This is a genomic window from uncultured Stenotrophomonas sp., from assembly GCF_913778665.1.
Taxonomy (GTDB): domain Bacteria; phylum Pseudomonadota; class Gammaproteobacteria; order Xanthomonadales; family Xanthomonadaceae; genus Stenotrophomonas.
Map to the genome: position 1 here is coordinate 54,932 of NZ_CAJYVQ010000010.1, position 113,185 is coordinate 168,116.

Sequence of the window (113,185 nt, forward strand, 5' to 3'; positions counted from 1 at the left end):
ATCGACGAACTGGTCGTACGCCTGCTTGAAGCCCGGCGGCGTGGTCACTTCACCGGTGGCCTGGTCGAGCACGCAGCCGATCTCGTCGCCAACACTGTTGAGCGGGGCCAGGACGGTGGCGCTGAAGCGGCCGGCTTCTTCCAGCACGGCATCGACCACGTCGGCGGTGGCGTCGGTGAAGCCCAGGCGAGCGAACAGGGGTTCGACCTTGAGCACGTCGTGCAGGGCGAAACGGAGATCGGAAAGCGGGGCGGTGTAGCTGCTCATCGGAACGTCTCGATTGGATCAGTGACAAGGGAAGCGGCGGTGATGCCGCAACGGAAAGCGGAACTCAGCGCAGCACGCCGGGCAGGCCCGGAGCCTGGTTGAGGGTGCTGCGGCTGCTGATGTCGAAGCTGCGCTGTTTCTTTTCCTGCGGCGTGGCGGCCACCGAGCCCTTCAGGCCGTAGGCGAGGGTGCGGTTGCTGGCCAGTGCGTCGGCCACCACCAGGCGTGCGGCCGAGCTGGGTACCAGGTCGACATTGATGACGTCGGCGGAGGTGCCGCCGATGGAGATGCCAGGCTTGGCCTGCAGGGTGCCGGCTGCGCTGTCGCCGACGGTCAGTGCCAGCGAGACATCATCGAAGGTCATCGGCATGGAGCTGTAGTTCTGCAGGCGCAGGGCCACGGTCCAGTTGCCATCGGCACGCACGGTCAGCTGCTGCAGGCTGGCCGCCGGTTCCGAAACACGCTTGACGATGCCGTTGCCGCAGGCGGCAAGGGCGAGGGTGCTCAGGACGATCAAGGCGATACGGAAGCGGTGGAGCATGGGCGCAAGTCCTCTCAGGGGGTGCGTTGGATTAAGCATACTACGGCGTATGGTGATTTGGATCGCCTGTGGCGAGTCGCCGCAGAGGGTAGCGCGTGAAGATGGCGGCCGGGCATGCGCGGTGCCGGATCAGCGGCTGCGCACAGCGCGCCGATCGGGTTGCGGTTCACTCCGCAGGTGTATCGCGCAGCGGCGCCATCAACCGTAGCGGGCCGAGGTCATAGCCCATCGCTTCGGCCTTGTCCTTCAGTTGCTCGAAGCGGGCGCGATCCATCTCCGGCAGGCGCGAGAGGATCCACAGGTACTTGCGGCCGGGCTCGCCCACCAGTGCCCACTGGTAGTCCGGGTCCAGCGCCAGCACCCAGTAGTCGGCCCAGACCAGAGGAACCCAGCTCAGCCAGTCCGGCACGAAGCGCACCTGCAGTTGTCCGGGGTGGCCGGCTACCGGCCGTGCCACGCCCTCGGCCACCAAGCGTTCACCCTCGGCGTTGCGGCAGGCATTGGTGACGCTGATGCGGCCATCGCGGCGCAGCCCATAGTTGGCGGTGATGTCGCCGACGCATTGCTTCTGGAACGACACCGGCAGGTGCGCGATCTCGTGCCATTGGCCTGCATAGCGGTCGATGTCCAGGGTGTCGATTGCACGCAACGGTTCGGCGGCGACCACCGGGGCGGCGACCAGCAGCAGGCAGGCGAGCAGGGTGGGGCGCAGTTGCATCGGCAGGCTCCAGGCAGGAGTCTGGAGCGTAGGTGCGGGGCTGCGTGCGGCGTGTAAATGTTTCGTCAAACGCGGCCGCGCGCCCCTGACAAGCGCGGATGGCAAAGCGCGGGCAAAAAAAAGACCCGCATTTCTGCAGGTCCTTGAAGATGGTGGCCGAAGACGGAATCGAACCGCCGACACGGGGATTTTCAATCCCCTGCTCTACCAACTGAGCTACTCGGCCAAATTGTGCGGAGACCGCGATGGATGCGGTCTTCCGGAAAAAAAAGACCCGCATTTCTGCAGGCCTTCGAAAGTGGTGGCCGAAGACGGAATCGAACCGCCGACACGGGGATTTTCAATCCCCTGCTCTACCAACTGAGCTACTCGGCCACATGTTTCGTTGCAGCGAGGTCGCTGCCAAGGAGGCGTATATTACGTAGGTCGGTTGTCTTCGGCAAGGGTTTTGCCAAGAATTCTTCACATTGCCGTCTGCGCACCCGCAAGTGCTTGATCCTCCGTCGCGGGGCAGGGTGGGAAGGACCTGGAATCGATCCGGGCGCCGTGGCGTGATCCTGATCATCCCCTGTGGCGGAAATCAGCGGGCCGCGATGATCGGCAATGCTGCAGCAGCAAGGCCTGTATCGGAGCCGTGCCAAGGCGAGCGATGGAACGCTGTTTTCGCGGCCGCTGCCGGCGGTCGATGCGGCGTAGTGTCGGCATTCCTATCCTGATGCTGGCAACAGCAGAGCCGGTCACCATGTCCGATTCCCCCGTCACCTCCCGCATCGTGCTGGCGTCGCGTCCGCAGGGGGCGCCGAGTGCGGCGAACTTCCGCTTGGAACAGGCAGCGTTGCCGGCACTGGCCGATGGCGAGGTGCTGCTGCGCAACCGCTACCTGTCGCTGGACCCGTATATGCGTGGCCGCATGGACGAGGGGCCGTCGTACGCCGCGCCGGTGGCGGTGGGCGCGGTGATGGAAGGCCAGACCGTGGCCGAGGTGCTGCAGTCCAATGCCGAGGGCGTGGCCGCAGGTGAGCTGGTGCTGGCGCCGGGTGGCTGGCAGACCCACGCGGTGCTGCCGGCCAAGGCCCTGGGGCGTCGCCTCGAGCCAGCCGGATTGCCGCTGAGCACGGCGCTGGGCGTGTATGGCATGCCAGGGTTCACTGCGTATTCCAGCCTGCATGAGATCGCCCGCCTGAGGCCGGGCGAGACGCTGGTGGTCGCTGCCGCGACCGGTCCGGTGGGCGCAACCGTCGCGCAGCTGGCAAAGCTGCAGGGCGCGCGCGTGGTCGCCATCGCCGGTGGCGAAGCCAAGCGTGCCTACCTGCACACGCTGGGCATGGACGTGGCGCTGGATCATCGCGCGGTCGACTTTGCCGAACAGCTGCGCGCAGCGGTGCCCGGTGGCATCGACGTGTATTTCGAGAACGTGGGCGGCCACGTGCTGGACGCGGTGCTGCCACTGCTCAACGACTTCGCCCGCATTCCCGTGTGCGGCACCATCGCCACCTACAACGTGCGCGGTGTTGAACAGCCCGGGCCGGACCGGCTGCCGGCCTTGTTCAGCCAGATCCTGCGTCAACGCCTGACCGTGCGCGGTTTCATCGTGCACGACTTCAACCATCTGTGGCCGGACTTCGAACGCGAGATGCCGCAGTGGCTGCGCGAGGGGCGCATCCAGTACCGCGAGGATGTGGTGCAGGGGCTGGAGAACGCACCGGAGGCGTTCTTCGGGCTGCTGAAGGGGCACAACTTCGGCAAGCTGGTGGTGAAGCTGGATTGAGTGTTCGCCGGGCATGGCCCGACGCTACCGCTGGGCACGCCGGCCAGGTTCGGCGCCCACTTCAGGCAGGCGAGGCTTTTTCCCGGCGCAGCAGTTCGCGCTTGCGCGCCACGCCCCAGGCGTAGCCGGACAGGTCGCCGTCGCGGCGCACCACGCGGTGGCAGGGCACTGCCACCGCCAGCGGATTGCTCGCGCACGCCCGCGCCACGGCACGGCTTGAACGGGGCGCGCCGATGCGCGCGGCGATGTCGGCATACGAGGCGGTCTGCCCACGAGGAATCTGCTGCAGGGCCTGCCACACGCGCTGCTGGAAGGCGGTGCCACGGATGTCCAGCGGTAGCGTCGCGCCACGGGTGGGATCCTCGACCAGGCCCACCACCTGCGCCACCAGGTGTTCATAGCCGCTGTCGGCACCGATCAGTTCGGCCTTGCGGAAACGCTGTTGCAGTGACTGCAGCAGCGCTTCCGGATCATCGCCGAGCAGGATCGCGACGACACCGGTTGCGCTGTTGGCCACCAGCACGCTGCCCAGCGAACTTTCGGCGATGGCGAAGTGGATGACCTCGCCGCGACCACCCGTGCGCCATTGCTTCGGCGTCATGCCCAGCAGCCGCGGCGCGTTTTCGTAGAAGCGCCCGCTGGAACCGAAGCCGGCATCGTGGAAGGCGTCGGTGATGCGTTCCGACTGCTGCAGTCCGGTGCGCAGGCGGTCAGCGCGCAGGGCCGCGGCGTACTGCTTCGGGGTCAGCCCCGTGGCCTGCTTGAACAAGCGATGCAGCCGGGTCGGGCTGCAGCCGGCGAGGTCGGCCAGTTCCTGCAGCGAGGGCTCGTCCAGGCTGGCTTGCAGGTGGCGGCAGACCCGCTCGACGCGGGCATCAAGGGTGGGGGAGGCAGTGCTGTCCATGGGCGGATTCTGGCACGGGCCGGTTCTGCGGAAACTCCGTTTCCTGTACCTGCTCGCGAGGCCTGGAAACGGAGTGTCGGCGCGGTCACGGCGCGGCATCGTGGCAGCCCTTTCATCGCCAGGAGAGCGCAACATGCGCCTGAACAACAAGATCGCCCTCATCACCGGTGCCAGCGCCGGCATTGGCCGCGCCAGTGCGCTGCGCTTCGCTGCCGAAGGTGCAAAGCTGGTGCTCAACGCACGGCGGCTGCAACCGCTGCAGGCGCTGGCCGAGCAGATCCGTGCCGCCGGCGGCGAGGTCGTGGTGCATGCTGCCGACGTGGCCGAGCCGGGCACGGCGCAGGCGCTGGTCGATCTGGCCCAGCAGTCATTCGGAGGCTTGGACATCGCGCTCAACAATGCCGGCATGCTCGGCCCGGGCGTACCGGCGGCGGAGTTCCCGGTGGACGCCTGGCGCGAAGTGATGGCGACCAATCTGGATGCCGCTTTCCACGCCGCACGCGCGCAGCTGCCGGCATTACTGGCACGCGGCGGTGGCTCGCTGGTATTTGTCGGCACCTTTGTTGGCCATACCGTGGGCTTCCCGGGCATGGCCGCCTACGCGTCGAGCAAGGCCGGGCTGATCGGCCTGAGCCAGGTGATCGCCGCCGAATACGGGTCGCAGGGCGTGCGCAGCAACGTGCTGTTGCCCGGTGGCACCGATACCGAAATGGGGCGTCAGGCCGCACCCACCGGCGATGCGCGTGATTTCGTTCGGTCGCTGCACGCACTGAAGCGGATGGCCGAGCCGGAGGAGATCGCCAGCGCGGCGCTGTTCCTGGCCAGTGATGAGAGCAGTTTCGTTACCGGTACCGCGATGCGCGTGGAGGGTGGAGTGTCGATCACCCGTACCTGAGCGGGGTCAGGACCGTGGCGCGTAGCGGATACCGCTGCTGGCCATGAAGCCCTTCGGATCGAAACGAGCCCAGGCTTCGCGCCAGTCGAACCGGGCGCGGCCCCCCGCCAGCTTGCGGCCCAGTGCCGCGCCCAGCGTGCGTTTCATGAACGCGACTTCGGCGTCGATCGCCGCTTGGGTCGGCCAGCCGTCCTGCAGTGCTGCGCCGGGCAGGTCGACGCCCATTGTCACCATCTCGAGCTGCTGCCCGTGGAAACACAGGCTGATCCCGGCAGGCGTGCCGCCGAGGCTGAGCCGGTGCAGGCTGAGCCAGACGTAGCCGGTGCCGACATCGCGCTCGCCATGCATCAGCGTGGCGAAGGCGGCACGCGCCTCATCCTGTGACAGGGTGGGGCTGATCACTGTCGGCAGGTTGCCGAGCCGGATGCTGCCGTCGGCCGGATCGAGCAGCATCGGCACGGCGTGTGCTGCGTGCTGGGCAGAAGAGGGCATGGCGTACCGGTGGGCGTGGTGCCTCGGATTCTGGCTGCGCGTGGCTGCGGCGGCAAGCCAGAACCTGCACATGACGTTGGCGCAGGACTGACCTGCGGCTTACCCGGCAACCTCTAGCGTGGTGGCGACGTTGGCCTGCCGCCGACGAGGGAGTTTTCGATGAACGAGCGAGACAAGGATCAGGACCCGAAGCAGGGCATCCAGGAAAGCCGTCAGGACAGGAAGCAGGACGATGTGGCCAAGCAGCGGCCCGGGCAGGCCGATCAACAGGTGCGCGATGCGCACTCGCGCAGTCCGCGGCGCAAGGACTGCGGCGAAAATCCAGAATGAACCGGTCCCTGCAATCACGCTGGATATCAATGCGCCGGTTCCGGTACATCGGGGAACCGCCATCGCCTGCCGGGTCAGAGTGCGGTCTGAGTGATCTGGTAAGTACCGTCACGGGTGAAACCAAGTCGCAGCTTCATGGTGCTGCCGGCCACAACGTCGAAACCTGCCTCGCGAAGGTGGGCGGTCCGGCTGACGATGCCGCACACGCCGGTGCCTGCAGGGCCGGCTCCCAGGATGTGCTTGCCGGAGGGAACATGCAGCGTCATGGTCTGCCCATTGTCGACATTTGCCGCCACTTTTCCGTCGACGTAGAAGGCGACAGGGCACTTGGATCCAGACAGGCCAACATCCCGGGTTACTACGACCGCTCCGGTATCGGCTGCGGGCTGGGCGTACGCGAAGATCTGGCTGGCCGGAACGGGCTTGGCCATTTCTGTCGCGATGGGGCGGGTGGCCGAGCATCCGGCAAGCACAGTGGCGATGGCGACAGCTGCAACAATTCCCTTCATGAGTGCTCCTGAAGTGGCGACGGCATGCCGTGGTGGCCTTTCACTGCATTATCACGAGCGCGACGCCAAACAAAAAGCCCCAAGTAGGCTCTCGGGGCTTTTTGCATTCCTAGGTGGTGGTGGAGCCAAGGAGGATCGAACTCCTGACCTCGTCATTGCGAACGACGCGCTCTCCCAGCTGAGCTATGGCCCCACGGCAGGGCTTCAGTGTAGCCAAGTGGCTGCGCGTTGCCAAGCCGACCCAGGATGTGCCGGGCGAGGTGGCGTGAGGACGTGCAACTGTGCCGAAATCGCCCGGTCAGCCGGGCCCGGATGCTGCGCAACGAAATCGTAACAATTTGGGGGATAATGGCCGCTTGCGCAGTTCTCCCCCCTTTTTGCCGCCCGGCTCGCGCAGGCCGCACGGACGCCTCCTCAGAGCATTGCATGCCCTCCCATACCGATTCCCGACGCCTGTCGGGTCTGTCGCCTTCCCTTCTTTCCTTCCGCCGCCATCCGCTGGCGCTGGCCTGTGCCGGCCTGGCCCTGGTCGGCAGCTTCGGTGCCGCCGCGCAGGACAGCGCGCCGACTCCGACCGGCCTGGACACGATCACCGTGACCGCCGAACACCGTGAGCAGAACCTTCAGGAAGTGCCGGTCTCGGTCGGCGTGGTACAGGGTGAGCGCATGCGCGACTTCACCGCCGGCGGCGACGACACCCTGCTGGCACTGTCCGGCCGCGTGCCGAGCCTGTATGCGGAAACCACCACCGGCCGCATCTTCCCGCGCTTCTACATCCGCGGCCTGGGCAACATCGACTTCTACCTGGGTGCCTCGCAGCCGGTGTCGATCATCCAGGACGACGTGGTGCTGGAACACGTGGTGCTGAAATCCAACCCGGTCTATGACGTGGACCAGGTGGAAGTGCTGCGCGGTCCGCAGGGTTCGCTGTTCGGCCGCAACACCACCGCCGGCATCGTCAAGTTCGACACCCTGAAGCCGACCCAGGATTACACCGGCCGCGTCAGCGCCAGCTACGCGACCTATAACAGTGTGTCGATCGACGGCGGCTTCGGTGGCCCGATCAACGACGTCGCCTCGTTCCGCGTGTCGGCCCTGTACCAGCACCGCGACGACTACGTTGACAACACCTACCGCGGCCCGAGCGCCGACGGCACGGTCAGCCCGAAGAAGAACGCCATGGGCGGCTTCGACGACCGCAACGTGCGCGCGCAGCTGCTGCTGACCCCGAGCGACCAGTTCTCGATCCTGGCCTCGGCCCACGCCCGTGACTACGAAGGTACTTCGACCCTGTTCCTGCGCGGCGCGCTGACCAAGGGCTCGAACAAGACCGACGTGCCGCGCGACAAGGTCGCCTACGACGAGGCCGACAACAACCCGCAGGCCTACAAGACCTACGGCGGCTCGGTGAAGGCACGCTACGACTTCGGTGCGATCGACTTCACCTCGATCACCGCCTACGAAACCACCTCCGGCTACAGCCGTGGCGATACCGACGGCGGCGCCGCGGTGAACTTCCCGGTCAACGGCGTGCCGAACGGCTACGGCCAGTCGATGGGCCGCATCCGCGACCTGGACCAGTGGACCCAGGAATTCCGCCTGGCCAGCCATGACGACAGCGCGCTGCAGTGGCAGGCCGGCGCGTTCTACTTCAACGGCAGCGACACCACCGATTTCTATCAGCGCGCGTGGTTCCTGCAGGGCGCCGCACGCAACCCCAACAACTGGGTACGCCTGCGCAACAAGAACACCTCATGGGCTGGTTTCGGCCAGATCAGCTACGCCTTCACCGACAAGTTCACCGTCACCGCTGGCCTGCGCCAGACCAGGGACGAGAAGCACACCCGCCTGCTGAAGACCGCTGATACTGCTGCCGGCGTGGTCACCTACAAGGGCCGCACTGACGTCAAGATGTCCGATACCACGCCGAGCTGGGATCTGAGCGCGATGTATCAGATCACCCCGGACGTGAGCGTCTATGCGAAGGTCGCGCGCGGCTTCCGCGGCCCGACCATCCAGGGTCGTTCGGCAGTGTTCAATGCCGACTTCACCACTGCCGATTCGGAGACCATCCTGTCCTGGGAGGCGGGCGTGAAGAGCAGCCTGTGGGACAACCGCCTGCGCCTGAACGCCACCGCGTTCACCTACACCGTCAACGACATCCAGCTCAACGGCAACGATTCGGACGGCAACGGTGTGCTGTTCAACGCCGACAAGGCCAAGGCCTACGGCTTCGAAGCCGACATGGAACTGCGCCCGATCCCGAACCTGACCCTGAGCGCCGGCCTGAGCCTGCTGCACAGCGAGATCAGGGACAAGCGCGTGTACGCGCAGGTCTGCGGGCTCAACGGCCAGGTGGTATGCACCGTGAATGACCCGACCATCAAGGTCGGTGCCAACACCTTCGCGCAGATCGATGGCAACCCGCTGCCGAACGCACCGAAGTACAACGTCAACCTGGCCGCCCGCTACGACTTCCCGGTCAGCGACGCTGGCACCATGTTCGTGTCCACCGACTGGAACAAGCAGGGTTACACCAGCTTCGTGTTGTACGACAGCAAGGAGTTCAACTCCAAGGGTGACTTCGAGGGCGGCCTGAAGATCGGCTACTCGGGCAACTACGGTGCCTACGAAGTGGCGCTGTTCGCGCGCAACATCACCAACGAGAAGAATCTCAAGGGTGTGATCGAAAACTACATGGCCGCGGTGTACAACGAACCGCGCACCGTGGGTGTCTCGCTGAACATGAACTGGTAATGCAATGCTGCGGTGGCGGGATTGCTCGTCATTGCAGGATTTGAACGCAAAGGGCGGCCCGGTGATCCGGGCCGCCCTTCTTGTTGGCAGGCGTTGCAGGTGCTCTTGGCCGCGGCACGGGCGCCGGTGTTCACGGCGCCGGAGGCTGTCAGCGCGCGGGCAGCAGCGGTTGCAGCCGTGATTCCAGTTCCTGCTGCCGCCAGCCGGCCAGCGCCGCCGGCCACTGGCGACGTTCCAGGTAGCTTTCCAGATGCTTGCGCGAGGCCAGTACACCGTCCGGCAGGCCCAGTTCGCGGCTGCGTTCGGCGACTGCATCCTGCAGCTTCTTCAGGGCCTGCTTGTTGCTGTCGTTGGCCGGCAGCGCCAGCGGCGCATCGGCCTCATCGGCCAGCGGCGTGTCCAGCGCCTGCCAGACCGCTGCGGCCAGCTTGCGCGGGGCCTTCGGGAACTGCTCGAACAGCTTGCCCAGCGCGGCCGCGTCAGCCGGCGGCGTGCGTGCGAGGGTGGCGGCCAGCTCGTTGTCCAGTATCCAGCTGCGCGGGCGGTCGCTGTTGCGTGCCTGCATATCGCGCCAGCGCAGCAGGCGCAGCAGGCGGTGCTGTGCGGCGCCATCGAGGAACTGTGCCGAGCGCATCGCCAGGTGCGGCCAGCGGTCTTCGTCGTTGGCGACGCTGGCCAGCAGCCGCTCACCATCATCGTGCAGCCACTGCTGGCGGCCCAGCGCCTGCAGCTTGGCATCGATGGCGTCGTGCAGGGCGAACAGATGCTCTACATCGTCGGCGGCGTACTGCAGCTGCGACTCCGACAGCGGGCGGCGCATCCAGTCCGAGCGGGTCTCGCCCTTGGCCAGTGTCACCCCGGTGATCTCTGCCACCAGCTTCTGGTAGCCCATGCCGCCGCCGATGCCGGCCAGCGAGGCACCGATCTGGGTGTCGAACAGCGGCCGCGGCATCACCCCGCAGGCCCACTTGAAGGCCACCAGGTCTTCGCTGGCGCTGTGCATCACCTTGGTGATCGATTCGTCGGCCAGCCAGGGCGCAAGCGCTTCGGTCATGCCGGGAATCAGCGGGTCGATCAGCAGGATGTCCTGCCCGACAGCCATCTGCACCAGTGCCAGTTGCGGCCAGAAGGTGCGTTCACGGATGAATTCGGTGTCCAGGCCGATGCGGGCTGGGCGCTGCTGGAGGTATGCGTCCAGCTCGGCGGGGGTGGTGATCCAGGTTGCCACGGGTCGGGGCCTACTACTCGGGTTTGCTCAGGCAGGGGAGAATAGCCTAACGTCGGTCCGCGTCCGTGCCGAAGGAGGCCCCGCTTGCGTTTTCCGTTGTCGTCCGTGCTCTGCATCTCCGTGGCCATGGCGATGGCCGGCTGTACGCCGTCGCCGCCGGCGAGCACGCAACGGACGGCCGATGGCGAGACGCGACCAAGCGCGGACCGCGCTGTCGAAGCCGGCCCGCTGGCCGGGCCGGGCAGCGTCACCATTGCCGGCGACGATGCCGTGGAAGACGTGCAGCAGTGGACGCCGCCGCGGGTGGATCGCCAGGGCCGCAGCCAGGTCCAGCTGCGCCGCGCCGCCGAGCAGGCGTTCGCGGCGGGGCGGCTGTACGAGGATGCCGATGCCGCCATACCGCTGTGGCTGGCGGTACAGGAAGAGGACCCGGATGACCGCCAGGCCAGACTGGGCCTGCAGCGCGCCCGCCAGCGCCTGCAGCAGCAGGCAGATGCCCTGCTGGTACGGCCGGAGAAGCAGCGCGAGGCGCTGGCCGAGGCCGGTCGCCAGGCGCTGGTGCTGTTGAGCCTGGCGCCGAAGGATGACGCGGTGCGCGCGCTGCAGGGCCGCGTCGAACGGGCGCAACGCGTCGTGGCCTACAACCGTGCCGGTGAAGACGACCTGCGCGCGGACCGCATTGGTGAGGACGGTGACGGTGCCATCGGCAACTTCCGCGAGGCACTGGCGCTGGATGAACACAACCGGCGGGCGCGGCAGGGCCTGGCCGCGGCCGAGAGCGGGCTGATCCGCCGTGCCGAGGACGCCGCGCGTGCGCGCGACTTCGCCAGTGCCGGTGCCTGGCTGGCCGAGGCCAGCAAAGTGCGCGATTCCTCGCCGACGATTGCCGATGCCTTCGAGCGCATCGAACAGATCCGCGCCGCCGCTTTGGTGCAGCTGCGCGACGGTGGCCTGCGCGACCTGACCACCCCGCAGGGCCTGAAGCCGGCGCGCGAGAAGCTGGCCGAAGCCCTGCGCATCGCCCTGCCGGGTGACCCGGTGGTGGCACAGCTGCGCGAACGCATCGACCTGGCGACCCACTACGGCAGCTTCCGTCCGGGCCAGGTGTTCAGCGACGCCCTGCGCGATGGCGGCCGCGGCCCGCAGATGGTGGTGGTCCCGCATGGCGGTTTCCAGATGGGCGCCGGTGATGCCGAACCGGGCTCCAGCGATGCCGAGCGTCCGTCGCACTATGTGCGCTTTGATCGGGGCTTTGCGATGGCGATCACCGAAGTCACCGTCGGTGATTTCGAGCGCTACGTAAAGGCGGCCAACGCGCGGCCGCGCGCGACCCGGCGCGGGCATTCGGTGGTCTATGACGAGCGCAGCGGCAACTTCATCCGCCGCAGCGGGGTCGATTGGCGGTCGGGCTACGACGGCGGCCGCGCACTGGGCAATTCGCCGGTGATGCATGTGAGTGTGCGTGATGCCGAGAACTACGCGGCGTGGCTGTCCGAGCAGACCGGCCGCAGTTACCGCCTGCCCAGCGAAGCCGAATTCGAATATGCACTGCGCGCAGGCAGCAGTGGCCGTTATCCGTGGGGGGATGCCGGTACGCCTCCGCCGGGCAGCGGCAACTTCACCGGCAGCAAGGACGTGTCACCGTCAGGGCGGCACTGGCACAACGCCTTCATCGGCTATGGCGATGGCTGGTGGGGACCAGCACCGGTGGCCAGCTTCCAGGCCAATGCCTTCGGCCTGCATGACATGGGCGGCAACCTCAGTGAATGGGTCGCCGACTGCTGGCATGCCAGCTACCGCCGTGCACCATCCGACGGCGTGGCCTGGTTCAACCCGGGCTGCCGTGCGCGGGTGATCCGTGGCGGCAACTGGGCCAACGCACCGGAGCAGACCCGTGCGGCGTGGCGGCAATCGCAGGATTCGGACACGACCAGCGCGCGCATCGGCTTCCGCCTGGTGCGGGGCATCTGAGCGGACGCCGGCTTCACCCATTGCTGGCGTCGGCGCACTAAGATTGCGCCGTGCCCGCCGGCCGGCGGGGCCTGCTGGAAGACCACCCGATGCGCAACGATCCTTTTTCCCGCTCGCCCCAAGGCCCGCAGCGACGTGGCCTGTTCGGCAATATCCGCTGGTGGGTGCTGCTGCTGGCTGCCGGCTATGCGCTGTTCTACTGGGTCTCCAACCGCACGGTCGATCCCTACACTGGCGAGAAGGTGATGATCGACAGCAGTCTTGACGCGCGGCAGGAGACCGCGCTGGGGCTGCAGGCCTATCAGCAGATCCTGTCGGAGGAACCACCGATGGATCCGAACGCACCGATCGCACGCGACGTGCGCGACATCGCGCAGCGGCTGATTGCAAAGGTGGATGTGGTGGAGACCGCGCTGGCGCAGGAACATGGTGTGCAGCCTGCGCATTTCGCCCGTGATTTCCAGTGGGAAGTGAACGTGATTCCGTCCGGGCAGGCCAATGCGTTCTGCCTGCCGGGCGGCAAGATGGCGGTCTATACCGGGCTGGTGCCGGTGGCACGTACCCGCGATGCGATGGCGGTGGTGATGGGCCACGAGATCGCCCACGCGCTGCTGCGACATGGTGCACAGCGCATGGCACAGCAAAAGCTGACCCAGATCGGGCAGATGGCCGGGGCCGCCAGTGGCATGGATGCGCAGCAGCAACAGATGGTGATGTCGGCGATGGGCTACGGCTACCTGCTGCCGTACGCACGCAGCCACGAGACGCAGGCCGATGAAGTCGGCCTGATGCTGGCAGCAGCGGCGTGCTTCGACCCCCGCGAGGCGGTGCCGTTGTGGCAGCGGATGGGCCAGGCCAGCGGGGGGCAGTCGCCGCCGGAGTTCGCCTCCACCCATCCCAACCCGGGCACCCGCATCCAGAATCTGCAGGCGCTGATGCCGAAGGCGCTCGAGTACCGGCAGAAATTCTGCGAACAGGCAAAGTAGGGGGGCTCGGCAGGGCTTGCAGCCCTGCACCTGCCGAAGCCAGAGCAGCAGCAATAGCAACAGCGTGCATTCCGTGGGATGGCGGGGTGGGTCCGGCCGCGGGGGACGCCGTAAATACGTCCATGTAGGCTAAGGATGTACTTGCGGCGTCCCCGCACGCCCGCACGCCCGCACGCCGACACCGTCCCGCCATCCCACGGAATGCCGGCTTTTGACGTTGACGTTGCTCTTGCTCGAAGCATCTGCAGGTGCAGGGCGCAGCCCTGCCGAGCAACCCTTTACTTGACCTGCACGTCGATCACGCCGTCGCCGACGCGCGCCTGCAGCGCATCGCCCGGCTGCACCTGGTCGAGCTTCCGCACGAGCGTACCGTCGTCGCTGCGGGTGAGGATGCTGTAGCCGCGGGCCACGGTCGCCAGCGGGCTGACCGCTTCCAGCGAACGCGCCAGCCCGCGCAGGCGCAGTGCATCGCGTTCCAGCAGGCGCTGCATTGCAGCCTGCGGACGCCCGCGCAGGGCGGCCAGGCGGCGCTGCAGCGCATCGAGCTGGCGCTGCGGGTGGTGCCCGCGCAACACTGCCGCTGCATGACGCAGGCGCGCGGCACGGCGCTCCTGCTGCTGGTTGAACGCAGCCTGCAGGCGCCGGCCCAGATCCAGCTGGCGGCGGCGCAGCAGCTCCAGCCGCGCCTGCGGACTCTGTGCGTTCAAGCGCAGCAGGGTGCGATCGGCGCGCTGCATGGCCTGCTGCATCGTGTGCCGCTGCAACTGCACCATGCGTGCCGCCGTGCGGCGCAGGCGCAGCGCCAGCTCGCGCTGGTCCGGTACCAGCAGTTCGGCGGCCACCGACGGTGTCGGCGCGCGCAGGTCGGCGGCGAAATCACTCAGGCTGAAGTCGGTTTCATGGCCGACCGCTGAAACCACCGGGGTGTGGCTGGCCGCAATCGCGCGTGCCAACGCTTCATCGTTGAACGCCCACAGGTCTTCCAGCGAACCGCCCCCGCGGGTCAGCAGGATCACGTCGTAGCGGCCGCTGGCATCGGCCGCCTGCAGCAGGCGGGTGATCTGCGCGGCAGCGGTGCTGCCCTGCACCAGGGTCGGCAGCAGGTCCACCTCCAGCAGCGGGAAGCGGCGGCCCAGCACGCTCAGCACGTCGCGCACGGCGGCACCTGTGGGCGAGGTGATCACCGCCAGGCGCTGCACATGTGCGGGCAGCGGTCGCTTGCGCGCCGGGTCGAACAGGCCTTCAGCCTCCAGTCGCGCCTTCAGCTCCTCGAATGCGCGGCGCAGCGCGCCTTCGCCGGCTTCCTCCATGTGGTCGAGCACCATCTGGTACTCGCCACGGGCGTCGTACAGGGTCACCTTGCCGCGCACCAGCACGCGCATGCCTTCGCGCGGTACGAACTTGAGGTACTGCGCCTTCATCCGGAACATCGCCGCACGCAGCTGGGCGCGCGCATCCTTCAGCGTGAAGTAGAGATGCCCCGAGGCAGGGCGCGCCACGCTGCCCAGCTCGGCCTCGACCCAGATCGCCGGGAAGCTGCCTTCCAGCAAGTCGCGGGCCAGGGTGTTGAGCTGGCTGGGGGTGAGGATGTCGTTGTTGCGAGGCTGCATGGGAACGGCGTGCGGCAGGTGGAACGGGTGATCAGGATCGCACGTCAGCGCGGTGCGTGCTGGCCCAGCGCCCACTGCACGTGCTCGCGCACCAGCGGCGAGGGATCGTCGACGCGGGTGTGCAATGCGGCTAGTGTCTCGGCCGAGGTCGGCGCATTGCCGAGTGCCACGGCGATGTTGCGCAGCCAGCGCTCATGACCGCTGCGCCGGATCGGGCTGCCTTCGGTGCGGCGCAGGAACTCGGCCTCATCCCAGGCGAACAGCTGGTCCAGGCGCGCGGTATCAAGGTTGTTGCGTGCACGGAAATCGGCTTCGTCGGTACGCTTGGCGAACTTGTTCCAGGGGCAGACCAGCTGGCAGTCATCGCAACCGTAGATGCGGTTGCCGATCAGCGGCCGCATGTCCTCGGGAATGGCGCCGTCGTGTTCGATGGTCAGGTAGGAAATGCAGCGCCGCGCGTCCAACCGCTGCGGGCCGATGATGGCCTGGGTGGGGCAGACGTCGATGCAGCGCGTACAGGTGCCGCAGTGCGCGGTGGCCGCTGCGTCGATCGGCAGCGGGATGTCGATGTAGATCTCGCCGATGAAGAACCAGGACCCGCCGTGGCGGTCGATCAGACAGGTGTGCTTGCCGATCCAGCCGAGCCCGGCATTGCGCGCCAGCGCGCGTTCCAGCACCGGCGCCGAATCGACGAAGACGCGGTAGCCGAGCGGCGCCACTTCATCGTTGATCTGCGTGGCCAGCTTCTGCAGCCGGTTGCGCATCAGCTTGTGGTAATCGCGGCCCAGCGCGTAGCGGGCCACATAGGCGCGGCCGGGATCGGCCAGGGTCGCCCAGGCTTCGGTGTCGTCCTTGTGGCTGTAATCCATGCCCACCGAAATGACCCGTACCGTACCCGGCAGCAGTTCGGCCGGGCGCGCGCGCAGGGTGCCGTGGCGGGCCATCCAGTCCATCGTCCCGTACAGGCCCTTGCCCAGCCAGTCGGCCAGGTGCGCCTCGTCCTCGGCCAGCTCGATGCCGGCGATGCCGCAGCGCTGGAAGCCATGCGCACGGGCCAGTTCACGGATGCGCTGCACGGCCTGGGCCGGATCGACAGGGACGGGGACGGGGGACATGTGCACCAGTATAAAATCCTGGCATGCCCGATCTTTCCCTTCTGTTCGATACCGCTGCGGCGCGCCGCCTGGATGCGCGCGCCTCGACGTTGGCCGGTGACGCTGGCTGGGGCCTGATGGCGCAAGCTGGCCTGGCCGGCTGGCAATGCCTGCTGCAGCAGTGGCCCGAGGCCCGCGCGCTGTGCGTGCTGGCCGGCGCCGGCAACAACGGTGGCGATGGCTACGTGCTGGCCCGTCATGCCCTGCGCTCGGGACGGCAAGTGCAGGTGCTGACCTTGCCCGGCAAACCGGCCGCCACCGCGCTGGCCGTGCAGGCCGCTGCGCAGTTCGACGAAGCGGGAGGCCGCATTGACGCATTCGACGGGCGGCTGCCCGACGCCGACGTGTATGTGGATGCGCTGTTCGGGCTTGGCCTGGACCGGGCACCCAGCGGCGCCGCCCAGGCCCTGATCGAGGCGCTCAACCAGGCGCCTGCGCCGGTGCTGGCGCTGGACGTGCCCAGCGGTGTCGATGCCGATAGCGGGCGCGTACCCGGCGCGGCGGTGCGGGCCGATGTGACATTGCAGTTCATTGCGTGCCATCGCGGCCTGTACACCGGCGACGCGCTGGAACATGTAGGCCAACGCCGGTTGGCGCCGCTGGAACTGCCCGACCAGGCCTGGGCCGGCATCGAGGCCAGCGCGCAGCGCTGGACGGGGGACCGTCTGCCGGCGCTCCTGCCGCCGCGCCGGCTCAACACCCACAAGGGCGAATCCGGCCACGTGCTGTGCATTGGCGGCAACCATGGCAGCGGCGGTGCAGTGATGCTGGCCGCCGCCGCCGCGTTGCGTGCAGGGGCCGGGCTGGTCAGCGTGGGCACCCGCCGCGAGCATGTCGGTCCGCTGCTGGCGCGCCTGCCCGAGGCGATGACCCATGCGCTGGAAGATGGCGATGCGCTGATGGCACTACTGGACAAGGCCAGGGTGGTGGCGACCGGACCAGGGCTGGGCCAGGACGAATGGGCGCGCGCACTGTTTGCGCGGGCGCTGGCCTGCGGTAGGCCGCTGGTGCTTGATGCCGATGCGCTGAACCTGCTGGCGCAGGATCCGCGCGCGCTGCCTGATGCGATTCTCACCCCGCATCCGGGCGAGGCCGCGCGCCTGCTCGGCTGCGGCACCGCCGACATCCAGGCCGACCGCTATGCCAGCGCGCAGGCGCTGGCCGAGCGCTTCCATGCCGTAGTGGTGCTGAAGGGCGCGGGCAGCATTGTGGCGGCGCCCGCGCAGTTGCCGCGGCTGATTGCCGCCGGTAATCCCGGCATGGCCGTAGGCGGCATGGGTGACCTGCTCACGGGCATCATCGCCAGCCTGCGCGCGCAGGGCCTGGCTGCCTTCGACGCCGCCGCCGCCGGCGCGCTGCTGCATGCGCTGGCCGGCGATCGTGCTGCCGCCGACGGTGCGCGCGGCCTGCTTCCCACTGATCTGCTGGCGCCACTGCGGCGACTGGCCAACCCGGAACGTTCTCCATGACCGAATTTTTCCTTGCCGACAGCGACGCCACTGAACGGCTCGGGCAGTGGCTGGCGGCCACCCGGCCGGCGCAGGCGCTGGTCGAACTGCGCGGCGACCTCGGCGCCGGCAAATCCACCACCGCGCGCGCCCTGCTGCGCGCACTGGGCGTGCAGGGCGCGATCCGCAGCCCGACCTACACGCTGGTCGAGCGTTATCCGCTGGCGACCGGCGGTGAGGCGTGGCACCTGGACCTGTATCGCATTGGCCAGGCCGGTGAGCTGGATTTCCTCGGCCTGGACGAGGGCGGCGCGGTGCTGTGGCTGGTCGAATGGCCCGAGCGCGGTGCCGGCGCGCTGCCGCCCACCGACCTGGTGGTGGCGCTGGAGATCGAGGGGCAGGGGCGTCGTGCGCGTCTCAGTGCGGGCAGCGACGCAGGGCGTGAATGGCTCCAGCGGCTCCCCGAGGGGGGCGACTTGCAGGCCATTTCTGCCGGCTGACGAGAACAAACACCGGCAGGTTACGGATTATTAAGGAAAAAGGTGTTGCATTCCGTTCAGCGCGGTGATTGAATCCTGAGCCATGCGCCCGGGGAACCGTCTCATCGCCATCTGTGCAGCCGTCGGACTCGGTCTGGCGAGCGTCAGTGCGTGGGCCGGCGAGGTCCGCCAAGTCTTGCTGAATACCAGTGCCACCGGCACCCGCGCCGAGATCTCGCTGGTCGGCAGTGGTGGCTACAAGACCCTGTCACTGGCCGGCCCGAACCGGCTGGTGGTCGATTTCCCGGACTCCAGCGCGATCCGCAACTTGAAGATGCCGGCCCCGCAGGGCGTAGTGACAGCTGTCCGCACCGGTCAGCCGGTGGCGGGCACCTTCCGTGTCGTCTTCGACCTTGCTGAATCGGTGGCGCCGTTCCGCCCGCAGATGCAGCGCGAGGGCAATGAATCCAAGCTGGTGATCGAGTGGCCGGGTGATGGCCCGGCCGTGGCCGCCAGCCGAGCGACGCCGACGGCAACCGCAACCGCACCTGCGCCGTCCCCGGCCGAGAGCGCGCAGTCGCGCACCGACGCGGCGCGTGCCACGGCGTTGCTGACCGCACAGGTGCAGCAGCAGGCCAGTGCCGCTGCTGCCACGCCGGCAACGCCGACCCCGGCGCCGTCCACTGCGCCGGCGCAGGTCGCTGCGGCCGGTACCACGGCCAGCAGCACGACCGTTTCCTCGCCGGCGGCGATCCTCGCCGGCCAGCGCACGGCGGCCGTGGTGACCACGCCGCCGGCCACAGTGCCTGCGCCTGCGCCGGTTGAAACACCGCGTCCAGCCATGCCCAGCGATGCCTCGCGCATCCGCATGCAGCCGGGCATGCGCCATCTGGTGGTGGCGATCGATCCCGGCCACGGTGGCCAGGACCCGGGCGCGATCGGTCCGACCGGCAAGCGCGAGAAGGATGTCACCCTGGCCGTGGCCCGTGAGCTTGCGCGCCAGGTCAATGCCACGCCGGGCCTGAAGGCCTACCTGACCCGCGACAGCGACGTCTTCATCCCGCTGCCGATGCGCGCGCAGAAGGCGCGTGCCAACAAGGCCGACATCTTCATTTCGATTCACGCCGACGCCGCGGAGAACCGCTCGGCGACCGGTTCTTCGGTGTATGTGCTGTCCACCAAGGGCGCTTCTTCGCAGCGCGCGCGCTGGCTGGCGGACAAGGAAAACGCCGCCGACCTGGTGGGTGGCGTGCGCCTGCAGCAGACCGAAGGCACCTTGGCCAACGTGCTGCTGGACCTGGCCCAGAGCGGCTACATGAAGGCGTCCGAAGACGCGGCCGGCCACGTGCTGGGCGGCCTGAAGCGGATCGGCAACAACCACAAGCCGAACATCGAGCGCGCCAACTTCGCGGTGCTGCGCACCTCGGACATGCCGGCGATGCTGGTGGAAACTGCGTTCATTTCCAACCCGGATGAAGAGCGCCGCCTGATCGACCCGGCTTACCAGCGCAAGGTTGCCGGTGCTGTGCTGGATGGCGTGCACACCTTCTTCAGCCGGCAGCCGCCGCCGGGCACGCTGTACGCGGCCCGCGCCCAGGCTGAGATCGACGCCGCCGGGACCATGGCCGGCGGCAGCAAGTAACCCGACGAAGGCGGGTTTCTGCCTTCTATAGCGTCGAGCCGCGATCCACTGGACCTTGCCGGTAACTCGTCAGTCGAGCATGGCTCGACTCTACCGGCGGCTGCTCCGCTATCATCCCTGCATGAAGTCTGCTGCCCGTCCTTTCACATGAGTGCGCCTGGCCCGCGTCCGATCCGGCCGTTGCCGGACATCCTGATCAACCAGATCGCCGCCGGTGAAGTGGTCGAGCGTCCCGCGTCGGTGGTCAAGGAGCTGGTGGAGAACGCGATCGATGCCGGTGCCAGCCGCGTCGACATCGACCTTGAAGAAGGCGGTGTACGCCTGATCCGGATCCGCGACAACGGCAGTGGCATCGCGCCGGAGCAGTTGCCGCTGGCGGTCTCGCGGCATGCCACCAGCAAGATCGCCGATCTCGACGACCTCGAATCGGTGGCCACCCTCGGCTTCCGTGGTGAAGCACTGCCCTCGATCGCGTCGGTCAGCCGCTTTACCCTGGCCTCGCGTCGTGCGCATGACGAGCATGGTTCGGCACTGCAGATCGAAGGCGGCAAGATCGGCGAAGTGACTCCGCGCGCGCATGCGCCCGGCACCACGGTGGAAGTGCGCGAGCTGTTCTACAACGTGCCGGCACGCCGCAAGTTCCTGCGCGCCGAGCGCACCGAGCTGGGCCACATCGAAGAGTGGCTGCGTTCGCTGGCGCTGTCGCGACCGGATGTGGAGCTGCGCGTGTCACACAATGGCAAGGCGTCGCGCCGCTACAAGCCGGGCGACCTGTACTCGGATGCGCGCCTGGCCGAGACGCTGGGCGAGGATTTCGCCAACCAGGCGGTGCGCGTCGACCACAGCGGCGCGGGCCTGCGCCTGCACGGCTGGATCGCGCAGCCGCATTACTCGCGGGCCAGCGCCGACCAGCAGTACCTGTACGTCAATGGTCGTTCGGTGCGCGATCGCAGCGTCGCCCATGCGGTGAAGATGGCGTACGGCGATGTGCTGTACCACGGCCGCCAGCCGGCCTACGTGCTGTTCCTGGAACTCGACCCGACCCGTGTCGACGTCAACGTGCACCCGGCCAAGCACGAGGTTCGCTTCCGCGATTCGCGGCTGGTCCATGACTTCGTCTACCGCACCCTGAAGGACGCGCTGGCCGACACCCGCGCGGGCATGTCGGCGCAGGAGATCGGTGCCGGCGCGGTCCATCCGGTGGGCGCAGCGGCCGCAGCGCCGGTGTCGAGCGCCGGTGCGTCCGGTTTCGGACTGGTGCGTGGGCCCGCGCCGGGCGCCGGTTCGGGCGGCGGTGGTGGTGGTGGTTTTTCTGGCTGGCGTCCGCAGCAACCGCTGGGATTGCAGGTGGCCGATGCGTCGGCGGCCTATGCGGCGCTGTATGCCATGCCGGCCGCGGCCGAGCGCGGGGCGGCGCTGCCGCCGATGCCGGCCGAGAACGGTCTGCCGGTCACCAGTGCAGACGCCGGCGTACCACCGCTCGGCTATGCGATCGCACAGTTGCACGGCATCTACATTCTGGCCGAGAACGCGGAAGGCCTGATCGTGGTCGACATGCACGCCGCGCACGAACGTATCGGCTACGAGCGCCTGAAGAACGCGCACGATGGCATCGGCCTGCAGTCACAGCCGTTGCTGGTGCCGATCACGCTGGCCGTCGGCGAACGCGAGGCCGATACCGCGGAAGGCGAAGGCGAGACCCTGGCCGCACTCGGCTTCGAGGTAACCCGTGCCGGTCCCGGATCGCTGCACGTGCGCAGCATTCCGGCATTGCTGGCGCATGCGGAGCCGGAAGGGCTGCTGCGCGATGTGCTGACCGACCTGCGCGAACACGGCCAGAGCCGCCGCGTGGCGAGCGCGCGCGACGAGCTGCTGTCGACCATGGCCTGCCACGGTGCGGTGCGTGCCAACCGGCGCCTGACCGTGCCGGAAATGAACGCGCTGCTGCGCGACATGGAAATTACCGAGCGGTCCGGCCAGTGCAACCACGGCCGACCGACCTGGGCTCGTTTTTCGCTGGCGGAAATCGACCGCTGGTTCCTGCGCGGACGTTGAGGGGAGCATCGATGCGTTATCGGGGAATGGGCGGTCTGCTGGCCGCCTTGTTGTTGGCCGCGTGCAGCCCGGCGACATCGCCGGCCGCGAAGGTCGCTGAAGATCCGGCGTTTGCCGCCGCGCAGCAGCAGTGGCGGGTGGCGCGCTACCAGGACCTGACCCGGCCCGACGGCTGGACCGCACTGGTGGGCTTGCATTGGCTGCCGAATAAGTCGCACTTCGTCGGCAACGGCGCGACCAACGGCATTCGCCTGGCGGTCGGCCCAGACAAGCTGGGCCTGCTGCGCCGCGAGGGCAGCCAGTGGTGGTTCACGCCGGAAGCCGGCGTGGACGTCAGACATGACGGCCAGCCGGTGCGTGGCCGTATCCGCATCGATACCGACAAGGATCCGCAGCCGACCCTGCTCGCATTCGATGGCGGCAAGGGCCAGCTCAGCATCATTCGGCGCGGGCCGCGTGACGCACTGCGGGTCAAGCATGCCGATGCGCCCGCACGCCGTGATTTCGCCGGGCTGGAGTACTGGCCGGGCGGTCCGGACTGGCAGACGCAGGCACGCTTCATTCCACATCCGGCTGGGAGGACCCTGCCGATCGTCGACATCACCGGCCTGACCACCGAGATGCCCAATGCCGGCGCGGTCGAATTCGAACGCGATGGCCGCACATGGCGGCTGGAGGCGATCGGTGCCGCCGGGCAACCGCTGTTCCTGATCTTTGCCGACCGCACCAGTGGCCGCGGCAGCTATCCGGCCGGACGCTACCTGGACACCGATGCGCCCAGCGCCGATGGCAGGGTGCGCATCGACTTCAACCACGCCTACAACCCGCCCTGCGCGTTCACCGCCTACGCCACCTGCCCGTTGGCACCGCCGGAAAACCGGCTGGACCTGCGCGTGGAAGCGGGCGAGAAGGCTTACCACCTGCCTGAAGGAGAGGGCTGAGATGCCGATCAAACCACTGTTCCGGGCCGCGCTGCTGTTGGCGGCACTGCTGGCTGCACCGCTGGCACCTGCGCGTACTGCAGCGCCTGCTGCCGACACCACGACGACGGCCGCGGCCAAACCGCCGGTGCCGCTGCTGTGGAAGGTGACCGGTCCCGGCGATGCGCGGCTGTACCTGCTGGGCTCGTTCCATCTGCTGAAGCCGCAGGATTACCCGCTGTCGCCCGATGTCGAGCAGGCCTTCGAGGCTTCGCAGCGGATCGTGTTCGAGCTGTCGCCGGAAGACATGCAGTCGCCGCAGCTGGCCAGCCGCATGGTGCAGGCCGCAACCCGCACCGATGGCAGCGAGCTCAAGCGTGACCTGGATGCTGCGACCTGGCAGAAGCTGCAGGCCTTCGCCAGCGGGAACGCGCTGCCGTTGGCGCAGCTGCAGGGCATGAAGCCCTGGTTTGTCGGCCTGAGCATTTCGGTGGGACAGATGCAGAAGCTGGGCCTGGACCCGGCGCTGGGCCTGGATCGCCATTTCATGGAGCGCGCGCAGAAGACCGGGCGCAAGACCGCAGGCCTGGAAGACATCGACACGCAGATCGGCATGCTCGATGGCATGACCGTACAGGAGCAGCGGCAGATGCTGGCCGAGGCGCTGGACCAGGCGGGCAAGGGCGATGAGCAGGCGCGCCTGCTGCACGATGCATGGCGCCGCGGCGATGAGCGTCTGCTGTGGACGAAGATGGCGGCGGAGATGCGCCAGCAGTATCCGCAGCTGTACCAGCGCATCAACACCGGGCGCAACGATGCCTGGGTGCCGAAGCTGGTGCCGTACCTGCAGGCCGGGCAGGGCGGTACGCTGGTGGTGGTCGGCACGCTGCACCTGCTCGGCAACGATGGCGTGGTCGAGAAGCTGAAGGCCAAGGGCTACAAGGTCGAGCGCGTATGCACGGGGTGCAAGGCGAAGCGCTGACGCATCGTTGGCGCGGTGCCAAAACAAAACGGCGCGCCAGGGGCGCGCCGTTTTCGTGTCAGCCGGTACTGTGGCTCAGCGGCGGGTCTTGCCGCCGGTGCCGGTGCCCGTGCCGGGTTCGCTGGGCTTGGTACCGGTACCGGTACCGGTTCCCGTGCCGCCCGGGCGCGGGCCGCCGAAACCGGCGCCCATGCTGCGCTGGAATTCCTGCCACAGCTCCAGGTTGCGCTCGGTCAGCTGGTTCATCATCGCCCACGGGGTCTGCCCCAGCAGGTTGCCCATCTGCTGGCGGAACTGCTGCTGCTGGTCGAGGAAGACCTGCATGCTGCGCTCCAGGTAATTGCCCATGAAGCCCTGCAGGGAATCGCCGTAGAAGCGGATCAGCTGGCTCAGCAGCTGGGTGGAGAGCATCGGTTCGCCGTCCTGTTCCTGGTCGGCGATGATCTGCAGCAGGACCGAACGGGTGAGGTCGTCGCCGCTCTTGGCGTCGCGGACTTCGAAGTCTTCACCGTCCAGGATCAGCTGGCGCACATCCTCGATGGTGATGTAGCTGGAAATCTCGGTGTCGTAGAGACGGCGGTTCGGATACTTCTTGATGATGCGGGTCGCAGCCATTGAAGCGGTCACTCGTCACAGTAGGAGCTCAGCATGGCGCAGTGCAGCAGCCGTTGCAACCGCCCCAGCCCCCGCCAGGCTTGGCTTTCAGTGCCGATCATGTTGCGCAACAAGGGTTTGCGTGCTGCGCAGCATGACCAACGGCAGGGGCTGCTGCCGGCGTTGCTTACCAGCCCATATGGTGGCCGCCGTTGATGTCCAGATTGCTGCCGGTGATCCAGGAGGCCTCGTCGGCCACCAGGAACGACACGCCGTAGGCGATTTCCTCCGGCTTGCCGAGGCGGCCGGTGGGGATGTCGGCGATGATCTTGGCGCGCACCTCTTCCGGCACCGCCATCACCATATCGGTGGCCACGTAGCCGGGCGAAATAGTATTGACGGTGATGCCAAAGCCAGCGTTCTCGCGGGCCAGCGAGATGGTGAAACCGTGCATGCCGGCCTTGGCCGCCGCGTAGTTGGCCTGGCCGTACTGGCCCTTGAGGCCGTTGATCGAGCTGATCTGGATGACCCGGCCCCAGCCACGGCGGCGCATGCCTTCGATGACCGGGCGGGTGACGTTGAACACCGAATTGAGGTTGGTGTTGATCACATCGTGCCACTGGTCCGCGCGCATGCGATGGAAGGTGGTGTCACGGGTAATGCCGGCGTTGTTGACCAGGATCTCGACCGGCCCCAGCTCTGCTTCGACCGCGCGCACCAGGGCTTCGGCGCTGTCCGGGTCGGAGACATCACCCGGGAAGATCGACACCTGGAAGCCGCGCTCGCTCATCGCCTGTTGCCAGGCGCGGGCCTTGGCTTCGTCGCGGTAATTGGTGGCGACCCGGTGGCCCTGGTCGGCCAGGCGTTGGCAGATGGCGGTACCGATGCCGCCGGTTCCGCCGGTGACCAGTGCGACGCGAGAAGTCATGGAGTGCTGTCCGGGTATCAGGTGAGGGAACAGGGATTCTGCAACATCGGCGCGGAAAGTGCGCCGGGGGGGCAGCAGGGTCGCTCAGATCAGAATGTCCGAACGCGGCAGTCGCGCCGGATCGAATGCGTTTCGCGCTGCGGCCAGCAGCGTGTCCAGATCGTGCGTGCTTTCCAGTGCGGCCAGGTCCTGGCCGAGCAGCTGCCAGAGCTGGCGCAGCACCGGCAGCGGCTGCGTGCTGTCCACAGGCGAGGCGGCCAGCGACTTGGACAGCTTGTGGCCAGGCGCATCCAGCAGCAGTGGCAGATGCCAATAGCGCGGCACAGGCAGGCCCAGTGCCTGTTGCAGCAGGATCTGCCGCGCAGTGGAGTCAAGCAGGTCGGCGCCACGCACCACTTCGGTCACGCCCTGCTCGGCGTCATCGACCACCACCGCCAGCTGATAGGCCCAGCAGCCGTCGGCACGGCGCAGCACGAAGTCGCCGACCTCGGCATGGACATCTTGGCGCTGCGGGCCGCGCAGGCCATCGTCGAATGTCACGACGCTGCCGGGAGGGACGCGGAAGCGGACGGCCGGGTCCGGTCGCAGCTGGCGCGCGACACAGCGATGGTGGATGCCGCCATTGGCGGCCAGGTCGCTTCGGCTGCAATGGCAGACAAAGGCGAGGTCGCTGGCCAGCAGCACGTCCAGCGCCGCCTGGTAGGCCTCGCCACGCGAGCTCTGCCAGAAGATCGGACCATCGTGGATCAGCCCGAACGCGGCCAGTGTCTGCAACTGTGACTGCGCTGCGCCGGGCACGGTACGCGGGGGGTCGACATCCTCGATGCGCAGCCGCCACAGGCCGTCGTGATGGCGGGCAAGCAGCCAGCTGCCGAACGCGGCGAGCAGGGAACCAGGGTGGAGCAGGCCGGTCGGTGAGGGCGCGAAGCGGCCGCAGGGAGTGGGTGAGGTCATGCTGGCTGAATCGTCGGTCAGGTTGGCGCTTGAATTCAAGCTGACTGCACCGCAAATTGGTCGATATCGACCCTTTTAGAGCCGGATTCTCCCATGTTTACCCGCATTGCCCTGTTCCTGGCCACCAACCTTGCGGTGCTGATTCTCGCCGGCATCGTGATGTCCATCCTGGGCGTGGACTCCCGTTCGATGAGCGGCCTGCTGGTCATGGCCGGCATCTTCGGCTTTGGTGGTTCCTTCATCTCACTGCTGCTGTCCAAGTGGATGGCCAAGCGTTCCACCGGCGCGGTGGTGATCACCGAGCCGCGCAACCCGACCGAGCGCTGGCTGCTGGCGACCGTCGAGCGCCAGGCCAAGGCGGCCGGCATCGGCATGCCGGAGGTGGCAGTGTACGAAGGCCCCGAGATCAACGCCTTCGCTACCGGCGCCAACCGCAACAACGCGCTGGTGGCGGTGTCCACCGGCCTGCTGCACAACATGAGCGAAGACGAGGCCGAGGCAGTGCTGGGCCACGAGATCGCCCACGTCGCCAACGGTGACATGATCACCATGGCGCTGCTGCAGGGTGTGTTGAACACCTTCGTGATCGTGCTGGCGCGCGTGGTCGGCGGTATCATCGACAGCGCGCTGTCGGGCAACCGCGAAGGCGGTGGCCGTGGCTTCGCCTACTTCATCATCGTGTTCGTGCTGGAGATGGTGTTCGGGCTGTTCGCGACGATGATCTCGATGTGGTTCTCGCGTCACCGCGAGTTCCGCGCCGACGCCGGTGGTGCCTCGCTGGCGGGCCGCCAGAAGATGATTGCCGCGCTGGAGCGCCTGCAGCTCAACCACGGCCAGAGCACGCTGCCGACGCAGATTGCCGCGTTCGGTATTGCCGGCTCGACCGCGAAGAAGCTGTTCATGAGTCACCCGCCGCTGGAAGAGCGCATTGCCGCGCTGCGGGCGTCGACGGTGGCGTAAGTCTCCGTACTTCTACGGTAGTGCAGGAACGCCTGGCCCCGCGCCGGGCGTTTTTGTATGTGCGCGCACGCATTGGTGGCGCCGGGTACGACCCGGCGAGAGTCGTTTCCGCGACCGCGGAGGGGTGTCACTTTCTTTGCGCGCAAAGAAAGTAACCAAAGAAACGCTCCGCCGGCCGCGAGCCGACGTGCTGTGCACGCCGGTGCCCTGCGCTTCTCGGCGAATCAGGGGACGGCGCCGAACTCGCTGCGCTCAAACACCGGCGCCTCTTCGCCCCTGATTCCCCTGCGATGCTCGGCTCGCTCAAGGCGGACTGGAAGGTCAAGATCAAGAGCAACAGCATCCACGCGTAGCATGGATCAACCGGGTGCCGCTGTGGCATTTGACCTTGGGTCCGCCTTGAGCGAGCTGAGCACCGCAGGTCCGGCGAGGGCGAAAAGGTGCGGGTGTCTGAGCGCAGCGAGTTCCCGCACCGTCCCTCGACGGACCGAGGAGCGCAGGGTGCCGATGCGCAGCATCGGCTCGCGCCCTGGCGGCGTGTTTCTTTGGTTACTTTCTTTGCACGAGCAAAGAAAGCGACACCCCTCCGCGGTCGCGGAAATGAATCTCCGGCCGCACAAACGAAAACGGCACCCTCGCAGGTGCCGTCTCCATCAACCGCTTTACACGGAATCTCAGAACTTGGCGTCGAACTCGGCGGCGTAACCGGTGTTGACCAGCACCTTCTGCAGCGACTCGGCGACCTTCAGGTTGCCGGCCACGATCTGGTGGGTCTCCGGGCCGCGGTTGTCCATGCGGCCCAGGGTCGCGCCCTTGAAGTCGCAGACCTTGCCGCCCGCCTCGCGGACCAGCAGCAGGCCGGCCGCGATGTCCCAGGCCTTCACGCCAGCCTCGAAGTAGGCGTCGGCGCGGCCGCACGCCACGTAGGCCAGGTCCAGCGCGGCCGAACCGGTGCGGCGGATGTCCTCACCGTGCACCAGCAGGGCGTCGACCGCCTTCAGCTGGGCGCTGGCACGGCTGCGCTCGCGCGGGGCGAAACCGGTGTGGATCATGGTGCCTTCGAGGTCCTTGCGCTCGGCCACGCGGATGCGACGGTCGTTGAGCACGGCACCGGCGCCACGGCTGGCGGTGAACAGTTCGTTGCGCAGCGGATCGAAGATGACCGCGTCGGTCGGCTCGCCGTTCTCGACCAGGGCGATCGACACGCAGTAGTGCGGCACGCCGCGCAGGTAGTTGCTGGTGCCGTCCAGCGGGTCGATGACCCACATATGGCGGCGCTCGCCCTGCACGCCACCTTCCTCACCGAACACACCGTACTCGGGGTAGGCCCGCTTGAGTTCCTTGACGATGACCTTTTCCGCGTCCGCATCGACTTCGCTGGCGTAGTCCATCCGGCCCTTCTGCACGACGTTCAGTGCCTCGAGCTTGTTGATGTTGCGCAACAGGACGTTGCCGGCGAGGCGGGCGGCCTTGACCATGACGGTTACGGCGGGTTTCTGCATGGCGTGGGCTCCCGGAAAGGCAGAAGAGATGGGCTGGCGGGGGAAAAGAGCGGGTCCGGCGCGTTGACCGGCCGCACAGTTTACCATTGGTCATCGTCCAGCTCGACCTTTTCCCTGTTCATGTCCCAGTTTCCTGCCGCCACCCGCCTCCGATTCGTCCTGGTCGGTACCCAGCACCCCGGCAACATGGGGGCCGCCGCCCGCGCCCTGAAGACCATGGGCCTGGCCCGCCTGGTGCTGGTCGCCCCCGAGAAACCGCTGGACGAGGAGGCCTTCCGCCGCTCGGCCGGTGCCGAAGACGTGCTGGGCGACGCCCCCGTGGTGGCGACCCTGGCCGAGGCCGTGGCCGACTGCCGCCTGGTGTTGGGCTGCACCGCCCGTGCCCGTCGCGTCCAGCTGGAGGAGTATCTGCCGGCCGATGCCGCCGCCCGTGCGGTGGCCAAGGCGGGTGAAGGCGCCGAAGTGGCCCTGGTGTTCGGCCGCGAGCGCACCGGCTTGACCAACGAAGAGCTGCAGCTCTGCCATGCGGCCGTGCACATCCCGTCCGATCCGGCGTTCAGTTCGCTCAACCTGGCCGCAGCCGTACAGGTGCTGGCCTATGAAACGCGGATGCAGCTGCTGGGTGCGCAGCCGGCAGCCGACGCCGAGCCGGGCTTCCGCGAGCAGGCGGCCAGCCACGAGCAGATGGAAAGCTTCTTCGCCCAGCTGGGCGACACCCTTGACGAGATCGATTTCCACAAGGGGCGCGCGCCGGAGTCGGCAATGCGCAAGCTGCGTCGCCTGTTCCTGCGCAGCGAGCCGAGCGAGCAGGAAGTGCGCCTGCTGCGTGGCATCCTCGCCGACACCCAGCGCATGGCACGGTTGGCCCAGGCGGGCGGCAAGGACAGCTGACGACGTTCTCATTTTTTCGGGTAGTCTGTCTGGATACCCAGGGGGGAATGACATCTGTGTCGGGTCTGCGAAAGGCAATGCAGGGGGGACTGCTGAGCCTGGCCATGGTCCTGTTGGCCGGGACGGTGCGTGCAGCACCGGATCCGGTGCTGGTGCTGGGCCGGATCAGTGATGACCCCCAAGCCCATTACGAACAACTGCAGCCGTTGCTGGACTACGTGGTGGCGCGCATGCACGACGTCGGAATCCATGAGGGGAAGATCCTGATGGCACGCGATCCGCAGCAGATGGCCAGCTATCTGCGGCGGGGGCGGGTCGACTGGGTCACAGAAACATCCGGTACCGCGGTGGCGTTGGGCCAGCGCAGCGGCGCGCGGCCGCTGTTGCTGACCGAGCGCAACGGCGTGCGGGAATACCAGACGGTGTTCTTCGTGCGCCGAGACAGCCCGATCCAGCGCCTGCAGGACCTGCGCGGCCATCGCCTGGCCCTGCAGAACACTGCCTCCACCAGCGCCTACCTGGTGCCGGTGATGACCCTGCTGGATCACGGCCTTTCGCCGCAGATTCTGGCGGGGGTGTCGGACCTGCCGGGACCGGACAGTGTCGGTTACGTGTTCGCGCGCAGCGAGTTGAACATCGCGACGTATGTGCACAAGGGGATGGCGGATGCGGGGGCGGTGAGCAGCGTGGACTGGAACGACGAGCGGCGGGTGCCGGCTGCGTTCCGGCGGGACTTCCGCGAGCTGCTGCGCACCGAACCGTATCCGCGTGCGGTGGAGATGGTCCGAGCCGACCTCGATCCGCGGGTGCGCGATCGCCTGCAGGAGGTCCTGCTGCAGGCGGCCAGTGACCCGCAGGCGCAGGGGGCGTTGCATCGGTTTTTTGGCACTTCCGGTTTCCACCGTGTCGATGCGCATGCGCAGCAGCGGTTGGATGAATTGAAACAAGGATTGACGCGCGTGCGGATGGAAGTGGAATGAAGTGGCTCGGCTCGGGGATGCAGGCCCGGTTCCTGTTGGCGATGGGCGGAACCATGCTGGTGGTGGTGGCGATCCTGGCGGTGCTGCTGGGGCGGCAGGCGGCGATGCAGAGCGAGGTGCGCAGCCTCAGCGGGGGTGTCATCCACGAACTGTTTGATCGCAGCGTGCGCAGCCGTGGCGAGGCGATGGCGCGCGAGCTGTCCGATGCGCTGGCCAACCCGCTGTACTACCGCGACCTGGACCAGGTGGGTGTACTGGTGCGCAGCACCGCGCGGCAGCCGGTGGTGCGCTATGTGCTGGTGTTCGATGAGCGCGGGCGGCTGGTGCATGACGGCTCGGTCGAAGTGGCCGGCTTCGGCCAGCCGATGACCGATCCACTGGCTCCCAAAGCGGCGGCGGCGCAGGCACTGCTGGTGCAGGAATCGCCGAAGGTGCTCGACAACACGATGCCGATCATGGTCGGCAACCAGCGCATCGGCGGTGTCCGTGTCGGCATGGCGCTGGACGAGGTGCTGCAACGCGAACAGGCCGCCAATGCGACCCTCGGCGAGCGCCTGCAGCAGGTCGGCAGCCGCCATCTTGGGTGGCTGCTGCTGATGCTGGGCCTGCTGGTGGTGATCGGGGTGGTGGTGATCCTGTATGTGCAGCGCACCCTGGTCACGCCAATCCGCGACCTGGCCGTGGCGGCGCGCCGCATCGAGGCCGGCGATTACAAGACGCCACTGGCCGAGAACACGCGCGATGACGAGGTCGGCGAACTGGTGCGCGGTTTCGCCCGCATGCGCGATGCGATCGCCCGCCATGACCGCGAAGTGCGGCGCATGGCCTACACCGATGCGCTGACCGGGCTGACCAACCGCCTGGCGTTCCGCGAGACGCTGGACCATCGGCTGATGGCCGCGCGCGCCTCCAATCATCGACTTGGACTGTTGTTTGCCGATATCGACGACTTCAAGCGGGTCAACGACACGCTCGGCCACGAGGCGGGTGACGAGGCACTGCTGCAGTTCGCGCAGCGCATCGGCCGCGCGGTCACTGAGGCGGGTGGCGATGAGGCGCTGCTGGCGCGCTTCGGCGGCGACGAATTCGTGATCCTGGTCGGCGATGGTGATGTGGCCGCCAACGCGAGGCTGCTGGCCGAAGTGCTGGTACGCGAGCTGGGCAAGCCGCTGGTGGTGCAGGGCAGGGAATTGTTCCTTGGCACCTCGATCGGCGTGACCCTGTTTCCCGATGATGCCGCCGATGCGACCACGTTGCTGAAGAACGGCGACATCGCCATGTACCAGGCGAAGATGGCCGGCAAGAACTGCTACCGCTATTACAGCCGGGCGATGGACCATGCGGTCGAGCGCCGCGTGCACATGGAGCAGGAACTGCGTGGGGCCTGGGAGCGCGGTGAACTGCGCCTGGCCTATCAGCCGATCTTCCGCATGCGTGATCGCCGCATGGTCGGCGTCGAGGTGCTGTTGCGCTGGCAGCATCCGACCCTGGGCACGATTCCGCCGTCAGTGTTCATCGAGGTGGCCGAGCAGAGCGGCCTGATCGAGATCATCGGCCCGAAGGTACTTCGCGCAGCCTGCATGGAGGCCGCGCAGTGGCCGCGCGGGACGGCCGGCGATGACCTGTTCGTGTCGGTCAACGTGTCGCCGCGGCAGTTGCGTGGCGGTGAGTTGCCGGCGCTGGTCGCGCAGTGCCTGCACGAATCCGGGTTGCCGGCCTCGCGCCTGCACCTGGAGCTGACCGAGACCGCGGTGATCGGCGATGAAATGGTTGCCGCGCAGCTGCTGGACAAGCTGCACCGCACCGGCGTGAAGGTGTGGCTGGATGATTTCGGCACCGGCTTCTCCGGCCTCAGCCACCTGCGCCAGGTGCCGGTGGACGGGGTCAAGATCGACAAGAGTTTCGTCGCCGATATGCAGCGCGACCCGGACGACCTGGCGCTGACCACGGCAATCATCGCCATGGCGCACGCGCTGGGCATCACCGTGGTGGCGGAAGGCATCGAGCAGCAGGCGCAGTTCGAACTGCTGGCGCAGCGCGGCTGCGACCTGGGCCAGGGCTATTGGCTGAGCCATCCGGTCACCGCCACCGAAGTGGTGCGGATGATCGAATCGGGGCTCTGACCTACTGCCGTTGTGTCGGGGCCAGGTCCCTTTTCCTGCGGAAAAGGGACCTGGCCCCGACACCGGGTTACACCGGGCGCTTGCTCGGGTCGCCCGGCAGCTCGCGCACCAGCTTCGGGATCAGATAGCCGGACAGGCGCGCGGTCAGGCCGGCAATCAATGCCTTGGCCCGGGCGTCATCCACCTCGAAGTGGGCCACACCCTCGACCCGGTCCAGCTGGTGCAGGTAGTAGGGCAGCACGCCGGCGGCGAAGCTGCGCTCGCTCAGGTCCTGCAGGGCCTGCACGCTGTCGTTGACCCCGCGCAGCAGCACCGCTTGGTTCAGCAGCTGGGCGCCGGTGCCACGCAGCCGCGCCATCGCGGCGTCCACGCTGGCCTCGAATTCGTTGGCGTGGTTGGCGTGGACCACGATCGCCAGCGGCCACGGCAGGCTGCCCAGCCAAGAGACCAGTTCATCGTCCACGCGCTCCGGCAGCACGATCGGCAGCCGGGTATGGAGGCGCAGGCGGCGGATATGCGGGATCGCGCGCAGGGCGTCGGTCAGCTCGACCAGCTTGTGCGTTGCCAGCGACAGCGGGTCACCGCCGGACAGGATCACCTCGTCGATGTCCGGGTCGGCCGCGATGGCGGCTACGGCTTCCTGCCAGCCGCCCTTGGCGGCATTTTCCGCGCCATAGTCGAAGTGGCGGCGGAAGCAGTAGCGGCAATTGATCGCACAGCTGCCCGTTGCCACCAGCAGCGCCCGGCCACGGTACTTCTGGATGACGCCGGTGGCCTTCCTGGCGGCGCCGTCGCCCACCGCGTCGAAGCTGAATCCGGGCGCCGGGCGCATCTCCGCATCGATCGGCAGCACTTGGCGCAGCAGCGGGTCGGCGGGATCGCCCTTGCGCATGCGGGACACGAAGCCTTCAGGCACGCGCAGCGCGAACTGGGCCATGGCCGCTTCCGAGACCCCAAGCGCGGCCGGATCCAGTTGCAGCCGGGCCAGCAGCGCGTGCGGGTCGCGCAGCGCCTGGCGCCAGAGCTGCTGCCAGCGCGCGGGCGCGGCTGTCGACTGGGGCCGGGGGAAGGCGGAAAGCTGCATGGAGAGGGGGCCTGCGGTTATCATGGGGGCAGAAAAACAGTCGCCCACCGGCCTTCGGTGGGCTTTCCATTCTAACGGCTCGCCGCACCCGCGGCGTTTTCGCCACTCAGGAGTTTACGCATGGCCAGCTACGGCATGAACGACGTCAAGAACGGGATGAAGATCCTGGTCAACAACCAACCGGCCGTCATCATCGACACCGAATACGTCAAGCCGGGCAAGGGCCAGGCCTTCACCCGCGTGAAGTACCGCCTGATCAAGGACGGCCGCACCCAGGAAGTGACCATGAAGTCGACCGACTCGCTGGATGCTGCCGACGTCGTCGATACCGACATGAACTTCATGTACAGCGATGGCGAGTACTGGCATTTCATGGACCCGGAATCCTTCGAGCAGGTCCAGGCCACCAAGGCCGGCATGGGCGGTGCCGAGAAGTGGCTGAAGGGCGAAGAATCCTGCGTGGTCACCCTGTGGAACGGTGAACCGATCTTCGTGCAGCCGCCGAACTTCGTCGAACTGAAGATCACCGAAACCGACCCGGGCGTCCGTGGCGACACCTCGGGCGGCGGCGGCAAGCCGGCCACCCTGGAGACCGGCGCCGTGGTCCGCGTGCCGCTGTTCGTCAACCAGGACGAAATCATCAGGGTTGATACCCGTTCGGGCGAATACTCCGCACGCGTCAAATAATCCGGCGCAGCCGGATTAGCTGTAGAGCCGAGCCAAGCTCGGGAACGCGCCATCGCATTCGCGCTGGCGCTCCCATGATCTGTTTCGGCAGGTCATGGGCCCCGTTTCACGAATCTGCAGCCCCGCCGCTTCGCGGCAGCCCCTGACTCAGGGGCGCGTCCCCAGAAATGTCTCGCCGCCCCCACAGCCCAGTGAGCCCGCATGAGCGATAGCCCGCACCTCCCCGAAGCCTGCGACCTGCTCATCGAAGCCGGTTACGTCGTCCCGATCGAGCCGCATGCGGTGGTGCTGGAAGACCATGCCGTGGCCGTGCGTGGCAGCGAGATCGTCGCCATCCTGCCGTGTGCCGAGGCGCGTGCGCGCTTCCGTGCCGCGCAGGTGGTCAGCCGCCCCGAGGCGGCGCTGATGCCGGGCCTGGTCAACGCGCACACGCACAACCCGATGACCCTGCTGCGCGGCGTCGCCGACGACCTGCCGCTGATGACCTGGCTGCAGCAGCACATCTGGCCGGTGGAAGCGGCGGTGATCGGCCCCGAATTCGTTGCCGACGGCACCACCCTGGCCATCGCCGAGATGCTGCGTGGCGGCACCACCTGCGCCAACGAGAACTATTTCTTCGGTGATGTGCAGGCCGCGGTCTACAAGAAGCACGGTTTCCGCGCGCTGGTTGGCGCGGTCATCATCGATTTCCCCACGGCCTGGGCAAAGACCGACGACGAGTACTTCGCCAAGGCCGGTGAACTGCACGACCAGTGGCGCGCCGACCCGCTGATCGGCACCGCGTTCGCACCGCACGCGCCGTACACGGTCAACGACGCCAATTTTGAGCGGGTGCGGATGCTGTCCGACCAGCTCGACATGCAGGTGCATCTGCACACCCACGAGACCGCGCAGGAAATCACCGATTCGATCAAGCTGCACGGCCAGCGCCCGTTGGCGCGGCTGGATCGCCTGGGCCTGGTCAACGACCGCCTGATCGCGGTGCACATGACCCAGCTGACCGATGCGGAAATCCACCTGTGCGCCGAACGAGGCGTCAGCGTGGTGCACTGCCCGGAATCGAACCTGAAGCTGGCCTCCGGTTTCTGCCCGGCCTGCGCCCTGCAGCGCGCTGGCGTGAACCTGGCCATCGGTACCGACGGCTGCGCCAGCAACAACGACCTGGACATGTTCAGCGAGAACCGGACCGCGGCGATCCTGGCCAAAGCGGTGGCCGACGATGCCACCGCGCTGGACGCAGCGACCACGCTGCGCGCCTCGACCCTGGGCGGTGCCCGCGCGCTGGGCTTCGGTGACCGCATCGGTTCGATCGAGGTCGGCAAGCAGGCCGACCTGGTCTGCGTCGACCTGTCGGCGCTGGAAACCCAGCCGCTGCACAACGTGCTGTCGCAGCTGGTGTACGCCACCGGTCGCCAGCAGGTCAGCGATGTCTGGATTGCCGGCAAGCCGAAGCTGGTGCAGCGCGAGCTGGTCGGCATGGACCTGCCGGGCATCATCGCCAACGCGCGCCAGTGGCGCGAGCGTATCCGTCATATCCGCGCCTGAGCCCTGGCGCCGCAAGGACTACCCCATGACTGCCCCCCACGCATCCTCCAATTTCGATCAGGCCGAGCTGGACAAGTTCGCCGCACTGGCCAACCGCTGGTGGGACGCTGACGGCCCGCAGAAGCCGCTGCATGCGCTGAACCCGGTGCGGCTGAAGTACGTGTCCGACCGCGTGCCACTGCGCGGTGCCCGCGTGCTGGACATCGGCTGCGGTGGCGGTTTGCTGAGCGAGGCGCTGGCCCAGTCGGGCGCCGACGTCACCGCCATCGACCTGGCCCCTGAGCTGGTCAAGGTCGCGCGCCTGCATGCGCTGGAAAGCGGCGCAAAGGTCGACTACCGGGTGCAGGCCGCCGAAGACCTGGCCGCCGAGCAGCCGGGCAGTTTCGATGTGGTCACCTGCATGGAAATGCTCGAGCACGTGCCTGACCCGGGCGCGATCATCGAGGCATGCAAGCGCCTGCTGAAGCCGGGTGGCCACCTGTTCCTGTCGACCATCAACCGCACCGCTGCCGCCTTCGCGGTGGCGATCGTCGGCGCCGAATACGTGGCACGGTTGCTGCCCAAGGGCACCCACCACTACCAGGAATTCATCAAGCCGGCCGAACTGGCGCGCTGGCTGCGCGAGGCCGATGTGCAGCTGGTGGACGTGAGCGGCATGGCCTACGAGCCGTGGCGCAACCACGCCCGCCTGAGCAGCCGCACCGACATCAACTACCTGGCCTACGCGGTCAAGCCGGCATGACCTCTGCCCGCTTCCCGCGCGCGGTGCTGTTCGATCTGGACGGCACCCTGCTGGACAGTGCGCCGGATTTCGTCGCGACCTGCGATGCGATGCTGGCCGAGCGTGGGCGTGCACCGATCGATCCGGAACTGCTGCGCCCGGTGGTCTCCAAGGGCTCGCGTGCGATGGTTGGGGCCGCGTTCCCGGAGCTGGATGCCGCCGCTCGCGATGCACTGATCCCGGAATTCCTGCAGCGCTATGAAGCGTTGATCGGCCAGCACGCGGTGCTGTTCGAGGGCGTGGCCGGCATGCTGTCGGCACTGGAGGCTGCCGGTACCGTGTGGGGCATCGTCACCAACAAGCCCGAATACCTGGCGCGTCTGATCCTGCCGCAGCATGGCTGGCAGCAGCGTTGCGCGGTGCTGGTCGGCGGTGACAGCCTGGCCGAGCGCAAGCCGCACCCGCTGCCGCTGCTGCACGCTGCGCAGGCCATCGGTGTTGCCGCCGAGGACTGCGTCTACGTGGGCGATGACGAGCGCGACATCATCGCCGCGCGCGCCGCGGCGATGCCGTCAGTGGCGGCGCTGTGGGGCTACCGCCTGCACAGCGACGACCCGCTGGCCTGGCAGGCCGACGTGCTGGTCGAGAACGCTGAACTTCTGCAACTGGCCAGTCTCTGGCCGACCCGGCCGGCAGCCCCGGCCCAGCCGTAAGGAATCGCGTAGTGAGCAGTACCGCGCTGGACAGTTTCCTCGACAAGTGGCGCAGCCGCTGGCCGGAGTGGTCGGTCGCCGCCCCGTTCGTGGCCGAACCGCAACGCGAACTCGCGGTGGCGTGGTTCGCGCTGCTGCAGGAATTCGACGACATGCTCAACACCAGTGGCGATCCGCTGCCGGCCGACGCCAAGCTGGCGTGGTGGGGCGAGGAGCTGCGCAGCTGGGCTGCGCATCGGTCGCGCCACCCGTTGGGGCGCCTGCTGGAGCCGGTGCGTGCGCCGTGGGCGCAGCTGGCCGAAGCGCTGCCGGATCTGGTAGAAGCGCGTACGGTTGCGCTGGATGCGGCTGGCGCCGAACGCGCGCTGGCCAACTACGCCGACGCGGTAGCCGCGGTGGAAGCGGCGCTGTTCAACGACAAGCCGCGCACCGGCGCTGGTCGTGCGGTGCAGCTGCAGACCCTGGCCCAGCGCCTGCAGGATGCCGGCGTGGCCGGTGTGCCGCGCAGCCTGCTGGATGAAGACGCCAGCAATGCTGCGCAGCGCTGGGCGCAGTACCTGTTGAAAGGGTGGGGTGCCCGCGTGCCCGGCCCGCGCCCGCGCCGCGTCTGGTCCAGCCTGGCACGTGCCCGTGTCGCCGCGCAGGCCGCAGGCAAGCCGATTGAAGCGACACCGATGCGCACGTTGCTGCGCGTGTGGTGGGCCGCACGCGGTTGATCGATTGATCGATTGGGCGGATGCGGACCCTGGCCCGCACGCTCCATGAGGTTGTGCCGACCAAGGTCGGCACCCACGAAGGCAGATTGCGCGCGTTATTTACGTTCCAGCACCAGCAATGGGTCGATGCGGGTATCGAACCAGTTCATGCCCCAGTGCAGGTGCGGGCCGGTGGCGCGACCGGTGGCGCCGACCGCGGCGATCACCTGGCCCTGTTCCACCCGGTCGCCGACCTTCACGTCGATGCGCGACAGGTGCAGGAAGTTGGAGCTGACCCCGAAGCCGTGGTCGAGCAGCAGCGTGCCACCGGTCAGGTACAGGTCCGGGCCGGCGAAGGTGACGATGCCGGCCGCCGGTGCCTTCACCGGGGTGCCGGTCGGCACCGCGATGTCCATGCCGGAATGACCGGCGCCAGGCTGGCCGTTGTACACGCGCGCATTGCCGAAGCGGCCGCTGATGCGGCCCTGCACCGGCCAGATGAAGGTCTGGGTGAAATCGGTACGGTCGTCATCGCGGGCGCGTGCGGCAGTCACCTGCGCCTGTTCGCGCTTGATCCGCTCGGCGATCGCCGGCGGCGGATTGACCGTCTTCGGCGGCACGCCGTTGACCCGCTCGATGGGCCAGTCGCGCGGCGTCACCGTAATGGTTGCCGTCTCGCTGCCACCATCGGGGCGTTGCACCTGCACGCGCAGCGGGCCTTTCTCGTCGCGCCCGATGCCAAACACCACGCTGCCGTAGCTGCTTACGCGCAGGTCGCGACCGGCGTAGCGGACACGGCTGCCGGCCGGCACCTTGCCGATCACCAACGCGCCCTGCGACGCGCTGGACGGAAACACCACGCGGCTGTCGATCAGGCTGCCGATGGCATCCTGCGCGTTTGCCGAAGGTGTGCAGAGCAGGGGCGCCGCCAGCAGCAGCGCCCCGAACAGAAGTGCCGCGCGCATCAGCGGTCGTAGGTCATGCGCTGGCCGGCCGGTTCGCCCACCAGCTTGCGGCCGTCCCACACCAACTGGCCGTTGACCCAGGTCGAGGCCACGCGCGAACGGAAGGTCGTTCCTTCGAACGGCGACCAGCCGCACTTGGACAGCACGTCCTCGCGCTTGACGGTGAACGGCACGTCTTCCACCAGCACCAGGTCGGCGAAATAGCCTTCGCGCAGGAAGCCGCGCTCTTCCACGTCGAACAGCTGTGCCGGAGCATGGGCGAACTTCTGCACCACCTGCTCGCGGGTCAGTTTGCCTTCGTGCACGCGTTCCAGCGCGGCCACCAGCGCGTACTGCACCAGTGGCAGGCCGGACGGTGCCTGCGCATAGGGCTTCTGCTTCTCTTCCCAGGTGTGCGGCGCGTGGTCGGTGGCCAGCACGTCCAGCACGTCATCGGCCAGCGCGGCGGTGATCGCTTCGCGGTCGGACACTTCCTTGATGGCCGGGTTGCACTTGATCAGGTTGCCCTTGGTTGCGTAATCCGGGCGCGCGAAGTGCAGGAAGTGCACGCAGGTCTCGGCGGTGATCTGCTTGCGGCTGCCATCGGCGCGGATCAGTGGACCCTTCTCGAACAGCGCCAGTTCGTCGGCGGTGGAGATGTGCAGTACATGCAGGCGGGTGCCGTGCTTGCGCGCCAGCGACATCGCCAGGCGGGTGGACGTGATGCAGGCCTCGCGCGAACGGATGTCCGGGTGCATGTCCGGGGTCAGCGCGTCGCCGTACTTCTCCTGGAAGGCCTTGAGGTTGGCATCGATCATCGGCGTGTCTTCGCAGTGCGTGATGATCGGGGTCGGGCATTCGCGGAAAATCGCGTCCAGCGTTTCCGGGTCATCCACCAGCATGTTGCCGGTGGAGGCGCCCATGAACACCTTCACGCCCGGCGCCTTCTTCGGGTCCAGCGCGCGGATCGCTTCCAGGTTGTCGTTGCTGGCGCCGTGGTAGAAACCGTAGTTGGCCCAGGCGCGGCCGCGTGCCAGCTCGTACTTCGCTTCCAGGATGGTCGAATCCAGCGTCGGCGGGTTGGTGTTGGGCATGTCCATGAAGCTGGTCAGGCCGCCGGCCACGGCCGCCGCCGATTCGCTGGCGATATCGCCCTTGTGGGTCAGGCCCGGCTCGCGAAAGTGCACCTGGTCGTCGATCATGCCGGGCAGCAGCCAGCGACCGGCCGCGTCCACCACCTGTTCCCCATCGCGCGGGGCCAGCCCGCTGCCGATCTGCGCGATGCGGCCATTCTCGATGCGCAGGTCGCCGTCGAAGGTGCGCCCTTCGTTGACCATGCGGGCATTGATGATGAGGGTGGAGGACATGTCAGTGTTTTCCTGTGCAACGGCAAGAAGGGGCGTGGGTGGATTCGGGCACCGGGTCGAAGCCGCCGGGGTGGAACGGATGGCAGCGGCCCAGCCGGCGCGCAGCCAGCCAGCTGCCGCGCAGCGGACCGTGTCGGGAGATGGCGTCCATCGCGTATTCAGAACAGCTCGGCACGAAACGGCAGCGCGGCCCCAGCAGGGGGCTGATGAAGCGCTTGTAGAAGCGCAGCAGGGCAATGAGCAGGCGCGAGATCACCCAGTCATCTTATGCCAGTTGGCATGAAGGCCGCATTTGTGCAGGATGGGCCGTTGGTCGCATGTCGCCGATGGCCTGCGACCGGTACCGGCACTCTCGGGTGCCGGACAGGTTCCGTACCGCGCGAGGCGGTCCGTGTTCGTCGGACCGCCCCTTGGGCGCCTTGACTCCAGGACTGAATGGAGCTGGGCTGCCGAGGTTGCTGCTGCGGGTCGGGTAGGCTATAAAGGCCCGCTTTCCCGGGCCCCGGGGAATCCAAGGAAGAGCGTTTCGTGGCTGCTAAAAAAACTGCAAAAAAGGCCGCAACGGCCGCCAAGAAAACCGCCAAGCCTGTTGTGAAGAAGTTGGCGGCAAAGCCCGTTGCCAAGAAGCCGGCCAGCAAGCCGGCGACCAAGGCAGCGTCCTCGCAACCGGCGGCCAGGAAGGCCACCGCAAAGAAAGCGCCGGTCAAGGCAACCAAGCCGGCGGCGAAAAAGGCCGCTGCACCTGCCAAGGCCAAGCCCGCCGCTGCTGCCAAGAAGGCGCCGGTGGTGAAGAAGGCCACCAGCAAGGCCGCGCCGGTGAAGAAGGCCGCCGCCAAGCCGGCGCCGAAGCCGGTGGTAAAAAGGGCAGCGGCCAAGCCGGTTGCCAAGCCGGCGGCCAAGAAGGCGGCCAAGAAGGCGGCCGCGGCTAAACCTGCCGCCAATCCTGCCGCTGTAAAGAGCGTCACCCAGAATGTCGCCGTGCCGGCCGCCAAGCCGACCGCGGCCCCCGTAGTGAAGTCCGCACCGAAGCCAGCTGCCAAGCCGGCTCCGGCCAAGCCTGTCCCGGCCAAGACCGCGGCAGTGGCAGCAGCCCAACCGGCTTCCCAGCCGGCGCCGGCCGCCGCTCCTGCTGCATCGAAGGCCCCGCAATCCAAGAATCCCGTGCCCGTTTCGAAATCGCCTGCCAAAACCGCCGTGAAATCCGATTCCGCCCCGAAGACCGTGTCGCGCCCTGTCGGCAAGGTCGCCGTCGCCGTCGCCGCCCGTTCGGCGGCACCGGCCCCGCGCAGCAAGTACAAGGTGGTCGAGTACAAGACCGACGAGGCCACCGGCCGCCCGATCCTGCCGGCTGGCTACAAGCCGTCCTCGGAAGAGGAATACATGAGCCCGCTGCAGCAGGAGTATTTCCGCCAGCGCCTGCAGAACTGGCGCGCTGACCTCGTGGAAGAGTCCAAGCAGACCATCGAGAACCTGCGCGAGGAAGTGCGTGACATCGGCGACGAAGCCGAGCGCGCGACCCGCGAGACCGAGAATTCGCTGGAACTGCGTACCCGCGACCGCTACCGCAAGCTGATCGGCAAGATCGACAGCACGCTCAAGCGCCTGGAAGCCGGCGACTACGGCTACTGCGTGGACACCGGTGAAGAGATCGGCTTGGAGCGCCTGGAGGCGCGCCTGACTGCCGAGCGCACCATCGACGCCCAGGAGCGTTGGGAGCACCTGCAGAAGCAGCAGGGCGACTGATTCCCGGTCGTTGTCTGGTCATGCAGAAAACCCGGCTTCGGCCGGGTTTTTTGTTGGGGGTGGTTGGCTGGGTAGAACGGCGCCTTCCGGGTATCGGAGGGAGCCTGCGGGTGGGTCCGGGCAGGACACGCTGCAAGTACATCCCTGTAATCTCGGCCGCGGCATCCATGCCGCGGACGGTCCTGCCCGGACCCACCCGCAGGCTCTTGATGCTTTCCTGCGCGCGCGGCCGCTGTAGAGCCGAGCCCATGCTCGGCTCAGGCCGAAGCCGGAGGGCAAGGAAGAGCAAAAGCAAAAGCAAAAGCAAAAGCAGCCAAGCATGGCTTGGCTTTACCAGGAGCGGTCATGCGTGCGCTCACGGCTGTTGGGTCCGCCTTGTAGCGAGCCGAGCAGCGCAGGGGAATCAGGGGCGAAGAGGCGCGGGTGTCCGAGCGAAGCGAGTTCCGCGCCGTCCCCTGATTCGGCGAGGAGCGCAGGACACCGGTGCGTAGCACCGGCTCGCGGATGGCGGAGCGTTTCTTTGGTTACTTTCTTTTCGCGAAAAGAAAGTGACAAGCGCAATCATAGAGGGAGAGCAATGGCCCCAGCCAAACGCCCGGCGCCGCCGAATCCGCTGTTCGCAGCGTCACTGCAGATCACGCAAATTCAGTTTCCGCAGCGTCGGGTTCCTCCACGCCGTGATACCGGCCACGCTCAGCACCGCGAACCCGCCCAGTACCACCGCTGGTACCAGGCCTAGCAGCCGGGCCATGGTGCCGGCATAGAACGCGCCCAGCTCGTTCGACGAACTGATGAAGATGCCGTTGATCGACGACACCCGTCCGCGCATTTCCTCCGGTGTGGCCAGCTGCAGGATGGTCGAGCGGATCACCACCGACACGCCATCGAACGCCCCGTAGAACAGCAGGATCAGTGCCGACAGCCAGAAGTGCTGAGACAGCCCGAAGCCGATCACGCACAGGCCGAACCCGGCCACCGCGAACAGCAGCACGCGGCCGGCATTGCGGTGCAGCGGGTGGCGCGCCAGCCACAGGCCCACGCAGACCGAGCCCAGCGCCGGCATCGCGCGCAGGATGCCCAGGCCTTCCGGGCCGTGGTGCAGGATTTCGTGCAGGAACGCCGGCAGCATCGCCACCACGCCGCCGAGCAGCACCGAGAACATGTCCAGCGCCATCGCGCCGACCATGATCCGGTTGCCGACCACGAAGCGCGCGCCTTCGGCGATGCTCTTGAAGATCGGCGCGGCCGGGCCGGTATGCACCGGTTCCTCGACCTTCAGCGTGGCCAGGCAGGCCATCGCCACCAGCGCGAACGCGGTCGCCACCGCATAGGACAGGCCCTTGCCGCCGAAGCCGACCAGCACGCCACCCAGCGCGGGGCCGGCGACCATGCCGGCCTGGAACACCACCGCGCCGAGCCCGGCACCGCGCGCGAACTGATCGCGGGCCAGTACGCGCGCGAACAGCGCGTTGTAGATCGGCGACAGGAAGGCGCGGACCATGCCGGTCAGGGCGATGGCGGCGTAGATCGGCCACACGCCCTCAAATGGCAGCCAACCGGTGGCGACGCCGGTCAGCACCAGCGCCGTGGTGATCAGTCCGGAGCAGGCGAACATCCCCAGCCGGCGCCTCGGCAGATGGTCAACCAGATAACCGGCGAAGGGTGCCACGCAGAAGAACGGCAGCACTTCCGCCAGGCCGATCAGGCCCAGAGAGAACGGATTGCGGGTGACTTCGTAGATGTGCCAACCGACGGTGACCGCAACCACCTGGTAGGACAGCATCGCGAAGATGCGGTAGGCCAGCAGCTTGGCGAAGCCGGGCCGGGACAGCAGGCCCAGCGCGGTCTCTTCGGCTGTGGCGGGCTCGCTCACGGTTGTTCGCGCTGCAGCTGTGCCTGCGCGGTTTCACGGATGAACGCCAGCATCGCCGCCACGCCATTGCTGCGGGTCGGCGAGAGATGGCGGGCCAGGCCGATGTCCTGGATGTAGCTGGGCTCGGTGTCCAGGATTTCCTGTGCCGAGCGCCCGGAGTACACGCGCAGGGCCAGGAAGATCAGGCCGGAAACGATCGCCGAATCACTGATGGCATGAAAGCGCAGCGACTGCGCGTTGCCTTCCGGCACGATCCAGACCATCGATTGGCAACCGAGCAGGCGGTGCTCCTCAGTCTTCCATTCTTCCGGGAAGGTAGGCAGCTTGCGGCCGAGGTCGATCAAGTACTGGTAGCGCTCGGACCAGTCGCCGAAGAAGCCGAATTCCTCGGCGATGGCGGCCTGGGCCTCGGCGGCGGTGGGTTCAAGCGGGAATGGGGAGTCGGTCACAACAGTCTCTACAGTGGGGGCGTGGCCGGCGGACCGGCCACGGGGCAGGGCAGGTCAGCCGCGCTTGCGCGACCAGCGCACGCCCTGCGGGGTGTCATCCAGCACGATGCCTTCGGCGGCCAGTTGGTCGCGGATGGCATCAGAACGGGCGAAATCGCGCGCCTTCTTGGCCGCCGCACGCTCGTCGATCAGGGCCTGGATGCGCGCATCGTCAGCGTCGTCGCCTGCGGCGGTGCCGAACCACTGCGCCGGATCGGCCTGCAGCAGGCCCAGCGCCAGGCCGGCGCCAAGCAGCTCGCCCTTCAGGCGCGCCTGCTCGGCCGGGTCAGTAGCACGGCGCGCGTCGGCGGCGATGCGGGCCACTTCGGCCAGCGCCTGCGGGGTGTTCAGGTCGTCATCCAGGGTCGCTTCGACGCTGGCCGGGATCACTGCGCTGGCTTCGATCGACGCCAGGTCGCGCAGGGTGCCGTACAGGCGGTCCAGGGTGCGCGCGGACTGTTCGATCAGCGCGTCGGACCAGTCCAGCGGCTGCCGGTAGTGGGCTGACAGCAGCGCCAGGCGCAGGGCCTCTGGCGGATGCTGGCGTACCAGGTCATGTACGCGCTCGATGTTGCCCAGCGACTTGCTCATCTTGGCGCCGCCAAAGTTGAGCATGCCGTTGTGCAGCCAGAAGCGGGCGAAGATCTTGCCGCCGTGGGCGCACTCGCTCTGTGCGATCTCGTTCTCGTGGTGCGGGAACTGCAGGTCGACGCCGCCGGCATGGATGTCGATGGTCTCGCCCAGATGGGCGGCGGCCATCGCCGAGCACTCGATATGCCAGCCCGGGCGGCCTCGGCCCCACGGCGATTCCCAGCCGGGCAGATCGTCGCTGGACGGCTTCCACAGCACGAAGTCGCCCGGATCACGCTTATAAGGGGCGACATCGACGCGGGCGCCGGCCAGCATTTCATCCGGGTCACGGCGCGACAGCTTGCCGTAGCCGTCGAAGCTGGCCACCGCGAACAGCACGTGGCCTTCGGCGGCGTAGGCATGGCCATTGGCGATCAGCTGCTCGATCATGGTGACGATCTGCGGCATGTGCGCGGTCACCTCCGGCTCGATGTCCGGCGGCACCACGCCCAGCGCGGCCATGTCTTCACGATACGCGGCGGCGAACTTGTCGGTGATGGTGCTGATCGGCACGCCCTGCTCACGCGCGGCGGTGTTGATCTTGTCGTCCACGTCGGTGATGTTGCGCGCGTAGCGCAGGCCACCGAATCGGCGCCGCAGCAGGTCGGCCAGCACCCCGAACACCACCGGGCCACGGGCGTTGCCGATGTGCACGTAGTTGTAGACCGTCGGGCCGCACACATACAGGGTCGGACAGGCCGGGTCGATCGGGGTGAACGGTTCGAGCTGGCGAGTCAGGTTGTTGTGCAGGCGCAGGGTCATGGGGCTGTGGCTGGGGGACAAGCCTGTGATTTTAGAACGTGTCGGCCCCCTTTTGGGGGCGTCGCTTGCCACCGGTGGACGCCGTACCCGCCCAAGGTGGGGTGGGCAGGAGCGGCGTGGACGGGTAATGTTCAGCCCCTTGCGCTCGCCACTGCCTACACTATCGCCGTGCCCTTGCTCCCGTCGCCAATGAAATCCACCGCGTTGCTGACCCTGGCCTGCCTGTCGGCGACGGCCGCCGTGGCCCAGGCGCAGGAGGCCGAGCCGCGCAACCGGGTGGTGATCGTGGAGAACGTGAAGTTCGACTACGCACAGGTACTGAACGTCGAGCCGGTGTTCCAGACCCTGCGCGCGACCCGTACCGAGGAGCATTGCGAGCCGATCTCGACCCGGACCCTGGCCCCGGTCAACGTCACCGGCGAAGAGCCGGTCGAGGACAAGGGCCGGATCAGCCGCTTCTGGGACTCGGTGCGCTCGATGTTCAAGCGCAGTGACGAGGAGGTCTCCGAGGAGGCCGCGGCCGAGACGCCAGCTCCGGCGCCGGCCACCACCGGCCCGATGCTGACCCGCGACTGCCGCATCGTGCCGGTCGGGCGTGAATTCCGCCGGCCCATTGCCTACGACGTGGATTACGTCTACAAGGGCACCAAGTACCGCTCGCGGCTGCCGGAAGACCCCGGCAACCGGTTGAAGATCCGGGTGTCGATCACCCCCTGGGTCGGCCCCGAGCAGGGCGCCACCGGCAATCCCTGATTCCGGGCCCCCGCCTCTTGCGCCGGCCCCGGCCGCATGCAAAGATGGTCGACCATGAAGCTCACCGACTTCCAGCACGACAGCAGCGCAGCCCGACAGGCGTCGGGTATGACCTCGCGTGCCCGTCGACCGGAACCCCACATTCTCGCTGGGTAACCGGAGCTTTTTGCTGTTCGTCCGAAAAAAACCCAGCCCGCCGGCTGGGTTTTTTCGTTTGCGCGTTCTGAAAGCTGCAACTGCAATCTTTTCGTTCCACCTTTGCTTCCTGCTTTTCCCTTCCACCGCGCCGGACCCGGCGCTGCCACGCAAGGAAAGATGATGTCCCCCAAGCACTTCCTGAACACCCAGGACTGGAGCCGCAGCGATCTCGACGCGCTGCTGACCCAGGCCGCGCTGTTCAAGCGCAACAAGCTCGGCGACCAGCTCAAGGGCAAGTCGATCGCGCTGGTGTTCTTCAACCCGTCCATGCGCACCCGCACCAGCTTCGAACTGGGCGCATTCCAGCTCGGCGCGCACGCGGTGGTGCTGCAGCCGGGCAAGGATGCGTGGCCGATCGAGTTCAACCTCGGCACGGTGATGGATGGCGATACCGAAGAACACATCGCCGAAGTGGCCAAGGTGCTGGGCCGATACTGCGACATCATCGCCGTGCGTGCGTTCCCCAAGTTCCAGGACTGGGCCTACGACCGCCAGGACATCGTCCTCAACAGCTTCGCCAAGTACTCGCCGGTGCCGGTCATCAACATGGAGACCATCACCCACCCGTGCCAGGAACTGGCGCACGTGATGGCCCTGCAGGAGCACTTCGGCACCCAGGACCTTCGCGGCAAGAAGTACGTGCTGACCTGGACCTACCACCCCAAGCCGCTGAACACCGCTGTGGCCAACTCGGCGCTGACCATCGCCACCCGCATGGGCATGGACGTGACCCTGCTGTGCCCGACTGCCGACTACATCCTGGACGAGCGCTACATGGGCTGGGCCGAGCAGAACGTGGCCGAGAGCGGTGGTTCGCTGAAGATCAGCCATGACATCGACAGCGCCTACGCCGGCGCCGACGTGGTCTACGCCAAGAGCTGGGGCGCGCTGCCGTTCTTCGGCAACTGGGAACCGGAAAAGCCGATCCGCGACCAGTACAAGCACTTCATCGTCGACGAACGCAAGATGGCGCTGACCAACAACGGGGTGTTCAGCCATTGCCTGCCGCTGCGCCGCAACGTGAAGGCCACCGATGGCGTGATGGATTCGCCGCAGTGCATCGCCATCAACGAAGCCGAGAACCGATTGCACGTGCAGAAGGCGATCATGGCCGCAGTTGCCGGGCGCTGAAAAGAATAAGTCGAGCATGGCTCGACGTTACGAAGACGAAGTCGGGCATGGCCCGGCGCTACCCCACCTGATTGGACCTGACCCCCATGAGCAACAAAGACGTCGTTCTCGCCTTCTCCGGCGGCCTGGATACCAGCTTCTGCGTGCCGTACCTGCAGGAGCGTGGCTACAACGTGCACACCGTGTTCGCCGACACCGGCGGCGTGGATGATGAAGAACGCGATTTCATCGAGAAGCGCGCCGCCGAGCTGGGCGTGACCAGCCACGTCACCGTCAACGGCGGCCCGGCCATCTGGGACGGCTTCGTCAAGCCGTTCGTGTGGGCCGGCGAAGGCTATCAGGGCCAGTACCCGCTGCTGGTGTCGGACCGCTACCTGATCGTTGATGCCGCGTTGAAGCGTGCCGCCGAACTGGGCACCAACATCATCGCCCACGGCTGCACCGGCATGGGCAATGACCAGGTCCGTTTCGACCTGGCCGTGAAGGCACTGGGCGACTACCAGATCATCGCGCCGATCCGCGAGATCCAGAAGGAGCACACCCAGACCCGCGCCTACGAGCAGAAGTACCTGGAAGAGCGCGGCTTTGGCGTGCGTGCCAAGCAACAGGCCTACACCATCAACGAGAACCTGCTGGGCCTGACCATGTCCGGCGGCGAGATCGACCGTTGGGAAGCCCCGGGCGAAGGTGCCCGCGGCTGGTGCGCGCCGCGCAGCGAGTGGCCGGAGCAGGCGCTGAACGTGACCCTGAAATTCGTCGAAGGCGAAGCCGTCGAACTGAACGGCAAGGCGCTGCCGGGCGACCAGATCCTGGCCCAGCTCAACAAGCTGTTCGCCCCGTACGGCGTTGGCCGTGGCGTGTACACCGGCGACACCGTGATCGGCCTGAAGGGCCGCATCGTGTTCGAGGCCCCGGGCCTGGTCTCGCTGCTGGCCGCGCACCGCGCGCTGGAAGACGCCGTGCTGACCAAGCAGCAGAACCGCTTCAAGCCGGACGTGGCGCGCAAGTGGGTGGAGCTGGTGTACGAAGGCTTCTACCACGACCCGCTGAAGGCCGACATCGAAGCGTTCCTGAAGTCTTCGCAGGCCAAGGTCAACGGTGAAGTGGTGCTGGAAACCCGCGGTGGCCGCGTCGATGCGGTGGCGGTGAAGTCGCCACACCTGCTCAACACCAAGGGCGCTACCTACGCGCAGTCGGCCGACTGGGGCGTGGAAGAGGCGGAGGGCTTCATCAAGCTGTTCGGCATGAGCTCGACGCTCTTTGCCCAAGTCAACCGCGGTTGACTTGAGCACGAGCCCACGCATTTCACCTTAACCCCGCGCCTTCGGCGCGCCCCCTTCAACAAGAAGGGGGCTCTCCTCCAGCCTAGGTTGATGGCGGCATCAAAGGAACTATTGATTCATGCTTGAACAGACGCTCGATCACCTGCAGGCCCTGGTGTCCTTCGACACCCGCAACCCGCCGCGTGCAATCACCACCGGAGGGATCTTCGATTACCTGCGCGACAACCTGCCCGGGTTCAACGTCGAGGTGATCGACCATGGTGCCGGTGCGGTCAGCCTGTACGCCGTGCGCGGTACGCCGAAGTACCTGTTCAACGTGCACCTGGACACGGTGCCGGACTCGCCGCACTGGAGCGCCGACCCGCATGTGATGCGGCGCCTGGACGACCGTGTGGTCGGCCTCGGCGTATGCGACATCAAGGGCGCGGCCGCTGCGCTGGTGGCCGCGGCCAACGCCAGCGATGGTGATGCCGCGTTCCTGTTCTCCAGCGATGAAGAAGCCAACGATCCGCGCTGCATCGCCGCGTTCCTGGCCCGCGGAATTCCGTACGAAGCGGTGCTGGTGGCCGAGCCGACCATGAGCGAAGCGGTGCTGGCGCATCGCGGCATCAGCTCGGTGCTGATGCAGTTCGCCGGTCGTGCCGGCCATGCCTCGGGCAAGCAGGATGCGGCTGCCAGCGCGTTGCACCAGTCGATGCGCTGGGGCAACCGCGCGCTGGATCATGTCGAATCGCTGGCCTCGGCCCGCTTCGGTGGGCTGACCGGCCTGCGCTTCAACATCGGCCGCGTGGAGGGTGGCATCAAGGCCAACATGATCGCCCCGGCGGCCGAAGTGCGCTTCGGTTTCCGGCCGCTGCCGTCGATGGATATCGACGCGTTGCTGGCGACCTTTGCCGGCTTCGCCGAACCGCAGGCGGCCCTGTTCACCGAAACCTTCCGTGGCCCCAGCCTGCCGGCCGGTGATATCGCCGAAGCCGAGAACCGCCGCCTGCTGGCGCGCGACGTGGCCGATGCGCTGGACCTGCCGATCGGCAACGCGGTGGACTTCTGGACCGAGGCTTCGCTGTTCTCGGCCGGTGGCTACACCACGCTGGTGTTCGGCCCGGGCGACATCGCCCAGGCCCATACCGCCGATGAGTTCGTGACGCTGGACCAGCTGCAGCGCTACACCGACGCCGTGCACCGCATCATTGCCGCCGGCGCCTGATTATTCCCTTTCCGACGAAACCGAAATGTCTCCTGCCCTCCAGCCCCACCGCCAGACCCGCCAGACCATCGTGCGCCTGCTTTCCAGCATGGCCAGCGCGAAGGAGATCAGCCAGTACCTCAAGCGCTTCTCGCAGCTGGACGCCAAGCGTTTCGCCGTGGTCAAGGTCGGCGGCGCGGTGCTGCGCGATGACCTCGACGCGCTGACCTCCTCGCTGTCGTTCCTGCAGGAAGTCGGCCTGACCCCGATCGTGCTGCACGGCGCCGGCCCGCAGCTGGATGCCGAGCTGTCGGCGGCCGGCATCGACAAGCAGACCGTCAAAGGCCTGCGCGTGACTTCGCCGGAAGCACTGGCGATCGTGCGCCGGGTGTTCCAGCAGTCCAACCTGCGCCTGGTCGAGGCGCTGCAGCAGAACGGTGCACGCGCCACCTCGATCACCGGCGGCGTGTTCGAGGCCGAGTACCTGGACGTGGATACCTACGGCCTGGTCGGCGAGGTGAAGAAGGTCAACCTGGCACCGATCGAGGCCAGCCTGCGCGCGGGCTCGATCCCGGTCATCACCAGCCTGGGCGAAACCGCGGGCGGCCAGATCCTCAACGTCAACGCCGACTTCGCCGCCAACGAGCTGGTGCAGGAACTGCAGCCGTACAAGATCATCTTCCTGACCGGCACCGGCGGCCTGCTGGACGAGGCGGGCAACGTGATCGATTCGATCAACCTGTCCACCGAGTACGACCACCTGATCGCGCAGCCGTGGATCCACGGCGGCATGAAGGTGAAGATCGAACAGATCAAGGATCTGCTCGATCGCCTGCCGCTGGAATCGTCGGTGTCGATCACCCGCCCGGCCGACCTGGCCAAGGAGCTGTTCACCCACAAGGGCTCCGGCACGCTGGTGCGCAAGGGCGAAAAAGTGCTGCGCGCCACCGCCTGGAACGAACTGGACCTGCCGCGCCTGAAGGGCCTGATCGAATCCAGCTTCGGCCGCACCCTGGTGCCGGAGTACTTCGAGAAGACCAAACTGCTGCGCGCCTATGTCAGCGAGAACTACCGCACCGCGGTGATCCTCACCGACGAGGCCGAAGGCGTGTACCTGGACAAGTTCGCCGTGCTCGACGATGCACAGGGCGAAGGCCTGGGCCGCGCGGTCTGGAACGTGATGCTGGAGGAAACCCCGCAGCTGTTCTGGCGCTCGCGCCACGGCAACCCGATCAACCATTTCTACTACGCCGAATCCGATGGCTGCTACAAGCAGGACCACTGGAAGGTGTTCTGGTACGGCGCCGATGGCATCGATCGCATCCGCACCTATGTCGAACACTGCGCCCAGCGCGCGCCGAGCCTGCAGGGCTGAGCGATGAGCAATCCCGACGCCTGGAACCGGGTACCCACCCTGCGTGGCCAGCACGTGACGCTGCAGCCGCTGCAGATGGAGCATGTGCCGGGCTTGCGTGATGCCCTCGAAGGCAGCGGCCTGGACCAGCTCTGGTACACCCAGGTGCCGTCGCCGGCGCGGGTCGAGGCCTATGTGCAGGCCGCGCTGCAGGCGCAGGCCGAAGGCAAGGTACTGCCGTTCGTGATCTGCGATGCCGCCGGTGAGGTCATCGGCAGCACGCGGTTCTACGACCTGGACGCCAGCGTGCCGAAACTCAGCCTCGGCTACACCTGGTACACGCCGCGCGTACAGCGCACCGGCGTGAACACCGAAGCGAAGTTGCTGTTGCTGCGGCACGCCTTTGAAACCCTGGGCTGCATCAGCGTGGTGCTGGAAACCAGCTGGTTCAACATCACCTCGCGCACCGCCATCGCCCGCCTCGGCGCCAAGCAGGATGGCGTGCTGCGCAACCACAAGCGGCACGCCGACGGCACGCCGCGCGACACCGTCATCTTCTCCATCATCGATGCGGAATGGCAGGGCGTGAAGCGCCATCTGCAGTACCGCCTGGACAGTCACGCATGAGCGATTCGATTTTCACCCTGGGCATCGTCGGTGCCCGCGGCCATACCGGTGCCGAGCTGATCAGGCTGGTGGCCGCGCACCCGCGCCTGGAACTGGCCTTCGTGTCCTCGCGCGAACGCGCCGGGCAGCGCCTGTCCGATCACCATCCGGAATTCCAGGGGGACCTGCAGTACGAGAACCTGGACGCCGATGCCATGGCGGCAAAGGGCGTGGATGCGGTGATCCTGGCCCTGCCCAATGGCCTGGCCGCACCGTTTGTGGCCGCGCTGGACGCGGCAAAGCCGGACACCGTCATCGTCGATCTGTCGGCCGACTACCGCTTCGACAGTAGTTGGTACTACGGCCTTCCGGAGCTGACCCGCGGCCGCTACAACGGCCAGAAGCACATCAGCAATCCGGGCTGCTATGCCACCGCGATGCAGCTGGCGGTGCATCCGCTGCTGGACCTGCTGGCCGGTCCGCCGCAGTGCTTCGGCGTCTCGGGCTACTCCGGTGCCGGCACCACGCCCTCGGACAAGAACAACGTCGAACTGCTGGCCGACAATCTGATGCCGTATGCGCTGACCAACCACGTGCACGAGCGCGAGGTGTCGGTGCAGCTGGGCGTGGCTGTCGAGTTCATGCCGCACGTCGCGCCGCACTTCCGTGGCATCACGCTGACCGCGAACCTGTGGCTGAACCGCGTCCAGACCCGCGAGCAGATTGTCGAGCGCTTCCGGCACGCCTATGCCGGGGAGGCACTCATCGAGGTGGTGGACGAAGCGCCGTGGGTCAGCCGCATCGCCGGCCGCCATGGTGCCCAGATCGGCGGCTTCACCCTGGCCCCGGGCGGCAAGCGGGTGGTGGTGGTGGCGACCCTGGACAACCTGCTGAAGGGCGCGGCCACCCAGGCCATGCAGAACCTCAACCTCGCGCTGGGCATCGACGAACTGACGTCGATCCCGCACTGAACCCGCATTCCGGAGTCCCCATGGCAGACCTTCTTTGGCAGAAGCCCGGCGTCGCTGTCGACGCCCAGATCCAGACCTTCCTCGCCGGCGACGATGTGATCCTCGACCGCGAGTTCTTCCTGCATGACATTGCCGCCAGCGCCGCGCATGCGCAGGGGCTGCAGCACATCGGCATCCTCAGTTCCGAGGAACTGGCTGGACTGCTGTGCGAGCTGGACGTGCTGGCGCAGGACTTCCGTGAAGGCCGTTTCGTGTTGGATACGCAGTACGAAGACGGTCACTCGGCGATCGAAGCACGCCTGACCGAACGCCTCGGCGATGCCGGCCGCAAGATCCATACCGGCCGCAGCCGCAACGACCAGATCCTGGTCGCCACCCGCCTGTGGCTGAAGGAGAAGCTGCAGCGCGTGGCCCAGCTGAGCGCCGACGTGGCCAAGGTCGCACTGGATCGTGCGCAGGCCGAGAAGGATCTGCCGATTCCCGGGTACACCCACATCCAGCGTGCCGTGGTGTCGTCGGCCGGCATGTGGTGGGCGGGTTGGGCCGAAGCCTTCATCGACAATGCGATCCGCGCGCGCGACACCCACGCGCTGGTGGATGCCAATCCGCTCGGCACCGCTGCCGGTTACGGCGTGAACCTGCCGCTGGACCGCGAACACACCACGGCGGCGCTCGGTTTCGCGCGCATGCAGATCTCGCCGATCTATGCGCAGCTGTCGCGCGGCAAGTTCGAGCTGGCCGCGCTCGAAGCGCTGGGCGGCGCGACGCTGGACCTGCGCCGCATCGCCTGGGACCTGTCGCTGTTCACCAGCGCGGAGTTCGGCTTCGTCGCTCTGCCGGCGCAGTACACCACCGGCAGCTCGATCATGCCCAACAAGCGCAACCCGGACGTGATCGAGCTGATGCGTGCCACCCATGCAAGCGTGGCTGCCGCGCGCACCGAGATCGAGCAGTTGCTGTCGCTGCCGTCGGGCTACCACCGTGACCTGCAGTCGTCCAAGGGTGCCATCTTCCACGGCTTCGGCCGTGGCCTGGCCGCGCTGGATCTGCTGCCCGCCTTGCTGGCCAACCTGGAATGGCGCGATGACAAGCTGCGCGCAGCGATCGATTCGGGCATGTACGCCACCGATGTGGCAGTGGAAGCTGCAGTGGCCGGCGTGCCGTTCCGCGATGCCTACAAGGCCGCGGCGGCAGGCGCCGGCAGTGCAGGGCAGGGGCGTACGCCGGAAAGCAGCCTCGCCGCACGCGTGTCGCCGGGCTCGGCGGCTGACCTGCGCCTGGATGAGCTGCGTGCGCGCTGGCAGGCGCTGGCCTGATGGCGGGCACCGTCTACCTGGTGCTGGCCATGCGCCGGGCCGAATTCAACGCCGCCGCTGTGCAGCCGCACCGTGACTTCCTCGATGCGTTGCAGGCACAGGGCAAGCTGCAGCTGACCGGCGGTTTTGCCGATGGCAGCGGTGGCGCCTACGTGCTGTGCAACGTGGGCAGCCTGGCGCAGGCGCAGGCCATCGTCGCCACCGATCCGCTGGTGACGATGCAGGCCTCTGAGCTGACCGTGCACGAATGGAACACCCGCTGAGGCCCTGACCGATGACCCTGCATGCCAGCCACGTCGCTTCGCCGTTCCCGCAACAGGCGTTGCCGCCCTGGCGGCGTGCGGTGCTGAAAGTCGGCAGCAGCCTGCTGGCGGCCGATGGCGGTGGCCTGTCACCACGTCACGCGCTGGGCCTGGCCCAGTTCGTCTCGGCCAACGTGCTGGCCGGGCGCGAGGTGGTGATCGTTTCGTCCGGCGCGGTCGCCGCCGGCCGCGCTATCCTGCCGCGCGCCGATGAACCGGGTGCGGCGATGGCGGCGCGGCAGGCGTTGGCGGCGCTGGGCCAGGCCCAGCTGATCGGCCTCTGGCAGCGTTTCTTCGAGCGCCCGGTGGCGCAGGTGCTGCTGACCCACGATGACCTGCGCAACCGCCGCCGCTACCTCAACGCCCGCGCCACGCTCAACGAACTGCTGCGATTGGGGGCGCTGCCGGTGGTCAACGAGAACGACACCGTGTCGGTGGACGAACTCAAGCTCGGCGACAACGACAACCTGGCGGCGACGGTGGCGGCGCTGGTCGATGCCGATGCGTTGTTCATCGCCACCGATATCGATGGTCTGTACAGTGCCGACCCCCGTTCGCATGCCGACGCCCGGCCGCTGCACGATGTGGCAGAGCTGAGCGATGAGGTGCTGGCGATGGCCGGTGGCGCGGGATCACGCGCCGGTACCGGAGGCATGCGCACCAAACTGGAAGCGGCGGCCAAGGCGGGCCGCCTCGGCATCGAGACCTACCTGTTCAATGGCCGCAGCGGCGAGGTGGTGCGTGCGCTGGCGCAGGATCGCCTGTTCGGCACCCGCATCCACGCCGCGCGCAGCCGCGAGGCGGCACGCAAGCATTGGCTGCGGCACGCGCCGCTGGCCAACGGTGCCATCCTGGTCGACGCCGGCGCGGCGCAGGCCATGCGCGAGAAGGGCGCATCGCTGCTGCCCGGCGGCATCACCGGCGCCGACGGCGACTTCCGCCGCGGCGACATGGTGCAGGTGTGCTGGCCGTCACCGCAGGGCCTGGCCTGCATCGCCCGTGGAGTCAGCCAGTACGCGGCCGATGACGTGCGGCGTATCGCGGGCCGTCATTCGCGCGACATCCAGGCCGTGCTCGGCTACAACTATGGTGGCAGCGTCGTCCATCGCGACGACCTGGTACTGCCATGACCGTATTGAAGGACATCCCGATGAGCGACATCGAAGCGCAGGCGCGTGCCTGCCGCGACGCGGCCCAGGTGGTCGCCGGCCTCGACAGTGATGCGCGGCGCGCGCTGCTGCTGGCGATGGCCCAGGCGCTGGAAGTGAACGCCGGACTGATCCTGGCCGGCAACGCACGCGACCTTGCCGCTGCGCGCGGGAAGGGCGTGGGCAGCGCCATGCTCGATCGTCTGGCACTGGACCCGCCGCGCCTGTTCGCAATGGCCGAGGCCGTGCGCGAAGTTGCTGCGTTGCCTGACCCGGTCGGCCAGGTGACCCGCGACGACGTCCGGCCGAACGGCATTCGCGTGCAGAAGGTACGGGTGCCGTTGGGCGTAATCGCGATGATCTACGAGGCGCGCCCGAACGTGACCGCCGAAGCGGCCGCGCTGTGCCTGAAGGCCGGCAATGGCGTGATCCTGCGCGGTGGCTCCGAAGCGATCCATTCCAACACCGCCATCGCCCACGCACTGGCCGGCGCGTTGAAGGCCAATGGCGTACCACCGGCCGCAGTGACCGTGCTGACCGACCTGCGCCGCGAGGCGATGCTGGAACTGCTGCAGCTGCACGAGCTGATCGACCTGGCGATTCCGCGCGGTGGCGAAGGCCTGATCCGTTTCGTCGCCGAGCATGCGCGGGTGCCGGTGATCAAGCACTACAAGGGCGTCTGCCACCTGTTCGTCGATGCCAGCGCCGATCCTGGCCAGGCCATCGACCTGCTGGTGGATGGCAAGTGCAGCCGCCCGGCCGCCTGCAATTCGCTGGAGACGCTGCTGGTACATCGTGACGTCGCCGATGCGTTCCTGCCGCGCGTGGCGCAAGCGCTGGGCGAGCGCGGCGTGCAGCTGCGCGCCGACGCACAGGCGCAGCCGTTGCTGCCGGGCAGCACCACGGCCACCGAAGACGACTACGCTGCCGAGTTCCTCGATCTGGTGCTGGCGGTACGCGTGGTCGACGATCTCGATGCGGCGATCGCGCACATCCGTACGTACACCTCCGACCATACCGAAGTGATCGCCACTGGAGACAGCGGCAACGCCGAGCGCTTCGTCAATGCGCTGCGTTCGGCGGTGGTGATGGTCAACGCATCGTCGCGCTTCTCCGACGGCGGGCAGCTGGGCCTCGGCAGCGAGATCGGCATTTCCACCACGCGCCTGCATGCCTACGGCCCGATGGGCCTGGAGGCGCTTACCGTCGAACGCTTCGTGGTGCGTGGCCAGGGGCAGACCCGTGCATAGGTAGATCCACGCCACGCGTGGATACTCCTCGTGGCCGACCTGGGTACCAACCGAGGTCGGCACCCACCGGGTTGTCGGGCTATACCACTTCGCGGCGGATACCCACCGGCCGTGCGTGCTCATCCATGCGCAGCGTGGCCGCCTTGCAGCCCTTCAGGCGCTCGGCCAGTCCGGTACTGGCGCCAAGGTCGGCGGCCACCTCGTTGAGGCTGGTCAGCGGTCGTGGCAGCCGGCGGTCATGGCCACGGAAGCGCGCGCGGTTGTACTCGGCCCAGCCGATCAGCAGTGCGCTGGTACACAGCAGCATCAGCGGCAACGCCACCAATACGTACGGGTCGAACTGGCTCTGTCGCTCGTACAGCTGCTGCCAGGCCAGCTGCCCGCCGACCAGCCATGAGAACAGGGTCACCAGCGGTGCCCACAGGTAGAAATAGAAGCCCCAGAACGCCAGGGTAACGAACCCCCAGGCGGTGCGCTGGAAGCGCGGTTGGCGATGGGGCTTGCGGATCATCCGCGAATCGAAGCGGTTGGACGGGTGCTGTGCGGTCATTGGATCCCCCGGTCAGGGCTGGTCCAGGTAGCGCGCTTGCTGCGACGGCGCAGCAGGGTCTTCGGCAACGCCACCAGGGTAGTGGAAAGGCTGATCAGCCAGTACGCCATCGGGTACCAGATGACCCAGAAGTAATTGCGTCCGATCTGTGTTTCGTAACGACGGTCGATGATCAGGCTGCTGGCGAACTGCAGCAGGCAGACCAGGGCCAGGATCACGCCATGCCACTCCGGCAGCAGGCTGGCAACGTACAGCTGCGGGGGCAGGCCGATAAACTTGCCCAGCGCCCACAGCAGCACGATGAACAGCATGGTGTAAGCCCACAGCACGCTGAGCACGTATTCCAGCAGTACGCCCCACATGCGCCGTTCCTTCCAGTGCAGCAGTGAACGTGCATGGCGCAGCATTACTTCCACGCCGCCCTGCGCCCAGCGCAACCGCTGCCGCCACAGTCCCTTCAGCGTCTCCGGCATCAGGATGAAGCACAGCGCGTTGGGCTCGTAGCGGATGTCCCAGTGCGCACGCTGCAGCCGCCAGCTGATGTCGATGTCCTCGGTCACCATGTCATCCGACCACCAGCCGACCTGGTGCAGCGCCGTGCGGCGGAAGCCGGCAATCACCCCGGAAATGGTGAAGATCCGCCCGTAGACCCGCTGCGCGCGCTTGATCATGCCGATGATCGAGGAAAACTCGGCCACCTGCAGGCGCCCCAGCAGGGTTGAGCGGTTGCGGATGCGCGGGTTGCCGGTGACCGCGCCGACGCGGTTGCCGCTGACCAGGTGCCAGATCATCCAGTGCAGCGCGTGTTCCTCCAGCATCGCATCGCCGTCGATGCAGACCAGGTACTCCGAACGTGCCGCCAGCGCGCCCATGCGGAGCGCATTGGCCTTGCCGAGGTTGCGGTCCAGGTGCAGCACGCGCAGCCGCGGATGCCGGGCGGCCAGCGCGTCGAGCCGCGCACCGGTGTCGTCGCTGCTGCCATCGTCGATGGCGATTACTTCATAGTCGGTTGGGTAGCGCTGGGCCAGGGCCGCGGCGAGGGTGTCGTCCAGGTTCGCAGATTCGTTGTGGCAGGGAATCAGCAGGCTTGCGAATGGCGGGTCGATCATCAACGGCGGATCATTACGCGGGCGCGAATGACGCTCGCGCCGGAAGTAGTAGTACAGGCCGCCCGACATCCAGAAGAACGCCATCACCATGGGGTAGTAGAAGGCGAACTGGAACAGGACCTGCAGCAGTGGATGCATGTCCATGTCACTTCTCCGGGTACGGGAAGTTGCCGGCGGACATGGCCGCGCGGGCATCATGGGTGGAGGGCTGGTCGGCGATGAAGTCATCCGGATACCAGGCGAAGTGGTGCACGCCCTGCGCCTGCAGCTGGCGGATCTGTGCGCGCAGCTGGTCGGCGGGAATCGGCTGGCCGGTGTGCCAGTCGACCGTCTGCAGTTCGAACAGGGTGTGCTGCAGCTGCGGATCGTGCGCGCGCACCGCGGCCAGCAGCTGGTCCAGCCAACGCTCGGGATGCGTGCTGCCTTCCATCCACGGCATCGCCATCAGCGCGGTCTGGTCGTAGGCCCTGTTGAACAGGTCCAGGCGTTGCGCGAACCAGGCTTCGCTCTGCGGGCGCAGCACCGGCTCGGCGTAGAGGTTGCGCACGGTCGCCAGCTTCGGCCGCCAACGCTGCGCGCTGTTGCGCAGGGCCAGCGTGAAGTCGATCAGCGCCCGGGTGCGTGCGCTGCCATCGTCGCCGGCTGCCAGCGTCGGCAGCTCGGTGTCACGCAGGTAACCGTCGTCATGGAACAGCAGCCCTTCAAAGTAGGAATTGACCGCCAGGTCCTCGTAGATGTCGAGCATGATCTGGCGCGCCTTCGGGTTGGTGAAGTCGAGCCGGTACATGCCGTCGGTATCGCCGTTGTGGATCGCGAGCGCCTTGCGTTGCGCCGGGTCGGGCAGTTCGAAGCCCAGCACCGGCAGCCACGCATACACCTTCACCCCTGCGCGTGACTTCAACTGCCACGCCACCCGGCTGAACAGGTCCGCGCGCATCGGCATGTGCCGATTGGGGAAATACAACGCATCGGCGGTGTTGTTGCCGTCCGGATCGGCAAAGGCCTGCAGATAGACGTGGGTAGGCGCGATGCGCTTGACCCGCTCGATCAGTGCATCCAGGTTGCGTGCCTGCTGCGCTGGATCCGGGTCGTACACGTCATCCAGGTCGACCTGCAGCGCGCGGATGCCATCAAGCGAAACGTCGCGGCGCAGCTCGTAGGCCAGGCCATCCACGGTCGGGTTGTCGCTGACCAGGAAGCGCGCCAGCCCATGCAGGTCGCTGGCCACCGGTGTGCTGCGACCTTCCAGGTCGAACGAGACCGGCATGCCCAGCTGTTCGGCAATATCGTTGCTGAGCTGGTTGTAGGCGGCGTAGGGCCAGACGATGGCGCGCGGGCGCACCCCGAGGTGCCGCTCGATGCGCTGCACGCTGCGCCCGAGGTCGCCACGCAGGCGCTGCTCGTACTGCGCCTCGTTCTCGTAGCTGTGCGAAGCGGGGCTGTAGATGCGGGTGACCGCCGCAGGTGTCGAATTGCCCTGGGGATTGGCGAGCACGCCGTGATGCAGGTCGTCGGTATGGCTGGCCACCTCGATCAGGCCGCTGCCGTGCATTTCCTTCAGCTGCGCCCAGGTGAGGAAGTCATCATGGCCGAACGGCCGGTAGCCATAGTCGATGGTGCGCCCCGGTGCCATGTCCACGTAGTCGGTGATGACCGCCACCAGCGCCGGATAGTGGTAGGCCCGCAGCAGTGGGAAAGCCTTGTCGTAGACGCTGCGCAGGCCGTCATCAAAGGTCAGCAGCACCGCTTTCGGTGGGAGGGTGATGCGGCCCTGCGAGGCATCGATCACCTGTGACAACGACACCGGGTGGTAACCATGCGCACCGAGCCAGTCCAGGTGCGCAGCGAAGTTCTGCGTGCTGACCGCGTAGGTATCGGCATCACCCTTGGCCGCGACCTGGTCGCGGATGTCGTGGTAGCTGAGGATCAGCAGGCCGTTGTCGATCGCATCAAGCCGCAGGGCCTGCTGTGCGAATACGGCGGGTGCGGCAACCAGCAGCAGGAGCACGATCAGTCGCAGGATGCGGGCCATGTCAGTCTCCCCAGCGCAGTGCAGCTTCGAAGCCAAGATGACGCTCGCGGTGGCCGTCGTAGACCGGCCGCGACCAGCGCACGCCGTACTCGAACACGCGGCCCGGGCCCAGCTGCCATTCGTGCATGTACGACACTGACGGCACCCGCGCGCTGCCGAAGCCGTCCTGCCAGTAGTCACCCAGCGAGACCGTCAGCCGGTGCCGGAAGTGGCGCTCGTAGTGCCGCCACAACTGCTGGTCGATGCGCAGTCCGATCTCGACCATGCGGTCGCGCTTCGGGTTGAAGTAGGGCGCGTCGTCGCGGCTGCCGCGGCTGGCGTAGGCACTGGCCAGGCCATCGATCAGCCAGCGCGGGCGGGTCAGCAGGCGCTGTTCAACGCTTGTGCTGAACAGTTCGCGGTGGTTGCCGTCGTCGTAGCGGAAGCGGCTGGCGCCGAACACCCAGTGGGTCAGCTCGCTGCGCCGGTAGTCCACCTGCGCGCTCACGCTGTCAGCGGTGATGCCGGCCACGCGCGCCTGCATCGAGGCGTCCGGATCGTTGCGTGCGGCCACCAGCCCGGCGTGCCAGTAATCGTTGAACTGCCAGCCGACTCCGAGACGCAGGCCGGTGTCGCCGATGTGGTCGTTGGCACGCAGCGCGGCGGCTTCGGCATCCAGCCGGCCGAAGCGGTAGCGCGCGCCGGCACCGAGCCACAGCGGATCGATGCGCTGGTCCTGGAAGTCGACCGAGCGCCGGTCAGCGAACGCGAACAGCCGCCAACGGTCGTCGAGCACCGGCGTCTGTACCTCCATGCCGTACTGGCGGTCGTTGTTGCCCAGTGGCGAGGTGCCACCGCCGCCCGAGCTGCGGCCGATATCGGTCCATGCCTTCAACTGCCAGCCGCGATGCGCGCGCCAGGCCTGGTCCATGCGCTCAACCGCAGGGTGGGTCGGGTAGCGCGCGATCAGATCGTCGTGCAGCGGCCGCGCCAGATCATCGCGTTGCAGCGCTACGTACGCCTCTTCCATGCCGAGCCGTGGCTCGATGTCGCGTGGGTCCAGCGCATGTGCCATCTGCTGGCGCTGCAGGGCCATGCGTGGACATCCGCGCATCATGTAAACGCTACCCAGTGCGCTCTGCAGGCCGCCGTTGCCCGGTGCGATGTCGACCATCGATTCCAGGTCGTGCTGTGCGGTGCGCAGGTCGCCGCTGTAGGCGCGCACCATCGCCAGATTCAGGTCGGCCTCGTAGCGCGACCAGTTCGCGTACGGTGACTTGCCGTTGCTCCAGCGCCATGGCGGTTCCTTGTCGCGCCAGGCCTGCAGCAGGTCGAGGGCCTTTTCCTGTTGTTCGCTTTCCAGGTAGGCATAGGCCAGCTCCGAATGCGAGGCGTCACGCGTCGGATCGGCGGCCACTGCGGCCTGAAGCACCGGGATGGCTTCTTGCGGGTGCAGGGTGCCCATCAACGAATCGCCCACGGCGGGCAGCACGTAGTCGGGCAACGTGTGGCCTTCGGCCTGCAGGGCCCGCGCTTCCTCGCGCACCTGCGCGTGGCGCCCCAGGCGGTTGAGCAGGATCAGACGGTCCATGCGGATGCGCAGCGGCGCCTTTGCAGGGGGTGTGCCTTCGCCGCCCAGATAGCGCTGCATCCGGGCCAACGCGGATTCCGCCTCTTCCAGGCGGCTGTCTTCGCTGTTGCTGTAGGCCAGGCTCCAGACCACCAGCTTGGCCAGGTAGTCGCCTTCCAGGCGTTGCTTCTGCGCATCGTCGAACAGTTGCGGGCGCTGCTGGTACAGCTCCCAGGCGCGCCAGGCATTGCCGATGTCGCCCAGGGTCAATACGCGCAGCTTGAACAGCAGATCGTCGTTGGGCTGCTGCTGGCTGGCGCGTTCGATCGCGCCCAGCGCATCCAGCCACCTCGCTTGGTCGCGGTAGCGGCCGATCTCGGTCAGGGCCGCCTCGCGATCGGGCGGGGCAGCGCTGCTGGCCCAGGCAAGGGCGGAGCAGGCGAGGCCGACGCACAGCGCCAGCCGACGGTGGACAACCATTGGGGACCCCCTTGGCTTCCGATCCAGACAACCTGAAAAATGTGACGCACATCACATGCCAGATTTTGGGTGGCCGTGGCCTGCGTCACTCCCCTCGCGAACTCCCATCCAGCAGGAATGGGCGGAACCAGGACAGCGACCTGCAATGTCTTGTCTGAAACGAGAGTCCCCCGCACACCGAGTGGTGGCCTGGGCGGCGATGCCGCCCCCATGCCCGATGCCGTCACGCGGCAAGGATCGGCATTCAATGGCACTATCCGCCCGGAATTGTCAGCCCGGTGTCAAAATCCGCAAACGGGCTGACGAGCGGTAGGCGGAGCCGTCTGGCGGCCCAGGGAAGCTACCAGAGATCTTCCAGCTTGCGCGGCTTGCAGGCCACCCACGAGGCGCACAGCATCAGAGTGGCGCAGCCGAACAGGAAGCTGAATGGGATCTCCCAGCCGTCGCTGACGGTATGCAGCCAGCCAACCAGGAATGGTCCCAGGCAGCTGAAGCTATAGCCCACGCCCTGCATGAAGCCGGACAGTGCCGCCGAGCCGGTGGGGGTGCGGGTACGCAGGTTGATCAGGGTCAGCGCCAGCGGGAAGGTGGACGGACCGACGCCGAGCAGGCAGGCCCACAGCAGCGGAGCCTTCATCGGCGCCAGCAGCAGGCCGGTGAAGGCGATCACGAACGAGAAGAAGCCGATCAGCACCAGCGGGAACGGGTTCTGCATGCGAACCGCCATCGATGGGATGACCAGTGAAGGCAGCAGGCCCAGCGCCGAGAACACCGCGACCATCACGCCACCGAAGGCGGGCGTGCCACCGGCCTCGACCACGATGCGCGGCAGCCAGGTGAACATTGAATACGTCATCAGCGAGGTCATGCCGAACATCAGCGTCATGCTCCAGCCCAGCGACGTGCGCCAGACCTTGCCATGCGGCTGCGCGGTGGGGTCGCTGGCGTCGGCCTGCGGCTTCGGCGCGCGCTTGGCCAGCACCAGCCAGGGCAGTGCGGCGGCCAATGCCAGCAGCGCCCACATGCCCAGCGACACCCGCCAGCCGGCAGCGTTGGCCATCGGCACCGCGAGCAGCGCCGGCAGCATCGTGCCCAGCTGCAGCACGCTGATGTAGAGCGTACTCATGGTGCCGACCTTGTTGGCGAAGTAACGCTTCACCAGCGGCGGCACCACCACGTTGCCGATGCCCATGCCGGCCAGCGCCAGCACCGAACCCAGCAGCAGCGTACCGACGTTGCCGGCGCTGGAGCGCAGCAGCAGGCCGGCCATCGCCATCACCATCGCCAGCAGTGTGGTGCGTTCCAGGCCAAGGCGCCGCGCCAGTGCCGGCGTGGCCACGCCGAACAGGGCGAACGACGCGGTCGGCAGCATGCCCAGCACGCCGGTCATGGTGGTACCGAAACCGAATTGCTGGCCCAGTACGTCGAGCAGCGGGGTGATCGAGGTGACTGCGGTACGCAGGTTGATCGCCGCCAGCAGGATGGCGGCGAACGCCAGCACGCGTCCGTGCAGCAGCGACGGCGAATCGGAAGAGGAGGAACTCATCGGTGGTCCTTGCAGGTGTCGCACGCCGGAGTGCTGGCATGCAGCGCCGGCATCGGTCTACGCCGAAGCGGCAGGTGGGGGAGTGGCTGCGGGCAGGCCGGCAGCGCGGCCATTGTACGTGTGCGTTCCGGTAAGGTCCCGTCATGCGGGCGCGCCGGGCGCTGGACACAAAAAAACCCGGAGGACTGTCGTCTTCCAGGCTTCTTGGTGACCACCGAAGTGGTCGGGGAGACAGGATTCGAACCTGCGACCTCTACGTCCCGAACGTAGCGCTCTACCAGACTGAGCTACACCCCGAAGGGAGCCGCCTATTCTAGCGATTCACCCCGATGGCGGCAAGGGGTGAATGCTGTTTTCTTCACACTGCCGAAGCAATGCCACTTCAGGGAACAAAAAAGCCTGGACGACTTCACCAGGCTTCAATGCGACCACGTGAGTGGTCGGGGAGACAGGATTCGAACCTGCGACCTCTACGTCCCGAACGTAGCGCTCTACCAGACTGAGCTACACCCCGAAGGAGCCGCCTAAGATACCGTGTGAAGGCCAAGGCGGCAAGGTTTTTTTACGGCTCAGTGACGATTTTCCTTCTCGACGCGGTTCTGCTCGCGGGCTTCAAACCACATGCCGTTGAGGATGGCCACCGTCGAAGCAAGTCCGGCACCGAGAATCCAGGCGAAGTACCACATGGTCGATCTCCTTTGTTCAAGGGGTGTGCCGGCAGTGCGCCGGCACCCCGTCAATCAGTAAGCGTTCGGGTTGTTGCCCATCTCTTCGGTGGTGGTCTTGCCCTTCAGCACGCGGTACACCCAAGTGGTGTAGGCGAGGATGATCGGCAGGAACACCGCCGTGGCCAGCAGCATGATCCACAGGGTCAGGTGGCTGGACGAGGCATCCCACACGGTCAGGCTGGAGGTGGGCTGGCTGGAGGACGGCAGCAGGAACGGGAAGATGGCAAAGCCGACCGTCAGGATGATGCCGGCGATGGCCGCGCCAGAGGCGATGAACGCCAGGCCGCCGCGACGGGCTCGCAGCAGCACCGCGCTGGCCAGCAGGCCGGCCAGGCCCAGCAGCGGCGCCAGGATCGTGGCCGGCATCGTGCTGTAGTTGCGCATCCAGCCACCGGCGGCACCGAGCTCGGCGGTCTTCAGCAGCGGGTTGGTGGCGCCATCGGTAACCACCTGCGAGGTGATCTGGTAGCCGGGCAGGCCGAAGGCCACCCAGGCACCGCCCACCGCGAACAGCACGAAGGCGATGATCGCGGCGATGCTGCCGAAGCGGGCCGCACGCTCGGCCACCGGGCCGTCGGTCTTGATCACCAGCATGGCGGCACCGTGGGCGACCAGCATCGACACGCTGAGCAGGCCGGCCAGCAGGGCGAAGGGCATCAACAGGCCGAAGAACGAGCCGGTGTAGAAGATGCGCATGCTGTCATCGAAGTGGAACGGCACGCCCAGCAGCACATTGCCCACCGCCACGCCCATGATCAGGGCCGGGATGAAGCCACCGATGAACAGCGCCCAGTCCCAGGTGTTGCGCCAGCGTTCGCTGGGCATCTTGCTGCGGAACTTGAAGCCGACCGGACGCAGGATCAGCGCGAACAGGATCACGAACATCGCCAAGTAGAACCCGGAGAAGCTGACCGCGTACAGCGGCGGCCAAGCGGCGAAGATCGCACCGCCGCCCAGGATCAGCCACACCTGGTTGCCTTCCCAGACCGGGCCGATGGTATTGATCACCCGGCGGCGTTCGGCATCGTTGCGGGCGACGAAGGGCAGCAGGGTGCCCACGCCCAGGTCAAAACCATCCATCACAGCAAAGCCGATCAGCAGGATGCCGAGCAGCAGCCACCAGATCACGCGCAGCGTGGTGTAGTCCAGAAGAATGAAATCCATCGTGGTTCTCCTGCCTCAGGCCTGGCCGGCGGCGGGCGCCGAGGCATTGTGGAAAGCATGTGGCTGGGGCGACTGCAGCGACGGCAGCAGTTCGTCCGGGCCCTTGCGGATCGCCTTGAGCATCAGCTTGATCTCGACCACGATCAGTGCGGTGTAGATCGCGGTGAAGCCGGCCAGGGTCAGCACGATTTCATGCAGGGCCAGGCCCGATGCCGCATAGAAGGTCGGCAGCACACCATCGACCGCCCACGGCTGGCGGCCGTATTCGGCGACGAACCAGCCGCACTCGATCGCGATCCATGGTGCCGGCAGCGTCCACAGGGCCAGCGTGAGGAACCAGCGCTTGTCCTGGAAGTTGTTGCGGCAGGAGTAGTAGAAGGCCAGTGCGAAGAAGGCGATCAGGTAGAAGCCGAGGCCGGCCATCACGCGGAAGGTCCAGAACAGCGGCATCACGCGCGGCACGGTGTCCATCGCCGCCTGCGAGATCTCCTGCGGGGTGGCGTTGAGGATGTCATCGCGGTAGCGCTTGAGCAGCAGGCCGTGGCCCAGGTCCTGCCAGTGGCGGTCGAACATCTCGCGTGCTTCAACGTCGTTCTTGTTGGCGCGCAGGCGTTCCAATGCACCGTAGGCCAGCTGGCCGCCACGCACGCGGTGTTCGGCGCGCTCGACCAGTTCCAGGATGCCCGGAATCGGCTGGTTCAACGAGCGGGTGGCGATCAGGCCCATCAGGTAGGGGATCTTCACCGCGTAGTCGTTCTGGTGGGTTTCCTGGTTCGGGATGCCGAAAGCGGTGAAGTCCGCCGGCGCACGCTCGGTCTCCCACATCGCTTCGATCGCGGCCAGCTTCATCTTCTGGTGTTCGCTGGCGGCGTAGCCGCTCTCGTCACCCAGCACGACCACCGACAGCGATGACAGCAGGCCGAACGCCGCGGCCACCGCGAACGAACGACGGGCCAGGTCCTTGTGCTTGTTGCGCAGCAGGAACAGGGCGCTGATCGCCATCACGAACACCGCACCGGTCACGTAGCCGGCGCTGACGGTGTGCACGAACTTGGCCTGCGCCACCGGGTTGAACACCACCGCCATGAAGTCGACCACTTCCATGCGCATGGTTTCCGGGTTGAACACCGCACCGGTCGGGTTCTGCATCCAGCCATTGGCCACCAGGATCCAGATCGCCGACAGGTTGGTACCCAGCGCCATCAGCCAGGTCACCATCAGGTGCTTGACCTTGGTCAGGCGGTTCCAGCCGAAGAAGAACAGGCCGACGAAGGTGGCTTCCAGGAAGAAGGCCATCAGGCCTTCGATGGCCAGCGGTGCACCGAAGATGTCACCCACGTAGTGGCTGTAGTAAGACCAGTTCATGCCGAACTGGAATTCCATGACGATGCCGGTGGCGACGCCCATGGCGAAGTTGATGCCGAACAGGACGCCCCAGAACAGGGTCATCCTGCGCCAGATCTCCTTGCCGGTCATCACGTACACGCTCTCCATGATGGCCACCATGAAGGACAGGCCGAGGGTGAGCGGTACGAATAGGAAGTGGTACATCGCGGTCAGCGCGAATTGCAGCCGCGACAGTTCTACGACTGTCTGATCAATCATGGCCTGGCTACCTCGTTGGATAGTGCCGTTGCAGGTGGCGGGAAGGGTGGTCTACGACGTGAATGATGTGACCGACTACTTCAAACAGCCTTGATCCAGATCAATGTATGAACAGTTGCCCGGGTTGATCGTATGCCAACCTGATGAAGACTGCGACCGCTGACCGCAGGGGCGGGCTATTGCCTGCGCCTACAATGCCGTGTGTTCCCCGCTGCCCGTGAAGACCCTTGAGCGCTGCCGAAACGACCCCTGACGGCCTTTCCCAGGAAGCCGAGACGACCCGCCAACGCCGCGTACGCACGGCCTGGCTGGCTGATCTGGCGCGCGCCGCTCGAGGCCGCCAGCGCCTGGCGGCGTTGTGCATCAGCCTGTCCGGCGCGCTGCTGATCGGCCAGGCCGCCGCCATCGCCTGGCTGGTGCAGCAGGTGCTGGTGCAGCGTGCGCCGCTGGCGTCGGGCCTTCCGGTGCTGGGGGCGCTGGCGCTGGTCCTGGTACTGCGCACGCTGCTGGGCAGCGCCACCCAGGCTGCTGCAGGCGATGTGGCCGATGCCGCGCGGCTGGCCCTGCGCGAGCGCGTGTTCGCCCGCCTGCTGGGCCACGGTCCGCTGTGGCTGCGGCAGCGCCGCACCGGTGAACTGGGCGAGCTGATGTTGCATCACGGGGATGCGATCGAGAGCTATTACAGCGGCTTCCTGCCTGTGCGTACCGAAGTGGTGGTGGTGCCGCTGCTGATCCTGGCCGCGGTGGCCTGGGTCGACTGGGTGGTGGCACTGATCCTGCTGTTCACCGCGCCGCTGGTGCCGTTCTTCATGATGCTGGTGGGCTGGGGTGCCGAAGCCGCCGGTCGCGCCCAGTTGGGTGAACTGGCGCGGATGAGCGGCCACTTCGCCGATCGCATCAAGGGCCTGGGCCTGCTGCGCCTGTATGGCCGCGGCGAGGCCGAGCTGGAAGGAATCGAGGCCGCCGCCGAAGGCGTGCGCGTGCGGACGCTGAAGGTGCTGCGGATCGCCTTTCTGTCGTCCACGGTGCTGGAATTCTTCGCGTCGGTCAGCGTGGCGATGGTCGCCCTGTACCTGGGCCTGAGCTACCTGGGCATGATGTCGCTGCACTCGACGGTGCCGACGTTGGGCGCGGGCCTGTTCTGCCTGCTGCTGGCGCCGGAGTTCTATGCCCCGCTGCGGCGCCTGGCGGCGCACTACCACGACCGTGCCAACGCACTGGCCGCTGCGGCCGAGGTGGAACGCCTGCTGCAGTCACTGCCCGATGAGCAGGGCCTGATCGAGAACGAGACCGCACCGTTGGCGGCGGAACCGGCCGAGGCCGCCTTGCCGCCGCTGCAGGCGCACGGACTGGTATTGCGTCCGCTGGGGGCGCCGCACGATGTGCTGCAGGAACTGGATGTGGTGCTGGAACCGGGCCAGCGGCTGGCCTTGGTCGGCCCAAGCGGGTCCGGCAAGAGCACGCTGCTGGAAGCGCTGGCCGGCTGGTTGCCGCCGCGCGCCGGCAAGCTGCAGTTGCGTCCCGGCGTGCAGGTGGCCTATGCCAGCCAGCGCCCGTACCTGTTCCACGGCAGCATCGCGGACAACCTGCGCCTGGCAGATCCCGGCGCCAGCGACGCGCGCCTGCGTGCGGTAGCCGAGGCTGCGCAGGTGCTGCAGTTCGCACAGCGTTTGCCGCAGGGTCTGGATACGCTGATCGGCGAACGCGGTTTCGGCCTGTCCGGTGGCGAGGCGCGTCGTATCGGCCTGGCCCGGTTGCTGCTGCGCGACCCGCAGGTGCTGCTGCTGGATGAGCCGACCGCGTTTCTCGATGCCGATACCGAGGCGGCACTGCTGCGCAGTCTGGCCGCCTACGCGCGTGGTCGCAGCGTAGTGGTTGCCACTCACAGCCCGGCGGTGATCGCCTGGGCCGACCGCTGCCTGCTGCTGCCGGAAGGACGCCTGGTCGAACCGGCACAGGCGGTGCGCGCATGAGCCGTTCGCCGGATTCGCTGCGCGCGGTGTTCCTGCGTCATCGGCCGCGCCTGCTGCTGACGATCCTGCTGTTGTGGACCACCATGCTGGCCGGCACTGCATTGCTGGGCCTGTCCGGTGGATTCCTCACCGCGGCCGCGTTGGCCGGTGCGGCCGGCCTCGGTCAGGGCTTCAACTTCTTCTCGCCCTCTGCGGGTATCCGCGGGTTGACCATGGCGCGCATCGTGTCGCGCTACTTCGAAAAGCTGGTGGGCCACGATGCGACCCTGCGCATCGCGCGCGACCTGCGCGTGTGGTTCTTCCGCCGCGCGCTGCCATTGGCACCGGCACGGCTGGGAGCCACGCGCACCGGCGATCTGCTGGCGCGCCTGCTCGGTGACATCGGTGAAGTGGACGGCCTGCTGGTGCGTGCGATCGGGCCGCTGGTGGCATTGGGTGCGCTGTCACTGGTGGCGGTGGCCTCGGCGGCGCTGATCCTGCCGGCGGCCGCGCTGCTGCTGGCAATGCTGGCGCTGTTGATCGCGTTCGGTGTGCCGTGGCTGGGCGTGCGCGGCCACGATGATGAAGAGGCCGATCGTGCCGCGCATCGCGCCGCACTGCGCACGGCCGCATTCGAGGGCCTGGAAGGCGCGGGGGATCTGGCGGCGCTGCATGCCGATGCGGCCTGGCAGTTGAAGGTGCGGGTGGCGGCCAAGCAGCTGGCCGCGCGCGACCGGCGTCGTCGCTGGCGCTTGATCGCGGCCTCGACCCTGCATGGGCTGGTCGCCGGGCTGGGCCTGGTGGCGATGCTGGCGCTGGCCCTGCACGCCACCGAGCAACAGCGCATTGCGCCGGAAATGGCCGCAGGCCTGGTATTCCTCACCGTCGCGCTGATCGAACTGTGGGCCGGCATAGGGCTGGCGTGGCAATCGCTGCAGGCCGGTCGGATCGCCGCTGACCGCCTGCAGGCCATTGTCGAGCAGCCGCTGACGGTGCAGGACCCCGCAGTGCCGCAGCCAGTACCGCAAGCCGCGCGCGTGCAATGGGACGATGTGCATTTCCAGTGGCCAAGTGCGGCGCGACCGGTGCTGAACGGCCTGCAGCTGACCCTGGCGCCCGGCGAACGCATCGCGATCCGTGGCGACAGCGGCAGTGGCAAGACCACGCTGTCCAGCCTGTTGCTGCGTTTGTGGGACCCGCAGCAGGGGCGGCTGACCTACGGCGGCAGGGACCTGCGTGATTTCGCCCAGGCCGACTGGCACCGGCAGCTGGCGTGGTTGCCGCAGAATGCACCGGTGTTTGCCGGAACCGTGGCCGAGAATCTGCGCCTCGGTGATCCGCAGGCCAGCGATGCTGCGTTGTGGGCGGTGTTGCGCCGCGTGCGCCTGGGCGAGTGGGCCGAGCGCAACGGTGGCCTGCAGGCGTGGGTCGGTGAGAACGGTGCGACCCTGTCGGCGGGTCAGGCGCGGCGCCTGGCACTGGCCCGCGCGCTGCTGCGCAATGCGCCGATCCTGCTGCTGGACGAACCCACCGAAGGCCTGGACGTGGATACTGCGCACGCGCTGCTGCAGGATCTTGTTGGGCTGCTGGACGGCCGCAGCCTGTTGATGATCACCCACGATGATCTGCCCGAAGGCGTGGTTGATGCGCAGTACCGGATGCGTGATGGCGTGCTGGTCCGCGAGCCGTGAATGGCCGGAACTACCGATTGCGAGGGTTACCGCGAAAACTCGCGCAGCATCACCGCGATCGAGGCCACGTTGGCCAGCACGCACAGCCAGAACACCCACTGGAATGCGGCCTTGCGATGCTTGTGGCGGAACACGGCCTGGCCGAGCAGCGCGCCGGGCCAGCCGCCGGCGAACGCCAGCAGCTGCAGCGTGCGTTCCGGAATCCGCCATTGCTTTCGCTGGGCCGCGCGCTTGTCATGGCCGTACAGCCCGAACGACACCGCGCTGGCCAGCAGGCACCAGCCGGCCAGCCACAATGGCAGCACGCCGCTGATCATCAACGCGATCAAGGCGCCGAAGGCGGCCAGCGCCAGGTTGCGCCGCCAGCCCACTTACAGCGCGTCGAGGAAGCCGCGCACGGCCGGGCCGAATCGATCGAAATCGACCAGGAAGGCATCGTGGCCCTGTGGTGATTCCAGGCCGATGAATTTCGCATCGGCACCGCCGGCGCGCAGGCCATCGGCGACCTGTTGCTGCTGCTGCACCGGGAACAGGATGTCGGTGTTGGCGCCGATGGCCAGCGCCTTCTCCACCCGGATCTTCGCCAGCCCGGCCAACACGTCACCGTCGGCATACTCGGCCAGATCGAACCAGTCCATGGAACGGCTCAGGTACAGGTAGCAGTTCGGATCGAAGAAGCGCACGAAACGCCGCGCGTGGCCTTCCAGATAGCTCTCCACCTGAAACTCCAGGCCGAACGGATCGTCGTCGGTCTGGTCTGAATCGAGCCGCACGCGGCCGAAACGGCCATCCCATTCAAGCGCCGAACGGTAGGTGATCACGCCCAGTTTGCGCGCCATGCGCATGCCGGACTCCGGGTACTCGGCGTCATCGTAATGGCCGCCGTTCCAGCGCGGATCGAGACGGATTGCCTCGCGCTGCAGCGAACGGATCGCGATCGAGAACGGCAGCGCTTGCGCACTGCCGGAAATGTTGACGTGGCTGCGCGCGATGCCTGGATGCAGCATCAGCACTGCCAGGGCAGTCATGCCGCCCATCGAATTGCCGATCACGCAGGCCAGCTGTTCGATGCCCAGGGCGCGCACGACTTCGATGGCGGCGCGTGCGCCGTCTTCCACCGACAGTTCCGGAAAGTCGAGGCGATAGGGCTCGCCGGTCGCCGGGTTCAGCGAAGCCGGGCCGGTCGAGCCCTTGCAGCTGCCCAGCGAATTGATGCACACCACGAACCAGCGGTCGGTATCGATTGGCTTGCCGGAGCCGACCATCGCTTCCCACCAGCCTGGTGCCGGGTTGGCGTCGTTGGCGGCAGCATGCGCGTCCGGCGACAGGCCGGTGACGATCAGGATCGCGTTGCTGGCATCGGCGGCCAGCGTTCCCCAGGTTTCGTAGGCCACGCGCGCACCATGCAGGGCGCCACCGCGCTTGAATGGGAACGGCGAGGGCAGGGCATGGAAACGGGTGCCGGGCGGGATGAATTCGGTCATGCGCACATTCTAACGGCGCCGGATGTGCAGCTGGCGACACGCTGGTTTCCGGCGGCACTACCGGGTGGCGCGTTACGGAAACCGCAGCTCCACGACACCCTCATGCGGCAGGCTAACCTTCACCGGCACGCTCTGCAGGTCGTCGTTGCTGCGGTTGGCGCTGCCGCTGCGCGAGATGCGCGCCAGCACTTCCACTTCGCGATGCGCCGACAGCGGTGCGGTGGGCATCGGGCTGTCACCGTCGCCGAGTGCGACCGTGGCGGGGAAGCTGGCCAGTGGCAGCTTGCGCGCGGCGACCGGCATTGGCGGCCCTCCCACGGCGCGTGCGAGCACGAAGACCTGGGTGCTGGCTGGCCACTCGGCGTTATGCAAGGCAGGCAGCTGCACGCGCACCTGCAGCAACGCCGGTGGCACTGCCGCCGTTGCATCGGGCGCCTGGCCGGCGGCGTCGCGGGCGATCGCGATCTGCGCCTGCAGTGCCTGCGCGGCGCCCGGCTCCAGTCGCGACAGCAGGCTGCTCCAGACATCGGCGGCGTCGGCATTCCTGCCGCGTTGGCGCAGGGCGATGCCCAGCAGCCAGCTGGCGCGCTCGGCATCCGGGGCCAGCGTGCGTGCTTGCTGCAACCATGCGACCGCAGCGTCATCGAACTGCTTTTCGGGGTCGGCCTGCGCACGCGCCTGCGCCGCCTCCACCAGCACGCCCGGGTCGTCCGGCGCCAGTGCCGCTGCGCGCGCGAATGCCTCGGCCGCGGCGTTCGCATTGCCCAGCTCCGCCTGCGAACGGCCCAGCAGCGCCCAACCATCGGCACGCTGCGGATCACGCTTCAGCGCGGCCTGCAGGGCCTGCACTCCATCACGCAGCGTCGCCACCGACGGCGCCGGCTCCACGCGTGCGGCGCGCGGATCGCCCACCAGCAGATACAGGCAGGCACCGGCCACGCCGAGCGCAATCACGCCCACTGCGAAGCCGCGACGACCGTGGTGGCGCAGCGGCCACAGCACCAGCGCGGCCGTCATCGCCGCCACTACGCCAGCGAGCAGGGTCAGCCAGTGGCTCACCAGCCGTCTCCTTCATCGGGCTTCCCAGCCGATGGAGCCGCAACCCTGCGGCCACGGCGGCGGACGATGCCCAGCACCACCAGCGCGCCCGCACCCAGCAACAGCAATGGGCCGCCCCACAACAACCAGGTGCCCGGCTGCAACGGTGGCTGGTAGAGCACGAACTGGCCGTAGCGGGCGACCAGGAACTGCTTGATCTGCGCGTCGTTGTGGCCCTGCTGCATCAGCTGAAGGACCTCGCGGCGCAGGTCCTGGGCGATCTGTGCGTTGGAATCGGCCAGCGACTGGTTCTGGCACTGCACGCAGCGCAGCTGCGCGGCCAGGTCATGGAAGCGACGCTCTTCGGCGCCATCACGGAACTGCAGCGGCTGCGGATCGTGCACCGGCTGCTGGGCCAGTGTGGCCAGCGGCATCAGCAGGAGCAGCAACACCCGCAGCCAGCGCATCGACTTACGGCGCCGTGCGCACAGAGGTGCCGGCATTGCCCTGGGCCTTCTCGATCTTTTCCAGCGCCGGGATCAGCTTGGTGTCCACTACCTGCTGGGTCATTGCGCCGCTGTACTTCCAGCGCACGATGCCACTGCCATCGACCAGGAAGGTCTCCGGCGCAGCGGTCACGCCCCAGTCGATCGCGGTACGGCCTTCAACATCGCTGAGCACCACCATGAACGGATTGCCCAGCTGTTCCAGCCAGTGCAGCGCGTCGGTCGGGTCGTCCTTCCAGTTGTAGCCGATCACGCGCACGCGCTTGCTTTCGGCGAAGCGGGTCAGCACCGGGTGTTCCTCGCGGCAGGCCGCACACCAGCTGCCCCATACGTTCAGCAGGTAGGGCGCGCCGCGCAGGTCGTCGCTGTGCACGATCATTTCCGGGTCGTGCAGCACCGGCAGCGCGAAGGCCGGCGCCGGCTTGTCGATCAGTGCCGAGGGCAGCACGTCGCGCTGCGGGTCTCCCGATTTCATCACCCCGTAGATCATCAGCCCGAGCAGGCCGAAGAAGAACAGCACGCCGATCACGATGGCTACCGGCGGCAGCGGGCGGGAGGGGCGCGGGGCGGGGGACTCGGACATGTAAACTCCTACGGACGGCGGAAACGGCGGTCGGCGGCGGTAATGAATCCGCCCAGGGCCATCAGCAGTGCGCCCAGCCAGATCCAGCGCACGAACGGCTTGATGTGTACCCGTACCGCCCATGCATTGTTGCCCAGCGGCTCGCCCAATGCCACGTAGACATCACCGTCGAAGCGTGCATCGATGCCGGCCTCGGTCATCACCTGGCCGCCACTGGCGTACTGGCGCTTCTCAGGGTGCAGCAGGGCCTGTTCACGGCCGTTGCGGAACACCCGCAGATGACCGCGGTCGGCGATGAAATTCGGGCCTTCGCGATGGTCCACGCCCTCGAAGCGCACTTCGTAACGGCCGACCACCAGCTGCTGGCCCGGCGCCAGCGCCACCTCGCGCTGCACATTCAGCGCTTCCACCAGCAGCGCGCCGGCCAGGAACACGGCGATGCCGGTGTGGGCGACGATCATGCCGAGCATCTCGGCGGTGAAGCGACCATTGCCGCGCAGCCGCTGCCAGACGAAACGCGCGGTGCCGAGCCCGACCCAGGCCGCTGCGGCAACGCCGAGGCCGGCCTTCCAGCCGTTCTGCGGCGCCTTCCACCAGGCCAGCGCACCGAGCAGCACGGCCAGGCCCAGCCACGGCGCCAGCAGCGCGAACGCACGCGAGGCCTGGTCGCGCTGCCACTTCACCAGCGGGCCGAACGGCAACAGCAGCACCATCGGCGCCATCAGCAGCAGGAACAGGCTGCCAAAGTAGGGCGGCCCGACCGAGATCTTGCCCAGCGACAGCGCATCGGCCAGCAGCGGGTACAGCGTGCCCAGCAGCACCATCGCGCAGGCGGTGGCCAGCAGCAGGTTGTTGGCCAACAGCAGGGTCTCGCGCGAGGCGGCGGTGAAGCCGCGGCGCGGATCGTCGGCGTCCACGCTCAACTGGCTGGCGCGCAGGGCATACAGCAGCAGGCTGCCGCCGACCAGCACCGACAGGAAGATCAGGATGAACAGGCCGCGCGAAGGATCGGCGGCAAACGAATGCACGCTGGTCAGCACGCCGGAGCGCACCAGGAAGGTGCCCAGCAGCGATAGCGCGAAGGCGGCGATCGCCAGCAGCAGGGTCCAGCTGCCGAAAGTGCCGCGCTTTTCGGTGACGGCTTGTGAGTGGATCAGCGCAGCACCCACCAGCCAGGGCATGAAGCTGGCGTTCTCGACCGGGTCCCAGAACCACCAGCCGCCCCAGCCCAGCTCGTAGTAGGCCCACCAGCTGCCCAGCGCGATGCCCATGGTCAGGAACGCCCAGGCGACGTTGGTCCACGGCCGCGTCCAGCGCAGCCAGCGCGCGTCGACGCGGCCTTCCAGCAGTGCCGCCACCGCGAACGCGAACGGCACCGCGAAGCCGACGTAGCCCAGGTACAGCATCGGCGGGTGGATGATCAGGCCCGGGTCCTGCAGCAGCGGGTTGAGGTCGCGGCCTTCCAGCGGCGCCGGGTTCAGGCGCAGGAACGGATTGGAGGTGAAGATCAGGAAGGCGAGGAAGCCGACGCTGACGATGCCCATCACCGCCAGCACGCGCGCCTGCACCGGTGCCGGCAGGTGCTGCGAGAACACCGCCACAGCACCGGTCCACAGCGCCAGCACCAGCGCCCACATCAGCAGCGAGCCCTCGTGCGCGCCCCATACCGCTGAATAGCGGTAGATCATCGGCAGCAGTGAATTGGAGTTCTCGGCCACGTAGCGCACCGAGAAGTCCTGCTGCACGAACGCAGCGGTCAGGACCGCGAACGCGCCGGCCAGCAGCAGCAACTGCGCGAACGCAGCCGGCCGGGCCACCGCCATCCACGCCGGGTTGTTGCGGTGGGCGCCGGCCAGCGGAAGGCCGGCCTGCAGCAGGGAGGCCAGCAGCGCGCACAACAGCAGGATCTGACCCAGTTCGGGCAGCACTCAGCGCACCTCGGGCGCCGTTACCGGCACGTCATGCTTGCGATGGGCGTCGCCCATCTTGTCGGCCACTTCCTTCGGCACATACGTTTCATCGTGCTTGGCCAGCACTTCGTCGGCGACGAAGACACCGTCCTGCAGGCGGCCACTGGCGACCACGGCGGTGCCTTCGGCAAACATGTCCGGCAGGATCCGCGAGGTGGTCACCGGCAGCTGTGCATCGCCATCGGTCACCTCGAAGCGCGCCTCCAGCGAGCCGACCGGACGGTTGAAGGAGCCCTTCACCACCATGCCGCCCAAGCGGAAGCGCGACTGCGCATCAACGTCGCCGCGCAGCACTTCGGCGGGCGTGTACAGGTAGGCGATGTTGCGCTCCAGCGCCATCGCCACCAATGCGGTGGCCAGGCCGGAGGCGAGCAGGGCCAGCAGCACCCAGGCCATGCGTCGACGCTGCACTGGTGTCATCGTTCCAGCTCCGTCGGTAGCGAGACCGCCGCATCCTGCCTGCCGGCGCGGGCCTGCTGCCGCTGCTGGCGGGCCAGTGCCAGCCGGCGTGCCACGCGCAGGCGCAGCCACGAACCGATGGCATCGGCGCTGAGCACCAGCACGAACACGGCGTAGGCACCGATCACATAGGGCAGGTGGGTCATGGCTGGGCCTCCCCGGCCGCGCGGGCGGCTTCGACGCGACCACCGACCCAGGCCTTGCCGGCCTCGCGGTCGAGGTTGTCGGCACGTGCCTTGGCCAGCACCGAACCGGCGAACCAGAACTTGGTGCCGATCACCATCCACCACAGCGGCGCAATCATCGCGCTGCTGATTGCCGATTCACCGAACACATTGATCGACTGGCGCTGATGCAGGCCGCCCCACCAGTCCACCGAATAGCGGATCACCGGCAGCAGGCTGACGCCGACGATGGCCAGCAGGCCGGCCGCACGCGCGGCGCTGCGGCGGTCCTCGATCGCGTGGTACAGGCCGATCACGCCCAGGTACAGGAACAGCAGCACCAGCTCACTGGTCATGCGCGGGTCCCAGTCCCACCAGGTGCCCCAGGTGCCCTTGCCCCAGATGCTGCCGGTCAGCAGGGTGATCAGGGTGAAGCCGGCGCCCATCGGCGCGCAGGCCATGGCCAGAATCTCGCAGACCTTGATCCGCCAGATCAGCGCGATGGCCGCATACAGCGCCATCAGCGCGAACACGAACAGGCTCATCCAGGCGCTGGGCACGTGGATGTAGAGGATGCGGAAGCTGTCCAGCTGCTTGGCTTCCGGTGGCACCACCAGCAGCGCCTGCCACATGCCGACCAGCAGCACCGGCACCGCGGCGAGGTAGAACACCCGCGACCAGCGGGCAGCAAAACGGTCGAACGTGGGCGGTGAACCGAGTTGGTGGAACCAGCGGACAATCGGATTCATGCGTGGCGGCTATCCAGCAGGGGTGGATTGGCTCTCAGCTCGGTCAACTCAGAGAAATGCGTATTGCAGCAGCAGTGGCCAGCGGTGCCAGCACCAGCGCGACCAGCAGGCCAGCGCCCAGCATCAGCAGCGCACCGACCGGATCCTGTCCGCGTCCGGCCGCCGCCAGGCTGCCTGCACCGAACACCAGCACCGGCACGTACAGCGGCAACGACAGCAACGCCACGAGAATACCAGAGCGTCGGATGCCCACGGTCAGCGCGGCGACCACGCCACCGATCAGGCTCAGCAACGGCGTTCCCAGCAGCAACGATGCCAGCAACATCGGCAGTTGGTCATGTGGCAGATGCAGCATTTCGGCCAACAGCGGGCTGACCACGATCAACGGCAGGGCGGTGGTCGCCCAGTGCAGCAGCACGCGCACCAGTACCAGCCAGGCCAGCGGCACCGGTGCCAGCAGCCATTGCTCCAGCGAGCCATCCTCAGCATCGGAACGGAACAGCGAGTCCAGTGACAGCTGGCCGGCCAGCAGCACCGCCAGCCACAGCACCGCACCGGCGGTGGCAGCCAGCATCTGCGGCTCGCGGCCCTGGGCCAGCGCGAACAGCACCACCACCAGCACCGCGAACAGCAACGGCTGCAGTGCATCGCCACGACGGCGCCAGAGCAGGCGCAGGTCGCGCTTGAGCAGGGCGCCGGCGGTCTGCCACAGGCCCGGTTCGGTACCCGGCGCGATCATGCGGCACCGCCGAGGTCGAGCTGGCGGGTTCGCACAGGCGGTGCGGCATACGCGCCGTGGGTGGTGACCAGCGCCGCGCCACCGGCGCGCAGGTGCGCCGAGATCATCCGGTTGACCAGGGTGATGCCCTCCAGGTCGAGGTTGGCATAGGGTTCGTCGAGCAGCCACAGCGGTGCCGGCGACAGCCAGATGCGGGCCAGCGCAAGGCGCCGCTTCTGCCCGGCCGACAGATGGCGGACCAGGGTGTCCTCGTAGCCGGCCAGGCCAACGATCGCCAGCGCGTTGCCGGGCATCTGCCGCGCACGGCGGCCATGCAGGCCACACAGGAAATGCAGGTTCTCCAGCGTATCCAGGTCCGGCTTCAAGGCCGGCAGATGGCTGAGGTAGGCGACATAGCGCGCACGCTCGGCATTGCTGGCCGGTTTGCCGTCGATGCGCACCTGGCCGGCACTGGGCTTGGCCAAGCCGGCCAGCACGCGCAGCAGGGTGGTCTTGCCGGCACCGTTGCCGCCCTGCACCAGCAGGGCTTCGCCGGCGTCCACGTGGAAGTCCAGCGGGCCGAACACCGGCTCGTCATTGCGGGAGAAGCTCAGGCCGCTGGCGGCCAGCAATGCAGGGGCGTTCAAGGGGCAGGGGTCTTCATGCCGGAGTGCGGCGGCAATTGTAGCGGCGAAACCTGCTCCGGTTGCGCCGGGCCATGCCCGGCGATGGCCACCATATGCAAACAGCTGCCGGGCATGAGCCGGCGCTACCGGCTGAGCCCCACGGTCAGGGCGTGGATTTCGTACACTTTCAGGCCTTGTCCTCCCATCCCCCAGGCCGATGCAACCCAACACCAAGCTGCCCAAGGTCGGTACCACGATCTTCACCGTGATGTCCCAGCTCGCCGCCGAACACGGCGCGGTCAACCTGGGCCAGGGTTTCCCGGACTTTTCCGCGCCGCAGCGCCTGATCGACGAGACCGCCAAGGCGATGGCTGCCGGTCTGAACCAGTACCCGCCGATGACCGGCGTGGCGCCGCTGCGCCAGGCCATCGCGCAGAAGTCGCTGGACCTGTACGGTGCCACCATCGACCCGGATACCGAAATCACCGTCACCAGTGGCGCCACCGAGGCCATCTTCAATGCCATCCACGCCGTGGTGCGTGCCGGCGAGGAAGTTATCGTGCTCGATCCGGCCTATGACTGCTACGAGCCGGCGATCGAGCTGGCCGGGGCCACCGCCGTGCACGTGCCGCTGGACCCGCAGACCTTCGCCGTGGACTGGGACCGCGTGCGCGCGGCGATCACCCCTCGCACCCGCATGCTGATGGTCAATACCCCGCACAATCCGTCCGGTGCGATGCTGGACGAGGCTGACATGCAGGCGCTGGCCGCGCTGCTGCGCGGCACGCAGATCTACCTGGTCTCCGATGAGGTGTACGAGCACATCATCTATGACGACCGTCGCCATGAATCGGCGCTGCGCTACCCGGAACTGCGTGAGCGCGCGTTCGTCATTTCCAGCTTCGGCAAGACCTACCACTGCACCGGCTGGAAGATCGGTTACGCAATCGCGCCGCCGGCGCTGACCGCAGAGTTCCGCAAGGTGCACCAGTACAACACCTTCACCAGCTTCGGCCCGGCGCAGTACGGTTTCGCCGCGATGATCCGCGATGAACCCGAGCACCACCTGGAGCTGGGCGCGTTCTACCAGGCCAAGCGCGATCGTTTCCGCGAGCAGCTGGCGGGCACCCGCCTGAAGCCACTGCCGGTGCCGGGCGGCTACTTCCAGCTGGTCGATTATTCGGCCATCAGCGATCTGCCGGACCATGAGTTCGTGAAGTGGCTGACCATCGAGAAGGGCGTCACTGCCATCCCGCTGTCGCCGTTCTACGAGAAGCCGCCGGCCGGCCAGCGCTTGGTGCGCCTGTGCTTTGCCAAGAATGAAGCGACCATGGACGCGGCGATCGAACGCCTGCGCCTGCTCTGAGGACGTGACGACCATGCAGGACCTGCGCATTTCCCTCGTCCAGGGCGACACCCGCTGGCATGACCCGGCCGGCAACCGCGCCTACTACGGCGCGCTGCTGGCACCGCTGGCCGGTAGCACCGATCTGGTGATCCTGCCGGAGACCTTCACCAGTGGCTTCTCCAACGAAGCCATCGCCCAGGCCGAAGGCATGGACGGCCCGACCGTGGCCTGGGTGCGCGAACAAGCAACGGCGCTGGACGCGGCGGTGATCGGCAGCGTGCAGCTGCGCGACGGCGAGGGCGTCTACAACCGCCTGTTGTTCGCCACCCCCGACGGCGAGCTGCAGTACTACGACAAGCGTCACCTGTTCCGCTACGGCGGCGAGCACGAACGCTATGCCGCCGGCCGTGAGCGCCTGAGCGTGGAATGGAAGGGCTGGCGGATCAATCCGCAGGTCTGCTACGACCTGCGTTTCCCGGTGTTCTGCCGTAACCGCTACAACGTCGAGCGCCCTGATCAGCTGGACTTCGACCTGCAGATCTTCGTTGCCAACTGGCCGTCGGCGCGTGCGTACGCGTGGAAGACCCTGTTGCGTGCACGGGCGATCGAGAACCTGTGCTTCGTTGCTGCGGTCAATCGCGTTGGCGTGGATGGCAACCAGCTGCAGTACGCGGGCGACAGCGCGGTGATCGATTTCCTCGGCCAGCCGCAGGTGGAGATCCGCGAGCGCGAACAGGTGGTGACCACTACCATTTCGGCCGAAGCACTGGCTGCACATCGCGCGCGTTTCCCGGCGATGCTCGATGCCGATGCCTTCCATCTGGACGACCAGGCCTGAAACAGCACGACGGCGGCTGAATGCCCGCCACGCTGCGGCGCGCGCCTGCATCCAACGTGCACGCGCGCGCTGCTAGATTCGCCAGCACTCCGATTGACGTGGAAGTGCTGCTGATGAAAAAGTCTTTTGCCCTGCTGCTGGCCCTGTCCGCCGCGTCGCTGGCCCCGGCCGCGCACGCCGCCGGCAATCTCGACTGCCAGCTGCGCTACAACCTGTCCGGCTGGTCGCTGATCTACAAGACCGCCTCAGGCAACGGCACGGTCACCTGCAGCAACGGTGCCAGCCTGCCGGTACGCATCGAGATGAAGGGCGGTGGCCTGACGGTAGGCAAGTCGAAGATCACCAATGGACGTGGCAGCTTCACCGGCGCCGTGAGCGTCAACGAGCTGCTGGGCACTTACGCGTCGGTCGGCGCGCATGCCGGTGCGGTGAAGTCCAGCAATGCGCAGGTGATGACCAAGGGCGACATCTCGCTGGCCCTGTCCGGTACCGGCAAGGGATGGGACCTCGGCGTGGACGGCGCCGCCTTCACCATCAGCCGCCGCTAAGCGAAAAAGGGGACGGAGGGGATTGAGTCGTGTTTGCCACATTGCGAGTGGGCAAGGCGAAAACGACTTAATTCCCTCCGCCCCCTTTTCCTTACCAGCCGATCTGCAGGTTCCAGGCGTGACCGGTCACGCTCAGTTGTTCGACCTCGTAGCCACGGTCCTGGTAATGCGCCATTACTGCTTCGGCCTGGCCTTCGCGCGCCAGGCCGCGGGGCAGGGCGACCACGATATTGCGTTTGCCTTCGCGTGAATTGGCATCAATGGAATGATCGATGTCCTTGATGAATTCGCCGGTGGTACGGCCAGCGAGGTCGGCGTTGGCGCGTGCCTGTTCGGGGGTGATGCCGGTCATGGGAAGTGCCTCGTGGTGTGAAAGAACGTCCACGATAGAGAGCGGTCGATCGGGTTGCGGCGATCTGCGACACAGATGGCTTGTTTTCAAAGAATTCCTAATGCACGTTCTTCATCCACGCGGGGAGCGGATCTACCGGCGGATCGATGTACCAGACAAAGAAAAACCCCGGCCTGCGCCGGGGTTTTTCATGTCATGCGTATCAGCGATCAGCCTCCGCGCGGGCCGCTGCGGCGCGGGCCGCCCGGACCACGGTTGCCGCCGGGACCGCCCGGGCCACGGTTGCCACCCGGACCACCGGGACCACGGTTACCGCCCGGGCCACGGTTGTTGCCGCCACCCGGGCCGCGACCGCCCGGACGGGCGCCGTGTGCCGGCTTCGGGCTGCCATACGGGTTGAAGCCCGGCGTGGCGTGGTCGGACGGGAAGCTCGGGGCGTTGCCCGGATGGCCGTACGGGTGCTTGTTGCCCTGGCCCTGCGAGCGGTTGCCGGCACCGGCCGGTCGACCCTGGCCGCCTGCGCCGCCACGGCCTTCACCGCCGAAGCCGCCCCGACCCTGGCCGCCACCGGCGCCCGCGCCCGGACCCTTCGGCTTGCCGTACGGACGGCCCTGGCCGCCTGCACCCGGACCACGGGCACCCGGGCCACGTGCGCCCGGACCTGCGTTGCGATGGCCGCTCGGGCCGGTGCTGACACCGTCCGGCACGTACCAGGTGCGGAACGCGGCCGGGTTGCCTTCCGGCAGCGAGCGGTCATTCTTCGGCGCGCGCTGCTTGAACGGCCTCTGCGACTGCTTGGCCGCCGCTTCACCGCTGACCGTCAGGCCGCCCTTGAAGCCGCCGCCCTTGCCGCCGCGACCACGGCCGCGGTCTTCGCGCACGTTGTCGAAACGACGCAGTTCGCGGCCTTCATCGGCGGTGTTGTGGCCGTTGACGTAGGCATTGCCACGGCCACCTTCGCGCACGCGCACGGTGGTCTTGGCGGCACGGCGCTGGCCGATCACCGGCTGCAGGGTCAGCGCCGACGGCGCGCCTTCTTCCAGCTTCAGCTGCGCACGCAGCGCTTCAACCTGGGCGGTCGGAAGCTCGATCGACTGGCCGCGGGCCAGTTCGCGCGGCAGGCTGACCTTGCCGTAGCGGGTGCGCTTCAGGCGGCTGACCTGGCAGCCCTGCGATTCCCACAGGCGGCGCACTTCGCGGTTGCGGCCTTCCTTCACCACGACGCGGAACCAGTCGTGCGAATCGGTACCGCCGATGCGTTCGATCTCGTCGAACTTGGCCGGGCCGTCTTCCAGCGCCACGCCGCGGGCGAGGCGGTCGACGATGGCGTCGGAGACCTTCTCCTCGCCTTCCGGTGCGCGCACGCGCACCACGTACTCGCGCTCGACCTCGAACGACGGGTGCATCATGGCGTTGGCCAGTTCACCGTCGGTGGTGGCCAGCAGCAGGCCGGTGGTGTTGATGTCCAAGCGGCCGATGGCGATCCAGCGCGCGCCCTTCAGCGGCGGCAGGGACTCGAACACGGTCGGGCGGCCTTCGGGATCTTCGCGGGTGGTCACTTCGCCTTCCGGCTTGTTGTAGACCAGCACGCGCGAGGGCTCGGCTAGGGCGGTGGCGACGAAGCCACGGCCATCCAGCTCGATCTTATCGCCGCTCTTGACCGACATGCCGGTCTGCGCGACTTCGCCGTTGACCTTGACCAGGCCCTCGGCGATGCGCTGTTCCAGCGCGCGGCGCGAACCCAGGCCGGCCTGGGCCAGCACCTTGTGCAGGCGCTCTTCCAGCTTGAATTGTTCGGAGGTGGCTTCGCGCTTGAGCGAGAGCTTGTTACGGGGGGTGTCACTCATCAGTTTTGCTCCGGCCGACGGTTTCGAGGTCGGCCTCTGGTTCGGAATCGGCTTGGTCAACAGCCACGGTCGTCGTCGCGACGGCGTTGTCTTCGCGTTCGTTCAGGGTCACCGCGCGCTCGCCCGGCGCGGAATCGGGGTGCCCATCATCGAGGGGCGAAGGTGCTTGCTCATCGGTGGCCGAGGCAGCGTCTGCATCGGCGGAATCTGGGGTGTCACTGCCGGCAAGGCCGGTGCCATCGTTGGCGGCAGCGCCGTCGGCGCCGGCCGAAACATCCGGGCCGTCGGCACCGGCAACGGCCGGACCGTCGCGGTCCAGGGCCAGCTGCGGCTCCAGCTCGCCCAGGTCCTTCAGTTCCGACAGCGGCGGCAGTTCGTCCAGGCGCTTCAGGCCGAAATAGTCCAGGAAGCCCTTGGTGGTGCCAAACAGCGCCGGCTTGCCGGGCACGTCGCGGTGGCCGACCACGCGGATCCATTCGCGCTCTTCCAGTGCCTGGATGATGTTGCTGCTGACCGCCACGCCGCGCACCTGCTCGATCTCGCCGCGGGTGATCGGCTGCCGGTAGGCGATCAGCGCCAGGGTTTCCAGGGTGGCGCGGGTATAGCGGGTCTTGCGTTCGGTCCACAGCCGGCTGATCCAGCCGTGCACTTCGCCGGTGACCTGGTAGCGGAAGCCGGAGGCGACCTCGACCAGTTCCACGCCGCGCTCTGCGCAGGCGTCGCGCAGGTGCTCCAGCGCACGTTCGATGCTGCCCGGCGGTGCCGGTTCCTCTTCCGGGAACAGGTCCTTCAGCTGGGCCAGGGTGAGCGGCTGGCTGGAGGCCAGCAGGGCACCCTCGACAATGCGGTTGATCAGCGGTTGATCCATCGGCAGGCAGCGCTCACTCGTTCTCGTTGGCGGCGTCGTTGTCGTCGAACTCGCTGCTGAACTGCAGCGGGGCATTGGTGTTGCCGGCAGCCAGCGACTTCACGTAGATCGGTGCCAGCGGCTCTTCCTGGACGATGTCCAGCAGCTGTTCCTTGGCCAGTTCCAGCACCGCCAGGAACGTGACCAGCACGCCCAGCTTGCCTTCTTCGGCGGTGAACAACCCTTCAAAGCGATAGAACTTGCCGTCTTCCAGGCGCCCGAGCACTTCGCCCATGCGCTGGCGGACGCTCAGTGCCTCGCGCTTGATCGCGTGGCCACTGAACAGCTCGGCGCGCTTGAGCACGTCGTGCAGCGCCAGCAGCATCTCCTTCAGGTCCACCGGTGGCGGCAGCTTCACCGCAGCGCGTTCGGGCATGAAGGCGTGCGCCACCGTGGTGTCGCGGTCCTGGCGGGGCAGGGCGTCGATGTCCTCGGCGGCCTGCTTGAAGCGTTCGTACTCTTGCAGCCGGCGCACCAGCTCGGCGCGCGGATCGGCTTCATCGCCTTCCTCGCTGACCGGGCGCGGCAGCAGCATGCGCGATTTCACCTCGGCCAGGATCGCCGCCATCACCAGGTACTCGGCGGCCAGCTCGAAACGCAGCTCGCGCATCACGGTGATGTATTCCACGTATTGCCGGGTGATCTCGGCTACAGGAATGTCCAGCACGTCCAGGTTCTGGCGGCGGATCAGGTACAGCAGCAGGTCCAGTGGGCCTTCGAAGGCATCTAGGATGACTTCCAGCGCATCCGGCGGGATGTACAGGTCCTGCGGGATCTGCAGGACCGGTTGACCATGCACCACGGCCAGCGGCATTTCCTGCTGCTGGGGGGCGGGCGGCCGGGTTGGCGGGTTCGCGTCGAGCGCGAGTTCGGAAGTCATCTAATGGACATCAGGATTGCAACGGACCAGTCGCGGCACCGGGGTCGCCGGGCCAATGCCACGGAGCCCCAGGGCACCAGACACGCCGGGATCGGCGCGATTCCACACATATCAAACAGCAGGACGCGCCGCAGGAAACGGCAGCGACGGAACTACGGGGAGGTCGTCTACGTGACCCGGCCAGGTGGCCCGGTTTTGAAGCAGCAGGTCGGTCGTCGGGGGCTGCGATGGCCGCAAAAACCGACGGGCTGCTGCATCCAGCCACGTGCAATGGACCCTAGGGTAAGCCTTTGCCGCGCCAGTGTCCAGCCGGGCCGGGGCAGCGGCGGTATTCGCTAGAATCCGCAGACCGACAACGCAAGCGAGGAAATGCCGGTGTGGTATGTGATCGAAGGGTATGACGGGCAGGATGTGCTGGCGCAGCGGCTGCAGGCCCGGCCGGAACACCTGGCGCGGCTGCACGCGCTGCGCGACGAAGGCCGTCTGCTGCTGGCCGGGCCGTGCCCGGCGGTGGACAGTGAAGACCCGGGCCCGGCCGGTTTCAGCGGCTCGGTGGTGATCGCCCAGTTCGAATCGCTGGTGCAGGCCCAGGCTTGGGCCGATGCCGACCCGTACGCGGCTGCCGGCGTCTACACCCATGTGCAGGTGCGGCCGTTCCGCAAGGTCCTGCCGTGAACGCGGAGCGGATCGAGCGGATGCGTGATGCACTGCAGCAGGCGCTGGCCCCCAGCGTGCTGGAGATCGAAGACGACAGCCATCGCCATGCCGGCCACGCCGGTGCGCGCGATGGCCGCGGTCACTTCAACCTGTACATCGTCAGCGAACGCTTCGCGGGACGGGGTCCGCTGGCCCGTCACCGCGCAGTCTATGCCGCGCTGGGGGCCATGATGGACACCGATATCCACGCGCTGTCCATTCGCGCATTGACCCCGTCAGAACAGGGCTGAGCCCTTGTCCCACGCTGTCCTGGCGGGTCCCGCTGCGGGCCCGTCGCAGACAGATTTCCATGTCCATCTCAGGACAATCGCCTAACGGACTGTTTACAAGCCCGGATGGAAACGCTTACATTCCGCGCCAATGCTGGTAGGTCCAAGCCGTGGAGGGCGGCTTCGTGAACAAGGCAGCCATTACAATCAAAGACGTCGCACGCGAAGCCCGGGTCTCCGTGGCCACGGTTTCCCGCGCGCTCAACGGGCATGAAAATGTCGCCGAACCGGTCCGCCAGCTTGTGCTGGAGGTGGCCGCTCGGCTGCGTTACACCCCGCACGCCGCCGCCCGCAGCCTGAGCAGCCGCCGCACCAATACGGTGGGCGTGGTGCTGCCCGACCTGTACGGCGAATTCTTCTCCGAGCTGATGCGCGGCATCGACAACGTCGCCCGCAACCGCCGCCAGCACCTGCTGGTGTCCAGCTACCACGGTGACCAGGAACAGCAGGGCGCCGCCCTGCGTGCCATGCGCGGCCGCGTCGACGGTCTGCTGGTGCTTTCGCCCTATGCCGAGAGCCCGGGCTTCCTGACCGACAACCTGCCGCAGTCGCTGCCGACGGTGTTGATCAACACCTACCTGCCCACGCAGGAACACCCGGTGTTGAGCATCGACGACCATGCCGGCGCGATGGCGATGACCCGCCATCTGCTGGATGCCGGCCACCGCCGCATTGCGTTCATTTCTGGCCCGGATCTCAACTTCGACGCGCGCGAGCGCCTGCGCGGCTTCCGTGACGCGCTGGTGGCATTCGGCAGTGGCGCCGAGGGCATCGAGCTGCCCGGTGATTTCGACGAAGCTTCCGGCCATCGCGCCGGTCAGGAGTTGCTGGCAGCCGGAGCGCTGCCTGATGCCGTGTTCGCTGCCAACGACATGATGGCCCTGGGCTGCCTGTATGCGTTCACGCAGGCAGGGGTCCGTGTGCCGGCCGATGTTGCCCTGGCAGGTTTCGATGACATTCCACTGGCGCGTTTCGTCCACCCGTCGCTGACCACCATGCAGGTCAGCATCGCCGAGCTCGGCGATCGGGCCATGACGCGCCTGATGCAGTTGATGGACGGCACCTCCACGGATGGGACGGGGGACAAGCAGACCCTGGTTCCCCGCTTGATAGTTCGCGATTCCACCACTCCGCCATCGGGCCATTGAAGCCAGAGGCGTTCCTTCTTTTTGATTGATCGCAGGGACCGCGCGAGCGGTCACCGCCACCCGGAGATTGAGTTGATGATGCACACCACCTTCCGCACGCCGGCACGCCGGCTGCTGAGCACCGCGCTGGTCAGCTGCCTGATGCTGGCCGCTGCTCCGAACGTCATGGCGCAGTCGGCCAACGCCAGCCTGCGCGGCCAGGTTGCCGGCGCCCAGGCAGGCACTGAAGTCACCGCCACCAATGTCGCCACCGGCACCGTCCGTCGTGGTACCATCCGCGCCGACGGCAGCTACTCGCTGATGGGCCTGGACCCGGGCACCTATGACGTGGTCGCCAACGGCCAGACCCAGAAGGTCACCGTCACCGTGGCCTCGACCGCGACCCTGAACTTCGCCGGCGCTGCCAGCAGCACCCCGGGTTCGACCGCAGCGACGAACCTGGACACCGTCAACGTCGTCGCGCCGACCCTGCTGCAGGAAGTGCGCACCTCGGAAGTCGGCAAGACCGTCAGCCTGCAGCAGATCCAGACCACCCCGCAGGTGTCGCGCAACTTCCTGGAGTTCGCCGACGCGGTGCCGGGCCTGATCTTCACCCGTGATGCGAAGGGCAACACCTCGCTGCGCGGCGGTGCCACCAATGCCGATGGCACCAACGTCTACATCGACGGCGTGGGCCAGAAGAGCTACGTCAAGGGCGGCGGCGTCGCCGGCCAGTCCGGCAGCGCCGGCAACCCGTTCCCGCAGCTGGCCATTGGCGAATACAAGGTCATCAGCGGCAACTACAAGGCTGAGTACGGCCAGGTGTCCAGCGCTGCGGTGACCGCTGCGACCAAGTCCGGCACCAATGAATTCAAGGGTGAGGCGTTCTACCGTTACACCGATGAAGACATGCGCGCCAAGACCCCGGCCGAGCGTCAGGGCGGAAAAGACAAGATGGTCTCGGCCGAGAAGGAATACGGCTTCGCGCTGGGTGGCCCGATCATCAAGGACAAGGCCCACTTCTTCGTGACCTACGAAGCCAAGCGCTTCGACCTGCCGGTCACCATCGCGCCGGACGGCGCGGTGACCGCTGCTGCCAGCCTGCTGCCGGCCGCCGGTGCCGCCGGCCTCGGTCCGGCCAGCCAGCCGTTCCAGCAGGACCTGATCTTCGGCAAGATCGACTTCGAGCCGACCGACAACGACCGCATCGAGCTGACCTTCCAGGACCGCGACGAAACCCAGTCGCAGTTCAGCGGGCAGACCTCGCCGCAGGCCGGGCGCGAAGTGGTCAATACCGACCGTCGTTACGCCCTGCGCTGGAACCACAGCGGTGAGCGTTACTACAACGAATTGATGCTCACCCACGAAGATTCGTTCAACAATCCGACCCCGCTGACCCTGGCCAACGGCATCACCTACACCGCGCCGGACGGTCCTGAAGACCGCACTGTGGTGAAGATCGGTGGCGCCTCGGCACTGGATTCGCAGGTGAAGGGCCAGAAGGGCTGGTCGATCGAAGACAACCTGACCCTGGATGGCATCCAGTGGGCCGGCGACCACACCATCAAGATGGGCGTGAAGTACAAGGCGATCGATCTGTACGCTTCCGATGCGGCGCAGATCAACCCGACCTTCACCTACAGCCTGGGCGATCCGGATTTCCCGGATTCCATTCCGTACAAGGCGCAGTTCGTCAAGCCGGTGACCGGCGTGTCGGGCGTGTCCGGTGAAGTGCGTTCCAAGTCCAAGCAGTATGGCGTGTTCATCCAGGACGACTGGCAGGTCAATGACCACCTGCAGCTGAACCTCGGCCTGCGCTGGGACTACGAAAAGACCCCGTCCTACCTGGACTTTGTGACCCCGCAGCAGGTGGTCGACGCGATCTATTCGCAGGACCCGCGCGCGCCCGCCGGCCAGACCTACGCCGACTCGCTGGCCCTGGGTGGCCTGAACATTGGCGACTACATCAGCAACGGCCACAACCGCAAGGCGTTCAAGGATGCCTGGCAGCCGCGCCTGGGCTTCTCGTATGACATCAACGCCGACGAGCAGCACGTGATCCACGGTGGTGCCGGCCGTTCCTACGACCGCGACCTGTTCGACAACCTGCAGCTGGAAACCACCAAGCTGGCCCTGCCGCAGCCGACCATCTACTTCCGCAACCCGGCCACCGGCACCTGCATCAACGGCCAGGCCGCCTGCTATGACTGGAACCCGAACCTGCTCAACGGCATCGGCAACCTGCAGGCACTGGTTGGCGCGACCAGCAATGCCGGCCTGGAAGTGGACCTGTTGAACAACAAGCTGAAGGCACCGTACTCGGATCAGTTCAGCCTGGGCATGAGCAACCAGATCGGTGACTGGCTCACCGACGCCACCATCGCCCGCACCCTGAGCTACGACGGCTTCGCCTTCACCCTGGGCAACCGTTACCCGACCGGCCAGTTCTTCGATGACCCGCGCCTGTGCGGCGGTACCGACCCGGGCCTGAGCCAGGCCTGGAGCTGCAACGTGCCGGGCTTCGGCAGCCTGATCATCGGCCAGCAGGGCATCAAGACTCGCGCCACGCAGGTGCTGCTGTCGGCGCAGAAGCCGTTCACCAAGGAAAGCGGCTGGGGCACCTCGATCGCCTACACCTGGACCACCGCGCGCCACAACCGCGACATCAACGAGAAGTACGCCTTTGACCGCGGCCTGATCGGTGACTACCCGACCATCCGTTCCAACGGCGCGCCGCGTCACCGCCTGGTGATGACCGGTTCGTACGCGGGCTTCTGGGGCATCACCTTCGGCGGCAAGATCACCCTGGCCACGCCGACCGCCGTCAATGACTGGTACCCGGTGATGCAGGCCAGCGGCTACACCCTGCCGACCCCGCAGGCCGCCGTGCCCAACGCCACCGGCAAGTTCCTGGTGGGTGGCAAGATCTTCGGCTACCGCTCGGTCGACCTGCAGGCGACGAAGACCTTCAAGATGCCGGGCGATACCGAGCTGTATGCGCGTATCGACATCATCAACGTCTTCAACTTCGACAACTTCTCGACCTACAACTACGTCAAGACCAACGGCAAGCTGCAGGCCAGCTACAACGAGACCGGCGAAATCATCGGTACGCCGCGTCAGATCAAGGCTGAAGTGGGCTTCCGCTTCTAAGCCCGGATGTAGTTGCACGATCCGATGCCGCCGGTCCGCCGGCGGCGTCGGCAGAATGGATCCATGGCAATGGCCGGCCACGTGCCGGTCCATTGCCCACGCCGCTGCCGGCCAGGGGGCAGCGGCGTGGGCAATGATCGCGGTGTCAGGCCACGTTTCCCGTGGTTTTTTTATGCACACACCTTGTAAACGATTTCAGATCATTGGACGGTATGCTTTCCCATCGATCAGACCACCGGAGGAACCGCGCCATGCAGGCACGCCATCTGTTGTCCGCCGCAGCGCTGAGCCTGGCGGTGGCCGCCTGCCAGCCGGCCCAGCAGGAGCCGGCCAAGCCGCGCCCGCCGGTGATCCTGATCGAGGCCGATGCGCCGCCGCGACCGATGAAGCCGGAACTGCCACCGCTGTTCGATGACATCGAGCGCCGCACTTTCCAGTTCTTCTGGGACACCACCAACGAGGTCAACGGGCTGACCCCGGACCGCTACCCATCGCGGCCGTTTGCCAGCATCGCCTCGGTCGGCTTCGCGCTGACCGCCTATCCGATCGGCATCGAGAACGGCTGGGTCAGCCGCAACCAGGCGATCGACCGGACCCTGACCACGCTGAAATTCTTCCGCGACGTGCCGATGGGCCCGCAGCGCACCGGCAAGGCGGGCTACAAGGGCTTCTACTACCATTTCCTGGACATGCAGGAAGGCCGTCGCTACGACAGCTGGGTCGAACTGTCCTCGGTGGATACCGCACTGCTGATGATGGGCGTGCTGTTCGCGCAGTCGTACTACGACGGTGACGATCCGCGCGAGAAGGAAATCCGCCAGATCGCCGACACCCTGTACAAGAAGGTCGACTGGCCGTGGCTGCAGCAGCGCGCGCCGCTGATCTCGATGGGCTGGTTCCCGGAGAGCGGCTTCATCGACCACGACTGGATGGGCTACAACGAGGCGATGATGGTCTACATCCTCGCCCTGGGTTCGCCCACGCACCCGGTCAGCCCGGACGCGTGGACGGTGTGGACGCGCACCTACGACAACGACTGGGGGGTCTACCAGGGCCAGGAATACCTGTCCTTTGGCCCGCTGTTCGGCCACCAGTACAGCCATGTCTGGATCGACTTCCGCGATATCCAGGACGCGTACATGCGCGAACGCGGCAGCACCTATTTCCTCAACAGCCGTTCGGCTGCGCTGGCCCAGCGCGAGTACGCCATCGCCAACCCGATGCAGTGGAAGGACTACGGCGAGAACGTCTGGGGCCTGACCGCCAGCGATGGGCCGCAGAACACCACGCAGGAATATCGCGGCGAGCAGCGGCAGTTCCGCCATTACTCTTCGCGCGGCGCCGGCCTGCGCGAGAACTTCGATGACGGCACGATCGCGCCGACCGCCGCGATCGCCTCGGTGGTGTTCGCACCGGAGCAGGTCATCCCGGCCACGCTGGAGATGCACAAGCGCTACGGCGACTACATCTATTCCAGCTACGGCTTCCTGGATTCGTTCAACCCCAGCTTCAACTACGACATCCCGATCAAGACCGGCCGCGTCATCCCGGATCGTGGCTGGGTCGCCAGCGATTACATCGCCATCGACCAGGGCCCGATCCTGACCATGATCGCCAACTACCGCGATGATTTCGTGTGGGAAGTGATGAAGAAGAACCCGTATATCCGCAAGGGCCTGGAGCGGGCCGGGTTCAGTGGCGGCTGGCTGGCACCGGAAGGGTCGTTCCAGCCGCTGGAACTGCAGAAGGATGAGAAGGCCGCGGCAGCACGCGCGGTGGGTATCGCCGAATCACGCGCGGCTGCCGCGCAGGAACAGAAGAACAATGCCAACCGCAACACAGGGCAGGGGAAGTAACCCGGTGCCGAACTGGATCGATCGCCTGCGCCGCTGGGCGCTGCCTGCCCTGGCCGCTTTGGCCGTGGCTGGCTGCGCGCGCACCGAGCCGGGTACCACCACCGTGCGTTTCTGGGCGATGGGCCGCGAAGCCGAGGTGGTCAGCGAGCTGATCCACGAGTTCGAAGCCGAGAACCCCGGCATCAAGGTGGACGTGCAGAACATTCCGTGGACCGCCGCGCACGAGAAGCTGCTGACCGCGTTCGCCGCCGACGGCCTGCCGGATGTCTGCCAGCTCGGCAATACCTGGGTGCCGGAGTTCGCCGAGCTCGATGCGCTGACGTCGCTGCAGCCGTTCGTCGATCATTCGCCGGTGGTCGATCCGAAGGACTATTTCCAGGGCATCTGGGACACCAACGTGATCCACGGTGAGCTGGTCGGCGTGCCGTGGTACGTCGATACGCGCCTGATCTACTACCGCAAGGACCTGCTGGCCAAGGCCGGCTACGACCACCCGCCGCGTACCTGGCAGGAGTGGGACGACCAGATGGCGGCGATCAAGCGCATGCAGGGTCCGAATCGTTACGCGGTACTGATGCCGATCAACGAATTCGAGCAACAGCTGTCGCTGGCGCTGCAGCAGCCCGACCCGCTGCTGCGCGACGACGACACCCGCGGCAACTTCAGCAGCCCCGGCTTCCGCCGCACGCTGGCGTTCTACGCCAACATGTTCGAGCAGGGCTGGGCACCGAAGATGTCCGAGACGCAGATCTCCAATGTCTGGGATGAGTTCTTCCGCGGCTTCAACGTGTTCTACATCTCCGGCCCCTGGAACATCCGCGAGTTCAAGAAGCTGCAACCGAAGGAACTTGAAGGGCAGTGGGGTACCGCGGCGCTGCCTGGTCCGGATGGCCCGGGCGCAGGCATCGCCGGCGGCACCAGCCTGGTGATCTTCCGCAAGTCACAGCAGAAGGAAGCGTCGTGGAAGCTGATCGAGTTCCTGTCGCGGCCAGCGATCCAGGCGCGTTTCCATTCGATCATCGGCGACCTGCCGCCGCGCCGCAGCACCTGGAGCGCGCCGTCGCTGGCCAATGATCCGCTGGCGACTGCCTTCCGTGACCAGCTGGAGCGGGTCAAGCCGACCCCGAAGGTGCTCGAATGGGAGCGCATCGTGCAGGAAATGCGCATCGTGACCGAGAAGGTGGTGCGCGGTGGCCTGCCGCAGGATAAGGCCGTGGACGAGCTGGACCAGCGCGTGGACAAGGTGCTGGCCAAGCGCCGCTGGATGCATGAACAACAACGCCTGCAGCAGCGCGTGCCGTCGCCGCAATCAAGCAGTGCCGTCGCCGCCGGGAGCGCGCAATGAAATGTACTTCGCTTGCTGGCTGGATCTTCGCTGGCCCCTCGCTGATCGTGCTGGGCGTGTTCTTCGGCCTGCCGGTGGCCTCGGCGCTGGCGCTGAGCGTGACCGATTTCGACCTGTATGCGCTGGCCGACAGCAGTAACCTGCGTTTCGTCGGACTGGGCAATTACATCGACCTGCTGCAGACGCCGATGTTCTGGAAGTCGCTGTGGAATACCACGTACTTCGTGCTGATCGGCGTGCCGTTGTCGATCGGCGTGTCGCTGGGCGCGGCGATGCTGCTCAACGCACCGGCCGCACGCTTCAAGGCGCTGTTCCGCACTGCGCTGTTCGCGCCGGTGGTGACCACGCTGGTGGCGGTGGCGGTGATCTGGCGCTACCTGTTCCATACCAGCTACGGCTTGGTGAACTACGGGCTGGGCCATCTGGGCATCAGCCCGATCGACTGGCTGGGTGATCCCAACTGGGCGATGCCGACCATCATGCTGTTCGCGGTGTGGAAGAACTTCGGCTACAACATGGTGATCTTCCTGGCCGGCCTGCAGGCGATCCCGCATGACCTGTACGAGGCCGCGCGCATCGACGGCGCCTCGCGCTGGAAGCAGTTCCTGCACATCACCCTGCCGATGCTCGGCCCGGTGCTGCTGGTGGTCGGAGTGATTACCGTGTCCGGCTACTTCCAGCTGTTCGCCGAGCCCTACGTGATGACCCGCGGCGACCCACTGCAGAGCACCGTCAGCGTGCTGTATTTCATGTTCGAGGAAGGCTTCAAGTGGTGGAACCTGGGACGCGCCTCGGCGGTGGCGTTCCTGCTGTTCCTGATCATCCTGGCGGTGACCACCGTGATGCTGCGTTTCGGCCGCAAGAGGCAGTTGGTATGAGTCGTGAAATCGGCCAGTCGCGCTGGTACCCGTGGATGATCAATGGCGCGTTGCTGGTACTGGCCCTGGTCAGCCTTGCGCCGCTGCTGTGGATGGTGTCGGTCTCGTTCATGCCGCAGGGCGAGGCCAGCCATTTTCCGCCGCCGCTGCTGCCTTCGAGCATCACCACGCACAACTACCATGAGTTGTTCGCGCGCACCGGCATGGGCGGCAACTTCGCCAACAGCCTGCTGGTGTCGCTGGGCATTACGGTCGGTTCGCTGCTGCTCAACACCATGGCCGGCTATGCGTTCGCCAAGCTCAACTTCGTCGGCCGCGAGCGCCTGTTCCAGGTGCTGATGGCGGCGCTGGTGATTCCGGCGCAGGTGGCGATGCTGCCGCTGTTCCTGCTGATGAAGCAGCTGGGCCTGGTCAACAGCTTCGGCGGCGTGATCGTGCCGGCACTGGCCAGCGTCTTCGGCATCTTCCTGGTGCGCCAGTACGCACGCTCGATTCCGGACGAACTGCTGGAAGCGGCGCGCATCGACGGGGCAGGGGAGCTGCGCATCTTCTTCCAGATCGTGCTGCCGATGCTCAAGCCGGTGCTGGTGACCCTGGCGATCTTCACCTTCATGGGTGCGTGGAACGATTTCATGTGGCCGTTGATCGTGTTGACCGACCAGGAGCACTACACTTTGCCGGTGGCGCTGGCCACCCTCTCGCGCGAGCACATCATGGACGTGGAAATGATGATGGCTGGCGCGGTGGTCACCGTGGTCCCGGTGCTGGCGCTGTTCCTGGTGCTGCAGCGGTACTACATCCAAGGTCTGTTGCTGGGGAGCGTCAAGGGATGAAGCGAGTGATCGCCGTTGGACTGGGCCTGTTGTGGACTTCCCTGGCGATCGCCGCACCCCCGGCGCTGCCGGCACCAAAGGTGCTGGACGATTTCGATGATATCGGTGCCTGGAAGCTGGTGCTGTCCGACCAGGTCAGCGGTTCGCTGCGGCCGGTCAGTGGCGCCGGCGGTGGCCGCGCGCTGTGCCTGGACTACGACTTCCACGAGGTCTCCGGCTACGTCGGCATCCGCCGTGCGCTGAACATCGAATACCCGCTCAATTACCGCTTTGGCTTCCAGCTGCGCGGTGATTCGCCGGCCAACGACCTGCAGTTCAAGCTGATCGACGCCAGCGGCGACAACGTCTGGTGGGTCAACCGCCCAGGCTACAGCTTCCCGAAGGCGTGGACGCCGGTCGAGTACCGCCGTCGCCAGATCGACAAGGCGTGGGGTCCGTCGTCCGAGAAGGAGATGGCGCGCAGCGCCGCCGTCGAATTTACCCTCTACAGCAAGGTCGGCGGCCGCGGCACGGTGTGCTTCGACAAGCTGACCCTGCAGGGCCTGCCCCCGCAGGACGATTCGGCGCTGGTGCCGTCGGTGATCGCCGATACCGCCACCGCGCTGCAGGACCGCATGATCGACGGCAAGAGCGATACGTTCTGGATCAGCGGCGGGGTCAAGCAGCAGACCATCAGCCTGGACCTGCACAAGAGCCGCGAGATCGGCGGTGCGGTGATCGACTGGCTGCCGAACCTGGAAGCGCGCCGCTATACCGTGCGCACCTCGGAAGATGGCCGCGACTGGCGCACGGTGCGCGAAGTGACCAGCGGTGCCGGTGGCCGTGACTGGCTGGCGCTGCCGGATACCGATGCGCGCTACGTGCGCTTCGATCTGCAGGATGGCCCGAACTGGAGATACGGCATCCGGGACATCGCACTGAAGCCGCTGGCGTTTGCCGCCACGCCCAATGCCTTCCTGTCCTCGGTGGCCGCCGATCTGCCGCGCGGATCGTTGCCACGCGCCTATGTGGGCGAACAGCCCTACTGGACGCTGCTCGGCCTCGACGGCGGGCAGGAGCAGGCACTGATCAGCGAAGACGGCGCACTGGAACCGGCCAAGGGCAGCTTCAGCATCGAGCCGTTCATCCGCCTCGATGGCAAGCTGCTGGACTGGTCCAAGGTCGCCATCACCCAGTCTCTGCAGGACCATTACCTGCCCATTGCCAATGTCGATTGGGTGCATGAAAAGGCCGGGCTGGCGGTGACCAGCTTCGTGCAGGGCACCCCGGACCGTGCGCAGCTGATCGGCCGTTACCGGTTGAGCAACCCGGACAAGGTGGCGCACGAATACACGCTGGCACTGGCGATCCGGCCGTGGCAGGTCAATCCGCCCACGCAGTTCCTCAACACCGTCGGTGGCTTCAGCCGCATCGATGCGCTGGATGTCGGCGATCAGCTGGTGCGGATCAACGGCGAGCCGCGCGTGTATCCGTTGCAGGTGCCCGACGCACGCTTTGCCAGCACGTTCGACGGCAAGCTCGACGTGATGCATCTGGCGGAGGGCAAGTACCCGGCCACCACCGCGGTGAAGGACAGCACCGGCATGGCCTCCGGTGCGCTGCTGTACACGATCAAGCTGGAGCCGGGACAGAGCCGGGAAGTGGCGGTGGTGCTGCCGCAGACCGGTGGGTGGGCGCCCCAGTCGCTGGATGTGGCCAAGGCGCAGGCGCAGGTGGCCGAGCAATGGCGGCAGAAGCTGGGCGTGGTCTCGCTGCAGGTGCCGGCGGCCGGCCAGGCATTGGTCGATACCCTGCGCACCGCCGTCGCGCACATGCTGATTTCGCGGGTCGGTCCGCGCCTGCAGCCGGGCACGCGTTCGTATGCGCGCAGCTGGATCCGCGATGGCGCGATGATCTCCGAAGGCCTGCTTCGCATGGGCCGCAGCGATGCGGTGCGTGACTACATCAACTGGTATGCGCCGTTCCAGTTCGAGAACGGCAAGGTGCCGTGCTGCGTCGATGCGCGCGGCAGCGACCCGGTGCCGGAGAACGACAGCCACGGCGAGCTGATCTACAGCATCGCCGAGTACGGGCGTTACACCGGTGACAGCACCTTCGTCGAGCTGATGTGGCCGCACGTGCAGGGCGCCTATAGCTACATGGAGCAGCTGCGGGCCAGCGAGCGTACCGAGGAGAATCGCGCGCGCAATCCGGCCTTCTACGGCATGATGCCGGCCTCGATCAGCCACGAAGGCTATTCGGCCAAGCCGATGCATTCGTACTGGGACAACTTCTGGGCGCTGCGTGGCTACAAGGACGCCGCCCTGCTGGCAGCGCAGCTGGGCAAGGTCGAGGCGATGCAGATCGCCGAGTCGCGTGACCAGTTCCGCGATGACCTGCAGGCGTCGCTGCTGTCGGCGATGCAGCAGCACAAGATCGACTACCTGCCCGGTTCGGCCGAGCTGGGCGACTTCGACGCGACCTCGACCACCATCGCACTGGCGCCGGGCGGTGAGCAGGATCGCCTGCCGCAACAGGCGCTGGATGCGACCTTCGAGCGCTACTGGAAGGAGTTCGTGGCCCGCCGCGATGGCAAGCGTGAGTGGAAGGACTACACCCCGTACGAGTGGCGCAACGTGGCCGCGTTCGTGCGCCTGGGCTGGCGTGACCGGGCCTGGCAGGCCACCGAATTCTTCTTCAAGGACCGCGCGCCGCAGGCCTGGAACCAGTGGGCCGAAGTGGTCTCGCGCACGCCGCGCAAGCCGTTCTTCGTCGGCGACCTGCCGCATGCCTGGGTCGCCTCGGACTTCGTGCGTTCGGCACTGGACATGTTCGCCTATCACCGCGACAGCGACGATGCGCTGGTGCTGGCCGCCGGTGTGCCCAGCACCTGGCTGCAGGGTGACGGCGTGGCCGTGCAGGGGCTGCGAACGCCGCAGGGCCAGCTGAACTACCGGCTGCAGCGCAGTGACAAGCAGCTGGTGCTGGACGTGCAGCCCGGCTTGGTGCCGCCGGCCGGTGGCGTGGTGCTGCCGTGGCCGTACGCCGGTGATCCGGGCGGCGCGACCATCAACGGCGAAGCGGCCGAGTGGGTCAACAAGGAGCTGCACGTGCACCAGCTGCCGGCGCGGGTCGAGATCGATGTGCCGAGCGCGGTGCGCCGCGCCGAACGCAAAGGACAGTAACGATGAAGCATCGGGGGGCGGGGGTGCGCACGTCGGTGCGCGCCCTGGGACTGGCGCTTGCGCTGGCATTGCCGGGGTGGGTATGGGCGGACACGCCGGCTACCGTAGTGGCTGCGGCCGACGCGGCCAGCGCACCTGGCATGAGCATGGTCACCTTCAACCTGCACCATGATCGCGAAGACTGGCCGAGCCGTCGCCGCACCATCCTGGCAGAACTCAAGCGCCTGCAACCCGATGCGGTGGCGCTGCAGGAGGTGATCCAGCGCCGCGACGTGCGCAACCAGGCGCAGTGGCTGGCCAGACAGCTCGGCTATCAGTATGTGTTCGTGTCCACCGATCCGGTTGGCGCGCCCAAGCGCTATGGCAATGCACTGCTGACCCGCCGGCCGATCCTGGCCCGCGGCGAACACCTGCTGCAGCCGCTGGATGACTACCGCACGGTGGCCTATCTGCGTATCGATGTCGACGGCCGTCCGGTGAACGTGTATGCCACGCATCTGAACGAGCGCAGCGACGAGAATGGCCAGCGCATCCGCCGCACCCAGGTGGAGGATCTGCTGCGCTTCATCAGCGCGACGTCGGCGGGCGCAGCGGTAGTGATCGCAGGCGACTTCAATGCGCTGGTGGATGCCGGTGACCTGAGCGAGCTGCGCAGCCACTACGGCGACAGCTACGGCAGCGTGCACGTGAACACCGACCTGGCCGGGGTCAGTACGTTGAACCGGCACTACTACCAGGCACCGCTGCGGATCGACCACATCTTCTTCCAGCAGGATGCGATGGTCGCGCGCGAAGCAAGGATCCTGTTTGACCAGCCTGACACCAGCGGTCGCTGGGCGTCCGATCACTACGGCGTCTGGACCCGGCTGCAGTTCGGCCCGAAGCCTTGAGCACACCTGCTGCGTAGGTGCCAACCTTGGTTGGCACGAACAACGGCGCCGACCAAGGTCGGCAGCCACCACGGCATGGCACAAACAAAAACGGCGGGGATCATCGATCCCCGCCGTTTCGTTGTCGCGCGTCCGAAGACGATCAGACAGTCGGCGGCGTGCGCTTGCTGGCGTCTTCGTCGTCCGCCTTGGCCTGGGCTTCCGCTGCCTGGGCGGCGGCGTCAGCATGACCATCGGCCACCGGGTCGATCGACGACGTCAACGCGGCTTCGGCGACCGGCGCGGCTTCCACCGCCACCGGAGCCACCGGCTGCTCGGCGACCGGCGCGGTCTCGACAGCCGTATGGGCCTCGGCCGCCACGGGAGCTTCAACTGCCACCGGCTTCGATTCCAGGATCGGGGCCGCCTCAACGGCAGCCGCCTTCTCTTCGACGACCGGCGCGGCTTCAACCACGTCCTGCTTCGATTCCACGACCGGCCTGGTTTCGACCGCCGGAGCAGCTTCAACCACCACCGGCTTGGCCTCAACCACCACTGGCGCGGCTTCGATCACCGGAACAGTGGCTTCGACCACCGGCTTGGCGTCCACCGCCGGGGCGACAGCGGCCACCGGCTGTGCCGGGGTCGCGGCGTCGATGGCATCGAGCATGCTGGTCTGCACCGGCGACGACACCGTTTCGGCCTTGGTTGCGAGCTCGGCCGGGACCGACGTTTCGGCAACCGCCGGCGCAGCGGCTTCAACCACGGCGCTGCTCACCACCGCGACCGGCGCGGCGACAACGGCAGCAGCGGTGCGGACCGGCTTGGCGGTTTCGGCAACGGCCGGCTCGGCTTCATCATCGAAGTCGAATTCCGGCTGCGAACGGGCCGGCTGCGCAGCGGCGAGCGGTGCGGCCTGCGCTGCGGTATCGACCGTCGGTTCTGCGTTGTCGGCATCGTCGCCTTCGTCACCGTCGTCCTGGTCATCGCCCAGCACGTCGCTGCCTGCCGCGTTCTCGGCGCCACCGCGGCGACGGCGACGGCCACCGCGACGGCCGCGGCGACGCCGGGTTGCGCCTTCGCCTGCCTGCTCGCCATTGGCGTCGATTGCAGCCTCTTCGCCGACAACCGCACCCACTTCGGCGTCGCGGGCAGCGCTGGCAGCGGAGTCGACCGGTGCGACGGCTTCAGCTGGAGCGGCGGCCACCGGAGCCACCGGAGCGGTCGCTTCCTGCGCGGTAACCCCATTGGCGGCGACGGCCGTAGCGGCCACAGCTGCCGCTGCGGTCACGACTTCAGCGGGGGCCTCAGCGGCGTTGCGCTGCGACTTCTCGGCCGGCTTGTCGCCGTCCTGCTGCTGCGGACGCGGCTGCTTCGGCTGCTTCAGCTTCGGCTGCTGCGGGTTCTGGTTCTGGCCCTGCTGCTCGTTGCGCGGCTTGTTCTGCTGCTGCGGCTCCTTCTGCTTGCCCTGCTGCGGCTGCTGCTGGGCGTTGCCATTGTTGCCGTTGCGGCCGTCCTTGCTGCGCTGCTCGCCGCGATCCTTGCGGTTGCCGCCATCCTTCTGCTGCTGCGCGTTGCCACTGCCGCCGTTGCCACGATTTTCGTCGCGACGGTCCTTGCGGTCCTTGTTGCGATCCTTGCTGCGATCCTTGCGGCCGCCGTCCTGCTGCTGGCGGGCTGCCGGGGCGGCCGGCGCCGGCGCGGGGGCCGGTTCGCCACCGAACACGCGCTTGAGCCAACCGATCACGCCGCCCGCCGGGGCCGGCGCAACAGGCGCTGCCACGACCGGGGCCGGAGCGGCCGCAGCCGGCTCCACTTCCTCACGTACCGGGGCGGGGGAGGTGTGCTTGACCTGGGTCACTGCCGGCGGCGGGATGTTCAGCTGGCCCTTGGTCAGGGCATGCACCGGCAGCTTGCGAGGAGTACCGCGCTGGTAGCTGGGCTTGCTGCTCTCTTCACCCAGCTCGTTCTCGCGCAGGCGGGTCACGGTGTAGTGCGGGGTGTGCAGCTGCTCGTCGGCGACGATCACGATCGGCGCTTCGTGGCGCTGTTCGATCTCGCGCAGGGCGCTGCGCTTCTCGTTCAGCAGGTAATTGGCGATCTCCACCGGGGCCTGCACCAGCACCTGCCCGGTGTTCTCCTTCATCGCATGCTCTTCGGCGACGCGGATGATCGACAGCGACAGCGATTCAACGCTGCGCATGCGGCCGTGGCCGTCGCAGCGCGGGCAGACGATCTGGCTGGATTCGCCCAGGCTCGGGCGCAGGCGCTGGCGGCTCATTTCCAGCAGGCCGAAGCGCGAGATGCGGCCGACCTGCACGCGTGCACGGTCGTACTTCAGCGCATTGGCGAGGCGGTTCTCGACTTCGCGCTGGTGCTTGTTGGAGGCCATGTCGATGAAGTCGATCACCACCAGCCCGCCGAGGTCGCGCAGGCGCAGCTGGCGGGCCACTTCCTCGGCCGCTTCCAGGTTGGTCTGGAACGCGGTGTCCTCGATGTCGCTGCCCTTGGTGGCGCGGGAGGAGTTCACGTCGACAGCGGTCAGTGCTTCAGTCTGGTCGACCACGATCGAGCCGCCCGACGGCAGGCGCACATTGCGCTCGTAGGCGCCTTCGATCTGCGACTCGATCTGGAAGCGGTTGAACAGCGGGATGTCGTCCTTGTAATGCTTGAGCTTGCGCAGGGTCTGCGGCATCACCTGCTGCATGAACTCGCGGGCGTGCTCGTACATCTCCTCGGTGTCCACCAGGATCTCGCCGATGTCGGCCCGCAGGTAGTCACGCAGGGCGCGCACGATCAGGCGCGATTCCTGGTAGATCAGGAACGGGGCCGGCTTGCTCAGCGCGGCGTCGGCGATCGCGCGCCAGACGTTGAGCAGGTAGTCCAGATCCCACTGCAGCTCTTCCGCATCGCGGCCGACGCCGGCGGTACGGATGATCACGCCCATGTCGTCGGGAATGTTCAGCTTGTCCAGTGCGTCCTTCAGGGCGGCACGGTCTTCGCCTTCGATGCGACGGGACACGCCACCGGCGCTGGGCGAGTTCGGCATCAGCACCATGTAGCGGCCGGCCAGCGAGATGAACGTGGTCAGGGCAGCGCCCTTGTTGCCACGCTCTTCCTTGTCGACCTGGACGACGATCTCCTGGCCTTCCTTCAGCAGTTCGCGGATGCCGGCCTTGTTGTGGTCGACGCCAGCCTGGAAGTAGTCGCGGGAGATTTCCTTCAGCGGCAGGAAGCCATGGCGGCCACCCCCGTATTCGACGAAGGCTGCTTCCAGCGAGGGCTCGATGCGGAAGATCCGGCCCTTGTAGATGTTGGACTTCTTCTGTTCCTTCGACGGCTGTTCGATGTCGATGTCATACAACGACTGGCCATCCACGATGGCAACACGCAGCTCTTCAGCCTGCGTGGCGTTGATCAGCATTCGCTTCATTGTTGCGTTCCTCGCAAGCGGCTACCGCGCGGAACGCCATGGGGTTTCGCCTCTGGACACGGCTCGCCGCCCATTCGCGCAAGCGCGGGGAGGGCAGCTTGGGTTTCCAGCGCTACGACACCACGGCAGGCCGCGGGAGCGCTTCACTCTTATGGGTTTTGGGTGTTGCAGGGCCGCAGGCAGCTGTCAGCCAGGCTGGAGCGCCACGCGGGACATGTTCAGCACGGTTGCGTGTCAGGCATCCGGCGATGGCCGGGAAGGCCGGTGAGCCGCTAACATGGCCGCCCCGCGGGCGGTGGTCGCGCACTGTGCCGGATTCGTCGGAAGCTGGGCTTCTGGCCCTGAGTAACTTCCAACGAAATCAATCCCTTATCTCGCCCCCCGAGTGTAACAGAATAAACAGCCTGATGACCGCCCAAGACCCCACCAAAGCCGCTGGCGACAAGCCTTCCGTGCGCATGATCACCGTTCCCGCCGACCGCGCCGGCCAGCGCTTGGACAACTTCCTGCTCGGCCAGCTGAAGGGGGCGCCGCGCAGCCTGGTCTACAAGCTGGTGCGCAGCGGCCAGGTGCGGGTGAACGGCGGCCGAGCCAAGGCCGAGCGCAAGCTGGAGGCGGGCGATGAGGTGCGCGTGCCGCCGGTGCGTCTCAGCGAGGAGGGAGACAAGGCCGGCCCGCCAGAGGCGTTCATGCGCCGCCTGGAGCAGGCCATCGTCTTCGAGGATGCCCGCCTGTTGGCGCTGAACAAGCCCTCCGGCGTTGCCAGCCACGGTGGCAGCGGTATCAGTTTTGGCGCCATCGAGACCCTGCGCGCGTTGCGCCCGGGGCAGACGCTGGAGCTGGTGCACCGATTGGATCGCGACACCTCGGGCCTGCTGATCGTGGCCAAGAAGCGCTCGGCCCTGAGCGAGCTGCAGGCCCTGCTGCGTGAGGACCACGGTGCCGGCATTCGCAAGCGCTACCTGACCCTGCTGGCCGGGCGCATGCCCGATGGTGTGATGACGGTCGACGCGCCGCTGCATGTCGGCCTGCGGCAGGGCGGCGAGCGCCATGTGCAGGTCAATGCCATCGGCAAGGAATCGATCAGCCACTTCCGGGTGCTGGAGCGCCGCGGCGGTCATTCGTACTGCGAAGTACGCATCGAGACCGGCCGTACGCACCAGATCCGTGTGCACGCCCAGCACTTGGGGCATCCGGTGGCCGGTGACGACAAATACGGCGATCCGGCGGTCAACAAGCGGCTTCGTGAGCAGATCGGGCTGAAACGACTGTTCCTGCACGCGGCTTCGCTGGAGTTCGCGCTGGATGCAGGCAAGACCCCGTATGTGTTGAACGCGCCGCTGGCCGATGAGCTGGTCGAGGCGCTGGACCGGCTGAAGTAGCCCCTGCGGGGCTGCTGGCCACCGGGCGCAGCCCCCTCGCGGCTGGCGTCCAAAGCGGGATTCCGGTTTTGGTCGGTCCGGATGGGTTGGCGGGGGACGCCGTGAACCCATCCATGGGGGCTTGGCCGCGGCATCCTTGCCGCGGACACCCCCGCCAACCCATCCGGACCGACCTTCGACAGATCGCGTGCGCGTCAGCCACGGAACATCAAAAGAAAAGCAGACCCGTGCCGCGCGGCGGCCCGGGTAGAGGCGAGCCACGCTCGACTCACGCGCGCAGCGCGGGCTTTGCATTCTCATTCTTTCATCGCGCGGCTGGCACGCACGGAAAATTGACGGGTCACGGGCGGGGTCGGCTTGCAGGGGGGCCGCCGCATGGAAGCGGCGGCCAAGCCTCCATGGATGGATTCACGGCGCCCCCCCTGCAAGCCGACCCACCCGTGACTTCTCGATACTGCGGGACGTACCAGCCGCGAGGGGCCTCAGCCCGTTGGCCGCAAGCCCCTCACCACTTGAACAGCACCAGGCTGATCGCCAGCGTGCCCATGCCGGCGACCAGGCCGTACACGGTTTCGTGGCCCTTGGCATAGCGCTTGGCGGCCGGCAGCAGTTCATCCAGCGCCAGGAACACCATCACGCCGGCAATGAGCCCGAACACCCAGCCGAACGTGGCGTGCGACAGCGAGTCGGACAGCAGCCAGTAGCCGAGCGCCGCGCCCACCGGCTCGGCCAGGCCGGACAGCAGGCTGGCGCTGAACGCATAGAACTTGTTCTGGGTGGCGAAGTACACCGGCACCGCAATCGCGATGCCCTCGGGAATGTTGTGGATGGCGATGGCGAAGGCCAGCGGCATGCCCACCGACGGGCTTTCCAGCGTGGCGAAGAAGGTCGCCAGGCCTTCGGGGAAGTTGTGCGCTGTGATCGCGACCGAGGTCAGCAGCGCGACCCGCTTCAGGTATTCGCGGCTGTTGTCGCGGAACGCGGGGTCCTGCTTGTCCAGGCTGTCGTGCGGGTTGGGGATGAAATGGTCGATCAGCACGATCACGATCACGCCCAGCAGGAACGCCAGGGTGCCGTAGCTGAAGCCGGTGCGCTCGCCATAGGCCAGCGCGAACGATGCAATGGACTTGTTGAGGATCTCCGACAGCGACACGTAGACCATGGCGCCGCCGGCGAAGGCCAGGCCGAATGCGAGCAGGCGTGGGTTCGGCCGGCGCGAGAACAACACCAGCAGGCTGCCGATGGCAGTGGCGAGGCCGGCCGCGAGGGTGACCGCCAGCGCGATCCAGACGTTTTCGGGAGGAATCTGCAGCATGTACCGACGCGATCCTGGTCAACAGACAACCGCCCCGGGCAAGGCCGGGGCGGCGAGGGCGAGGCAGGCGTCGGCTGGCCTCGTCGGGTGCGAGCGATCAGCCGCCGCGACGCAGGCGCTCTTCCACCGCGAAGCACTGGTCCGGCTTTGGCTGCGGCGGGTTGAAGCTGACCGGCACCTGGATGGTGGCCGGCACCGGCTGGCCGTTGCGGGTGGCGGCGTTGAACTGCCAGCCCTGCACGGCGGTCTTGGCCAGTTCGTCCAACTGTGGGTTGCCGGCGCCGGTCAGCAGGGCGATCTCGCTCGGCTTGCCATCGGTGCCGATGGTCACCTTGAAGGTGCTGGTACCGCCCACGCCCAAGCAGGCCAGTTCAAGCGGGTACTGCGGCGGCGGCGTCTTCACCGCGGCCACTTCGGTCGGCGGCGGCGGCGGCGGCGCCGGCGGCTCGGACGGGCCACAGCCGGCCAGGCCGGTCACAGCGATCAGGGACAGGCTCAGCAAACGTACATTCATGGCAGTTGCTCCGTCAGGGCCGAAGTCTTTGCCGCGCAGATGAAGTCGTTCTCGCTCAGGCCGCCCACGTCGTGGGTGGAAAAGCGCACGACCGCACGGTCGTAGTGCACGCCGAGGTCTGGATGGTGGTCCTCGCGGTGGGCAATCCAGGCCAGCGCGTTCACGAAGGCCATGGTGGCGTAGTAATCCTTGAAGCGGAAGGTGCGCGACAGCGCCTGGCCGCCCTCGCTCAGCTCCCAGCCGGGAATCTGCGGCAGAAGCTCGGCCAGGCGGGCCTCGCCGAGCTTGTGGTCGCTGCCTTTGCGCGGCACGCAACGGGCCTGGGCCAGCGGAATCAGGTCGGCCATGGAAATCTCCACCTCAAGTTGACTGAACAATGCGCCGGACGGTGTATAAACCGAATGAGCGGCTCACGCTTACTTGGCTAGAATAGCCTGATGATCCAGATCTCCGACACTGCCCAGACCCATTTCCGCAAGCTGATCGAACGCGAGGGCGTGCCCGGCATGGGCGTGCGCCTCAGCGCGGTCGATCCTGGTACCCCGCGTGCCGACGCCCGGCTGGAGTTCGCCGAGCCGGCCGATCTGCTCGGTGACGAGTGGGCGGTGGACTGCGACGGCTTCACCCTCTATGTCGATGCCAGCAGCGTCGGCTGGCTCGACGGCGCCGAGATCGACATCGTCGCCGGCACCGCCGGTACCCAGCAGTTGACCATCAAGGCACCGCGCATCAAGGGCGAAGCGCCCGGCGATGCCGCCTCGCTGGTCGAGCGCGTGCACTGGGTGGTGGAAAACGAAATCAACCCGCAGCTGGCCTCGCATGGCGGGAAGGTGGCGGTGCAGGAAGTGTCGGCCGATGGCGTGGTGCTGCTGCGCTTCGGTGGCGGCTGCCAGGGCTGCGGCATGGCCGACGTGACGCTCAAGCAGGGTATCGAGAAGACTCTGATGGGCCGCGTGCCGGGGGTGACTGCGGTGCGCGATGCGACCGACCACGACAGTGGCCACGCTCCGTACATTCCTCGCGGCAACGCCGCCTGATCGCTGACGCGTGCCTCTGACCCGGGCCGGGCAACTCATTGACCTGCTGCTGGCGCGCCAGCAGCCCGGTACCGTCCTCGAGAAGACCACGCGCCTGCCGTATGGCTGGGCGCTGTGGCTGCGTTCGCTCGGCCCGTTGCCACGCCCGTTCCATGCGCGCGAGGTGATCGAGGTCCTGCTGCCGCGCCCGTTGCCGGGCCCGCCGGGTCTACGGCCGCGATTGTCGCCCTGGCAGGCGCTGCGCCGTCTGTTCTGGCAGGACTGGGACGCTGCACCGCGCGATCAGCGCTGGATGCGCTGGGGCTCCGCGCTGGCCAGTGCACTGCTGCACCTGCTGTTCTTCTTGCTGCTGCTGTGGGTGGCGGTGATCCGCACCACCGCGCCGGAAGAAGAGGGCGCCGAGGGCGAGCGCGTGCAGGTGGCGTTTGTCGGCCGCGCCACCCAGGAAGGCGGCGGCGATCAGCCGGGTGCCGAAGCAGCAGTGGCGGCACCGCCGGGCCAGGTGGCTGCTGGCCAGGAAGCGGGGGCGGCAACGGTGCCTGAGCCGCGCCCTGCGGCTGCATCGTCGCCTGCGCCCGCTCCCGCTCTCGCGGCAACGGCCAGCGTGCCATCGCCGCCCGCCGTAACCGAGCCTGCGCCGGCCGCGGCACCGCCACCGTCACCGGTGCAGGCCACCGAGGTGGCCGAGGCCAGCACGGATTTCGTGGTGCCACCTGTCAGCCTGCCGCGCACCGAGGTCAGCATCGTGCCGCGCGATGTTACGCCGTCGGTACGCGAGCGCGACGTGCAGCCGGTGCAGGCCCCGCCCACCCCGGCCACCCTGCGTGCACCGCAGATCGCGGTGCGGGCACCGCAATTGCGTGACATTCCGGTGCAGGAACGCGAAGTCAGTACCGTCGATGCACCAGTGGTATCGCAGCCGCTGCGCACGGCCGAGGTGCAGGTGCGCGTGCCGCAGCAGGATCTGCAGGTGCGCGAACGCGAGGTGCAGGCGGTGGTCGATCCGCAGGTGCGGATGGCCACGGTGGCCGGTCGCGAACCGGCCGTGCGTGCCCCGGCCGGCCGCGAGGTGCAGGTGCGCGAGCGCGAAGTGACCTCGGCACCGTCGGCAGACTCCGCGCCTTACAGTGGAAGTGCGTCCGCGGCAACGTCGGCGCCTGAGGCTGCCGGCAGTGCGGTGCAGGCGAACAGCAACCCGCGCCAGTCCGCCTCCAGCACGACACCGGCGCAAGCGGGCGCCCGTCCGGCGCCCAACCCGGGCAACTGGGCGACGCCGGCCAAGGGGGACGACTGGGGCGCATCGAGCCGCAGCCAGGATGGCGCCAGCAAGGGCGCGAGCCAGGCCAGCACATCCGGCAAGGGCAACGGTCTGTTCAATGCCGATGGCAGCGTGCGCGTGCCGGGGCAGGAAGGCCAGGGCCATGCCGAGCGCGGCGCACCCGGTGGCGCCAACGATGGCTGGAGCAAGGAGCGCATCGCCCAGTCCGGCACCTGGCTGAAACGGCCGCCCTACGACTACACGCCGACTTCGTTCGACAAGTACTGGGTGCCGCAGGAATCGTTGCTGGCCGAGTGGGTGCGCAAGGGCATCAAGTCGATGGAGATTCCGTTGCCGGGTACAAGCACGCGGATCTCCTGCGTGATCTCGATCCTGCAGGCTGGTGGCGGCTGCGGCCTGAGCAACCCGAACATGCAGGACCAGCCGGCCGTGGCGCGGCCGCCGCCGGACATTCCGTTCAAGAAGGACCTGCAGGAAGATAACGGCAGCCGCTAGCGCTGATGCCGGGTCAACCCTCAGCCGCGCGTGGCGTGGCTCTACCGATTCGTTACCGGTAGCGCAGGGCCCATGCCCGGCGCTACCGTCAGGCGCGCTGCGACAGGAACACCCAGAACGGCACATCGCGGCCGGCCCAGTCACGGCTGGCCTCGTCCATCACCTCCAGCAGGGTGTCGAAATCCTTCTGCGCGCCTGCACGCAGCGCGTCCACGTCGGCCAGGAACACTGCGTAGCCGTTGGCCGGCAGCCACTGCAGGTCGCGCAGGTTGTCCGACAGCGCATCCCAGTTGCCGCCGAAGCCAGCCGGGAAATCCAGCTGCGCTGCCAGCCGCGCCAGCAGGGTGCGCTTGTCGGCCACGCCTTCCAGGTCGATGCGGAGCACCTTCAGGTCGGCATCGCGCATCGCTGCGGCGAGCGCGCCGATGTCGCCGGTGTCGATGGCGTAGACGCCGGCGTTGTTGATGTCATGCAGGCCAAGGCCGAAATCATCGTGGCTCATCACTGCGCTCCCTGGGCCGGTACGTTGAAACTGCGGAACGACTGGTAGTGGTCGTCGGTGTAGTACCACGCCTCCGGCGGATCGCCGCCGGTGACAATGCGGCGCGTGCCGCGCGTGCGGGCACCGGGTGTGTCGACGGTGTATTCGCGGTAGTAGCCGGGTGGACGCTGCGGCAATTGCTGCTCGCGGTTGCCGAAGGTGCTGCCGTCCTGGCGATGCGTGAACGGGCCGCCGCGCTGGATCAGGGCGATGGTCTGGCGAGCTTCGGCGGGCAGGAACGCGGGCAACCCATCATCACGGCTGGCCACGGGTGCGGACGGCGCACGCGCGGCAGCGGTATCCTGCAGCTCGGGTGCGAACTGCGGCGCTGGCGGGCGCTGCATGAAATGGTTGACGACCAGGCCGAGCACCAGCAGGGCGATGGCGGTGATCAACAGCCGAGGGTTGCGCATGGGGCGGGACAGGCGAGGGTGGTGCGGGCACTGTAGCGCCTGCGCGCTGCACGGTGCATGAGGAGGGTGGCACGTCACTGCAGCGTAACAATTGCCGTCGTGCTCACCGGCAGGACGCAATTTCCTTTACATCCCCCTTGGTAATCTTGCGGTCTGTCCCCATCATTCACCGCGCACCGCCCGACACCGTCGGGTGCCCTCGCAATCAGGAGATGCATCATGGCCTACACCCTGCCCAAGCTGTCCTACGCCTACGACGCGCTGGAACCGCACATCGATGCGGCGACGATGGAAATCCATCACACCAAGCATCACCAGACCTACATCAACAACGTCAACGCGGCGCTGGAAGGCACCGAGTACGCTGACCTGCCGGTCGAAGAGCTGGTGAAGAAGCTGAAGTCGTTGCCGGAGAACCTGCAGGGACCGGTGCGCAACAACGGTGGTGGCCATGCCAACCACTCGCTGTTCTGGACCGTGATGGCGCCCAATGCCGGCGGCAACCCGGTGGGCGACGTGGCCAAGGCCATCGACAAGGACCTGGGCGGCTTCGACAAGTTCAAGGACGCCTTCACCAAGGCCGCGCTGACCCGCTTCGGCAGCGGCTGGGCATGGCTGAGCGTGACCCCGGACAAGAAGGTGGTGGTCGAGAGCACCGGCAACCAGGACAGCCCGCTGATGGAAGGCAATACCCCCATCCTCGGCCTGGACGTGTGGGAACACGCTTACTACCTGAAGTACCAGAACCGCCGTCCGGAGTACATTGGCGCGTTCTTCAACGTCATCGACTGGAACGAAGTCGAGCGTCGTTACCAGGAAGCGATCGCCTGATTGCGGTGACTGGATGAAACGAAAGGGCCGGGGGAAACCCCGGCCTTTTTGTTTTCCGCATCAGCAGTGCCGGCCGGCTGCCGGCACTGCCTATTCGGCCGTAGCCGGCACGCCCTGCAGGCGCAGCGTGGCCATCACGCCCAGGCGCAGGCCGGGCAGGTCGCCGTCGGCCGGCAGCAGGATCGGCTGTTGCCGGATGCCACCGAAGTGCTTGACCTGGAACAGCACATCCAGGCCGTGGCCACTGGCGCCGCCGCCACTGGCCGCAGGCTCGGGGCGGCCACCGGGATTGCGCCGGGCCGGCTGGAAGCCGGGCGTGCTACGCACCAGCTCCACCGTGTTGGCGGAAAAGTCGCCGGCGATCAGGCTGGGCATGCCCTCGGCAGTGGCGCCGATCCAGGTCATCAGGTCGCTGGTCTGGTGCTGGCGGGCGGTGGGCTCGTCCGGGTCGGGGCGCAGCCGTGCGATGTAGACGTTGACCAGTGCCTCGCCCAGTTTCAGCCGCATCATGCCGGCCGCGCTGAAGATGCCGGGCGGATGCAGCAGGGTGACGCCGTCTTCGCTGACTGGCAGCCGGGTCAGCATGGCATTGCCATGCCGTAGCGGCTGGCTGGGTGGGTCGGCAGTGACGAAGTCGCAGCTGTAGCGCAGCCGGCTGGCCAGCCAGCACGCTGGGTTGCGGCCCTGTTGCTGCAGTACCTGCTGTACCGAAATCACGTCGGGCTGCAGTTCGGTCAACAGCTGCGCGACCTGCTCGCGGCGCTGCTTCCATTGCGCGTCATCGCGGCTGGGCAGCTCCAGCGCGGCCACGGTCAGCTGCCGGGGCTCGGCGTCACCGCTCGCGGCGGCCTGTGCCTGCGGCCTGGCCTGAGCCTGCAACGCCAGCAGCAGCGCAAGACAGCTGAGCAGGAGGCGGGCGTGGGCGAGGGGGCGCATAACGATAAGTTTACGCTTTTGTCGTGGAGGTGCCGTG

101 protein-coding genes, 5 tRNA genes and 1 pseudogene (1 of these 107 only partly in view) are annotated in these 113,185 nt (G+C 67.3%); 52 read left to right on the plus strand and 55 right to left on the minus strand.

The window, feature by feature from the left end; genetic code table 11:
* From QZ853_RS14300 to QZ853_RS14320, 5 genes are all read right to left on the minus strand, one after another.
* Positions 1-267 carry the 5' end (the start) of an acyl-CoA dehydrogenase C-terminal domain-containing protein gene (locus QZ853_RS14300; RefSeq protein ID WP_295574440.1) on the minus strand. It extends 1,524 nt beyond the left edge of the window, so the window shows 267 of its 1,791 coding nt (coding positions 1-267); its start codon is at positions 265-267; its stop codon lies beyond the left edge, outside the window.
* A 64-nt stretch (positions 268-331) separates the two neighbouring features.
* The gene (locus QZ853_RS14305) at positions 332-808 is read right to left on the minus strand and encodes an LEA type 2 family protein (protein WP_295574442.1); all 477 of its coding nucleotides are present in this window, start codon (positions 806-808) and stop codon (positions 332-334) included.
* Positions 809-974: 166 nt separating this feature from the next.
* Positions 975-1,526 (minus strand): lipocalin family protein, encoded by a 552-nt coding sequence (locus QZ853_RS14310; protein WP_295574445.1) that lies wholly within the window; start codon positions 1,524-1,526, stop codon positions 975-977.
* A 150-nt stretch (positions 1,527-1,676) separates the two neighbouring features.
* Positions 1,677-1,752 (minus strand) — tRNA-Phe (locus QZ853_RS14315).
* A gap of 73 nt (positions 1,753-1,825) precedes the next feature.
* A tRNA-Phe gene (locus tag QZ853_RS14320) sits at positions 1,826-1,901 on the minus strand.
* A 367-nt stretch (positions 1,902-2,268) separates the two neighbouring features.
* Here QZ853_RS14320 and QZ853_RS14325 point away from each other — a divergent pair.
* Positions 2,269-3,294 (plus strand): NADP-dependent oxidoreductase, encoded by a 1,026-nt coding sequence (locus QZ853_RS14325; RefSeq protein ID WP_295574448.1) that lies wholly within the window; start codon positions 2,269-2,271, stop codon positions 3,292-3,294.
* Between the two features lie 61 nt (positions 3,295-3,355).
* Here the strand turns inward: QZ853_RS14325 and QZ853_RS14330 are convergent, their stop codons facing one another.
* Positions 3,356-4,198, minus strand: coding sequence for a methylated-DNA--[protein]-cysteine S-methyltransferase (locus QZ853_RS14330; RefSeq protein ID WP_295574451.1), 843 nt, complete (start codon positions 4,196-4,198; stop codon positions 3,356-3,358).
* 133 nt (positions 4,199-4,331) lie between these two features.
* Between QZ853_RS14330 and QZ853_RS14335 the strand changes: the two genes are divergently transcribed.
* A complete protein-coding gene (locus tag QZ853_RS14335; RefSeq protein WP_295574453.1) occupies positions 4,332-5,093 on the plus strand; it encodes an SDR family oxidoreductase in 762 nt (253 codons plus the stop codon).
* Positions 5,094-5,099: 6 nt separating this feature from the next.
* On the opposite strand, the gene QZ853_RS14340 is transcribed toward QZ853_RS14335, so the two are convergent.
* Positions 5,100-5,585, minus strand: coding sequence for a hypothetical protein (locus QZ853_RS14340; protein WP_295574456.1), 486 nt, complete (start codon positions 5,583-5,585; stop codon positions 5,100-5,102).
* Positions 5,586-5,744: 159 nt separating this feature from the next.
* Between QZ853_RS14340 and QZ853_RS14345 the strand changes: the two genes are divergently transcribed.
* Positions 5,745-5,915 carry a hypothetical protein gene (locus tag QZ853_RS14345; RefSeq protein ID WP_295574459.1) on the plus strand — a complete coding sequence of 57 codons (171 nt, stop codon included), beginning with the start codon at positions 5,745-5,747 and terminating at the stop codon, positions 5,913-5,915.
* Between the two features lie 74 nt (positions 5,916-5,989).
* On the opposite strand, the gene QZ853_RS14350 is transcribed toward QZ853_RS14345, so the two are convergent.
* Complete coding sequence (locus tag QZ853_RS14350; RefSeq protein WP_295574461.1) at positions 5,990-6,424, minus strand: hypothetical protein; 435 nt, start codon at positions 6,422-6,424, stop codon at positions 5,990-5,992.
* A gap of 117 nt (positions 6,425-6,541) precedes the next feature.
* Positions 6,542-6,617 (minus strand) — tRNA-Ala (locus tag QZ853_RS14355).
* Between the two features lie 233 nt (positions 6,618-6,850).
* On the opposite strand from QZ853_RS14355, the gene QZ853_RS14360 reads away from it, so the two are divergent.
* Positions 6,851-9,181: a TonB-dependent receptor gene (locus QZ853_RS14360; RefSeq protein ID WP_295574464.1), complete on the plus strand. Its 2,331-nt coding sequence runs from the start codon at positions 6,851-6,853 to the stop codon at positions 9,179-9,181.
* A 148-nt stretch (positions 9,182-9,329) separates the two neighbouring features.
* On the opposite strand, the gene rnd is transcribed toward QZ853_RS14360, so the two are convergent.
* Positions 9,330-10,409, minus strand: coding sequence for a ribonuclease D (gene rnd, locus QZ853_RS14365; protein ID WP_295574466.1), 1,080 nt, complete (start codon positions 10,407-10,409; stop codon positions 9,330-9,332).
* Positions 10,410-10,493: 84 nt separating this feature from the next.
* Here rnd and QZ853_RS14370 point away from each other — a divergent pair, with 84 nt between their 5' ends.
* Together QZ853_RS14370 and QZ853_RS14375 are read left to right on the plus strand one after the other, a co-directional pair.
* On the plus strand, positions 10,494-12,380 hold the full coding sequence (locus QZ853_RS14370; RefSeq protein WP_295574469.1) for a formylglycine-generating enzyme family protein: 1,887 nt from the start codon (positions 10,494-10,496) through the stop codon (positions 12,378-12,380).
* 89 nt (positions 12,381-12,469) lie between these two features.
* Positions 12,470-13,366 carry a M48 family metallopeptidase gene (locus QZ853_RS14375; RefSeq protein ID WP_295574472.1) on the plus strand — a complete coding sequence of 299 codons (897 nt, stop codon included), beginning with the start codon at positions 12,470-12,472 and terminating at the stop codon, positions 13,364-13,366.
* A gap of 278 nt (positions 13,367-13,644) precedes the next feature.
* Here QZ853_RS14375 and xseA read toward each other — a convergent pair whose 3' ends face one another.
* Positions 13,645-14,976 (minus strand): exodeoxyribonuclease VII large subunit, encoded by a 1,332-nt coding sequence (gene xseA, locus QZ853_RS14380; protein ID WP_295574475.1) that lies wholly within the window; start codon positions 14,974-14,976, stop codon positions 13,645-13,647.
* A 44-nt stretch (positions 14,977-15,020) separates the two neighbouring features.
* Positions 15,021-16,091: a tRNA epoxyqueuosine(34) reductase QueG gene (gene queG / locus QZ853_RS14385; RefSeq protein ID WP_295574478.1), complete on the minus strand. Its 1,071-nt coding sequence runs from the start codon at positions 16,089-16,091 to the stop codon at positions 15,021-15,023.
* A gap of 23 nt (positions 16,092-16,114) precedes the next feature.
* On the opposite strand from queG, the gene QZ853_RS14390 reads away from it, so the two are divergent.
* The 6 genes from QZ853_RS14390 to QZ853_RS14415 all read left to right on the plus strand — a co-directional run bounded on the left by QZ853_RS14390 (position 16,115) and on the right by QZ853_RS14415 (position 23,656).
* Positions 16,115-17,599: an NAD(P)H-hydrate dehydratase gene (locus QZ853_RS14390; RefSeq protein WP_295574480.1), complete on the plus strand. Its 1,485-nt coding sequence runs from the start codon at positions 16,115-16,117 to the stop codon at positions 17,597-17,599.
* Positions 17,596-18,078, plus strand: coding sequence for a tRNA (adenosine(37)-N6)-threonylcarbamoyltransferase complex ATPase subunit type 1 TsaE (gene tsaE, locus QZ853_RS14395; RefSeq protein ID WP_295574482.1), 483 nt, complete (start codon positions 17,596-17,598; stop codon positions 18,076-18,078). The genes QZ853_RS14390 and tsaE overlap by 4 nt, the downstream gene beginning before the upstream one ends.
* Before the next feature lie 82 nt (positions 18,079-18,160).
* Positions 18,161-19,699 carry an N-acetylmuramoyl-L-alanine amidase gene (locus tag QZ853_RS14400; RefSeq protein ID WP_295574485.1) on the plus strand — a complete coding sequence of 513 codons (1,539 nt, stop codon included), beginning with the start codon at positions 18,161-18,163 and terminating at the stop codon, positions 19,697-19,699.
* Between the two features lie 147 nt (positions 19,700-19,846).
* Positions 19,847-21,754 (plus strand): DNA mismatch repair endonuclease MutL, encoded by a 1,908-nt coding sequence (gene mutL, locus QZ853_RS14405; protein ID WP_295574489.1) that lies wholly within the window; start codon positions 19,847-19,849, stop codon positions 21,752-21,754.
* Positions 21,755-21,765: 11 nt separating this feature from the next.
* Positions 21,766-22,695, plus strand: coding sequence for a DUF1684 domain-containing protein (locus QZ853_RS14410; protein WP_295574492.1), 930 nt, complete (start codon positions 21,766-21,768; stop codon positions 22,693-22,695).
* 1 nt (position 22,696) lies between these two features.
* Complete coding sequence (locus QZ853_RS14415; protein ID WP_295574494.1) at positions 22,697-23,656, plus strand: TraB/GumN family protein; 960 nt, start codon at positions 22,697-22,699, stop codon at positions 23,654-23,656.
* 75 nt (positions 23,657-23,731) lie between these two features.
* Here the strand turns inward: QZ853_RS14415 and phaR are convergent, their stop codons facing one another.
* The 3 genes and pseudogenes from phaR to gluQRS all read right to left on the minus strand — a co-directional run bounded on the left by phaR (position 23,732) and on the right by gluQRS (position 26,132).
* Positions 23,732-24,271 carry a polyhydroxyalkanoate synthesis repressor PhaR gene (gene phaR, locus QZ853_RS14420; protein WP_295574496.1) on the minus strand — a complete coding sequence of 180 codons (540 nt, stop codon included), beginning with the start codon at positions 24,269-24,271 and terminating at the stop codon, positions 23,732-23,734.
* 166 nt (positions 24,272-24,437) lie between these two features.
* Positions 24,438-25,178 carry a beta-ketoacyl-ACP reductase gene (locus QZ853_RS14425; protein ID WP_295574498.1) on the minus strand — a complete coding sequence of 247 codons (741 nt, stop codon included), beginning with the start codon at positions 25,176-25,178 and terminating at the stop codon, positions 24,438-24,440.
* Between the two features lie 17 nt (positions 25,179-25,195).
* Positions 25,196-26,132, minus strand: a pseudogene (gene gluQRS / locus QZ853_RS14430) (tRNA glutamyl-Q(34) synthetase GluQRS).
* Positions 26,133-26,225: 93 nt separating this feature from the next.
* On the opposite strand from gluQRS, the gene htpX reads away from it, so the two are divergent.
* On the plus strand, positions 26,226-27,092 hold the full coding sequence (htpX, locus tag QZ853_RS14435) for a protease HtpX (protein ID WP_197582417.1): 867 nt from the start codon (positions 26,226-26,228) through the stop codon (positions 27,090-27,092).
* 674 nt (positions 27,093-27,766) lie between these two features.
* Here htpX and QZ853_RS14440 read toward each other — a convergent pair.
* On the minus strand, positions 27,767-28,594 hold the full coding sequence (locus tag QZ853_RS14440) for an inositol monophosphatase family protein (RefSeq protein WP_295574503.1): 828 nt from the start codon (positions 28,592-28,594) through the stop codon (positions 27,767-27,769).
* 120 nt (positions 28,595-28,714) lie between these two features.
* Here QZ853_RS14440 and QZ853_RS14445 point away from each other — a divergent pair, with 120 nt between their 5' ends.
* From QZ853_RS14445 to QZ853_RS14455, 3 genes are read left to right on the plus strand one after another with little or no spacing between them, the layout of a single operon-like run.
* Positions 28,715-29,485 carry an RNA methyltransferase gene (locus QZ853_RS14445; RefSeq protein ID WP_295574506.1) on the plus strand — a complete coding sequence of 257 codons (771 nt, stop codon included), beginning with the start codon at positions 28,715-28,717 and terminating at the stop codon, positions 29,483-29,485.
* Between the two features lie 47 nt (positions 29,486-29,532).
* Positions 29,533-30,465, plus strand: a complete 933-nt coding sequence (locus QZ853_RS14450) for a phosphate/phosphite/phosphonate ABC transporter substrate-binding protein (protein ID WP_295574508.1) — start codon at positions 29,533-29,535, stop codon at positions 30,463-30,465.
* Positions 30,462-32,588, plus strand: a complete 2,127-nt coding sequence (locus tag QZ853_RS14455; protein ID WP_295574511.1) for an EAL domain-containing protein — start codon at positions 30,462-30,464, stop codon at positions 32,586-32,588. The genes QZ853_RS14450 and QZ853_RS14455 overlap by 4 nt, the downstream gene beginning before the upstream one ends.
* A 67-nt stretch (positions 32,589-32,655) precedes the next feature.
* Here QZ853_RS14455 and epmB read toward each other — a convergent pair whose 3' ends face one another.
* A complete protein-coding gene (gene epmB, locus QZ853_RS14460; RefSeq protein ID WP_295574514.1) occupies positions 32,656-33,696 on the minus strand; it encodes an EF-P beta-lysylation protein EpmB in 1,041 nt (346 codons plus the stop codon).
* A 96-nt stretch (positions 33,697-33,792) separates the two neighbouring features.
* On the opposite strand from epmB, the gene efp reads away from it, so the two are divergent.
* From efp to QZ853_RS14485, 5 genes are all read left to right on the plus strand, one after another.
* A complete protein-coding gene (gene efp, locus QZ853_RS14465) occupies positions 33,793-34,359 on the plus strand; it encodes an elongation factor P (RefSeq protein WP_295574517.1) in 567 nt (188 codons plus the stop codon).
* A 201-nt stretch (positions 34,360-34,560) separates the two neighbouring features.
* A complete protein-coding gene (locus QZ853_RS14470) occupies positions 34,561-35,904 on the plus strand; it encodes a TRZ/ATZ family hydrolase (RefSeq protein WP_295574519.1) in 1,344 nt (447 codons plus the stop codon).
* A 25-nt stretch (positions 35,905-35,929) separates the two neighbouring features.
* Positions 35,930-36,646: a bifunctional 2-polyprenyl-6-hydroxyphenol methylase/3-demethylubiquinol 3-O-methyltransferase UbiG gene (gene ubiG, locus QZ853_RS14475; RefSeq protein WP_295574521.1), complete on the plus strand. Its 717-nt coding sequence runs from the start codon at positions 35,930-35,932 to the stop codon at positions 36,644-36,646.
* Positions 36,643-37,338, plus strand: a complete 696-nt coding sequence (locus tag QZ853_RS14480) for a phosphoglycolate phosphatase (RefSeq protein WP_295574524.1) — start codon at positions 36,643-36,645, stop codon at positions 37,336-37,338. Before ubiG ends, QZ853_RS14480 begins: the two co-directional genes overlap by 4 nt.
* Positions 37,339-37,349: 11 nt before the next feature.
* Complete coding sequence (locus QZ853_RS14485; RefSeq protein ID WP_295574528.1) at positions 37,350-38,054, plus strand: phytoene/squalene synthase family protein; 705 nt, start codon at positions 37,350-37,352, stop codon at positions 38,052-38,054.
* A gap of 95 nt (positions 38,055-38,149) precedes the next feature.
* Here QZ853_RS14485 and QZ853_RS14490 read toward each other — a convergent pair whose 3' ends face one another.
* Genes QZ853_RS14490 through yidD form a run of 3 tightly spaced genes read right to left on the minus strand, consistent with a single transcriptional unit; the run spans position 38,150 to position 40,600 of the window.
* Positions 38,150-38,998, minus strand: a complete 849-nt coding sequence (locus tag QZ853_RS14490) for a M23 family metallopeptidase (RefSeq protein ID WP_295574532.1) — start codon at positions 38,996-38,998, stop codon at positions 38,150-38,152.
* The gene (locus QZ853_RS14495) at positions 38,998-40,344 is read right to left on the minus strand and encodes a dihydroorotase (RefSeq protein WP_295574536.1); all 1,347 of its coding nucleotides are present in this window, start codon (positions 40,342-40,344) and stop codon (positions 38,998-39,000) included. Before QZ853_RS14495 ends, QZ853_RS14490 begins: the two co-directional genes overlap by 1 nt.
* A gap of 1 nt (position 40,345) precedes the next feature.
* Positions 40,346-40,600: a membrane protein insertion efficiency factor YidD gene (gene yidD, locus QZ853_RS14500; protein WP_005417723.1), complete on the minus strand. Its 255-nt coding sequence runs from the start codon at positions 40,598-40,600 to the stop codon at positions 40,346-40,348.
* A gap of 272 nt (positions 40,601-40,872) precedes the next feature.
* Here yidD and dksA point away from each other — a divergent pair, with 272 nt between their 5' ends.
* Positions 40,873-42,087 carry an RNA polymerase-binding protein DksA gene (dksA, locus tag QZ853_RS14505; RefSeq protein WP_295574540.1) on the plus strand — a complete coding sequence of 405 codons (1,215 nt, stop codon included), beginning with the start codon at positions 40,873-40,875 and terminating at the stop codon, positions 42,085-42,087.
* Positions 42,088-42,712: 625 nt separating this feature from the next.
* Here the strand turns inward: dksA and QZ853_RS14510 are convergent.
* Genes QZ853_RS14510 through cysS form a run of 3 tightly spaced genes read right to left on the minus strand, consistent with a single transcriptional unit; the run spans position 42,713 to position 45,840 of the window.
* The gene (locus QZ853_RS14510) at positions 42,713-43,960 is read right to left on the minus strand and encodes an MFS transporter (RefSeq protein ID WP_295574543.1); all 1,248 of its coding nucleotides are present in this window, start codon (positions 43,958-43,960) and stop codon (positions 42,713-42,715) included.
* Positions 43,957-44,409, minus strand: coding sequence for a SufE family protein (locus QZ853_RS14515; RefSeq protein ID WP_295574546.1), 453 nt, complete (start codon positions 44,407-44,409; stop codon positions 43,957-43,959). The genes QZ853_RS14510 and QZ853_RS14515 overlap by 4 nt, the downstream gene beginning before the upstream one ends.
* Positions 44,410-44,463: 54 nt before the next feature.
* On the minus strand, positions 44,464-45,840 hold the full coding sequence (gene cysS / locus QZ853_RS14520; protein ID WP_295574550.1) for a cysteine--tRNA ligase: 1,377 nt from the start codon (positions 45,838-45,840) through the stop codon (positions 44,464-44,466).
* 189 nt (positions 45,841-46,029) lie between these two features.
* Between cysS and QZ853_RS14525 the strand changes: the two genes are divergently transcribed.
* The 11 genes from QZ853_RS14525 to QZ853_RS14575 all read left to right on the plus strand — a co-directional run bounded on the left by QZ853_RS14525 (position 46,030) and on the right by QZ853_RS14575 (position 57,338).
* Positions 46,030-46,593, plus strand: coding sequence for a hypothetical protein (locus QZ853_RS14525; RefSeq protein ID WP_295574553.1), 564 nt, complete (start codon positions 46,030-46,032; stop codon positions 46,591-46,593).
* A 318-nt stretch (positions 46,594-46,911) separates the two neighbouring features.
* Positions 46,912-47,922, plus strand: a complete 1,011-nt coding sequence (locus QZ853_RS14530; RefSeq protein WP_295574556.1) for an N-acetylornithine carbamoyltransferase — start codon at positions 46,912-46,914, stop codon at positions 47,920-47,922.
* An 86-nt stretch (positions 47,923-48,008) separates the two neighbouring features.
* A complete protein-coding gene (locus tag QZ853_RS14535) occupies positions 48,009-49,205 on the plus strand; it encodes an argininosuccinate synthase (RefSeq protein WP_295574559.1) in 1,197 nt (398 codons plus the stop codon).
* A 118-nt stretch (positions 49,206-49,323) separates the two neighbouring features.
* A complete protein-coding gene (locus QZ853_RS14540; RefSeq protein ID WP_295574561.1) occupies positions 49,324-50,412 on the plus strand; it encodes an acetylornithine deacetylase in 1,089 nt (362 codons plus the stop codon).
* Positions 50,413-50,437: 25 nt separating this feature from the next.
* Positions 50,438-51,766 (plus strand): acetylglutamate kinase, encoded by a 1,329-nt coding sequence (locus QZ853_RS14545; RefSeq protein ID WP_295574564.1) that lies wholly within the window; start codon positions 50,438-50,440, stop codon positions 51,764-51,766.
* A gap of 3 nt (positions 51,767-51,769) precedes the next feature.
* Positions 51,770-52,372, plus strand: coding sequence for a GNAT family protein (locus QZ853_RS14550; protein ID WP_295574566.1), 603 nt, complete (start codon positions 51,770-51,772; stop codon positions 52,370-52,372).
* Positions 52,369-53,322: an N-acetyl-gamma-glutamyl-phosphate reductase gene (argC, locus tag QZ853_RS14555; RefSeq protein WP_295574568.1), complete on the plus strand. Its 954-nt coding sequence runs from the start codon at positions 52,369-52,371 to the stop codon at positions 53,320-53,322. Before QZ853_RS14550 ends, argC begins: the two co-directional genes overlap by 4 nt.
* Before the next feature lie 20 nt (positions 53,323-53,342).
* A complete protein-coding gene (gene argH, locus QZ853_RS14560) occupies positions 53,343-54,638 on the plus strand; it encodes an argininosuccinate lyase (RefSeq protein ID WP_295574571.1) in 1,296 nt (431 codons plus the stop codon).
* Positions 54,638-54,901 (plus strand): YciI family protein, encoded by a 264-nt coding sequence (locus tag QZ853_RS14565; protein ID WP_295574573.1) that lies wholly within the window; start codon positions 54,638-54,640, stop codon positions 54,899-54,901. Before argH ends, QZ853_RS14565 begins: the two co-directional genes overlap by 1 nt.
* An 11-nt stretch (positions 54,902-54,912) precedes the next feature.
* Complete coding sequence (proB, locus tag QZ853_RS14570; RefSeq protein ID WP_295574576.1) at positions 54,913-56,070, plus strand: glutamate 5-kinase; 1,158 nt, start codon at positions 54,913-54,915, stop codon at positions 56,068-56,070.
* The gene (locus QZ853_RS14575) at positions 56,067-57,338 is read left to right on the plus strand and encodes a glutamate-5-semialdehyde dehydrogenase (protein ID WP_295574578.1); all 1,272 of its coding nucleotides are present in this window, start codon (positions 56,067-56,069) and stop codon (positions 57,336-57,338) included. Before proB ends, QZ853_RS14575 begins: the two co-directional genes overlap by 4 nt.
* A 79-nt stretch (positions 57,339-57,417) precedes the next feature.
* Here the strand turns inward: QZ853_RS14575 and pgaD are convergent, their stop codons facing one another.
* From pgaD to QZ853_RS14625, 10 genes are all read right to left on the minus strand, one after another.
* A complete protein-coding gene (gene pgaD, locus QZ853_RS14580; RefSeq protein WP_295574580.1) occupies positions 57,418-57,888 on the minus strand; it encodes a poly-beta-1,6-N-acetyl-D-glucosamine biosynthesis protein PgaD in 471 nt (156 codons plus the stop codon).
* Positions 57,885-59,141 carry a poly-beta-1,6-N-acetyl-D-glucosamine synthase gene (gene pgaC, locus QZ853_RS14585; protein WP_295574582.1) on the minus strand — a complete coding sequence of 419 codons (1,257 nt, stop codon included), beginning with the start codon at positions 59,139-59,141 and terminating at the stop codon, positions 57,885-57,887. Before pgaC ends, pgaD begins: the two co-directional genes overlap by 4 nt.
* A gap of 1 nt (position 59,142) precedes the next feature.
* On the minus strand, positions 59,143-61,029 hold the full coding sequence (gene pgaB, locus QZ853_RS14590; protein ID WP_295574584.1) for a poly-beta-1,6-N-acetyl-D-glucosamine N-deacetylase PgaB: 1,887 nt from the start codon (positions 61,027-61,029) through the stop codon (positions 59,143-59,145).
* A 1-nt stretch (position 61,030) separates the two neighbouring features.
* Positions 61,031-63,058 carry a poly-beta-1,6 N-acetyl-D-glucosamine export porin PgaA gene (gene pgaA, locus QZ853_RS14595; protein ID WP_295574588.1) on the minus strand — a complete coding sequence of 676 codons (2,028 nt, stop codon included), beginning with the start codon at positions 63,056-63,058 and terminating at the stop codon, positions 61,031-61,033.
* A 340-nt stretch (positions 63,059-63,398) separates the two neighbouring features.
* Complete coding sequence (locus QZ853_RS14600; RefSeq protein ID WP_295574589.1) at positions 63,399-64,604, minus strand: MFS transporter; 1,206 nt, start codon at positions 64,602-64,604, stop codon at positions 63,399-63,401.
* Between the two features lie 220 nt (positions 64,605-64,824).
* A tRNA-Pro gene (locus QZ853_RS14605) sits at positions 64,825-64,901 on the minus strand.
* 140 nt (positions 64,902-65,041) lie between these two features.
* A tRNA-Pro gene (locus QZ853_RS14610) sits at positions 65,042-65,118 on the minus strand.
* A 55-nt stretch (positions 65,119-65,173) separates the two neighbouring features.
* Positions 65,174-65,290 carry a cytochrome bd-I oxidase subunit CydX gene (gene cydX / locus QZ853_RS14615; RefSeq protein ID WP_171957269.1) on the minus strand — a complete coding sequence of 39 codons (117 nt, stop codon included), beginning with the start codon at positions 65,288-65,290 and terminating at the stop codon, positions 65,174-65,176.
* A 54-nt stretch (positions 65,291-65,344) separates the two neighbouring features.
* Complete coding sequence (cydB, locus tag QZ853_RS14620) at positions 65,345-66,496, minus strand: cytochrome d ubiquinol oxidase subunit II (RefSeq protein ID WP_295574591.1); 1,152 nt, start codon at positions 66,494-66,496, stop codon at positions 65,345-65,347.
* A gap of 15 nt (positions 66,497-66,511) precedes the next feature.
* Positions 66,512-68,101 (minus strand): cytochrome ubiquinol oxidase subunit I, encoded by a 1,590-nt coding sequence (locus tag QZ853_RS14625; RefSeq protein WP_295574593.1) that lies wholly within the window; start codon positions 68,099-68,101, stop codon positions 66,512-66,514.
* 227 nt (positions 68,102-68,328) lie between these two features.
* On the opposite strand from QZ853_RS14625, the gene cydD reads away from it, so the two are divergent.
* Together cydD and cydC are read left to right on the plus strand one after the other, a co-directional pair.
* On the plus strand, positions 68,329-70,074 hold the full coding sequence (gene cydD, locus QZ853_RS14630) for a thiol reductant ABC exporter subunit CydD (protein ID WP_295574595.1): 1,746 nt from the start codon (positions 68,329-68,331) through the stop codon (positions 70,072-70,074).
* Positions 70,071-71,744, plus strand: coding sequence for a thiol reductant ABC exporter subunit CydC (cydC, locus tag QZ853_RS14635; RefSeq protein ID WP_295574596.1), 1,674 nt, complete (start codon positions 70,071-70,073; stop codon positions 71,742-71,744). The genes cydD and cydC overlap by 4 nt, the downstream gene beginning before the upstream one ends.
* A gap of 26 nt (positions 71,745-71,770) precedes the next feature.
* On the opposite strand, the gene QZ853_RS14640 is transcribed toward cydC, so the two are convergent.
* From QZ853_RS14640 to ccmA, 11 genes are all read right to left on the minus strand, one after another.
* Complete coding sequence (locus QZ853_RS14640; protein WP_295574597.1) at positions 71,771-72,115, minus strand: DUF1294 domain-containing protein; 345 nt, start codon at positions 72,113-72,115, stop codon at positions 71,771-71,773.
* Positions 72,116-73,228 carry a homoserine O-acetyltransferase gene (locus QZ853_RS14645; protein WP_295574598.1) on the minus strand — a complete coding sequence of 371 codons (1,113 nt, stop codon included), beginning with the start codon at positions 73,226-73,228 and terminating at the stop codon, positions 72,116-72,118. It lies immediately after the preceding gene.
* 72 nt (positions 73,229-73,300) lie between these two features.
* Positions 73,301-74,290, minus strand: coding sequence for a cytochrome C biogenesis protein (locus tag QZ853_RS14650; RefSeq protein WP_345777907.1), 990 nt, complete (start codon positions 74,288-74,290; stop codon positions 73,301-73,303).
* Positions 74,284-74,733 (minus strand): cytochrome c-type biogenesis protein, encoded by a 450-nt coding sequence (locus QZ853_RS14655; RefSeq protein WP_295574603.1) that lies wholly within the window; start codon positions 74,731-74,733, stop codon positions 74,284-74,286. Before QZ853_RS14655 ends, QZ853_RS14650 begins: the two co-directional genes overlap by 7 nt.
* A 4-nt stretch (positions 74,734-74,737) precedes the next feature.
* The gene (locus QZ853_RS14660; protein ID WP_295574606.1) at positions 74,738-75,355 is read right to left on the minus strand and encodes a DsbE family thiol:disulfide interchange protein; all 618 of its coding nucleotides are present in this window, start codon (positions 75,353-75,355) and stop codon (positions 74,738-74,740) included.
* Positions 75,356-75,363: 8 nt separating this feature from the next.
* Positions 75,364-77,283 carry a heme lyase CcmF/NrfE family subunit gene (locus QZ853_RS14665; protein ID WP_295574608.1) on the minus strand — a complete coding sequence of 640 codons (1,920 nt, stop codon included), beginning with the start codon at positions 77,281-77,283 and terminating at the stop codon, positions 75,364-75,366.
* Positions 77,284-77,745, minus strand: a complete 462-nt coding sequence (ccmE, locus tag QZ853_RS14670) for a cytochrome c maturation protein CcmE (RefSeq protein ID WP_295574611.1) — start codon at positions 77,743-77,745, stop codon at positions 77,284-77,286.
* Complete coding sequence (ccmD, locus tag QZ853_RS14675) at positions 77,742-77,930, minus strand: heme exporter protein CcmD (protein WP_295574613.1); 189 nt, start codon at positions 77,928-77,930, stop codon at positions 77,742-77,744. The genes ccmE and ccmD overlap by 4 nt, the downstream gene beginning before the upstream one ends.
* A complete protein-coding gene (gene ccmC / locus QZ853_RS14680; protein WP_295574615.1) occupies positions 77,927-78,697 on the minus strand; it encodes a heme ABC transporter permease CcmC in 771 nt (256 codons plus the stop codon). The genes ccmD and ccmC overlap by 4 nt, the downstream gene beginning before the upstream one ends.
* 43 nt (positions 78,698-78,740) lie before the next feature.
* On the minus strand, positions 78,741-79,436 hold the full coding sequence (gene ccmB / locus QZ853_RS14685; RefSeq protein ID WP_295574617.1) for a heme exporter protein CcmB: 696 nt from the start codon (positions 79,434-79,436) through the stop codon (positions 78,741-78,743).
* Positions 79,433-80,062 carry a heme ABC exporter ATP-binding protein CcmA gene (gene ccmA / locus QZ853_RS14690; protein WP_295574620.1) on the minus strand — a complete coding sequence of 210 codons (630 nt, stop codon included), beginning with the start codon at positions 80,060-80,062 and terminating at the stop codon, positions 79,433-79,435. Before ccmA ends, ccmB begins: the two co-directional genes overlap by 4 nt.
* A gap of 196 nt (positions 80,063-80,258) precedes the next feature.
* Between ccmA and QZ853_RS14695 the strand changes: the two genes are divergently transcribed.
* The 3 genes from QZ853_RS14695 to QZ853_RS14705 all read left to right on the plus strand — a co-directional run bounded on the left by QZ853_RS14695 (position 80,259) and on the right by QZ853_RS14705 (position 82,775).
* On the plus strand, positions 80,259-81,407 hold the full coding sequence (locus QZ853_RS14695; protein WP_295574622.1) for a pyridoxal phosphate-dependent aminotransferase: 1,149 nt from the start codon (positions 80,259-80,261) through the stop codon (positions 81,405-81,407).
* Between the two features lie 13 nt (positions 81,408-81,420).
* Positions 81,421-82,227 (plus strand): amidohydrolase, encoded by an 807-nt coding sequence (locus QZ853_RS14700; RefSeq protein ID WP_295574625.1) that lies wholly within the window; start codon positions 81,421-81,423, stop codon positions 82,225-82,227.
* 113 nt (positions 82,228-82,340) lie between these two features.
* Positions 82,341-82,775 (plus strand): hypothetical protein, encoded by a 435-nt coding sequence (locus QZ853_RS14705; RefSeq protein ID WP_295574628.1) that lies wholly within the window; start codon positions 82,341-82,343, stop codon positions 82,773-82,775.
* A 91-nt stretch (positions 82,776-82,866) separates the two neighbouring features.
* Here QZ853_RS14705 and QZ853_RS14710 read toward each other — a convergent pair whose 3' ends face one another.
* The 4 genes from QZ853_RS14710 to QZ853_RS14725 all read right to left on the minus strand — a co-directional run bounded on the left by QZ853_RS14710 (position 82,867) and on the right by QZ853_RS14725 (position 86,761).
* Positions 82,867-83,127, minus strand: coding sequence for a hypothetical protein (locus QZ853_RS14710; protein WP_295574632.1), 261 nt, complete (start codon positions 83,125-83,127; stop codon positions 82,867-82,869).
* A gap of 209 nt (positions 83,128-83,336) precedes the next feature.
* The gene (locus QZ853_RS14715; protein WP_295574634.1) at positions 83,337-84,974 is read right to left on the minus strand and encodes a pseudouridine synthase; all 1,638 of its coding nucleotides are present in this window, start codon (positions 84,972-84,974) and stop codon (positions 83,337-83,339) included.
* Positions 84,967-85,842: an SMC-Scp complex subunit ScpB gene (gene scpB, locus QZ853_RS14720; protein WP_295574637.1), complete on the minus strand. Its 876-nt coding sequence runs from the start codon at positions 85,840-85,842 to the stop codon at positions 84,967-84,969. The genes QZ853_RS14715 and scpB overlap by 8 nt, the downstream gene beginning before the upstream one ends.
* A gap of 13 nt (positions 85,843-85,855) precedes the next feature.
* Positions 85,856-86,761 (minus strand): ScpA family protein, encoded by a 906-nt coding sequence (locus tag QZ853_RS14725; protein ID WP_005410330.1) that lies wholly within the window; start codon positions 86,759-86,761, stop codon positions 85,856-85,858.
* Positions 86,762-87,136: 375 nt separating this feature from the next.
* On the opposite strand from QZ853_RS14725, the gene QZ853_RS14730 reads away from it, so the two are divergent.
* The 10 genes from QZ853_RS14730 to QZ853_RS14775 all read left to right on the plus strand — a co-directional run bounded on the left by QZ853_RS14730 (position 87,137) and on the right by QZ853_RS14775 (position 100,993).
* Positions 87,137-87,436, plus strand: coding sequence for a YciI family protein (locus QZ853_RS14730; protein WP_295574823.1), 300 nt, complete (start codon positions 87,137-87,139; stop codon positions 87,434-87,436).
* Between the two features lie 20 nt (positions 87,437-87,456).
* Positions 87,457-87,708 carry a BolA family protein gene (locus tag QZ853_RS14735; RefSeq protein ID WP_295574826.1) on the plus strand — a complete coding sequence of 84 codons (252 nt, stop codon included), beginning with the start codon at positions 87,457-87,459 and terminating at the stop codon, positions 87,706-87,708.
* A 149-nt stretch (positions 87,709-87,857) separates the two neighbouring features.
* The gene (locus QZ853_RS14740) at positions 87,858-88,895 is read left to right on the plus strand and encodes a LacI family DNA-binding transcriptional regulator (protein WP_295574640.1); all 1,038 of its coding nucleotides are present in this window, start codon (positions 87,858-87,860) and stop codon (positions 88,893-88,895) included.
* Between the two features lie 75 nt (positions 88,896-88,970).
* Positions 88,971-92,027, plus strand: a complete 3,057-nt coding sequence (locus QZ853_RS14745; RefSeq protein WP_295574642.1) for a TonB-dependent receptor — start codon at positions 88,971-88,973, stop codon at positions 92,025-92,027.
* 251 nt (positions 92,028-92,278) lie between these two features.
* Positions 92,279-93,883, plus strand: a complete 1,605-nt coding sequence (locus QZ853_RS14750) for a glucoamylase family protein (protein WP_295574645.1) — start codon at positions 92,279-92,281, stop codon at positions 93,881-93,883.
* Between the two features lie 4 nt (positions 93,884-93,887).
* Positions 93,888-95,228 carry a sugar ABC transporter substrate-binding protein gene (locus tag QZ853_RS14755; protein WP_295574828.1) on the plus strand — a complete coding sequence of 447 codons (1,341 nt, stop codon included), beginning with the start codon at positions 93,888-93,890 and terminating at the stop codon, positions 95,226-95,228.
* Positions 95,225-96,106, plus strand: coding sequence for a sugar ABC transporter permease (locus QZ853_RS14760; RefSeq protein WP_295574648.1), 882 nt, complete (start codon positions 95,225-95,227; stop codon positions 96,104-96,106). Before QZ853_RS14755 ends, QZ853_RS14760 begins: the two co-directional genes overlap by 4 nt.
* A complete protein-coding gene (locus QZ853_RS14765; RefSeq protein ID WP_057493560.1) occupies positions 96,103-96,939 on the plus strand; it encodes a carbohydrate ABC transporter permease in 837 nt (278 codons plus the stop codon). The genes QZ853_RS14760 and QZ853_RS14765 overlap by 4 nt, the downstream gene beginning before the upstream one ends.
* On the plus strand, positions 96,936-100,103 hold the full coding sequence (locus QZ853_RS14770; RefSeq protein WP_295574653.1) for a discoidin domain-containing protein: 3,168 nt from the start codon (positions 96,936-96,938) through the stop codon (positions 100,101-100,103). The genes QZ853_RS14765 and QZ853_RS14770 overlap by 4 nt, the downstream gene beginning before the upstream one ends.
* A 2-nt stretch (positions 100,104-100,105) precedes the next feature.
* A complete protein-coding gene (locus QZ853_RS14775) occupies positions 100,106-100,993 on the plus strand; it encodes an endonuclease/exonuclease/phosphatase family protein (RefSeq protein ID WP_295574656.1) in 888 nt (295 codons plus the stop codon).
* Between the two features lie 142 nt (positions 100,994-101,135).
* On the opposite strand, the gene QZ853_RS14780 is transcribed toward QZ853_RS14775, so the two are convergent.
* On the minus strand, positions 101,136-104,405 hold the full coding sequence (locus QZ853_RS14780) for an Rne/Rng family ribonuclease (protein ID WP_295574658.1): 3,270 nt from the start codon (positions 104,403-104,405) through the stop codon (positions 101,136-101,138).
* 407 nt (positions 104,406-104,812) lie between these two features.
* Here QZ853_RS14780 and QZ853_RS14785 point away from each other — a divergent pair, with 407 nt between their 5' ends.
* Positions 104,813-105,787, plus strand: a complete 975-nt coding sequence (locus QZ853_RS14785; protein ID WP_295574661.1) for an RluA family pseudouridine synthase — start codon at positions 104,813-104,815, stop codon at positions 105,785-105,787.
* A gap of 505 nt (positions 105,788-106,292) precedes the next feature.
* Here the strand turns inward: QZ853_RS14785 and zupT are convergent.
* The 3 genes from zupT to QZ853_RS14800 form a co-directional block, all read right to left on the minus strand.
* Entirely contained in the window at positions 106,293-107,102 is an 810-nt protein-coding gene (gene zupT, locus QZ853_RS14790) for a zinc transporter ZupT (RefSeq protein ID WP_295574663.1), read from the minus strand.
* Positions 107,103-107,199: 97 nt separating this feature from the next.
* Complete coding sequence (locus tag QZ853_RS14795) at positions 107,200-107,616, minus strand: energy transducer TonB (protein WP_295574665.1); 417 nt, start codon at positions 107,614-107,616, stop codon at positions 107,200-107,202.
* Positions 107,613-107,963 carry a 4a-hydroxytetrahydrobiopterin dehydratase gene (locus QZ853_RS14800; RefSeq protein ID WP_006456031.1) on the minus strand — a complete coding sequence of 117 codons (351 nt, stop codon included), beginning with the start codon at positions 107,961-107,963 and terminating at the stop codon, positions 107,613-107,615. Before QZ853_RS14800 ends, QZ853_RS14795 begins: the two co-directional genes overlap by 4 nt.
* A gap of 90 nt (positions 107,964-108,053) precedes the next feature.
* On the opposite strand from QZ853_RS14800, the gene QZ853_RS14805 reads away from it, so the two are divergent.
* Together QZ853_RS14805 and QZ853_RS14810 are read left to right on the plus strand one after the other, a co-directional pair.
* The gene (locus QZ853_RS14805) at positions 108,054-108,653 is read left to right on the plus strand and encodes an NfuA family Fe-S biogenesis protein (RefSeq protein ID WP_295574667.1); all 600 of its coding nucleotides are present in this window, start codon (positions 108,054-108,056) and stop codon (positions 108,651-108,653) included.
* Between the two features lie 10 nt (positions 108,654-108,663).
* Positions 108,664-110,427: a hypothetical protein gene (locus tag QZ853_RS14810; protein ID WP_295574669.1), complete on the plus strand. Its 1,764-nt coding sequence runs from the start codon at positions 108,664-108,666 to the stop codon at positions 110,425-110,427.
* A gap of 88 nt (positions 110,428-110,515) precedes the next feature.
* On the opposite strand, the gene QZ853_RS14815 is transcribed toward QZ853_RS14810, so the two are convergent.
* On the minus strand, positions 110,516-110,929 hold the full coding sequence (locus QZ853_RS14815; protein ID WP_295574671.1) for a barstar family protein: 414 nt from the start codon (positions 110,927-110,929) through the stop codon (positions 110,516-110,518).
* Positions 110,929-111,381, minus strand: a complete 453-nt coding sequence (locus QZ853_RS14820; RefSeq protein WP_295574673.1) for a ribonuclease domain-containing protein — start codon at positions 111,379-111,381, stop codon at positions 110,929-110,931. The genes QZ853_RS14815 and QZ853_RS14820 overlap by 1 nt, the downstream gene beginning before the upstream one ends.
* Positions 111,382-111,600: 219 nt before the next feature.
* On the opposite strand from QZ853_RS14820, the gene QZ853_RS14825 reads away from it, so the two are divergent.
* Entirely contained in the window at positions 111,601-112,212 is a 612-nt protein-coding gene (locus QZ853_RS14825) for a superoxide dismutase (RefSeq protein ID WP_005410310.1), read from the plus strand.
* A gap of 90 nt (positions 112,213-112,302) precedes the next feature.
* Here the strand turns inward: QZ853_RS14825 and QZ853_RS14830 are convergent, their stop codons facing one another.
* Entirely contained in the window at positions 112,303-113,148 is an 846-nt protein-coding gene (locus QZ853_RS14830; protein ID WP_295574676.1) for an endonuclease/exonuclease/phosphatase family protein, read from the minus strand.
* Between the last annotated feature and the right edge of the window lie 37 nt (positions 113,149-113,185).

What these genes read in the sequence shown, in the direction of transcription:
- QZ853_RS14830 (WP_295574676.1), bottom strand. Translation starts at nt 113,148, where the DNA reads ATGCGCCCCCTCGCCCACGCCCGCCTCCTGCTCAGCTGTCTTGCGCTG.
- QZ853_RS14335 (WP_295574453.1), top strand. Translation starts at nt 4,332, where the DNA reads ATGCGCCTGAACAACAAGATCGCCCTCATCACCGGTGCCAGCGCCGGC.
- QZ853_RS14780 (WP_295574658.1), bottom strand. Translation starts at nt 104,405, where the DNA reads ATGAAGCGAATGCTGATCAACGCCACGCAGGCTGAAGAGCTGCGTGTT.
- QZ853_RS14330 (WP_295574451.1), bottom strand. Translation starts at nt 4,198, where the DNA reads ATGGACAGCACTGCCTCCCCCACCCTTGATGCCCGCGTCGAGCGGGTC.
- QZ853_RS14350 (WP_295574461.1), bottom strand. Translation starts at nt 6,424, where the DNA reads ATGAAGGGAATTGTTGCAGCTGTCGCCATCGCCACTGTGCTTGCCGGA.
- QZ853_RS14825 (WP_005410310.1), top strand. Translation starts at nt 111,601, where the DNA reads ATGGCCTACACCCTGCCCAAGCTGTCCTACGCCTACGACGCGCTGGAA.
- QZ853_RS14525 (WP_295574553.1), top strand. Translation starts at nt 46,030, where the DNA reads ATGAAATCCACCGCGTTGCTGACCCTGGCCTGCCTGTCGGCGACGGCC.
- QZ853_RS14345 (WP_295574459.1), top strand. Translation starts at nt 5,745, where the DNA reads ATGAACGAGCGAGACAAGGATCAGGACCCGAAGCAGGGCATCCAGGAA.
- QZ853_RS14735 (WP_295574826.1), top strand. Translation starts at nt 87,457, where the DNA reads ATGCGTGATGCACTGCAGCAGGCGCTGGCCCCCAGCGTGCTGGAGATC.
- pgaC (WP_295574582.1), bottom strand. Translation starts at nt 59,141, where the DNA reads ATGGACATGCATCCACTGCTGCAGGTCCTGTTCCAGTTCGCCTTCTAC.
- QZ853_RS14750 (WP_295574645.1), top strand. Translation starts at nt 92,279, where the DNA reads ATGCAGGCACGCCATCTGTTGTCCGCCGCAGCGCTGAGCCTGGCGGTG.
- QZ853_RS14325 (WP_295574448.1), top strand. Translation starts at nt 2,269, where the DNA reads ATGTCCGATTCCCCCGTCACCTCCCGCATCGTGCTGGCGTCGCGTCCG.
- mutL (WP_295574489.1), top strand. Translation starts at nt 19,847, where the DNA reads ATGAGTGCGCCTGGCCCGCGTCCGATCCGGCCGTTGCCGGACATCCTG.
- QZ853_RS14575 (WP_295574578.1), top strand. Translation starts at nt 56,067, where the DNA reads ATGACCGTATTGAAGGACATCCCGATGAGCGACATCGAAGCGCAGGCG.
- phaR (WP_295574496.1), bottom strand. Translation starts at nt 24,271, where the DNA reads ATGGCTGCGACCCGCATCATCAAGAAGTATCCGAACCGCCGTCTCTAC.
- QZ853_RS14495 (WP_295574536.1), bottom strand. Translation starts at nt 40,344, where the DNA reads ATGTCCTCCACCCTCATCATCAATGCCCGCATGGTCAACGAAGGGCGC.
- QZ853_RS14700 (WP_295574625.1), top strand. Translation starts at nt 81,421, where the DNA reads ATGCAGGACCTGCGCATTTCCCTCGTCCAGGGCGACACCCGCTGGCAT.
- QZ853_RS14535 (WP_295574559.1), top strand. Translation starts at nt 48,009, where the DNA reads ATGAGCAACAAAGACGTCGTTCTCGCCTTCTCCGGCGGCCTGGATACC.
- ccmB (WP_295574617.1), bottom strand. Translation starts at nt 79,436, where the DNA reads ATGATCGCGCCGGGTACCGAACCGGGCCTGTGGCAGACCGCCGGCGCC.
- QZ853_RS14600 (WP_295574589.1), bottom strand. Translation starts at nt 64,604, where the DNA reads ATGAGTTCCTCCTCTTCCGATTCGCCGTCGCTGCTGCACGGACGCGTG.
- pgaB (WP_295574584.1), bottom strand. Translation starts at nt 61,029, where the DNA reads ATGGCCCGCATCCTGCGACTGATCGTGCTCCTGCTGCTGGTTGCCGCA.
- queG (WP_295574478.1), bottom strand. Translation starts at nt 16,091, where the DNA reads ATGTCCCCCGTCCCCGTCCCTGTCGATCCGGCCCAGGCCGTGCAGCGC.
- QZ853_RS14445 (WP_295574506.1), top strand. Translation starts at nt 28,715, where the DNA reads ATGTCCCAGTTTCCTGCCGCCACCCGCCTCCGATTCGTCCTGGTCGGT.
- QZ853_RS14815 (WP_295574671.1), bottom strand. Translation starts at nt 110,929, where the DNA reads ATGAGCCACGATGATTTCGGCCTTGGCCTGCATGACATCAACAACGCC.
- argH (WP_295574571.1), top strand. Translation starts at nt 53,343, where the DNA reads ATGGCAGACCTTCTTTGGCAGAAGCCCGGCGTCGCTGTCGACGCCCAG.
- QZ853_RS14425 (WP_295574498.1), bottom strand. Translation starts at nt 25,178, where the DNA reads ATGACTTCTCGCGTCGCACTGGTCACCGGCGGAACCGGCGGCATCGGT.
- QZ853_RS14645 (WP_295574598.1), bottom strand. Translation starts at nt 73,228, where the DNA reads ATGACCGAATTCATCCCGCCCGGCACCCGTTTCCATGCCCTGCCCTCG.
- cydX (WP_171957269.1), bottom strand. Translation starts at nt 65,290, where the DNA reads ATGTGGTACTTCGCCTGGATTCTCGGTGCCGGACTTGCTTCGACGGTG.
- QZ853_RS14760 (WP_295574648.1), top strand. Translation starts at nt 95,225, where the DNA reads ATGAAATGTACTTCGCTTGCTGGCTGGATCTTCGCTGGCCCCTCGCTG.
- QZ853_RS14375 (WP_295574472.1), top strand. Translation starts at nt 12,470, where the DNA reads ATGCGCAACGATCCTTTTTCCCGCTCGCCCCAAGGCCCGCAGCGACGT.
- QZ853_RS14695 (WP_295574622.1), top strand. Translation starts at nt 80,259, where the DNA reads ATGCAACCCAACACCAAGCTGCCCAAGGTCGGTACCACGATCTTCACC.
- QZ853_RS14550 (WP_295574566.1), top strand. Translation starts at nt 51,770, where the DNA reads ATGAGCAATCCCGACGCCTGGAACCGGGTACCCACCCTGCGTGGCCAG.
- QZ853_RS14655 (WP_295574603.1), bottom strand. Translation starts at nt 74,733, where the DNA reads ATGCGCTGGCTGCGGGTGTTGCTGCTCCTGCTGATGCCGCTGGCCACA.
- QZ853_RS14715 (WP_295574634.1), bottom strand. Translation starts at nt 84,974, where the DNA reads ATGAGTGACACCCCCCGTAACAAGCTCTCGCTCAAGCGCGAAGCCACC.
- xseA (WP_295574475.1), bottom strand. Translation starts at nt 14,976, where the DNA reads ATGCAGCCTCGCAACAACGACATCCTCACCCCCAGCCAGCTCAACACC.
- epmB (WP_295574514.1), bottom strand. Translation starts at nt 33,696, where the DNA reads ATGATAACCGCAGGCCCCCTCTCCATGCAGCTTTCCGCCTTCCCCCGG.
- QZ853_RS14765 (WP_057493560.1), top strand. Translation starts at nt 96,103, where the DNA reads ATGAGTCGTGAAATCGGCCAGTCGCGCTGGTACCCGTGGATGATCAAT.
- QZ853_RS14705 (WP_295574628.1), top strand. Translation starts at nt 82,341, where the DNA reads ATGAAAAAGTCTTTTGCCCTGCTGCTGGCCCTGTCCGCCGCGTCGCTG.
- QZ853_RS14805 (WP_295574667.1), top strand. Translation starts at nt 108,054, where the DNA reads ATGATCCAGATCTCCGACACTGCCCAGACCCATTTCCGCAAGCTGATC.
- QZ853_RS14725 (WP_005410330.1), bottom strand. Translation starts at nt 86,761, where the DNA reads ATGACTTCCGAACTCGCGCTCGACGCGAACCCGCCAACCCGGCCGCCC.
- QZ853_RS14775 (WP_295574656.1), top strand. Translation starts at nt 100,106, where the DNA reads ATGAAGCATCGGGGGGCGGGGGTGCGCACGTCGGTGCGCGCCCTGGGA.
- QZ853_RS14800 (WP_006456031.1), bottom strand. Translation starts at nt 107,963, where the DNA reads ATGGCCGACCTGATTCCGCTGGCCCAGGCCCGTTGCGTGCCGCGCAAA.
- QZ853_RS14745 (WP_295574642.1), top strand. Translation starts at nt 88,971, where the DNA reads ATGATGCACACCACCTTCCGCACGCCGGCACGCCGGCTGCTGAGCACC.
- htpX (WP_197582417.1), top strand. Translation starts at nt 26,226, where the DNA reads ATGTTTACCCGCATTGCCCTGTTCCTGGCCACCAACCTTGCGGTGCTG.
- cydB (WP_295574591.1), bottom strand. Translation starts at nt 66,496, where the DNA reads ATGGATTTCATTCTTCTGGACTACACCACGCTGCGCGTGATCTGGTGG.
- QZ853_RS14470 (WP_295574519.1), top strand. Translation starts at nt 34,561, where the DNA reads ATGAGCGATAGCCCGCACCTCCCCGAAGCCTGCGACCTGCTCATCGAA.
- QZ853_RS14455 (WP_295574511.1), top strand. Translation starts at nt 30,462, where the DNA reads ATGAAGTGGCTCGGCTCGGGGATGCAGGCCCGGTTCCTGTTGGCGATG.
- QZ853_RS14625 (WP_295574593.1), bottom strand. Translation starts at nt 68,101, where the DNA reads ATGATTGATCAGACAGTCGTAGAACTGTCGCGGCTGCAATTCGCGCTG.
- QZ853_RS14820 (WP_295574673.1), bottom strand. Translation starts at nt 111,381, where the DNA reads ATGCGCAACCCTCGGCTGTTGATCACCGCCATCGCCCTGCTGGTGCTC.
- QZ853_RS14340 (WP_295574456.1), bottom strand. Translation starts at nt 5,585, where the DNA reads ATGCCCTCTTCTGCCCAGCACGCAGCACACGCCGTGCCGATGCTGCTC.
- QZ853_RS14400 (WP_295574485.1), top strand. Translation starts at nt 18,161, where the DNA reads ATGCGCCCGGGGAACCGTCTCATCGCCATCTGTGCAGCCGTCGGACTC.
- pgaD (WP_295574580.1), bottom strand. Translation starts at nt 57,888, where the DNA reads ATGACCGCACAGCACCCGTCCAACCGCTTCGATTCGCGGATGATCCGC.
- QZ853_RS14565 (WP_295574573.1), top strand. Translation starts at nt 54,638, where the DNA reads ATGGCGGGCACCGTCTACCTGGTGCTGGCCATGCGCCGGGCCGAATTC.
- argC (WP_295574568.1), top strand. Translation starts at nt 52,369, where the DNA reads ATGAGCGATTCGATTTTCACCCTGGGCATCGTCGGTGCCCGCGGCCAT.
- ubiG (WP_295574521.1), top strand. Translation starts at nt 35,930, where the DNA reads ATGACTGCCCCCCACGCATCCTCCAATTTCGATCAGGCCGAGCTGGAC.
- QZ853_RS14390 (WP_295574480.1), top strand. Translation starts at nt 16,115, where the DNA reads ATGCCCGATCTTTCCCTTCTGTTCGATACCGCTGCGGCGCGCCGCCTG.
- zupT (WP_295574663.1), bottom strand. Translation starts at nt 107,102, where the DNA reads ATGCTGCAGATTCCTCCCGAAAACGTCTGGATCGCGCTGGCGGTCACC.
- QZ853_RS14770 (WP_295574653.1), top strand. Translation starts at nt 96,936, where the DNA reads ATGAAGCGAGTGATCGCCGTTGGACTGGGCCTGTTGTGGACTTCCCTG.
- QZ853_RS14660 (WP_295574606.1), bottom strand. Translation starts at nt 75,355, where the DNA reads ATGTCCGAGTCCCCCGCCCCGCGCCCCTCCCGCCCGCTGCCGCCGGTA.
- QZ853_RS14545 (WP_295574564.1), top strand. Translation starts at nt 50,438, where the DNA reads ATGTCTCCTGCCCTCCAGCCCCACCGCCAGACCCGCCAGACCATCGTG.
- QZ853_RS14490 (WP_295574532.1), bottom strand. Translation starts at nt 38,998, where the DNA reads ATGCGCGCGGCACTTCTGTTCGGGGCGCTGCTGCTGGCGGCGCCCCTG.
- QZ853_RS14450 (WP_295574508.1), top strand. Translation starts at nt 29,533, where the DNA reads ATGACATCTGTGTCGGGTCTGCGAAAGGCAATGCAGGGGGGACTGCTG.
- proB (WP_295574576.1), top strand. Translation starts at nt 54,913, where the DNA reads ATGACCCTGCATGCCAGCCACGTCGCTTCGCCGTTCCCGCAACAGGCG.
- cydC (WP_295574596.1), top strand. Translation starts at nt 70,071, where the DNA reads ATGAGCCGTTCGCCGGATTCGCTGCGCGCGGTGTTCCTGCGTCATCGG.
- ccmE (WP_295574611.1), bottom strand. Translation starts at nt 77,745, where the DNA reads ATGACACCAGTGCAGCGTCGACGCATGGCCTGGGTGCTGCTGGCCCTG.
- QZ853_RS14305 (WP_295574442.1), bottom strand. Translation starts at nt 808, where the DNA reads ATGCTCCACCGCTTCCGTATCGCCTTGATCGTCCTGAGCACCCTCGCC.
- ccmD (WP_295574613.1), bottom strand. Translation starts at nt 77,930, where the DNA reads ATGACCCACCTGCCCTATGTGATCGGTGCCTACGCCGTGTTCGTGCTG.
- QZ853_RS14360 (WP_295574464.1), top strand. Translation starts at nt 6,851, where the DNA reads ATGCCCTCCCATACCGATTCCCGACGCCTGTCGGGTCTGTCGCCTTCC.
- scpB (WP_295574637.1), bottom strand. Translation starts at nt 85,842, where the DNA reads ATGGATCAACCGCTGATCAACCGCATTGTCGAGGGTGCCCTGCTGGCC.
- QZ853_RS14310 (WP_295574445.1), bottom strand. Translation starts at nt 1,526, where the DNA reads ATGCAACTGCGCCCCACCCTGCTCGCCTGCCTGCTGCTGGTCGCCGCC.
- QZ853_RS14710 (WP_295574632.1), bottom strand. Translation starts at nt 83,127, where the DNA reads ATGACCGGCATCACCCCCGAACAGGCACGCGCCAACGCCGACCTCGCT.
- efp (WP_295574517.1), top strand. Translation starts at nt 33,793, where the DNA reads ATGGCCAGCTACGGCATGAACGACGTCAAGAACGGGATGAAGATCCTG.
- QZ853_RS14415 (WP_295574494.1), top strand. Translation starts at nt 22,697, where the DNA reads ATGCCGATCAAACCACTGTTCCGGGCCGCGCTGCTGTTGGCGGCACTG.
- QZ853_RS14440 (WP_295574503.1), bottom strand. Translation starts at nt 28,594, where the DNA reads ATGCAGAAACCCGCCGTAACCGTCATGGTCAAGGCCGCCCGCCTCGCC.
- cysS (WP_295574550.1), bottom strand. Translation starts at nt 45,840, where the DNA reads ATGACCCTGCGCCTGCACAACAACCTGACTCGCCAGCTCGAACCGTTC.
- QZ853_RS14795 (WP_295574665.1), bottom strand. Translation starts at nt 107,616, where the DNA reads ATGAATGTACGTTTGCTGAGCCTGTCCCTGATCGCTGTGACCGGCCTG.
- QZ853_RS14480 (WP_295574524.1), top strand. Translation starts at nt 36,643, where the DNA reads ATGACCTCTGCCCGCTTCCCGCGCGCGGTGCTGTTCGATCTGGACGGC.
- pgaA (WP_295574588.1), bottom strand. Translation starts at nt 63,058, where the DNA reads ATGGTTGTCCACCGTCGGCTGGCGCTGTGCGTCGGCCTCGCCTGCTCC.
- tsaE (WP_295574482.1), top strand. Translation starts at nt 17,596, where the DNA reads ATGACCGAATTTTTCCTTGCCGACAGCGACGCCACTGAACGGCTCGGG.
- QZ853_RS14785 (WP_295574661.1), top strand. Translation starts at nt 104,813, where the DNA reads ATGACCGCCCAAGACCCCACCAAAGCCGCTGGCGACAAGCCTTCCGTG.
- QZ853_RS14410 (WP_295574492.1), top strand. Translation starts at nt 21,766, where the DNA reads ATGCGTTATCGGGGAATGGGCGGTCTGCTGGCCGCCTTGTTGTTGGCC.
- QZ853_RS14540 (WP_295574561.1), top strand. Translation starts at nt 49,324, where the DNA reads ATGCTTGAACAGACGCTCGATCACCTGCAGGCCCTGGTGTCCTTCGAC.
- ccmC (WP_295574615.1), bottom strand. Translation starts at nt 78,697, where the DNA reads ATGAATCCGATTGTCCGCTGGTTCCACCAACTCGGTTCACCGCCCACG.
- QZ853_RS14530 (WP_295574556.1), top strand. Translation starts at nt 46,912, where the DNA reads ATGTCCCCCAAGCACTTCCTGAACACCCAGGACTGGAGCCGCAGCGAT.